Below are 106,628 nucleotides of genomic sequence, written 5' to 3'. Positions count from 1 at the left end.
GAAGCATTCGATCGAGGATCCGATCGAGATGGAGGCGGCGGCGGATGCGTTGCCGATCGAGCAGGTCGCCAAGCGGTGGATCGTGGCGTCGGATCCGGACGAGGCGGTCGAGGCGGTCGGGCGGTATGTGGATGCGGGGTTGAATCATCTGGTGTTTCATGCGCCGGGTCATGATCAGCGTCGGTTCCTGGAGTTGTTCGAGCGTGATCTGGCGCCGCGCCTGCGCGCCCTGGCCTGACGGGTACGCCCCGGATCCGGCGGGTGCCGGATCCGGGGCGCACGTGGGTCGCGACGAGGTCGCGGGTCAGGCGACGAGCTTGCCCTTCAGCTTCGCGATCGTGGCGGAGTCGAGCCCGAGGCCCTCGGACAGGTACTTGTCGACGGTGCCGTAGTCCGCGGTGATCTGGTCGAGGCCGGCCTGCAGGAAGCTCGTTTCGACGCCGAGCACCGGCGCGAGGTTCGTCGCGGCCTGCTGGCCGAGCGCGAGACCGATCATCGTGAGCGTCTTCTGGTTCGACTGCTCCAGGTAGCTGTTGCTCAGCAGGTAGTCGTCGAAGATCGTCTGCTGCGGCACCCCGGCGATCGTCTGGAGCAGCATCGCGGTCCAGCCGGTGCGGTCCTTGCCCGACGAGCAGTGGAACAGCTGGGCACCGTCCTCGTTCGCGATGGACGTCAGCAGCTGCCCGAAGGTGGCGCGCTTGGCGGCATCGGTGACGAAGGAACGATTCGCGTCCCGCAGGAACTCGCGACCCTCCTCCGGCGAGTGGATGGTCTGTGCCAGCGCGGTCAGATCTCCGAACTCGATCGGAAGGTGCTTGTAGACCGCGCCGGCCGGGATCTTGTCGGTGCCGCCGACCATCGGGTTGCTGATCTCGCTGTCGCCGCGCAGGTCGTAGACGTCCGCGACACCCAGGGACGCGAGGGTCTGCAGATCGGCGTCGGAGGTCTTGTCGAGTCCGTTGGAGCGGTAGAACACCCCGCGCTCGAGGTGGTGCCCGTCGGTGGTCGCGTAGCCGTCGCCGTCGTTCCCGGCGACGTCGCGGAAGTTGGCGACGGACGCCAGCCGCGGGGTCGCGTCCGGGTTCGGCGGGGTGCTCGGGCCGAGGGAACCGGTGTCGAGCGACCCTGAGTCGAGCGACCCGGTGAGCGCGCCGAGGGGGCCGAGGTCGACGGCGCCTGCCGCGGTCGGCGCGGTCAGGAGCAGTCCGCCCGTGAGCAGAGCGGCGGCAAAGGTTTTCATCGTGCGATGGGACATGGTGAATCGTTCCTTTCGTTGGATGTTCCGGTGATCACGGGGCGACGTCGGAGAGACCGGTGAAGCCGTAGCGACGGTGCGGGCCGATCACGCCGATCTCGAACAGGCCTGCGCCGGTGTGGGTGTCGCCACCCTCGGACAGGGTGAAGCGGGCGAGATTGTCGACGGGGCAGAGGATCTTCTTCCACGGTTCGATCTCGGAGACGTTCTCGCGGAGCCCCTGGACGACCAGGTCGCCCTGCCACATGCCGTGCCGCCAGTCCTGCTCGAGGCCGTACCCGGTGCCGACCCCGAGGTAGTGCGGGAGCACCGGCTCGCAGCCGACGGTGACGATCTCGTCGGGACCACCCGGCTCGCCGGGGCGGCGGAACCGCAGCGTCGACGTGGCCACCTCACGGGTGCCGGGGACGAAACGCAGTTCGTGCTCCGGTCGGCCGAGCCACTGCGGCTCCCGGGAGCGGTCCGCCCACACCCGGGTGGCGTCCTCGACGATGCGCCGGCCCTCGGCGTCCTCCTGGATCACCGTGATCACCGAGAACCCGTCGAACTGCATGATCGAGTAGATCCAGAAGAAGCTCTGCGTCGCGGCGATCGCCGGATCCGCCCGCCGGCCGGGAGGTTCCGCCTCCCCGACCGGGCGCACACCCCACGACCGGTCGCGGTTGCCGCGCCACCGGTCCTCGGTGACGGGGAGGGTCTCACCGTCGACGGTCAGCGTCCCCTGCCACGTACCGGTCTGCACGAAGCGCTGGGTGTCGAACGTGACGCGCTCGAGCTGCCGGTGGAAGTGCCGGGCCTCGAGGTTCGCCGGGACGTCGGAGGTGAACACCAGGTCGAACGACAGATCGGGGGCCTCGTCGCTGGCGTCGAGGACCACCCGCAGCCGGTGCAGTCCCTCGAGAACCTCGATCCGCAGGGGCCCGACCGACAGGTCCATCCGGTCGTCACCGAGGGCCCGCGACGCCCGGAAGACGACGTGGTCGTCGCCGCGGCGCAGGACCGCGAAGCCGTCGCACACGCCGAGGTTCGGGTACTGGCCGAGGCCGACGATCAGGAACAGTGGATCGTCGGCGTCGACGCCGGGGTGGCAGTTGAAGTAGTAGCGGTCGTAGAAGTTGCGGTCGGAGGTGCCGACGTGGCGGATCGTCTCGGCGATCTGGTGGACGGGGTAGTCGTCGAGCGGCGACAGGCTCACAGCTGCGCTCCGATCCCCGACCAGTAGGTGCCGTCGAGCATCGCCGCGAGCGAGCCGCGGTGCAGGATCATCTCGTCGGGGTCGGCCGGGGTGGGGGCCTGCCCGAACGCGATGGCCCGGCTCTGCACCCGGAACATCACGACCGCGTGGCGCAGCGCCGCGTAGAGCGTGTAGAACTCGAGGTCCGTCGCGTCGTGGCCGGTGTGGTCGCGGTACTCGGCCACGACGTCGGCCGGACGCAGGAAGTCCGGCAGTCCGGGCAGCCCGGCGAGCGCGGCCAGGTCGTCGAAGAACCTGTGCAGGTAGATCATCCAGCCGAGGTCGAGCTCGCGGGGGCCGAGAGCGGCCATCTCCCAGTCGAGGACCGCGGCGGGCTCGAAGTCCCGGTACATGATGTTGCCGATCCGGGAGTCGCCCCAGCACAGCACCGCCGCCCCGGACGGCTGCGGCAGGTTCGCCTCGATCCAGTCGAAGGCCTGCTCGATCAGCGGCGAGCGGGGGCCGTCCGCGGTCGCCCACGCGTAGTAGTCCCGCTGTTCCCGGACGTGCGCGCGCAGCGCGGTCGCGGCGTCGAGCGGGTCCTGCGCGTCGTGGTCGGCCGACCGCAGGACGGCGAAGTGGCGCTCCGGCTCGTCGATCGCGTGCAGGTCGGCCAGCACCCGGACGGACGCGTCCTGCAGACGGCCGCGGTCCTCGGGAGACGCCTCCGAGAGCCACGAACCGAACGTGTAGGGCATGACGTCGGGCGGGACGTCGCCGTCGAGGCGTTCCATCACGAAGAACGCGCCGCCGAGCGGCTCGGCGGAGGTCTCGGACCAGTACACGCGCGGAACCGGGACCGGGGAGTGCTCGGCGACCGCGCGCATGACCTGGTACTGCCGGTCCAGGTCGTAGGTCGGGAAGAGCGGCACCGCGGACTCGGCCGGGGCGATCCGGGCGACCAGGCGATGCTCGGTGCGCTGCCCGGCTTCGGTCCACGACGCGCTGAACAGCACCGTCTCGTTCGACATGCCGTTCGCCGCGGGGACCTCGACGGAGTTCACCTCGGGGTCGGCGCCGGCCTCGAGGATCGAGCGGAGCCACTCCTGCAGCCGGCCGCGCAGGTGCTCCGGGTCCTTGCGGGATTCGCCGGGCCGGGCGAGTTCGGCGTAGTCCGGTTCGGGTGCCGAGACGGCGGTGTCCGGTGCGGTGTCCGGGGTCATGACCACTCCTCTTCGTAGCGCGGGGCGGGTTCTCGGGGCGGGATGACCGACGCCGGGATCCGGGGAGGTGCGCGCTCGCGGGGTGGCCGATGCCACACCCACGACAGTCGATACAATCTGTAACGGCAAAAGACGTGACACAATGTAACGGCGATCACAGGACTGTGCAAGGGGTTTGGCGAATGTCGAAGGAAAAGGTGGCGAGACACCGGCTCGGACCGCAGCGCGATCCGGCCATCGACGAGGCGGTTCGCGAGGCCACCCGGCAGTTGCTCGTCGAGCGTGGCTACTCCGGCACCTCGATCGACGCGATCGCCACCCGGGCCGGCGTCGGACGCCCCGCCATCTACCGGCGGTGGCCGTCGAAGGCGCACATCGTCAACGACGCCGTGTACCCGGTGCTCGACACCGACCGGGACGCCGACATCGACGCCGAACTCGGCACCACCGGCGCGATGCCCGACCAGATCCGCGACCTGGTGCACGGTGCCGTCGCACTGTTCGCCAGCCCGCCCACCCGGGCCGCGGTCCCGGGCCTGATGAGCGAACTGCGTTCCGACGAGGCGTTGCGCGAGGTCCTGGTCGTCCGGCAGCTCGCCGGGGTCCGCGACGAACTGCGCCGACGACTCGACGCGGCCATCGAGGCAGGCGAGATCCGTCGCGGCGTCGACGCCAACACCCTCCTCGACATCCTCGGTGGCGCCGCGATCTTCGCACTGTGCATCCGCGAGGTCGAGGACACCGAATCCCTGGCGGCCTCGCTCACCGACATCGTGCTGCACGGCATCCTGCCGACCGAGGGCGCGTCCGCGGCGCAAGGCTGAGCGGACGCCCCACTACGCTTTTCGTCATGGATGCCACCGACGACATCAGGGAAGCCGCCCGCCGCATCGGGGAGGTGTTCGGTGCGCTGCCGCAGGTGCTGCAGTTCCGGGCGGCCGTCGACCCGGACGCCGACGGCGAGGAGCCGGACGAGGTGTTCGTCGCAGTCGGGGACGGATGCCCGGGCCCCGGCTACGCGTCCTACGCGACGCTCGACATGTCGCGATTCCCGACGAACGTCACCACCGACGACGGCCGGCCGATCCGCACCGAACTGATCACCGTCGGACGCGCCGACTACCGGGCACTCGCCGACGTCCTCGCCCAGTGCGCGTTCGCGGTCGCGTCCGGCTCCTTCCACCTCACCCCGAACACGATCGTGCCCAACGCGGTGCGCGAGGTGGATCCCGACCGGACCACCCGGCACGCGCTGCTCGTCGTCCCGTTCATCTGGCCGGACCTCGAGATCCTCGTCGACCGCGAGGACGACGTCACGACGTGGCTGCAGGCGGTGCCGATCACCGACGCCGAACTCGAGTTCGCCTCGCGCCGGGGCGTCGACGAACTGTTCGCCCGGCTCGAGGGCGCGGGCGCCGACGTCTCCGACATCGACCGGCCGTCGGTCATCTGATGCTCGGCACCGCCGAGGTCATCTGATGCTCGGCACCGCCGAGGTCGGCCGATTCTCGGCACCGCCGAGGCGGGTCGGGTCGGTGCGGTGACCGTTCGCCGTCCGAACGGATGCGGCACACCGGCCGTGTCGCATAGGATTTTGATCATGAATCGGCCGTGGCCGCTGATTCAGCGGCAGCTCGAGTTCGAAACTCTCAAGTCCGCGTTGACCTCCGACACCGGTGCATGCGGTGTCGTCCTGACCGGTGACGCCGGAGTCGGCAAGACCACCCTCGCCCGCGTCGCGACCCAGTCGGTGCCGGGCGACGTGCGGTGGGTCGCGGGCACCGAGTCCGCCCGCAGCATCCCGCTCGGCGTGTTCGCGCACCTCGTCGGCTCGGCCACCGCGCGGGACCCGGTGGCCTTCATGTCCGCGGCCCGCGAGGCCCTCCTCGGCACGTCCGGCCGGCTCGTGATCGGCGTCGACGACGCACACCTGCTGGACCAGCTGTCGGCAACCTTCCTGCACCAGCTCGCGATCGACCGGGCCGCCCACATTGTCGCCACCGTCCGGAACGGCGAGACCACCCCGGACGCCGTGACGTCGCTGTGGAAGGACGGGCACCTGATGCGGCTCGAGCTGACACCGTTCAGCCGCGAACAGAGCGTCACGTTCATCGAGTCGGTCCTCGGCGGACCGCTCGAGGGTCTGAGCGCGAACCTGATGTGGGAGGCTTCCGGCGGGAACGCGCTGTTCCTGCACCATCTCGTGGAGGGCGCGCTCGAGGCAGGCACCCTGCGGGAGCGGCGCGGGGTCTGGCAGCTGCGGGGGCGCGCGGCGATCACCTCCGAACTGGCGTCCCTGCTCGAGGACCGCATCGAGCACCTGCCACCGGAGGTGATGCGGGTCCTCGAACTGCTCACGTTCTGCGAGCCGCTCGCCCTCGACACCCTCAGCGATCTCGCCGGCGAGGAGGCGGTCGAGGAAGCCGAGCAGCGCGGGCTGGTGCAGATCGTCGAGGACGGGCCGAAGGTCGAGGTCCACTACAACCATCCGATGTTCAGCGAGGTCGTTCGACGGCGGGTCGGGCGGGCCGCGGCCCGCCGGTTGCGCGGCAACCTCGTCGAGGCGCTGCGGACACATCCGCTCGCCGGGCCCAGCGACCGGATCCGGCTGGCCGAACTGGCCCTCGACAGCGATCAGACCCTCGACGTGGACGTGCTGATCACCGCAGCGAAGGACGCGATCGCTCTCGCGAACGTTCCGCTCGGCGAGCGGCTCGCCCGGGCCGCGGTCGATCGCGGCGGCGGCTTCCAGGCCGCCAACCTGATGGCCCGGGCACAGCTGTGGCAGGGTCACGTCGGCGGGGCCGAGGAGGCGTTGAGCCGCTTCGACCCCGACGACCTGGACCAGCGACAGCTGGTGCGCTGGGGAGTGACCCGGATCGCGAACCTCTTCTGGGCGGCCGGCGACGCGACCGCCGGCGACCAGGTCCTCGACCAGCTCCGGCAGCGGGTGCAGGATCCGGCGGCCGCGGCGGTGGTGCGGGGCATCGGCGCCACCTGCGCGGTGTTCGAGAACCGGCTGGACGAGGGGCTCGCCGATGCGGAAGCCGTTCTCGCCGAATCGAATCCGACGCCCTGGTCGGAGGAGTGGGGCACCTTTGCGGCATCGATGGCGCTCGCACTGACCGGCCGCGGCTCGCAGGTCGCGGCGCTCGCAGCCCGCGCCGACGCGGTGATGAACAAGGTCGACGGGCTGACCCGCTATCCGGCGGCGATGGGGCCGATCCTGGCGCTGGTCCTGACCGGCAGACTCGACGACGCCGCACGCCGGGCCCAGGCGTACCTCGACCACGCGGGGGCGACCGGACAGTTCCTCGGCTGGGGTCAGGCCAACATCCTGTGCGCGCCCACCGACCTGGCCCGGGGACGGTTCGCGGGCGCGGCGCGGCGGCTCGAGCAGGCGACGGCGGCGTTGGCCGTCGGCGACACCGGGTCCGCGCTGGCCTGGAGCTTTCCCGCGTACCCATTTCTCGCGCAGGCGTATTCGATTCTCGGTCGAGTGGAGAACGCGAAGACGACCGTCGCCGCCGGAGTCGAACGGTACGGCAGGCACACCGCGGTGTTCGGGCCGATGTTCGAGATCGGCAAGGCCTGGGAGGCCGCCGGGCAGGGCGAGACGTCGAGGGCGATCACCACGGCTCGCGGGGCGGCCGACGCCGCGGCGCAGTCGGGTCAGTTCGCCGTCGAGGCCCTCGCCCTGCACCTCGCGACCCGGTTCGGCGACCCCACCACCGCGCCGCGTCTGGCGGAACTCGCGGAGCGGTGCGACGGCGTCTTCGTCACGCTGGCCGCCGACCAGGCCGCCGCATTCGAAGCCGGCGACGGAGACGAACTGTCCCGAGTGGCAAGGGAGTTCGAGAAGATCGGCGCGTTGCTCGACGCGGCGGACGCCGCCGCGCAGGCCGCGGTCGCCTACTCGAACTCCGGGCGGCGACGTGAGTCGCTCGACGCCGGGGCCACCGCGAACACGCTCGCGGAGCAGTGCGATCACGCGACCACCCCCGCGATCCTCGAGGCCGCGCGACCGCTGCCGCTGACCAGCCGCGAACGGGAGGTCGCGTCGATGGTCGCCGTCGGGATGTCGAACCGGGAGATCGCGGAACGCCTGTGCGTGTCCGTGCGTACCGTCGAGGGCCACATCTACCGGGCCTGCATGAAACTCGACGTCGCCGACCGCAGCGGGCTGGCGGACTCGCTGCGCGCCCGGCACTGACGCCCGATCACCGCCCCGGCGGTAGTGGAATCGCGACGGGCGGTCGCAGGGTCCGGCGCACCGGGAACGCGGTCGAGCCGTGGAGCAGCGACTCCCCACCGGAGAGCGACAGTTCCACCTTCAGTGCCCCGGCCACGCAGTCCACGGCCTCGATGGCGCCCCGGCGGACCGCGACGGCGGTCTCTCCCATCCGGAAGGTGACACAGAGGTCGAACGTCACCGACCCGAGCGGGTTTCCGTCGACGAGCACGGTGACCTCGGGGTGGTGTTCGGAGGTGACCCGGTACGGCTCGACCAGCGTCACGACGACCTCACGGCCGGGGGCGGCGAGGGTTTCGCGGGCGGCGGTCACCAGCGCACGGTAGCGCCGCAGCCCCGCGAGGAGGAGGGGGTCGGGATCCTGGTCCAGGAACCTCAGTGCGGTCGCCAGGATCCGGCTGTCGAGCAGGTGGAACGCCGACCGCGGGACCGCGCGCGTCCGCGGCATCCGGGTGCACGCCATCCCCGGCTCACGGACGTGGGGTCGCATGCGGTCGGTGAGGACGGAGTCCGATTCCCCCCGGAACACCGCGGTGCGCAACGTCGTTCGACGTTCCTGGTCAGTCCGGGTCATCTCGGTCCGGGTCATCGCGATCCTCCTCGATTGCCTGGGATCCGGAATCGCCCCGCAGGTCGAACCGGATCGAATGGTCGTCCCGGTCGCCGTCCGGCGGTTGCACCGCCACCGACGAGGGGCCGGGGTCGGGGCGGGTGACGACGTGCTCGTCCACCCACCGCCCCGGCTTCCGCGACCGCGTGGCTGCGACACCGCCGGCGGTGGCCAGGGACACCAGGCCGGCGACCGCGACCGCGGCGAACGGCAGTGAGCCGCCCGCGTCCTCCGGCTCGGTGACGACCTCGGTGGTGGGATCGGCGCTCGCGATGGTCCGCGCGATGGTCGTCGTCGTGCTCCCGGCCGGGGTGGTCACCGGGCCGGTCGTGGTCGTGGTCGTGGTGGTCGTGGTTGGGGGCGTTGCGCGACCCACGATGAAGTCGGTCGAGACGGTCGGCCCACCGCGGCACACGAGTGCGGCGACGCGTGTGCCCGGTCCGGCGTCGGCCGGGACCGTCTCGCGGTGGCCGCGCTCCGCGACCTCACCGCTCACCTGGCCCAGACTGGTGCCGTCGAATTCGACCGACCAGCGCCCGTCGCACTCGGGAAGGTTCGTTCCCCGATACGTGATCTCGGAACCGGGCTTCCCTGCCGTGGGCGTCACGGTCAGCGCCGGAGGTTCGGTGGGTGTCGTGCGGTCGACGGTGAACGATGCCTGTCCGCCGCAGGTGGTGGACAGCGTGTGGCTGCCCGGTTCGATGTTGTCCGGGACCGTGAAGGTCGCGGTGGCGGAGGTGATCTCCGCTGTCGCCGTCTGCCGCCGGGTCAGTGGGATCATCCCGCCGCCGGGGGAGTCCACGTACAGGGCCTGCGTGGCCGAACCGATCGTCCCGTCGAAGCAGGCGATGGTTGCGGTGACGGAGTCGCCCGCGCTCGCGTGGTCGGGGGACAGGGCCAGTGTCGGAGCCTGGTGCCCACAACACGACCCGTTGCTGTTCGCCTTTGCGGCGCTCGGCCCGGTCGGGTCGGTCGTGACGCCGACCGCGGCCGGCGTGGTGCCGGTGGGCGCCGGGACGGCGCCCGGTGCGAGCAGCGTCATAGACACCACGGGAACCGCGAGGACGAAGGAGATCGCCGCGACCCGACGGGAGGGCGCCCTCCGCGATCCGCCCTGGCGGTGCGTGCAGTGGAGAGTGCAGACGTGGTGGCCCATGGCCGGTCCTGTGTCGTCGAACGGGAGGTACATCGACGACTGTGCCAGTTCCGGGCGCGCCCGTCGCGCGTAGCCGACTACTCGGTTCGGCCGGGCCGGCACGCGCGGACCTGTGGGTGCGGCGCCACGAATACGGGTGGTGCGCTACGCGTGCCCGGCCGCCGCGACCGGCGCAGGCTCGGGTCATGGGAAACGACCTGGCGGTGTGGGTGGACCGGGTGCTGTGCGTGTTGGCGGCGTCGGAGGGGGACGCCGCCGAGGTCGACGAGTCGCGTCTGCTCGCGCTCGTCGGCGCCCGGTACGGGTACCTCTTCGGCACCGCGGACCGCACCTATGTCGGCGGGGAGCCCCGGTGGTTCGACGAGACGCGGCGAGCGCTCGCCGACCTCGAATCGCGGGGTCTCGTCCACACCGCCCAGTGGATCGACCTGACCGACGAGGGTCGCGACCGAGCGGCCGAGGCGTGCCGCCGCGCCGACGAGGCCACACCGCCGGAGCCCTCGCTGGAGCCGCCACCGCCACCGACGACCCCGCCACCGGACGGGCTGGTCAGTCCCGCACTGCGATCCACCGTTGCGCCCACATCGGAGGGCGTCGACCCCGAGGCTCCGATCCCGATCATGGTCGAGCTGAACCTGCGGTACCGGACCGGACCCGACAAGGCCTACGAGCGGCTGCTGACACTGTGGCGGCTCGTCGGCGGTGCGGAGGAACCGGTTCGGGTCACCGGGCAGTACGTGTCGGGGGAGCTGACGAGCCGCCAGATCTGCGGGCTCGAGGCCGCGGACGGCGCCGAGATCGAGTGGGCGGACCGGTCGATCGCCCGGCTGTGGCCGGACTTCGAGGTACACCCGTACATCGATGCGACCGCGTCGACGATCAAGGCGGACGCCGCGCAGCGGTCGTTCAACTGCCGCGGCGACGGGATCGTCTGGGCCGTCGTCGATTCCGGTATCGACGCGACCCACGCGCACTTCCAGGGCTACCACACCCTCGACGACGATTCGGTGGCGACGCTGCACCGCGACTTCACCGGGACCGGCGACCCGGCGGTGGACGGTGCACTCGTCGACGAGATGGGGCACGGCACGCACGTCGCCGGGATCATCGCCGGCGGACTCGAACTCTGGGACGACGCGAAGCGTCAGGTCGTGCTCGCCGAGCAGCGGTACAACATCGTCGACCCGGACCACCCGATCCTCAAACCGCGTGTGGTGCCGGACCCGAACCGACTCGCCGGGATGGCGCCGCGGACCCGGCTGGTGAGCCTGAAGGTCCTCGGCGGCGCCGGGGGTCCGAGCACCCGCGTCGGCCGGGTCCTGCAGGCCCTCGCGTACGTGCGCGCGGTCAACGCGGTCAGCGATCCGGTGTTGCGGATCCACGGCGTGAATCTCAGCCTCGGGTACGAGTACGACGCCGAGTGGGAGGCGTGCGGGCGCAGTCCGATGTGCATGGAGGTCGACAAACTGGTGCGGTCCGGCGTCGTGGTCGTGGTGGCCGCGGGCAACTCCGGGTATGTCACGGTGAACCCGACTTTCGCGAGTCCACGCCGGTTCAGCATGGGGATGACGATCAACGACCCGGGAAACGCCCAGCGCGCCATCACCGTCGGGTCCACGCATCGCGACTGCCCGCACACGTACGGTGTCTCGTACTTCTCGTCACGCGGGCCGACAGGCGACGGCAGACGCAAGCCGGACCTGGTCGCGCCGGGAGACGGCATCATGTCGGCCGCGGCCGGCGCGATGCGCGCGCCGGTGGTGCTGACCCCGGATCAGGAGGGTGCGGCCGTGTACGTGACGTCCCGTGGCACCTCGATGGCCGCGCCGCACGTGTCGGGCGCCGCGGCGGCGTTCCTGTCGGTTCGGCACGAGTTCATCGGCAGCCCGGAGGAGGTCAAGCGGGTGCTCGTCGAGTCCGCGACACCGCTCGGCCGCGACCCCAACTGCGAGGGCGGAGGGCTGGTGGACCTGATGCGGGCAATGCAGGCCGTGTGAGCGTACTCGAGCGAGAAGGAGAACTGGCGATGCCGGAATCAATTGGTGGGAACCCGTTCTGGGAGCTGTCCTTCGACCGGGACGGTGACGTGGACGGGGTGGCCGCGCAGACACTGACGGCCGAGGCGGGGGAGGCGGGAATCACCGATCTGGTGGTCTTCTCCCACGGCTGGAACAACGACCGGGCGGTGGCACGCCGGTTGTACGACAACTGGCTCGGCCTGCTCGCGCCGCAACTCGGCGACGACCGTCGCGTCGGATTCGTCGGCGTGCTGTGGCCGTCCGAACTGTGGAGCGACGGTCCGATCCCGGACTTCGAGCCGGCACCGGCGACCGACGCAGGCGGCCCGTCGGGGTGGGACGACGGCGGCGCGTCTCTGGACACGCGGGCCACCGTGCCTGCCGGCGATCCGGCGCTGGATGCGGCGCAGCTCGCCGTGCTCGGATCGCTGTTCCCCGCCGGTCGGTCGGAGTTGCAACGGATCGCCGAACTCCTCGCGACCCCACCGGATCCCGGCGCCGTCGGCGAGATGCTCGCACTGCTGCGCTCGTTCGCCCTGGCGACGTCGAGCGGGTTCGACGACGGGGAGAGCGGCGCCGACGCGGGCGCACTGCCCGGGATGCTCGGCGCCGACGCGGACCCGGCCACGGTGTTCGAGGACTTCGTCACCGCGCTGTCCGAGTGCGGCGTCGAGGTGGACGCGGAGGGCGTCGGCGGAGCCGCCGGACTCGGCGATGCGCTGCGCGGCGTGTGGAACGGGGCGAAGGAGGCGCTGCGCCAGCTGACGTACTGGCAGATGAAGAATCGTGCCGGGGTGGTCGGGCTGCGTGGGCTCGGGCCGCTGGTCGGTGACGTACACGACCGGCTGCCCGGGGTGCGCGTGCACCTGGTCGGGCACAGCTTCGGCTGCCGTGTGGTGTCCTTCGCGCTGGCGGGGCTGCCCGACACCGCGGACCCGTCGCCGGTGAAGTCGGTGACGCTGCTGCAGCCGGCGTTCTCGGCGTTCGCGTTCGCGGACCGGCTGCCGTTCGACCCGGCCCGCGGCGGCGCACTCGCCGGGTCCACGGCCCGTGTGGACGGGCCCCTCACGGTGTGTTTCTCGAGCCACGACGACGCGCTCGGTGTGCTGTATCCGATCGCCTCGGCGGTCTCCGGTTGCGACGCGGCCGCGGCCGAGGACCGTCGGACCCGGTGGAGCGCTCTCGGTGCGGTCGGCGCGTACGGCGCGCCGACGGAGGTGCTGGGTGGTGTCGGAGCCGACTATCCGTTCGCGGCCGGTGGGCTGCTCAACGTCGACGCATCCGCTGTCGTGGCGCACGGCCGCCCCCCGGCCGGCGCGCACAGCGACATCGTCCATCCCGAACTCACCTGGGTTCTCGTGCGGGCCGGGCGCCTCGGGGCGGCACTGCCCGCGTAACCGCCGTCACCACGCACGGGGCCCACGCACCCCGGTCGGCGCCACTAGGCTGGCGGGCATGACAGCGCCAGCGTCGGCAGTCTCGAGCGTCTACATCGCCTCCCCGGAAGGAGACACCGGCAAGTCGACGATCGCGCTGGGCGTGCTGCAGATGCTGTGCGGGTCGACCGCCCGGGTCGGGGTCTTCCGGCCGATCGCGCGCTCGACCGACGAGCCCGACTACATCCTCGAACTGCTGCTCGAGCACACCACCGTCGACCTGACCTACGAGCAGGCGGTCGGCGTCACCTACGAGCAGGTGCACGCCGACCCCGAGCTCGCGCTCGGCGAGATCGTCGCGCGCTATCACGCCGTCGCCGAACAGTGCGATGCGGTGGTGATCGTCGGCAGCGACTACACCGATGTCGCCAGCCCGAGCGAGCTCGGGTTCAACGCCCGGGTCGCGGTGAATCTCGACGCACCGGTGCTGCTCGCGTTGCGCGGCGCCGGCCGCAGCCCCGCCGAGATCCTCCAGCTCGCCCGGATCAGCGCCGCCGAACTGCGCTCGCAGCACGCGCACCTGGTCGGGGTCGTGGTCAACCGCTGCGCCCCCGAGGACCTGGACGCGGTCGCGGTGGCGCTGGTGCCGATGCAGGTGCCGGTGTGGAGTCTGCCGGAGGTTCCGCTGCTGGTGGCCCCGACGATGGCCGAGCTGCTCACGGCGCTGGGCGGCGACCTCTACAGCGGTGACCCGGGGCTGCTGCAGCGGGAGGCGTTGCGGGTGATGGTCGGCGGGATGACCGCCGAGCACATCCTCGAGCGACTGACCGACGGCGTCGTGGTGATCGCGCCCGCCGACCGCTCCGACGTGCTGCTGTCGGTCGTCAATGCCCATGAGGCGGAGGGATTCCCGTCGCTGGCGGGGATCATCATGAACGGGGGCCTGCGCCCGCACCCGTCGATCGCGAAACTCATCACCGGCCTGCGGCCGAGCCTGCCGATCCTGACCACCGACCTCGGCACCTTCGACACCGCGTCCACCGCGTCGCGCACCCGCGGCCGGGTCGCGGTCGGGTCGCAGCGCAAGGTCGACTCCGCGCTCACGTTGATGGAACAGCGGGTCGACGCCTCCGATCTGCTGGAGTGGCTGCGGGTCGAGCGGCCGGAGGTGGTCACCCCGCAGATGTTCGAATACCAGCTGGTCGAACGCGCCCGCGCCGATCGCAGGCACATCGTGCTGCCCGAGGGCGGAGACGACCGCATCCTGCGCGCGGCGGGACGGCTGCTGCAGCGCCGGGTCGCGGACCTGACGATTCTCGGCGACGAGTCGGCGGTGCGGCGCCGGGGCGCGGAGCTGGGCGTGGACCTGGACGGCGCGGCGGTGCTGACACCGCAGTACTGCGAGTACACCGAGAGGTTCGCCGAGGAGTACGCCCGGCTGCGGGCCCACAAGGGGATGACCGCCGCCCGCGCCCGGGAGGTGATGACGGACGTCTCCTATTTCGGAACGATGATGGTGCACACCGGAATCGCCGACGGAATGGTCTCCGGTGCCGTCCACACCACCGCGCACACGATCCGGCCGGCGTTCGAGATCATCCGCACCCAGCCCGGGGTGTCGACGGTGTCGAGCATCTTTCTGATGTGCCTGGCCGACCGGGTGCTCGCGTACGGCGACTGTGCGGTCGTACCCGACCCGACCGCGGAGCAGCTCGCCGACATCGCGATCTCCTCCGCCGGCACCGCCGCCGCCTTCGGCATCGACCCGCGGATCGCGATGCTGTCGTACTCGACCGGTGAATCCGGGGCCGGCGTCGACGTCGACAAGGTGCGGACGGCGACCGCGCTGGTGCGTGAGCGGCGTCCGGACCTGCTGGTCGAGGGGCCGATCCAGTACGACGCCGCGATCGAGCCGAGCGTCGCCACCGCGAAACTCCCGGACTCCCAGGTCGCGGGGCGGGCGACGGTGTTCGTGTTCCCGGACCTGAACACCGGCAACAACACCTACAAGGCGGTGCAGCGCAGCGCCGGTGCGGTGGCGGTCGGACCGGTCCTGCAGGGCCTGAACAAACCGGTCAACGACCTGTCCCGGGGCGCGCTGGTCCAGGACATCGTCAACACCGTCGCGATCACCGCGATCCAGGCGCAGGCGACCGCGAAGGGGGACCGGTCGTGAAAGATTCGGTGCTCGTGGTCAATTCGGGGTCGTCGTCGATCAAGTACCAGCTCGTCGACCCGGCGGCCGGGGTGGCCATCGCGTCGGGCCTGGTGGAGCGGATCGGCGAACCGGACGGCCGGATCACCCAGCGCCACGGTGATCGGGAGGGTGAGCACCGCGGGGCGATCGCCGACCACGCAGAGGGGCTGCGGCTGGCGTTCGCGATGTTCACCGAGGCCGGCCTGGACCTGCACCGAGCCGGCATCGCGGCGGTCGGGCACCGGGTGGTGCACGGTGGTGAGGTGTTCTACCGGCCCACCGTGATCACCGACGAGGTGCTCGCCGAGATCGCCCGGCTGTCCTCGCTTGCGCCGCTGCACAATCCGGCGAACGTGATCGGCATCGTGGGCGCGATGCGGGAGCTGCCGAACGTTCCGCACGTCGCCGTGTTCGACACCGCGTTCTTCCACACGCTGCCCGCCCCGGCCCGCACCTACGCGATCGACGCCGAGGTGGCCCGCGCCCACGGCGTGCGCCGCTACGGGTTCCACGGCACCTCACACGAGTACGTCTCCGGTCAGGTGGCGCAGTTCCTCGGTCGTGACCCCGGCGAGCTCAACCAGATCGTGCTGCACCTGGGCAACGGTGCCTCCGCGTCGGCGATCGCCGGCGGCGTCGCGGTGGACACGTCGATGGGACTGACCCCGCTCGAGGGTCTGGTGATGGGCACGCGCAGCGGCGACATCGACCCGGGCATCGTGATGCACCTGCGGCGCAGCGCCGACCTGGACATAGACGCGCTCGACGAGCTGCTGAACCGTCGTTCCGGGCTCAAGGGCCTCTCCGGCGTCAACGACTTCCGCGAGCTGCGGCGCCTGATCGACTCCGGCGACGAGTCGGCCACCCTGGCGTACGACGTGTACATCCACCGGCTGCGCAAGTACATCGGCGCGTACCTGGTGACGCTGGGCCGCGTCGACACGATCACCTTCACCGCCGGGGTGGGGGAGAACGCCGCCGATGTGCGCGCCGACGCCCTCGCCGGTCTCGAGGGGCTCGGCATCGAGGTGGACCCGGCGCGCAACGGGGCGAAAGAGCATGTCGCGCGAGTGATCTCGACCGACGCATCGCGGGTGACGGTGTTGGTGGTGCCGACCGACGAGGAGCTCGCGATCGCCCGGGCGTCCGCGGCGCTGGTGGGGGTGTAGCGGGCGAACCGCGGCCGGCTCCCGACGTCGGCCCGGCGGCCGGTGCCGGTCGGGGGGTCGTGCCGGGCGGGCGGGGCCGGTATCGTGAATGTGAGCCACACCACCATCGCTCAGTGCAGGAGGAGGCGGTCGATGATCGCCACCAAGAGCTCCTTCGTCTCCGAACGTGCCCCGTGCGGCGGCATGTACGGCGGGGAACGTCACGTCGAAGACGATTCCGAAGGCCTCCAATTCGACGACATGACCTACGAGTGCGGCTGCCGCCGCATCCGCCACGTGTTCCACGACGGAAGCATCCGCGTCCGCATCGTCCGCCACGACGGCAAGGTCCTCGTGGACGAGCACAGCGGCGACCACGAGGCCTGACCGGACCTCCGATGACCGTCTCACACGACATCGTGGTGCTCGGCGGGGGCGGGGCCGGATTGCGGGCCGCCATCGCGGTCGCCGAGGCCGACCCCGGCCTGAACGTGGCGATCGTGTCCAAGGTGTACCCGATGCGCAGCCACACGGTCTCCGCCGAGGGCGGCGCCGCCGCGGTCGCGGGTGCCGACGACAGCCTCGACGAACACGCCTACGACACCGTCTCCGGCGGCGACTGGCTCTGCGACCAGGACGCGGTCGAGGCGTTCGTCGCGGAGGCGCCGCGCGAACTGCTGCGGCTCGAGCACTGGGGGTGTCCGTGGAGCCGGAAGCCCGACGGGCACATCGCGGTTCGGGCGTTCGGCGGGATGCGGAAGCTGCGCACCTGGTTCGCGGCCGACAAGACCGGATTCCACCTGCTGCACACGCTGTTCCAGACGACGCTGTCGTATCGCGACGTGGTCCGCTACGACGAGTGGTTCGCGACGACGCTGCTCGTCGACGAGGGACGCGTGCGGGGCCTGGTGGCGGTCGAGCTGGCCACCGGCCGGGTCGAGACGATCCTCGCCGGCGCCGTGATCGTGTGCACCGGCGGATGCGGGCGGGTCTTCCCGTTCACGACCAACGCGAACATCAAGACCGGCGACGGGATGGCGTTGGCGTATCGCGCGGGTGCCCCGCTCAAGGACATGGAGTTCGTCCAGTACCACCCGACCGGGCTGCCGTTCACCGGCATCCTGATCACCGAGGCGACGCGTGCCGAGGGCGGCTGGCTGCTCAACAAGGACGGCTACCGCTACCTGCAGGACTACGACCTGGGGACGCCGACCCCCGAGCCCAGGCTGCGCAGCATGGAACTGGGGCCCCGGGACCGGCTGTCGCAGGCCTTCGTGCACGAGATGGAGAAGGGCCGGACCATCGACTCGCCGTACGGGCCGGTCGTGCACCTCGACCTGCGCCACCTCGGCGCCGAGGTGATCGACACCAAGCTGCCGTTCGTACGCGAATTGTGCCGCGACTACGAGCACATCGACCCGGTCACCGATCTGGTGCCGGTGCGCCCGGTCGTGCACTACATGATGGGCGGCGTCCACACCGACATCCACGGGGCCACACCGATGCCGGGGCTGTACGCGGCCGGCGAGGTCGCGTGCGTCAGCATCAACGGTGCGAACCGCCTCGGCTCGAACTCGCTGCCGGAGCTGCTGGTGTTTGGCGCGCGCGCAGGCCGGGCGGCCGCCGAGTTCGTCGCCGCGAACCCACCCGGCCCGGACGACGCGGCGCTGGCACAGGGGCGGGACGAGGAGCGGCGGATCGAGCGGATGCTGGCCCGGGCCGCCGACGGCGGGGAGCGGATCGCGGACGTCCGCGTCGACATGCAGCACACCCTCGAGGAGGCCGCCGGGATATACCGGGACGGGCGCACACTCGGCGCCGCGGTGGAGAAGATGCACGAGCTGCGGGAGCGGTTCGCGCGCGCCTCGATCGACGACCACAGCCGCACGTTCAACACCGAGCTGACCGCCCAGCTGGAGCTGTCGGCGATGCTGGACGTGGCCGAGACGATCGTGACCTCCGCGCTGCGCCGGGAGGAGTCGCGGGGCGCGCACCAGCGGACCGACTTCCCGGCGCGGGACGACCGGCGGTATCTGGCGCACTCGCTGATCCGGAGGGAGCCCGACGGCCGGGGTCGTGTCGAACTCCTGCCGGTGACGATCACCCGGTGGCCGCCGGGAGAACGGGTCTACGGGAGGTGATTCGCCGATGGAGCGGATGACGATGCAGGTGTCCCGGTACCGCCCCGGGCGGGACAACGAGCCGGTGCTCCAGTCCTACGAGGTGCCCCTGCGCCGCGAGTGGGCGATTCTCGACGGACTCAACCACATCAAGGACCATGTCGACGGCACGGTGTCCTACCGGTGGTCGTGCCGGATGGGGATCTGCGGCAGTTGCGGAATGACCGTCGACGGCGAGCCGAAACTCGCGTGCGCCACCTTCCTGGCGGACTACGCGCCCGGACCCGTGCGCGTCGAGCCGCTGCGCAACTTCCCGGTGATCCGCGATCTCGTCGTCGACATCGGTGACTTCATGCGCAAACTGCCGGAGGTCAAGCCCTGGATCATCCGGGACGAGGAGGACGGTGACGGCGAAAATCTGCAGACGCCCGAGGAATTGGACGACTACAAGAAGTTCAGTATGTGCATCAACTGCATGCTCTGCTACTCGGCGTGCCCGGTCTACGCGCTCGACCCGGCGTTCGTCGGCCCGGCCGCGATCGCGCTCGCGCAACGCTACAACCTGGACTCGCGCGACGACGGTTCCGCGGATCGGCGCGACGTCCTGAACTCGCCCGACGGGATCTGGGCGTGCACGTACGTCGGTGAATGCTCGACCGCCTGCCCCAAGGGCGTCGACCCGGCCGGGGCGATCCAGCGTTACAAGCTGACCGCGGCCGGCCGCAGCCTCGCGGCGCTCCTGCTGCCGAGGGGATCGCGGTGAGCGCGCCCGCCCTGTACCGGCAACCGGTGCCCCGGCTGTGGTGGCTGCGGCGGCGGTCCTACCTGCTGTTCGCGCTGCGCGAGGTCAGCTGCGTGTTCGTCGCGTGGTTCGTGGTGTTCCTGCTGATGCTGGTCGCGGCGGTGAGCGGGGGAGCGGACCGGTACCAGCGATTCCTGGACTTCGCGGCGAATCCGTGGACGGTGGCGCTGAATCTGATCGCGCTCGCGTTCGTGCTGCTGCACACGGTGACCTGGTTCGCGCTCGCGCCGCGGGCGATGGTGGTTCGGGTTGGCGGACATCGTGTTTCGCCTCGTGCGGTGCTGGGCGTCCACTATGCGGTGTGGGTCCTGGTGACCGTCGGCATCGGTTGGCTGGTGCTGCGATGACGCACGGTCGGCCGGCGACGCGGCGCACACCGGAACCGATCCTGTGGCTCCTGTTCAGTGCCGGTGGAATGGCGACCGCGATGGTGGTCCCGGTGCTGCTGGCGATCTTCGGTGTCGCCGTGCCGCTCGGCTGGCTGGGCGCCCCGAACCGCGACGACCTGCTCGGGCTCGTCCGCAACCCGCTCACCCGGCTGGTGCTCTTCGGCGTGTGCCTGCTCGGTCTGTTCCACTGGGCGCACCGCTTCCGCTTCGTGCTCCGTCACGGTCTGGGCCTGCGCCGCGGGGGCACGGTGACCGCGGTGTGCTGCTACGGCCTCGCGGCCGCAGGTTCCGTCCTCGCCGCGGCCCTGCTGCTGCGGGTCTGACTCGGCACGGCGGCCTCACCACCAGGTGCGGGGACGCACCCGGTTCGCCAGGTCGACGAGCGCATACCGGTGCCGGGCATCGGAGGTGTTGCGTGCCAGCGACCGCAGCGCGGACTCGGTGCCCGTGCGCAGGCCGCGTTCGGTGAACTCGGCACCGAGGATCTGCCCGTCGTCGGCGACGTGACCGGACAGCAGCCAGTCGAGTGCGGTGCCGAGCACCACGGCTCGCATCTGCGGCGCCCGGCCCTCGTCGGCCGACAGGGACTCGACCCGGTGCGCCGCGTCCCGCAAGGCCGTCTCGTCGAGGTCCGCGATCCGCGGCCCGGACAACCGGGTCAGTGCCGCGGTCATGCGCGCGGTCGCGAACAGCCGTGACGTCGCCGGGATCTGGTCCAGCGCGGCCACCGCCGCGGCGATGTCGCCCCGGTCGGCGAGCTGGCGGGACAGGCCGAAGGCCGCGCTCACCACAGCGCGGTCGGTGCGCCACACGGTGCGGTAATAGCGCTCGGCCAGCGCCCGCCACCGTTCGGGATCGTCCGGGTTCCGGTGCTGCAGGACCAGTTCCGCGGTCGCGGCCAGCGCGAGCTTCGGGGCGATCTCACCGGGCAGCGCGGCCAGCGTGGAGTCGAACTCGGTCATCGCGGACTCGTATTCGCCGGCCAGCAACGCCACCATGCCGCGATACCAGTCGACCCGCCAGTCCCCGCCGCGGGCGGAGGCGATCGTGTCGAGGACCCGGCCTGCGGACGTCCCGTCACCGAGGTCGAGGAGGGCCTTCGCCTCCGCCAGCGCGATCTCCGCGGTGAATCCGGGGCCGCCGTCCACGGTGTGTTCGAGGCCGTTCGCGCGGGCCCGGCGGATCGCGTCGAGCGTCTGCGCGGGCTCGGCCTGAGTCGTCGCCGCGATCAGCGCCGCACTCGGGTCGGACGGATCGAACAGCGGAACCGCCAGTGCCGCAACGACGTCCCGTCCCTCGATCGCGACGTCGCGCGCACGACCGTCGAGGTAGACGTCCGTGCCGTGCACCGCCGATTCGGCGCCGAACACGGTCCGGCCCGGGCTGAACATCTCCGACAGCCCGGGTCGTTCCTCGCCGGTCTGCTGGGCCAGGACCTCGCGAAGCACACCGGTGAGCTGTGCGGCCGCGGCGGCGGCGCTCGGGAACCGACGGTCGGGGTCGGGGTCGGTGGCGCGCACCAGGAATCGATACAGCGACTCGTGCTCGGCCAGCAGCGGTGCGTCGTCGGGGCTCGGGATGCCGTCGCGGTAGCGGCCCTTCTCCGACGGCAGGTTGAGACACAGCACGGCCAGGGTGCGGCCCACGGTGTAGATGTCGGTGGCGACCGTCGGTCCGGTCCGGATGATCTCGGGTGCCTGATACCCAGGGGTGCCGTACAGGTAGCCGAAGTCCTCCAGTCCGGCGACCGCGCCGAGGTCGATCAGCTTCACCTGATCGTCGGTGACCATGATGTTCTCCGGCTTGAGGTCGTTGTACGCCAAGCCGATCGAGTGCAGGTGGTCCAGTGCGGGCAGCACCTCGAGCACATAGGCGATCGCCTGCTCGACCGGCAACCGCTGCGGCCGTTGACAGCTGCGCAGGACCTCGCGCAGCGACCGGCCGCCGACGTACTCCATCACGATGTACCCGATGCCGTTCGGCCTCGGGTGCTCGACGAAGTTGAAGATCTTCACGATGCTCGGGTGCTCCACCTCGGCGAGGAACTGCCGCTCCGCCAACGCGACGGCCTGCGCCTCCGCGTCCCCGGAGTGCAACAGGCCCTTGAGCACCACCCACCGGTCGGAGACGTTGCGGTCCACCGCCAGGTGGATCCAGCCGAGACCCCCGTGGGCAATGCAGCCCTGCACCTCGTACTGCCCGGCCACCAACTCGCCGATGGCGAGTTTCGGCGCGAAGTCGAACGCCGTGCCGCAGTTCGTGCAGCTGCCCGCGGTGTCGTCCGGCCCGCCGCGGCCCACCGCCGCGCCGCACTTCCAGCAGAACCGTTTGCTCTCGGCGACAACGGGTTCCGCCAACACCGCGGTCACTGGGTCGGGGATGCGGACGGCCGGCACCTCCACCAGTCCGGCACCGATCCGGCGACGCACACTGGTCCGCGAGCGCCCCGACCGGGACCGGCGGCCGCTGCCCCGGGTCGGCACGGATCCCGCGGCCGTGGCGCGCGTGGCCGGGGAGGGCGCCCCGGCCTGCGTCGGTGGCGAGGCCTGTGTCGGCGGCGAGGCCTGTGTGGGCCGGACGGCCTGGGTGTGTTCGGCCGCCGGAGGAGGGTCGACGTCGTCGGTCATCGGTCAGTCCTCGTAGCGGGGGGTCGGCGGCGGCGGTGGCGGGCCCAGGACGTTGAGCCAGCGCTCGTGGATCCGCTGCCACGTCCCGTCCGTGCGGATTCGTTCGAGGGTGCCGTTCACGTGCCGCACCAGATCGGTGTCGGCCTTGTTCACGCCGACCCCGTACGGCTCGTAACTGAAGCCGGGACCGACGATCTCGAGATTCGGATCCTGCACGGCCAGGCCCGCGAGGATCGAGTCGTCGGTGGTGACCGCGTCGACCTGACGTTGTTGCAGCACCACCAGACAGTCGGCCCAGTTCTGCACCGTCACCACCGTCGCGGCCGGCTGCACCTGCTGGATGTGCTGCAGGTTCGTCGTGTCCACCACCGTGCACACCCGCCGGCCGTCGAGGTCGGCCGCGCTCTCGACCCCCGACCCCCGCATCGCGAGCACCCGCTGCCGTGCCTCGAAGTACACCGTCGAGAACGCGATCTGCGCGCGCCGCTCACACGTGACGGTCATCGTCTCCACCACGATGTCCACGGTCCCCGCCTGCAACGCCGGGACGCGGTCCTTCGCCGCGACGACCCGGAAGTCGACACGCTGCGGGTCGCCGAAGAGGTCGCGGGCCACCTCGCGGGCGATGTCGACGTCGAAACCTTCGATGGTGCCGGTCGCCGGGTCCAGGAAACTGAACAGGTTGCTCGACGTGTCGAGGCCGACGACCAGCCGGCCGCGCTCGCGGATGCGGTCCAGGGCCGGGGACGCAGGCGTCTCGCCGGGCGGGAACGGTCGCAGGCTCGCGGTCGGATCCCCGCAGTCCGGGGCGGCGGCCGTGGAGGCCGGCGGCGGGGCCACCGCCGCGCCCGACGGGATCGGCTGCTGGGTGTACGGCGGGTGGGCCGGCGGCTCGGCCGTCTCGACCGCAGCGCACCCACAGCTCAGGACCGCGACCACGGCCGCCGCCGTGGTCAGCGCGCCGCGGTGACACCGGCACCCCCGCGGGGAGGGTCTCGTCGGTCGACCGCACCTGTTCACTGGTACTCCCGCAATCGCGGCCACACACCGGCCGCGATGCCCGCGACCGCCACTGCCGCCAACACCAGTGTGCCCGCTGAGAGCCCGGTCAGCGTCGTCACCGCCCGCTCGATGCCGCCACGCAGCTCGGTCCGCGTCTCCTCGATCGCGGTCGACAGACTCGAATCGGCCTGGGCGTACTCGGCGGCCGCGCCGTCGTTCCCCGGCCCGATCGCGACCTCGGTGGCGCCCGTCCAGTCGCCGCGCGAGAGCATCGTCATCAGCCGGACGTGCGCCGTCGACCATCCGTCGAGCGCGTGCCGAGCGGACGCGATCTGGTCCGCGACGGCGTGCCCGCCGTCCTCGGCCAGCGCGCCGAGCGCCTCGCCGAGGTCGTCGACGTGATGGCGGAACTGGGCGTCGAAACTCCCGGTGAAGTCCCGGCGCACCAGGCCCAGTGTCTCGTCGGAACGGGCCTGCTGCGCGAGGATGCGGCCCGCGGTCAGGTCAGACAGCGGCCGGGCGCCCTCGTCGAGGGCCCGCGAGGTGGCCGCCGCCGAGACGACCCCGGCGGTCACCAGCCAGCCCAGCGAGGCCGCGACCGCCAACGACGCGACGATCAGCCCGGCGTTGAGCCGGCGCCGGGTCCCGCGGGCGAGCAGCACTTGGGCGACCACCAGCGACACCAGCGTGACCACCAGCAGCACGATCGCCGGCCACGGCGGCGTCGCGAACTCGGCCTGGGTGCGTACCACCCTCGCCGCCTGCACCGAATGCAGCCGCTCGGCCAGCGGCAGCAGCGTCGACTGCATCAGGTTCGACGCCTCGCTCAGGTACGCCGACCCCACCGGGTGCTCGTCCCGGTTGTTCGTGCGGGCCGTCTCGACCAGGCCGGTGTACACCGGCACACCCACCGACAACTGGGTCAGCAGGTCGTGGGAGACGGCGTCGGACTGTTCGATCCCGGCCGAGGCGTCCACGAGGTCCGCCGACGCCTCGCTGATCGCGGTCGTGTACCGGTCCCGGACCGCCGTCGGCTCGACGCCGCCGGAGATGAACGCCGTCGCGGCGGCGGCGTCGGCGACCGACAGTGCGCTGTAGAGGTCCTGCGCGGCGTACGCCAGCGGCTCGACCTCGCTGTGCAGGGCGTCGAGGGTCTGCTGCCGGTCTGCGACCTGGACCGCGGCGACGGTCCCGGAGACGATCGCGACGACGACCAACCCGACCCCGAGCACGGTCAGGCGGGCCGGGGTCGTGCGCACGAACTCGCGGATTCGCGCCGACACCCGGTCTGGGTCGGAGTCCGGCTCGACGGCGCGCGGCTGCGTCGAGGGGACCACCCGAATCACCACCCGCGTATCCCTCCGGATCTGGCTCGATCGCCGGACAAAGGGCAGCATATAAGCAGTAACCGCGCTTCGGGTTCCACGACTGGCTATGTTCGTCGGGCACATGTTTCGTCTCACGCCCGGCTCGTCGGTCGGGCGCGGGGTGATCGTCGAGCACGGGACAGGTGGAGCGAAGTCGATGCACGGTGACGGGGACGGCTGGTCGAACAGCGACGACGGCAGCCGCTATTGGGGGCGGTTCGGCGCCGCCGGGTTGCTGTTGCGCGCCCCGGCCCCCGGTGGCGGGTCGGCGGTCCTGCTGCAGCACCGCGCCGCGTGGAGTCACCAGGGCGGCACCTGGGCGCTGCCCGGCGGTGCGCGGGACTCGCACGAGACCACCACTCACGCCGCGGTCCGGGAGGCCGAGGAGGAGGCCGGGATCGCGGCCGAGCACCTGCGGGTGCGGGCCGAGCGGGTCACCGCCCGTGCCGGCAGCGGTGGCTGGACCTACACCACCGTGATCGCGGACGCCGCACACGCACTCGAGACCGTGCCGAACCGGGAGAGCACCGAACTGCGCTGGGTGCCGGAGGACCAGGTGACGGACCTGCCACTGCATCCCGGATTCGCGGCCAGCTGGCCCGGCCTGCGCGCCGTCCCGATCCGGCTGCTCCTCGACACCGCCAATGTCCTCGGGTCCCGCCCCGACGGGTGGTGGCGCGACCGCGCCGGCGCCACCGGCCGGCTGCTCGCCGACCTCGCCGGGACGATGCCGCGCACGATCGAACTTCCCGGCGGCGGCTTCGGCTGGCTGCCCCGGGTCGAGGCGGTGCTCGAAGGCCAGGCCGCAGCGGTCGCCGGGATGGACACCCGGGTCCCGGTCCACGTCGCGGCAGGCAGCGGAGACGACGCCCTGGCCACTCTCGCCGCGCGTCCCGGAACGGTGACCGCGCTCGCGGGCGAGCCGGGCGAGGTCACCGCCGTCGTGACCGCGGACCGGGGACTGCGGGACCGGCTGCCCGCTTCCGTGCTGCGGCTGTCGCCGTCCACCGTCCTGTCCTGGCTCGACTGAACCCGGCCCGGGCGGCCGGCCGTCTCGGGAACCGTTGGGTCAGTGCGTGGCGGCGGCCGCGTTGCGGGCGAGGGTGTCGGCGAGGGCCCGGGCCGCGGCCTGCGGGTCACGGGCCTCGGTGATCGCGCGGACCACGACGATCCGGTTCGCGCCGGCGTCGAGCACCTCGGGGAGCCGCTGCTCGTCGATGCCGCCGATCGCGAACCACGGCATCGACGGCTCGGACTCGGCGGTCGAGCGGACGAGGTCCAGCCCGGACGCGGTACGGCCCGGCTTGGTGGGGGTCGCCCACACCGGTCCGGTGCAGAAGTAGTCGACGTCGTCCTCGATCGCCGCCAGCTGCGCCTGTGCGCGGCTGTGGGTGGACCGCCCGATCACCACGTCCGGTCCGACGATCTGGCGGGCGTAGTGCACCGGCAGGTCGCCCTGCCCGAGGTGCAGCACGTCGGCGCCGGCGGCCAGCGCCATGTCGGCGCGGTCGTTGACGGCCAGCAGCGCGCCGTGCCTGCGGCACACGGCGGCCAGTTCCGCGAGCAACGCCAACTCCTCGCGGGCCTCGAGCTTCCCGAACTCCCGCTCCCCGGCCGAGCCCTTGTCGCGGAGCTGGATGATGTCGACACCGCCGGAGAGGGCGGCGTCGGCGAACTTCGCGAGGTCGCCGCGATCGCGGCGGGCGTCGGTGCACAGGTACAGACGTGCGGCGGCGAGACGTTCACGCGGGGACGGCCGATGACCGGCATGCGAGGTTGGCACACGTCCACGGTAGTCTCTGTGGGAACGAATGTGACACGGGAGTCCCGGCGGACGCGGGGCTGAGAGGGGGCCGCGCGAGCCCCGACCGTCAGACCTGATCCGGATCATGCCGGCGCAGGGAGTGAGGTGGAGTGATGAGCAGAACCGTCGCGGTGGTCGGCGGCGGCGTGATCGGGCTGTCGATCGCCTGGCGCGCGTCCCGAGCCGGGTGGGCCGTCACGCTGTACGACCCCGACGTCGGGTCGGGGGCGTCGTGGGTGGCCGGCGGGATGCTGGCTCCGCTGTCCGAGGGCTGGCCCGGCGAGGACGAACTGCTCGCCGTCGGGGCCGCCTCGCTGGACCGGTGGCCCGACTTCGGGGCGGAGCTCGAGCGCACCACGGGGGAGGTGCTGTTCACCTCGCAGAGCTCGATGACCGTCGCGCTGGACGCGGCGGACGCCGCCGACCTGCGCACGGTCGCGGAGTGGCTGGACGGGCGCGGATACCACCTCGACCTGCTCGATCGTGCGCAGATCCGGGCCGCGGAACCGTCGCTGGCGCCGACGATCCGGCTGGCGCTGCTGGCCGCCGCCGAGTTCGCCGTCGACAACCGCGCCCTGGTGCGGGCCCTGCGGGCCGCGTGCACCGCGGCCGGTGTCACGTTCGTGGCGCAGGCCGTCACCGACCCGGAGTCGCTCCCCGCCGACCAGGTGGTCCTGGCCGCAGGCACCGCCGCGGCGCGGCTGTGGCCCGGTCTCCCGGTGCGGCCGGTCAAGGGGGAGGTGCTGCGCCTGCACCACCGTCCCGGGGTCGCGCCCGCGCCGAGCCAGACGATCCGGGCGAGCGTCCACGGCCGGCCCGTCTACCTGGTGCCCCGCGGCGACGGTCTCGTCGTCGGCGCCACCCAGCACGAGTCCGGGGACGACACCGCGGTGACGGTCGCCGGGGTCCGGGACCTGATCGCCGACGCGCAAACCCTGATGCCGAGCATCGGCGAGTACGAGCTGCACGAGACGGCGGCCGGTCTGCGGCCGATGAGCCCGGACAACCTGCCGATCCTCGGCCGGGTCACCGACCGGGTGGTCCTGGCCGCCGGGCACGGACGCAACGGGATCCTGCTGACCCCGCTGTCCGCGGACGCGGTGGTCGCGGAACTGTCGGGGACGCCGCTGCCGGCGGCGCAGACCTGCCGGCCCGAACGCTTCGGCACACTGGTGTCGACACACGAGTGAGGAGTTCGATGACTGACCAGGTGAACATCGGGATCACCGTCAACGGCGAGGACCATCAGTTGTCCGAGCCGCTGACGGTGGCGCAGCTTCTCGCCCACCTCGGGCTGCCGGAGAAGGGCATCGCCGTCGCGGTCGACGGGGTGGTGTTCCCGCGGACCCAGTGGGATCGGCCCGTCGAAAAGGGTTGGGAGATTGAGATTCTCACGGCGGTGCAGGGTGGCTGACAAGCTGACGATCGCCGACCGGACGTTCGGGTCCCGGCTGATCATGGGCACAGGCGGCGCCGCGAACCTGGCCGTGCTGGAGGAGGCCCTCGTCGCGTCGGGCACCGAGCTGACCACGGTCGCGATGCGCCGCGTCGACGCGGTCGGCGGTACCGGGGTGCTGGACCTGTTGCGCCGGTTGGACATCGCGCCTCTGCCGAACACCGCGGGCTGCCGTGGGGCGGCGGAGGCGGTGCTGACGGCGCGGCTGGCGCGGGAGGCGCTCGAGACCGACTGGGTCAAGCTCGAGGTCATCGCCGACGACCGCACGCTGCTGCCCGATGCCATCGAACTGGTCAGTGCCGCAGAACAACTCGTCGACGACGGGTTCATCGTCCTGCCGTACACGACGGACGACCCGGTACTGGCGAAGCGGCTCGAGGACGTCGGCTGTGCGGCGGTCATGCCGCTCGGTGCGCCGATCGGGACCGGTCTGGGCATCTGCAACCCGCACAACATCGAGATGATCGTCGAGGCGGCCGGTGTGCCGGTGATCCTCGACGCGGGCATCGGCACCGCCAGTGATGCGGCGCTGGCGATGGAACTCGGCTGCGACGCGGTGCTGCTGGCTACCGCGGTCACCCGCGCGAAGCACCCGGCGCTGATGGCGTCGGCGATGGCCGCGGCCGTGACCGCCGGTCACCAGGCGCGACTGGCGGGCCGGATCCCGAAGCGGTTCTGGGCGCAGGCGTCGTCGCCGGACCTGTGAACCGGCTCGAGTGCCCTGACTCGGCGGCCGCGTGGCGGTAGTCTCGACTACGTGAACGAGCAGTACGACGGTCACGCGGGCGCCGACGGGCAGGACCCGACCGGGCGGTTCTCGATGGCCGCACCGGAGACGGTCGACGTCACCCCGGAGATCGACGAGATCGGTGAGCTGCTGCGCAAGTCCGGTCGCGCCAAGCCCGAGGAGGGTCCGGACGCGCCGTGGCGGCACGGATACCCGTACGACAAAAAGATGACCCGCCGGCAGTACGAGCACCGCAAACGGGCGCTGCAGATCGAGATGCTGAAGCTGCAGGCATGGGTCAAGGAGAACGACGAGAAGATCGTCATCATCTTCGAGGGCCGCGACGCGGCGGGCAAGGGTGGCGCGATCAAGCGGTTCACCGAACACCTCAACCCGCGTGGCGCGCGCGTGATGGCGCTCGAGAAGCCCACCGAACGCGAGCGCACCCAGTGGTACTTCCAGCGGTACGTCGCGCACCTGCCCGCGGGCGGGGAGATCGTGATGATGGACCGGTCCTGGTACAACCGGGCCGGCGTCGAACGGGTGATGGGGTACTGCACCCCCACCGAGTACCTCGAATTCACAAGGTCGGCACCGGAATTCGAGCGGATGCTGGTGCAGTCCGGCATCCACCTGATCAAGTTCTGGTTCTCGGTCGGGCGGGAGGAGCAGCACGCGCGGTTCGTCGCCCGCAGCACCGACCCGGTCAAGCAGTGGAAGCTGTCGCCGACCGACCTGGCCAGCCTCGACAAGTGGGACGCCTACACCGAGGCCAAGGAGAACATGCTGTTCTACACCGACACCCCGCACGCGCCGTGGACGATCGTCAAGTCCAACGACAAGAAGCGGGCCCGGCTCGAGGCGATGCGCTGGGTGTTGTCGAAGTTCGACTACACCGGCAAGGACGTCCGGGTCGTCGGAGCGCCGGATCCGTTGCTGATCGGCCCTCCCCAGACGGTGTACGACGAGGGGGAGAACCCGGCCAACCGATTCCCCACCCTGCCGGAGGTCGGCAGTGGCAACGGGCAGGTGCATCGCTGACACCCGGATGCGCGCCGGACGGTCGCGGGCCGCGGTCGCCTCGTGAGTGGGCACGTGGATCGGGTTGTGCAGCAACGATGTCGACGTCCGGTGTGTCCAGCGGTGATCGTGGACGGCGCCACTCGCGTGGCGGGCTCGGCGCGGCCGTGCCCGCCGGGGTGCGGGGCGGATCTCGGGGTGAACCCGGGGTGAAGTCATCCCCGGGGATGACACGACTCGCGACCCGGGGTGGATGTGATCGGCGGCGATTTCCGGGATGCTGGCAGTCATGATTGAAGTAAGGGGTTTGACGAAGACGTTCGGGGACGTCAGAGCGGTCGACGATCTGACCTTCTCGGTCCGTCCCGGCATCGTCACCGGCTTCCTCGGACCGAACGGTGCGGGCAAGTCCACGACGATGCGGATGATCCTCGGGCTGGACCGGCCGACCGCCGGTGTCGCGTTGATCGACGGCAAGCCGTACCACGAGCTGCGCGAGCCGCTGCGCACGGTCGGTGCCCTGCTGGACGCGAAGTGGGTGCACCCCAACCGTTCCGCGAAGGCGCACCTGCAGTGGATGGCGGCCTCCAACGGCATTCCGGGTTCCCGGGTGGACGAGGTGCTGCGTCTCGTCGGGCTCACCGACGTCGCCGGCAAGAAGGCGGGCGGCTTCTCGCTCGGCATGGCGCAGCGGCTCGGCTTGGCCGGTGCGCTGCTCGGCGATCCGAAGGTGCTGCTGTTCGACGAACCCGTCAACGGCCTCGACCCCGAGGGCATCGTCTGGATCCGCAAGTTCATGCAGCGACTGGCCGCCGAAGGACGCACCGTCCTGGTGTCGAGCCACCTGCTCTCCGAAATGGCCTTGACCGCAGAGCATCTCGTCGTGATCGGTCGCGGCCGGCTCGTATCCGATTCTCCGGTTCAGGAATTCGTCGACCGGTCGTCGGAGGCGTCGGTGCGGGTGCGCAGCCCGCAGCTCGAGGTTCTGCGGGGGGCGCTCGCCGCGCAGGGCCTGGCCGTCGAGACCGACGGCGTCGGTGCGGACGGCGCCGCGGCGCTGATCGTGCGCGGCACCACCACGGACGCGGTCGGGCAGATCGCCGGTGGCCAGGGCATCGTGCTGCACGAGCTGGCGGCGCAGCGCGGTTCCCTCGAGGACGCATTCATGAAGATGACCGGTGACGACGTGCAATACCACGCGGACGTGATGGGAGGCGCGCTCTGATGGGCGTCGTGGCAGCAGAACGAATCAAACTCACCTCGACGAAGTCGCCGTGGTGGTGCACGGCCGTGATCATCGCACTCGGTCTCGGGCTGGCCGCCGTGATCGGCCTGACCTCGAAGGTCAGCCTGGACACGTACAACGATCAGCGGGCGTCCGGCGAGGACACCATCGAGCCGTTCCTGCCGTCCCTGACCGACGCCGTCAGCGGCGTGACCGGGTTCGGCGTGCTGGTGCTGATGATCATGGCGGCGCTGGCGGTGACCAGCGAGTACCGCTTCGGCATCATCCGCACGACCTTCCAGGCGATCCCGCATCGCGACACCGTACTGATCACCAAGGCCGCCCTGATCGGCGTCTTCGGTGCGGCGCTCACGTTCGTGCTGACGTTCGGGGCCTACGCGATCGCGAAGGCGACGGCCGGCACCGAGGCGGGCGTGAAGCTGACGCTCTCCGGCGGAGAGGCGTGGCGGACGGTCTACGGCGTGCCGATCTACGCGCTGCTGTGCGTGGCCCTCGCGGTCGCGGTCGGCTCGCTGGTGCGCCAGTCGGCGGGCGCGATCACGCTCCTGCTGCTCTGGCCGCTGCTGATCGAGTCGCTGTTCGGGCTGTTCGGTCGGGTGGGCCGGGAGATCCAGCCGTTCCTGCCGTTCGCGAACGCCAACCACTTCCTCGGCGCCGATCAGGGCATCGACTGGCACTGGGGACCGTGGGGCAGCCTCGTGTACTTCACGGTGTTCGTCGGGATCGTGTTCGGTGGCGCCCTGTTCGTGATCAACCGCCGCGACGCCTGACGGCCGCCCGGCTGACGGTGGTGGTGCGGTTGCGGAGGCCCCGACCTGCGCAACCGCACCACTACTTTGCTGTGACACGTCGTTACACTCGGGTGATGAGCGAGGAGGAGGACGGCCCCGGCCGCGTCGAGGCGGCGCTGGCGTGGGTCAGGTCCGTCGACACCGCCCCCGCCGTCGTCGACGCGGTCCGCCGGGTGCGGCGGGCGCTGCCCGGCGACCCCGGGTTCGGGGATCCGCTCTCCACCGCCGGACCGGGCGGTCCACGGGCGGTCGCCCGCGTCGCCGACCGCCTCCTCGACGACACCCCCGGCGCCACCCGCGAGGTCGGCCTCGGGGCATTGCAGCTGTGGCAGGCGCTGCTCGAACGCACCGGTCGCGGCCGCGGCACCCGGGAGATGACGGTCGTGTTCACCGACCTGGTCGGCTACTCGGACTTCGCGCTCGCCGCCGGCGACGAGACCACCGTCGAGATGCTGCGCGAGGTGGCCCGCGCGATCGAACCGCCCGTGATCGACCACGGCGGACACGTCGTCAAACGGATGGGCGACGGGATGATGGCCGTCTTCGCCCGACCCGACCGGGCACTCGAGGCCACGTTCGCCGCGCGGGACGCGCTCGCGACGGTCGAATACGGCGGCTTCCGGCCGCGGATGCGGGTCGGCGTGCACACCGGCGTCCCGCGCCGGGTCGGCGCCGACTGGCTCGGTGTCGACGTCAACGTCGCCGCCCGGGTCATGCAGGCCGGGGCCGACGGCAAGGTGATGGCGTCGTCGACCACGATGGACGCTCTGGGCTCGGACCGGCTCGGCGAGCTCGGGCTGCGGGCCCGCCCACACCGGCGGGGGCTGTTCGCGTCGGCACCGCGGGGAGTGCCCGCGGACCTGCAGATGTACACGATCCATCGGGGTTGACCCGGCGGGCCGCTCTCAGCGTGCGGGTTGACCGAGCACCTCGCGACCCGCTGGGGTCTTCCGGTCGGGGTGTCCCTCCGGCGACCGGGGTTCGCCGGTTCGGACGGTCCGCAGCTGACCGAGCCGGCTCGTGATCCGCGCGATCTCGACGGGGAGCCGGGCGTCCGCGGTCGCCAGGCCGTCGAGGGGAGTCCCGGCCAGGAACACCGTGTGGATGTCGTGGTCGTACAGAACGTCGACGAGGTTGGCGAAGCGTTGTGCCGGTTCGCGTCCGGCCGCGTGCAGGTCCGGAACGCCGTCGACCACCCAGCGGTGATACCGGGATGCCAGGGCGAGATAGTCGGCCGGGGCCGTGGTGTGTCCGCACAGGTCGGCGAAGTCGAACCACAGGCATCCCGGTTCCGCGCGCAGCGCTCGGACGGGATGCCCGGCGGGTGCCAGTTCCACCTGTTCGGAGGGCGGGGGAACGGTCAGGCCGAGCCGGCCGAGTTGGTCGTGGGTCCCGGGCGTCACCCATGCGCCCGCGGCGAAGCCGGTGGCGTGGTCGGAGGTCGTGCGGTAGTCGGTCGGTCCGTCGACCGTGACGACGGTCAGTGCGCGTTCGATCAGGTCGATCGTCGGAGCGAAGCCCTGATGGAACAGCGGATTGGGCATCAGATCACCGGGCGGGTGGTTCGAGGTCAGGATCAGCCGGACGTCGCGGTCGAGCAGCGCCGGCAGCAGGCGTCCGATGAACACGCCGTCCGCGGGGTCGTGAACGTGGAACTCGTCGAAACACACCACCGACACGTCGCCGAGGAGGTCGTCGATCGCCGCGTCGAGATCGCCCGTCTGCCGCCGAATCGCTGTGTGCAGGTCACGGAAGAACTCGTGGAAGTGGAGGCGGACCTTGCGATCGGTCGGCAGTGCCGCGAAGTAGGTTGCCATCAGCCAACTCTTGCCCCGTCCGACCGGGCCCCAGAGATAGATCCCGCGCCCGGGGTCGGTGGTCAGTCGATCGATCGCCCGGACCTGAGCGGGGTCGAGGACGAATCCCTGTTCGTGCGCGGCAGCGGCGAAAGCGCTCGCCGGAACCTGCAAGGACGGGGCGGGACGGGCGGCTCGTCGGTGCCATCTCATGATCCCGACTCTATTATCGTAGAGGGATCGTGACGCACTGAGAGGATTGAGAGATGCCTCACCACCCGTCCCGTCGAGAGTCGATCTGCGACGCCGCACTGGACCTTGCCGCTGCCGGCGGCAACCACGCGATCACGCACCAGGCGATCGACAGACAACTCGGCCTCGCGAAGGGTTCGACGTCCTACTACTTCCGAACGCGCCACGCCCTGGTCACCGCGGCCGTCACCCACCTCACCGAGCGTTCCCGCGACGCGTTCGGCCGACTCCGCCCCGCCGGCGGGGGCCAACCGACGCCGGACAAGGCCGCCGACCTGATCGCCGACTACGTCGAGACGCTGCTGACCACCCGGCGCCGCGACGTGCTCGCGCGCTACGCGCTGTCGGTCGACGGCGGCACGGACCCGGACATGCGTGCCGCACTGGCAGCGAGCGTGTTCTCGGTGGCGGCGGCGACCGAACTGATGCGCACGCTCGGAGCGGGTGACGCGTCGGGAGCCGCGCGTGACCTGATCAGCCTGCTCGAAGGACTCCTCTTCGACATGACCTGCGGCTCACGCGCTTACGAGAGCTCGGGCGACCCGGATGCGCGTGCTCTCGAGCTTCGCGCCGCGGTCGCGCTCTGGCTCGAGGCGCTCCGCGCCCGGTGACGTGGACGGACCGTCGGCACCTGCCCACACGGCGACGGACCGATGGCGTGGGCGGAGACCTCGGGTCGGGGCCGTCATCGGTGAAGTGCTGCACGGCAAGCCGATTCATCCACCATGGCGGACGCTCCTGCTGCTCGGTCAGCAGGAGGTGTCAATTCATGACAGTGCCCTCCGTCGGCAGGACCTCCGGAATCGTCGCGCTGTGCGAGCCGGGAGCCGCGAACTCGCGCCCGTCTCGATCGACGCACGGCGCGGGGGTCGACGTCACCACGACCGAGCCGATGGAGACGACCCGGATGATGAGGCGACTGCGTGAGCGGAACTGTGCCACCGGTGTGGCCGTGGTCTCGAGACGTTCGAATGTTCCGGCGATCGCGGTCGGTGCGGCCACGAAGCCGGCCGGAGGACGCCCCGGCGGTCCCACCGAGACGGTCACCGCGAATTCGGGCACGCCGGTCGGACCGGGCTGCGTCGGCGCCCCGTCGCGGCGAGGCCGCGCGGTGACGGCCGGGGGCGGGGATTGCCACCGGCCGTGGCGGCGCGGACACTGAAGGCATGGCTGATCGGGAGCAGCGGACGCCCCTGTACGGAATGGTTCTGATCCTCGCCTCGATGTTCGGTGCGTTCGCGGTGAACTACTACGAATTCGGGCCCTACTGGTTCCGGATCGCCGTCTACATCGTCGCGGCGGCGGTGATCCTCGTCGCGGCCGTGATGACGTTCCGGGACTATTCGCGCTGATCCCGGTCCGGCGCCGTCAGTGCAGGCGCCAGAGCGGCGAGACGGGGCCGTGACCCGCGCCGAGGTCGTACGACGCGGCGAGGCAGCGTGTCACCCACTGCTTGCCGAACTCCACCGCGTCCGGCATCGGGTAGCCGTGCGCGAGCGCGCACGCCACCGCGGCGGCCAGCGTGTCCCCGCCGCCGTGATCGTTGCCGGTGTCGATGCGCGGGCTCGTGAACTCGTGGAACGACTCGCCGTCGAACAGCAGATCCGTGGACTCGGTCGAGGTCCGCAGGTGCCCGCCCTTCACCAGCGCCCACTGCGCGCCCAGGTCGTGCAGCGCCTGCGCCGCCCGACGCGCGGACGCGTCGTCGACGACCTCGATTCCGGTGATCAAGCGGACCTCGTCGAGGTTCGGCGTGACGAGCGACGCGAGCGGGATCAGCGTGTGACGCACCGCGTCGAGGGCCTCCGCGTGCAGCAGTGGGTCGCCGTGCATCGACGCGCACACCGGATCCACCACCAGCGGCACCGGCCGGTCCCGGCCGATCCCGACCTCGCCGCACACCCGCGCGACGGACTCGATGATCGCGGTGGACGCCAGCATCCCGGTCTTCGCCGCGCTCACCCCGATGTCACCGACCACCGAGCGCACCTGGTCGGCGACGATCTCGGGCGGGATCTCGTGAAAGCCGCTGACCCCCACCGAGTTCTGCACGGTCACGGCCGCGACGGCGACGCAGGCGTGCACGCCGAGCAGAGCCATCGTGCGGGAGTCGGCCTGGATGCCCGCACCGCCACCGGAGTCGGTTCCGGCGATGGTGAGGACGCGGACGGGCGTCTGCCCGTCGGGGGTCAGCGGCAGCAGGTTCACGAGGAGAGAGCCTATCGAGCCGCCGGGACCACGGGCAGATACACCTGGCCACCGGCCTCGGTGAACTCCCCGGACTTCTCCGCCATCCCGGCCTCGAGGGCCGCGGTGTCGGTCAGCCCGTGTTCCTCGGCGTACGCCCGCACGTCCGCGGAGATCCGCATCGAGCAGAACTTCGGGCCGCACATCGAGCAGAAGTGCGCCGTCTTCGCCGGCTCGGCGGGCAGCGTCTCGTCGTGGTACTCGCGGGCGGTGTCCGGATCCAGCGACAGGGCGAACTGGTCGCGCCAGCGGAACTCGAACCGTGCCGTCGACAGGGCGTCGTCCCGCTCCTGCGCCCGCGGGTGCCCCTTCGCCAGGTCGGCGGCATGGGCGGCGATCTTGTAGGTGATGACACCGACCTTCACGTCGTCCCGATTCGGCAGGCCGAGGTGCTCCTTCGGGGTCACGTAGCACAGCATCGCGGTACCGGCCTGGGCGATCATCGCCGCGCCGATCGCGGAGGTGATGTGGTCGTAGGCCGGCGCGATGTCGGTGGCGAGCGGCCCCAGGGTGTAGAACGGGGCCTCCTCGCACCACTCCTCCTCGAGGCGCACGTTCTCCACGATCTTGTGCATCGGCACGTGCCCGGGGCCCTCGATCATCACCTGCACGCCATGGGATTTCGCGATCTTCGTCAGTTCCCCGAGGGTGCGCAGCTCGGCGAACTGGGCCTCGTCGTTGGCGTCGGCGATCGACCCGGGTCGCAGTCCGTCGCCGAGCGAGAACGTCACGTCGTAGCGGGCGAGGATCTCGCACAGCTCCTCGAAGTGCGTGTACAGGAACGATTCCCGATGGTGCGCCAGGCACCAGGCGGCCATGATCGACCCGCCGCGGGAGACGATGCCGGTGACCCGCTTCGCCGTGAGCGGCACGTACCGCAGCAGGACGCCCGCGTGCACGGTCATGTAGTCCACACCCTGCTCGCACTGCTCGATCACCGTGTCGCGGTACAACTCCCAGGTGAGCTTCGTCGGGTCGCCGCCGACCTTCTCGAGTGCCTGATAGATCGGCACCGTCCCGACCGGGACGGGGGAGTTGCGCAGGATCCACTCCCGCGTCTCGTGGATGTTCTTGCCGGTGGACAGGTCCATGATCGTGTCGGCGCCCCATCGGGTGGCCCACACCATCTTCTCGACCTCCTCGGCGATCGACGACGTGACCGCCGAATTGCCGATGTTCGCGTTGATCTTCACCGCGAACCGCTTGCCGATCACCATCGGCTCGAGCTCCGGATGTTGCCGGTTCGCCGGGATCACCGCCCGGCCCGCCGCGACCTCCTCGCGAACGACCTCCGGTGAAACACCCTCGCGTGCAGCGCAATAGCGCATCTCGTCGGTGATCACGCCGGCGCGTGCCCAGCCGAGCTGGGTGGTCGCGCCGTCCGGCCGCGGCCAGGCCGAACGCACCGGCGGCAGACCGGCCTCGAGATCGATCTGTGCGGAGGTGTCCGTGTACGGCCCGGAGGTGTCGTACAGGTCGAGGTGGTCGCCCGTGCTCAGGTGGACGCGACGCACCGGCACCGACAGGCCGTCGACGTCCAGGTACTGCTTGCTGCTGCCCTCGATCGGGCCGGTGGTGACGGCCGTGCGCGTGGTGTCGGCGCCCGAGACGGCAGCAGTGTCCGTGCCGGAAACGGCAGAGGTGTCCCTCATGGAATTTCTCCCTACGCCGGCATTACCCGGTCAGGTTCATACGGTCGACGGCCCTGCGCGCTCGAAATGAGCTAGCCGTCCTCTCAGCCCGCTGGTGCGAGCCCCCGTGGGTTGTTGAATTGTCGCCCGCGACGATAGCCGCGCGAGTGCGCCCGGCGCCAGTGGGGTCGGTGCGGTCCCCGACGGGTCGGGGTGTTTTCTGCTCGTTCCCTGTCGCGCGGAGGGGGTGCGACTTTATAGTGGCGTGGATCACATTTTCGTTACGGGTGGGTAGGGAGAACGACCGATGATTGCGGACACGCCGACCGCAGAGGTGACCAACAACGCAGCTCAGAGTCGTTTCGAGCTGTGGCTCAACGGGGACCTCGTCGGCATCCTGGGCTATTACGACCTGGACACGAACGGCGGGACCATCCGGACGAAACGGACGACGGCCGCGCCCGTCGTCTCCTTCCTGCACACCGTGATCGTGGAGGACTTCGGACACCGCGGGCTGGCCGCCGTGATGGTGCGGCGCGCGCTCGACGCGGCCCGCGAGTACGGGTGGCGGGTGCGGCCCGTCTGCACGTACCTGCAGCGGTTCGTCGCCGCGAACCCCGACTATCGGGACATGCTCGTCCCGGTGTGAGGAGTCCGCCGGGCGGCGATTCGGCCACGATTCCGCGAAGGATGGGCGACAACTCGGCAGACCGGCGCTCGTCGGGCGGCGGATCGGTTCCCGCCCTGCTTGCATGGATGTGCACGAGGAGGTGGAGCACATGTTCAAGCGGCACATCGCGGCGGTCCCTCCGGTGACGCACCCTGTCACCGCGCTCGCCGACCCCGACCTGGCCCAGGTCGAGGACAACCCGGCGCACTCCCGATTCGACCTCTGGGTCGACGGCGAGCTGGTCGGCATCCTCGGCTACCGCCGGGTCGACGACGTCGACGGAGTTCCGGGGTTCGGTGCCGCGGTGGCCCTGATGCACACGGTTGTCACCGAGGACCACGGTGGCCGCGGCTGGGCAGCCGTCCTCGTCCACGAGGTGCTCGAGGAGGCCCGGGTGCGGGGGTGGCGGCTGCACCCGGTCTGCACCTACGTGCAGCGGTACCTCGGCGTCCACACCGAGTACCTGCCGCTGCTCGACGAGGCCGTCTGACCGGACGGTACGGCACGATCTGGTCGGCGCCGCAGGCGTGCTCCCGCAATAGAATCGAAGGCAGAGGGTCGTGTCGATCCCTCTGCATCTCGAGGAGGTGAGTGCATCATGTCGACAGCGAACCTGCCGATCGAGAAGCACCCTGACATTGCTGCGTTACGCCATCGCTACGACGAGGCCGCGAGCAATCCGGTGACGCAGACCAACGAGGGTCTGCTCATGCTGGCAGGCCTCTACATGGCCGCCTCGCCGTGGATCGTCGGATTCCACGGCACGACCGCGCTGATGGTCAGCAACCTGATCACCGGTTGCGCGGCCGCACTGCTCGCGTTCGGTTTCGCGGCGGCGCTGGGCCGACTGTACGGGTTGGCATTCGCGATGCCGGTTCTCGGCGTGTGGATGATCATCTCGCCGTGGGTCGTCGTGGGAGTGTCGACGACCGCCGGAATGATCTGGTCCAACGTCGCCTGCGGGGCGGTGGTGGTGGTACTGGGTCTCGGTCTGATGGGAGTGGGGTTCATGCGCGCCCGCGGGTGAGGCGCCGGGAGGCCCGCGCCGACGGGTCCAGGGGTGAGAACAGCGGGGGCGGTCCGGTGACACGGCCGCCCCCGACCTGTGGCCGGGATCAGGCCAGTTCGACGATCACCGGGGCATGATCGCTGGCGCCCTTGCCTTTTCGTTCCTCGCGGTCGATGGACGCGCCGGTCACCCGGGCCGCCAGCGCCGGCGACGCGAGCTGGAAGTCGATCCGCATGCCCTGCCGCTTCGGGAACCGCAACTGGGTGTAGTCCCAATAGGTGTACACGCCGGGACCCGGTGTGTGCGGCCGGGTGACCTCGGTGAACCCGACCTCCTCGAACGCGAGGAACGCGTCCCGCTCCGGCTGCGACGTGTGCGTCTTGCCCTCGAACAGCGCCGGCTCCCACACGTCCTCGTCGGTCGGGGCGACGTTCCAGTCGCCGACGAGCGCGATCTGCGCGTTCGGGTCGTCGGCCAGCCACTTCGCGGCATCGTCGCGGAGAGTCGCCAGCCAGTCCAGCTTGTACACGTAGTGCGGATCCGACAGCTCACGGCCGTTCGGCACGTACAGGCTCCACACCCGCACCCCGCCGCACGTCGCGCCGATCGCGCGGGCCTCGACGACCGGGGTCGCGATGTCGAGGCCGCCGTCGGCCGGCTTCGCGAAGCCGGGCTGGCCCTCGAACCCGACCTGCACGTCCTCGAGCCCGACCCGGGAGAGGATCGCCACGCCGTTCCACTGGCTCAGGCCGACGTGCGCGACCTCGTAGCCGAGGTCCGTGAACCGCTCCGTCGGGAACTGGTCGTCGCGGCACTTGGTCTCCTGGATGGCCAGCACGTCCGTGTCGGAGCGCGTCAGCCAGTCCACGATCCGGTCGGTCCGGGCCCGAACCGAGTTCACATTCCACGTCGCCAGTCGCACACCCGCAGCGTAGCGCCGCCCACCGACGCCGCCGCCCCGTGGGTGACGGGGCGACGGAGTCGGGAGCGGTCAGTGCTCCGGCGCCGTCGCGTAGCGGTAGCGGTGGTGGTCGACCATCCCCAGCGTGCGGTACAGCGCGATCGCCGCCGCGTTGCCGGCTTCGACCTGGACGTAGGCGTGCGTCGCGCCGTGGTCGCGACCCCACCGGATCATCTCCGCGCAGATCAGCAGGCCGAGGCCCCGGCGCCGGTGCTCGGGCGCCACCTCGACGGCGGCCAGGCCGACCCAGCGCCGCCCGTCCGGGGCCTCGGTGATCGCGGCCCGGGTGATCGCCAGCAGTTCGGTGTCCGGGCTGCCGAGGGCTCCGAACCCGAGCTCGCCGTCCCGGACCGCGGACAGCACGTCCGGCGCCGGCGCAGGCAGCTCGGCGCCGCGGTAGTGGTACAGCGGCAGCCAGTGCGGCCCCACCTCGCCGGTCACCGAGACCAGCGACTCGCCCGCCGGCAGGGTCAGATTCGCGATGTCGGCGGCCAGCACCTGCACGTCGGCCGACACCGTCCAGCCGTCCGGCGGGGATCCGAGCCGGTCCGGCAGCAGCAGCGTCAGCGGTTGCCCCCGCTCGGCGTACCAGGCCCGCAACCGGTCCAGGGTGTCGCCCGAGTTGAGGTCGCCGATCCGGTGCGCCTGCCCCAGCGGTGCCGCGGCGTTGGCCCGCCGGGTGAACCCGCCGCCGTGCCGGGCCAGCCAGCCGTCGATCCAGGCCTGCTCGGTGCCCGGCCAGCCGTCCGCGGCCGCCAGCTCCAGCGCGCGGATCTCCCGCGTCGCGACCGGACGCGCACCGATCGCCTTCAACGCGACCACCTGGTCGGGCGAGACCTGCACGACGCGCCCGTCCGGGGCGTGCACGACGACCGCCGGGGTCAGCGCCACGAGTTCGCCGATGATGTCCGTCAGCGGCTGCGGGTACCCCGGGGGCAGCTTGTAGCGCAGCACGACCCGGTTGCCGAGCCGCGGCTCCGTCCGGTCCGGGTCGGTGGCGACCCGGCGGTGTCGGCCTTCCCCGTCGGGGGTGTCAGTCATCGTGGCCGAACGGATCCTCGACGGTGCCCGGCGTCCAGCTCAGGCCGGGGACGCCCCAGCCCGAGCGCTTGATGATCTTCTTCGCGGCGCGGGCGTTGCGGCCGATCAGCACGTCCGTGTAGAGGAACCCGTCCAGGTGCCCGACCTCGTGCTGCAGCATCCGGGCGAAGAACCCGGTGCCCTCGATCTCGACCGGATCGCCGTTCAGGTCGACGCCGGTCACCTTCGCCCAGTGCGCGCGGCCGGTCGGGAACTGCTCGCCCGGCACCGACAGGCAGCCCTCCTCGTCGTCGTCCGGGTCCGGCATCGTCTCGGGGATCTCCGACGTCTCCAGCGTCGGGTTGATCACCTCACCACGCCGGCGGGCGCCGTCCGGGTCGGCGTCGTAGTCCGGGCAGTCGTAGACGAACAGGCGCAGCCCGACACCGACCTGGTTGGCGGCCAGGCCCACGCCGTTCGCGGTGTCCATGGTGTCGTACATGTCGGAGACGAGCTCGGCGATCTCGGACAGCGGCTGCGTCACCGGTTGGGTCGGCTCGTGCAGAACCGGGTCGCCCACGATCCGAATCGGAAGAATTGCCATGTTGTCAGAGGATAGTGCCGCGTTCGTCCGACCTCGGATGCGGCGGTCCGTGCGGGCGACGCGCCCGCTGTCGTGAACCCGGAACCCGTCAGTCGGCCGTGGTTGAATGATGCCCGGAAGCACAGGGTTGTAATTCGCCTCACTGGCCGGTCCGCCGGCCCGGGAGGCCGGGGAGCCTCAGGTTTCGCTGAGTTGTTGGGCGAGAGCTCGAAGTTGAGGAGTGAGATGGACGGCGCAGCCGCGCGTAGCCGGAATTCGCAGCCCACCGACCACCAGGACGCGCACGAGGTCGGGGAGGACGGCCTCACTCGACGCGACCACGACATCCTGTCCTTCGAACGCCAGTGGTGGAAGTACGCGGGCGCGAAGGAGGACGCGATCAAGGAACTCTTCGGCATGTCCGCGACGAGGTACTACCAGGTCCTCAACGCGCTGGTGGACCGCCCCGAGGCGCTCGCCGCGGACCCGATGCTCGTCAAGCGTCTGCGTCGGCTGCGCGCGAGCAGGCAGAAGGCGCGCGCGGCACGCCGACTCGGGTTCGACGTCACCTAGATGCCGCAGACCATGCGCAGGCCCGTAAGGTCGAGACCGTGAGCACCCCGCAGCCAGTTCCGTCGGGACCGCCGCTTCGCGCGCTCGCGATGGTTCTCATCGCGCTCGCGATCGCCTTCGCGGGTATCGGCGCGATGACGCTGTCCAGTTCGGACAGCGCCTCCCCGGCGGTCGACGTCGTGCCCAGCGTGGCCCCCGTGAAGGCGGCGCCCAACAGTCCGGGCGCCTCGGCGCGGCCGACGACCCCGGCGCCGAGCGCCAGCACCGCCGCCGCAACGGCGACCCCGCCGGCCGCGAGTGCGGCGGTCGACCGCGCCGCGGTCCCGGTCCGGGTGTTCAACAACAGCACGGTCAGCGGACTGGCCGCCCAGACCGCAGGCACCCTCGAGTCGCGCGGCTGGACCGTGTCGGAGACCGGCAACTACAGCAGCGGCAACGTCGCCAAGACCACGGCGTTCTACAGCGCGAACTCGGCGCAGGAGAAGCAGGCCGCGCAGGCGATCGCCTCCGAACTGGGGATCTCCGCGGAGCAGCGGTTCTCCGGCATCGCCACCGCGTCCCCCGGCGTGATCGTGATCGTCACCTCGCCGTAGCCGGCGCCGTCGACGGGTCAACTATCCAACGTCGTAGACCGCCGGTCGGCCGGTTCCCCCGGCTGGCTATGATCAGTGCACTTCCAGCCCATCTCGAAGGAGCGGTTTGATGGCCTTGCTTTCCCGACGCGACTCGCAGACGACACGGTCTGGCCGCGTGTCCCTGCGCGTCGTCGCCCCGATGGTTGCGATCGCGGCGGCGGGCCTCACCGCGTGCAGCCCGCCCAACCAGGAGGCGAGCGACGTCCCCGGCACCACCCCCGCCGTGTGGACCGGAATGCCCGCGCCCGCAGGCGCGCCCGGCTCCGGTGGCCAGGCCGGTGAGGGCGCCGAGTCCGCAGACCGGATCAACACCGTTCTGCAGGGCGCGGACGGCAAGGCCGCCGGCACCGCCACCTTCGTCAGCAACGGCGACACCGTGATCGTCACCGTGTCCGCGCACGGCCTGCAGCCCGGCTTCCACGGCCTGCACGTCCACTCGGTCGCCAAGTGCGAGGGCGACTTCACCTCCGCAGGCGGACATTTCCAGGCCGAGGGCCACACCGGACACCCGCAGAGCGGTGACCTCAGCTCGCTGCTGGTGCGCCAGGACGGCACCGCGGACCTGACCGTCACCACCGACGCGTTCACGATCAAGGACCTCCAGAACAAGGGCGAGGGCACCGCGCTCGTCGTGCACTCCGGTGCCGACAACTTCGGCAACATCCCCACCCGCTACGCGCCCGCGCCCGACCAGGCCACCCTCGACACCGGCGACGCCGGGTCGCGCGTCGCCTGCGGCGTTCTGAAGTAGCCCCACGCGTCACCCGCGGTGACATCGCCCGAGCAAGCCGCGCGGTGACATCGCCCGAGTAACCCGCGACGCCGCGACCGGACGCAGCTGGCCACGTGCCAGTTCCCGGTCGCGGCGTCGTCGTCTCCGCTGTGATTGGATTCGGCTGTGGCAGTCCATTTCGCCGGTTCGCCCCGGCCCACGATCGGTGTCGAATGGGAGGTCGCGCTGGTCGACCCGGCCACGCGCGACCTGTCGAACACCGCTGCGCGGGTCCTGGCCGCCGCGGACGAGCTCGCGGACGGGGGACCGCCGCGGTTGCACAAGGAGTTCCTCCGCAACACCGTCGAACTCGTCACCGGGATCTGCGACACGACCGCCGAGGCGATGGACGACCTGCGCGAAACGATGACCCTGCTGCGACGTGCCGCGGCCCGCGAGAACGTCGAACTGATGTGCGCGGGCACCCACCCGTTCGCCCAGTGGTCCACCCAGCAGGTCACCCCGAACCCGCACTACGACGAGATGATCGAACGCACCCAGTGGTGGGGGCGGCAGATGCTGATCTGGGGTGTGCACGTGCACGTCGGCGTCTCGTCGGCGGAGAAGGTGTTCCCGATCATCAACGCGCTGCTGGTGAAGTACCCGCACCTGTTGGCGCTGTCGGCGTCCTCGCCGATGTGGGCGGGCGTGGACACCGGGTACGCGAGCAACCGCGCCCTGATGTTCCAGCAGCTCCCGACCGCCGGGCTGCCGTTCCAGTTCGAGACGTGGGCCCAGTTCGAGGGGTTCGTGCACGACCAGATGAAGACCGGGGTCATCGAACGGCTCGGCGCGCTGCACTGGGACATCCGGCCGGCCCCGCAGTGGGGCACGATCGAGGTCCGGGTCTGCGACGGGGTGTCCACCCGTGCCGAACTCGAATCGCTGGTCGCGCTGATCCACTGTCTCGTCGTGCACTTCGACCGGCAGCTCGAGGCCGGCGCCGACCTGCCGGGAATGCCGCCGTGGCACGTGCAGGAGAACAAGTGGCGCGCCGCCCGCTACGGCCTCGACGCCGAGGTCATCCTCGACGCCGACAGCAACGAGCGGCTCGTCACCGACGACCTCGCGGACCTGCTCGAACAGCTCGCCCCGCTCTCCCGCGAGCTCGGCTGCGCCGACGAACTGTCCCGGGTCGCCGACATTCCGCGGCGCGGTGCCTCCTATCAGCGGCAGCGCGCGGTCGCGGCCGCGCACGGCGGTGACCTGACCGCGGTCGTCGACGCCCTGGTGCGCGAACTCGACAGTTAAGTCCCAGTTCACGCACCGTTTACTATGTACGGATGCTGATCGACGACGCGCCCGTCTCCACGGTGTGGCGGCGCGCGGGTGGGACCCATGCCGTAGCGACCGCCGCCACCGTCGCGGTCGTCGCCGCGATGGTGGTCCTGCAGGTCGTCGCGTCCCGGTCCGGCTTCGAGGGCCCGTTGCAGTCCCTGGCCCACGACTTCGCCGGCACGCCGAAGTCGATGTCGGTGCCGTGGGCCGGGCTGGCGCTGGGACTGGTCGGGCTGACCAACCGGCAACGGGTCGTCGCGGTCGCCGCGGCCGTCGGGATCGACCTCGTCGTGCTCGCCGGTCGGCTGATCGCCGGTTCCGGCGTCGCGGCCGGAACCGGACCGACCTGGGTGCTCGCCGGGATCGCCGTCGTCGCCGCCGTCCGCTGGACGGGCGAGCGCCGCGCCGGCGCCCTGCTCGGGGTCGGGCTCGGGGCCCTGCTGATCGCGGCCACCAAGATCGGCGACGTCTGGCTGCAGATCACCGTGATGGCCCGGCCCGCGGTTCTGGACCAGTACGTCGAACTCGCCGACCGTGCGCTCGGCAGCCCGTCGTGGGTGATGGGGCAGGTCGTGGACGCCGTCGGACCCGCCGGGTACGGCGTCCTGCACTGGGTCTACATCGAGTTGCCGGTCGCGGCGATCGTGGTCGCGCTGTACCAGGTCCGGGGCGGGTGGCCCGCGCACCACCTGGTGCGCACCTTCCTCGCGATCGGCCTGATCGGCCCGCTGTTCTACCTGCTGTTCCCGGTCGTCGGACCGGACTTCGCGTTCGGCGCCGCGGGCGAGGGCGCGCAACTCGGCACCTACTGGCCGACGACCGTCCCCACCTTCACCGACCCGGTGTCGTTCGTGTTCGACAACGCCGCGCCCCGCAACTGCATGCCGAGCCTGCACACCGCGTGGGCGCTGGCGATCTTCGTGCACTCGCGGCGCGGGCCGCTGTGGCTGCGCTGGGGCGGCACCTTCTGGCTGGTGTGCACGCTGACGGCGACACTCGGCTTCGGCTACCACTACGGCGTCGACCTGGTCGCAGGGGTCGTGCTCAGCCTGACCATCGAATCCGCGCTGCGGGACCCCGAACGCGGCTGGGGCCGGTTCCGGATCCGGCTCGTGGTCGGCGGGGCCGTCGCCTTCGCGGCGCTGCTCGCGAGCTACCGCTACCTCGCGGAGCCGATCGCCGCGGTTCCCCTCGTCTCGGCGCCGCTGATCCTCGGCGTGATGGGCGCGGTCGTCGTCGCCTTCCACGCCACCTTCTTCGCGGCGCCCGACTCGGCGCTCGGGCGCTGGGGCGGACGGGACGCCGACACCACCGCGGTGGCCGTCGGGTAGGTCGTCGAGATCGACGCGGACCCCGGTGTCGTGTTCCCGCTACCCGCGGGGCCGGGGCTCCTTCTCGCGGTCGAGGTCGCCGATGATGCCCATGCCGTCACGGCTGCGCTGTTCCCGGTAGGCGACGCGGCCGACGGTGTGCGCGATGACGGGCGCGGTGAGCAGGGTGAACAGACCGACGAGCACGAGCATCCAGATGTCGACGTTGCCGCGCAGCCGGATCACGGCCCCGACCAGGACCAGGACCAGGCCGATGACCTGCGGTTTGGTCGCCGCGTGCATGCGGGAGAGGGTGTCGGGGAAGCGGACGATGCCGATCGCGGCGGTCATCGCGAGGAGTGCGCCGAGGAGGATCGCGGTGGCGGCGAGGACGTCGAGTGCGGTGCTCACTGGTCGTCCCTCACCCGGAACCGGGCCACCGACACCGAGCCGACGAACCCGACCAGCGACAGGGCGACGATCGCCGGCACCAGGGTGGTGTCCATGCTGAGCGCCGCCCACAGTGTGAGCCCGCAGATCGCGACCGCGACGAGGGTGTCCATCGCGACGAGCCGGTCGAGTGTGTGGGGGCCGGCGAGCAGTCGGTAGGAGGTCATCACCGCGGCGACCGACAGCATCACCCCGGCGATCACGAGCACGGTCGTCACTCAACTCTCCCTTCGGGTCGAGGGGGCGGGGTCGTCGGCGTACCCGGGCGACGGCGCCCACTCGGATTCGCGTTCGAACGACGCGATGAACAGCGCTTCGAGCCGGCGGACGGAGCGGTGGAACTGCCGGACCGCCTTGTCGGTGCCGACGTCGAGGACGTGCACGTACACCATGCGTTTGACCTGGTCGACCTCCAGCACCATCGTGCCGGGGATCAGGTTCAGCAGGTCGACACAGAGGGTGAGCACCAGGTCGGACTTGATCGCCAGGCGCACGCGCAGCACCCCGGTCACCGGCGGCGGTCCCGGCTTGACGGCCAGCCAGGCGACCTGCGCGCTGGACTGCGCGGCGTACCAGAGGCCCAGCCCGGTCAGTTTCACCAGGGACCACGGGTGCAGGCGGCCCTCGACGGGCACCCGGGGCAGCGGCAGCAGCACGGTGATCAGCGTCGCGACGACCAGACCGCCGACCACGTTGGCGACCGAGAGGTTGCCCCACAGCAGGATCCACACCAGCGTCAGCCACGTCAGCGACCCGGCGCGCAGCGCGATCGCCCGGGTCATCGGCCCGCTCCCGCCGCCGTGGCCGGTTCCTCGTGTGCGCTGCCGGGCCCGAGGACGGCGTCGACGTACACCGACCTGTCCTGCAGGTCGGTGGCGGCCCGGTCGGTGACCGCCACGATCTGGCCGGCGAACACCGTCAACGCGAGTCCGACACCGACCAGCGCGATCGTCGGCAGCAGCATCAGCGCGGGCATCCGTCCGACGTCCTCGCGGTCGACGAACGCGATGTCCTGTTCGGATTCGTCGATCAGCGCGGACGGGCTGACGTCGGCGAGGTCGCCCTCGGGGGCGTCGGCGCGGGCCCGCCAGAACGCCTTCGTCCACACGCGGGCCACCACGTACAGCGTGAGCAGGCTGGTGATCGTGCCGCCGGCGACGAGCACCCACGACAGCACGCTCGGGTGCGCGGCACCGGCCTGCAGCAGCGCGATCTTGCCGATGAACCCGGAGAACGGCGGGATGCCGCCGAGGTTGAGAGCCGGGATCAGGAACACGATCGCCAGGACCGGGCTGGCGGCGGCGAGGCCGCCGAGGCGCCGCAGCGACGACGAGCCTGCCTGGCGCTCGATCAGGCCGACGACGAGGAACAGCGTGGTCTGCACCAGGATGTGGTGCGCGACGTAGTAGATGGCGCCGGACAGGCCCTGCTGGGTGGACAGCGCGATCCCGAACACCATGTAGCCGATGTGGCTGACCAGGGTGAACGAGAGCAGACGTTTGATGTCGCTCTGCGCGATCGCGCCGAGGATGCCGACGATCATCGTCAGCAGGCCGCACACCATCAGCACGTCGTCGAGCTCGCCCTGCGGGAACAGCAGCGTGTGGGCGCGGATGATCGCGTACACGCCGACCTTGGTGAGCAGTCCGGCGAACACGGCGGTGACCGGGGCCGGTGCGGTCGGGTAGGAGTCGGGCAGCCACGTCGACAGCGGGAAGACCGCCGCCTTGATGCCGAACGCGACGAGCAGGACCCCGAAGATCGCCATCCGGGTACCCTCGGGGATGTCGTCGAACCGCACCGCCATCTGCGCCATGTTCAGGGTGCCGGTCGCGCCGTAGGCGAGGGCGATGCCGATCAGGAAGATCAGCGACGACACCATCGACACCATCACGTAGGAGACGCCGGCCCGCACCCGGTCGGCGCTGGCGCCGAGGGTGAGCAGCACGAACGACGCCGCCAGCAGCACCTCGAACCCGACGTACAGGTTGAACAGGTCCCCGGCCAGGAAGGCGTTGGAGATGCCCGCCGCCAGCGCCAGGTAGGTCGGCAGGAAGATCGACACCGGTTGGCGTTCGGTGCCGTCGTGGATACCCTGCCCGACCGCGAACGCCATGACCGCGAGCAGCACGATGTACGAGACGACGAGCATGATCGCCGACAGCCGGTCGACGACGAGGGTGATCCCGATCGGCGAATCCCAGCCGCCGACCTGCAGCGCGAAGATGCCGTCGCGGTCGGCCAGGTACAGCAGCAGGCACGACACGACCAGGCCGGCGACCAGCGCCAGGATCGTCACCGTCCGCTGGAACCGGGGCCGGCGGCCGGCGATCAGCGTGACCGCGGCGGCCAGCATCGGGATCAGCACCGGCAGCGGGGTCAGCGGCGCGATCAGGGTGGCGGGCAGCGTCACCTCCGCTCACCTCCCGGTGTCGGGGCCGACTCGTCGGCGCGGGGGTCGTCGTCCCCGTACGGGTCGAACTCGTCGAAGTCGCCCTCGCGGAGGTCCTCGTACACCTCGAGGTCCTCGAGGTTCGTGAGCTGGTCGAGTGGGATCGGGTTGCCCTTGTCGTCGAAGGCGTCACCGCTGAACGTGGCGTCGCCGGTGATCGGGTCGTCGGACCGGTCGTGGTCGGGGGCCTCGGCGGGGCCGCGCCGCCGCAGCACCTTGGTGTCCTCGACGTCGTCGTCGACGGCGTCCTTGGTGTTGATCTTGTAGGACCGGTAGGCCAGGGCCATCACGAACGCGGCGATGCCCATCGTGATGACGATCGCGGTCAGGATCATCGCCTGCGCGAGTGGATCGGCCATCGTGTCGTAGACCGCATTGCCGCGGCCGACGATCGGGGCGCGGCCGGGTGGACCGCCGACCGAGAGGACCAGCAGGTTCACACCGTTGCCGAACAGCATCAACCCGAGCAGCATCTTCGTGATGGACCGCTCCAGCAGCATGTAGACGCCGCACGCGACGAGCACGCCGATGACGACGAGGAAACCGAGGTTGACGCTCACCGGACCACCACCGACTCGTCCTCGGACTCGGGCCGGGTCTCGACCTCCGAGTCCAGGCGGGCGCCGAGGCTGCGCAGGACGTCGAGCACCAGGCCGACCACGATCAGGTACACGCCGAGGTCGAAGAACAGCGCGGTCACCAGCTTGATGTGGCCCAGCAGCGGCAGCGTGACCTCGATCGTCGCCGACGACAGCGGGGGAGCGCCGAGGAACAGCGACGTCAGCGCGGTGCCCGCGGAGAAGATCAGGCCCAGGCCGAGGATCTTGCCCGCGTCGAACGGGACGGTCTCGCCGAGCTCGTACCGGCCGCCCGCGAGGTACCGCAGCACCAGCGCGAGGCCGGCGGTCAGCCCGCCGGCGAACCCGCCGCCGGGTGCGTTGTGCCCGGAGAAGAAGAAGTACACCGACAGCACCATCATCGTCGGGAAGATCATCCGGGTGGTGACCTCGAGGATCAGCGACCGGTGCCGCGGGTCGATCAGGTCGCCGCCGCGCAGCCACGTCGTCTCGGTCGCCGGGGACTCGAACTCGGGGACGTCGGCGACCCGGGGGGCGGTGCCGAAGCGGCGGGTCCGGAACACCAGCGACGCGACGCCGGTCGCGGCGACCAGCAGCACGCAGATCTCGCCGAGCGTGTCCCAGGCGCGGATGTCGACGAGCAGCACGTTGACCACGTTCTTGCCGTTGCCGACGTGGTACGCGAGGTCGGGCATGTGGACCGAGATCGGCTCGGCGGTGCGGGCGTTCATCGCGAACGCGCCGAGTGCGGTGACGGTCGCGCCGACCGCGACACCGAGCAGCGCGCGTGCCGGCTTGAACCCGACGGACTGGCGTTCGTCGATCTCCGCGGGCAGCTTGCGCAGCACGAGCACGAAGACGACCAGGGTGAGGGTCTCGACGAGGAACTGTGTCAGGGCGAGATCGGGGGCGCCGTCGAGGGCGAAGATGACGCCGCAGCCGTAGCCGGTGACGCCGGTGAGGATCACCGCGGCGAGCCGGTTGCGCATCACGGTCGCGGCGAGGGCGGCGGCGATCATGATCAGGCCGGTCGCGAACTGGATCGGCGACTCCCACAGCCGCAGCCGGACCGCGGTGTCGGTGCCCAGCACCAGCAGGATCGTCGGCAGCAGGACCAGCGTGACGAGGATGATCGCCTGCGTCAGCGGCAGCGAGCCGCGCTGGGTGGCAGCGGTCATGCGAGTCGACAGGGTGTCCATGCCGCGCAGCGTCGCGTCGTAGACGTGTTCGGCGTTGCCGAGCGGCGGACGCTCGAACCGCAGCCGGCTGATCCGGCTGTGCACCAGGTAGAGCGCGACACCGCCGACGACGACGAGGACCGTCAGCCACAGCGCGAGGCCGAAGCCGTGCCAGAGGGCCAGGTGGTAGTCACCGTGGTCGCCGGACGGCAGACTCTGCGCGTAGGCGCTGAGCAGGGTGTCCATCACCGGCGAGATCAGGCCGGTGACCAGCCCGGCCGCCGCGAGCACGGCGGGGACCGCGAGGAACAGCGGACCGGCCGGGTGCATGTTCGCCACCGCCGCGCTGGGCCGCGCGAGCTGTTTGCGGCCGAACGCGCCCCAGATGAAGCGGATGCTGTACGCGACCGTCAGGACGGAGCCGGCCACGATGCCGGCGAGTTCCAGGGTGCGGACGCTCGGATCGAGCACCGACGCGGTCGCGACCGCCTCCAGCGCGCCCTCCTTCCCGACGAACCCGAAGAACGGCGGCAGCCCGGCCATGCTGGCGGCGGCCGCGATCGCGATCGTGCACAGCACCGGAGCGTGTTTGCCGAGGTGCGCGAGTTTGCGGATGTCGCGGGTGCCGGTGGTGTGGTCGACGATGCCGACCACCATGAACAGTGCGGCCTTGAACATCGCGTGCGCGACGACCAGCGCGATGCCGGCGAGGGCGGCGTCGCGGGTGCCGGTGCCGACCAGGACCGTGAGGAACCCGAGCTGGCTGACGGTGCCGAACGCGAGGATCAGCTTCAGGTCGAATGCCCGCATCGCGCGCCAGCCGCCGAGCAGCATGGTGCCCAGGCCGAGGGTCAGGACGGTGACCCGCCACGGCGGGGAGTCGGCGAACCCGGGCGCCAGGCGGGCGATCAGGTAGATGCCGGCCTTGACCATCGCGGCGGCGTGCAGGTAGGCGCTGACCGGGGTCGGCGCGGCCATCGCCCCCGGCAACCAGAAGTGCATCGGGATGATCGCGGACTTCGACAGGGCGCCGGCCAGCACCAGCACGACGGCGACGGCGGTGAGCGTGCCGCCCGGGGGGTTCTGCAGCAGCACCGACAGCTGGTAGCTGCCGCCGACCTGGCCGAGGATGATGAACCCGACCAGCATCGCCAGGCCGCCGGCCGTGGTCACCAGCAGCGCCTGGGTGGCGGCACGCCGGCTCGACGCGCGTTCGGCGTAGTGGCCGACGAGCAGGAACGACAGGATCGTCGTCAGTTCCCAGAACGTGTAGAGGATGAGCATGTTGTCGCTGGTGACCAGGCCGAACATGGCTCCGGCAAACGCGACCATCTCGGCCGCGAAGATCCCGAGACGGGTCTCGTCGTTCTCGAAGTACCGGGCGCAGTAGATCAGCACCAGGGCGCCGATCCCGAGGATCAGGGCGGACATGATCGCGGCCAGCGAGTCGAACCGCATGTCGATGTTCATCGACAGTCCCGGAGCCCAGGTGATGTGCAGGCTCTGCTCGGTGTTCCAGTTGGCGATCACCCACACCAGTGACGCGGCCGGCACCAGCGACAGCGGCAGAAATGCGTTGCGCCCCATTGTTCGCACGACGGCAGGCGCCAGAACGGCGGCGATTGCGTGGGCGAACAACACAGCGAGCAAGGGCACTCCGTCGGGGTCGTGTGCGGGTGTCGGCGGGGTGTCGATACGCCCGGGAGCATCTCGGGCGACCGGTGTCCAGTTTACGGGACACGAATGTTCGCGGTGCACGCGGCAGCCGCCTACGGTGGTGCAATGGCCGAGATCAGGACCGTCGCGCTCGCCCACGTCAGGGATCGCAAGCTGCTGCAGGCGCGGTCGGTGGGCAAGACCGCCTTCTACATGGCCGGCGGCAAGATCGATCCCGGGGAGACGCCGGAACAGGCCCTGCACAGGGAGATTCGTGAGGAACTCGACGCCGGGATCGTCGCCGGCACCCTCGCGGAGCTCGGCGTGTTCGAGGCGGAGGCGTTCGGGCATCCGCCGGGCACCCGGCTGCACATGACGTGCTTCGTCGCCGACCTCACCGACGAGCCGACCGCGACCAGCGAGATCGCCGAACTGCGCTACTTCACCACCGACGAGTACGCGGCGATGCCGGAGTCCGCGCCGGGGTCGCGGCTGGTGTTCGAGCATCTGCGGTCACTGGACCTGGTGGACTGAACGGCACGGCGCGTACGGCGAAGGAGGGCCGGGTGATCTTCACGGCCGCCACACTCGACGGGATCGTCGCCGGAGTCGTGACGCTCGCCTACCGGCGGTGGGATCGGCCTCGGGTCCGGGCCGGCGGCAGCCAGCGCACCCGGATCGGTGTGGTCGCGTTCGACGCGGTCGATCCGGTCGACCCCGGCGACGTCGCCGACGCCGATGCGCGGGCGGCGGGCTTCGACTCGGCGGCGGCGCTGCTGGCGTTCGTGGACAGGAAGGCACACGGACCGAACCTGTACCGGATCCGGTTGCGTCTCGCCGGGCCGGACCCGCGCGCCGCGCTCCGGGAGGACACCGAGCTGACCGACGACGACCTTGCGCTGCTGCGGCGCCGAATGGCACGGATGGACGCGAACGGTCCGTGGACCGAGGCGACGCTGCGGCTGATCGACGCCCGCCCGGCCGTCGTCTCGACCGAGCTGGCCCCGGCGGTCGGGATGGACCGCCCGACGTTCAAACAACGGGTGCGCCGGTTGAAGGAACTCGGGCTGACCGAGAGCCTCGACATCGGCTACCGGATCAGTCCGCGGGGCCGCGCCGTGCTCGATCGCTGGGACGATCACGGGTAGACGCGCCGCGGAAGCGACCCGTCCCGCCTCCGACAGGACTAGATTCGGCAGGCATGGGCTCGCCTCGATTGTCGAGACGTGATCTTCTCCGCGGTGCCGCGGTCGGACTCGGCGCCGCCGCGGTCGGTTCGTTCGGTTCCGGTTCCGGTGCCGCCGCGGCCGGGCCGGGTGGGGGACGCACCGCGATCGTGATCGGCAGCGGGTTCGGCGGTGCGGTCGCGGCGCTGCGGCTCGGCCAGGCCGGGTTCATCACGACCGTCCTCGAACGCGGACGCCGCTGGCCGATCGACCCGGGCGGGAACACCTTCGCCACGTTCGACGCCCCGGACGGTCGCGCGGCATGGTTCAGCACCCGGCCACCGATCAATCCGCTGACCCAATACCAGTCGATTCCGCGCTACGCCGGCGTGGTCGAGGAGATCCAGGGCAACGGCATCATGTCCGTCCACGGGGCCGGCGTCGGCGGCGGGTCGCTGGTGTTCGGGGCCTACACGGTGCAGCCGCGCCGCCGTGACTTCGAGCAGATCTTCCCGCGGTCGATCGACTACGGCGAACTCGACCGCGTGTACTTCCCGCGGGCCAAGTCCGTGCTCGGGACCTCGCCGCTGCCCGCCGACCTGCTGGCGCGCCCCGAGTACGTGGGTGCGCGGTCCTGGCTCGCGGACATCGCGGACTTCGGCGGCACCCCCACGTTCCACGACTTATGCGTCGACTGGGATCTGGTGCGTGCCGAGTTCGCGGGCACCCGGCGCAAGTCGATCTCCGTGGCCGAGGGGCCGTACGGCATCAACTCGGGCGCCAAGAACAGCGTGGACCACAACTACCTCCCGCGCGCGGAGGCGACCGGCAATGTGACCGTGCTTCCCCTGCACGAAGCGGTGTCCATCCGGGAAGCGCGGGGCCGCACCGGATTCGAGGTGACGGCACGGGAGATCGACGAGCACGGAACGGATCTCGGGATGCACACCTTCGTCGCCGAGCGCCTGTTCCTGGCGGCCGGGTCGTTCCACACGACCGCGCTGCTCGTCACCGCGCGGGCCACCGGGACGCTGCCGCGACTGAGCCCGGAGGTGGGGCAGGGGTTCGGCAACAACGGCGACTTCCTGATCTCCCGGGTCATGAACCGCCGCGAGTACGGCTCGAAGCAGGCCGGCCCGGGCGTGGCGCTGCTCTACGACGACGCCGACCCGGACGGGTCGGTGTCGATGTCGTGGCAGGCCGCTCCGTTCCCGGAGATCGCCGGCGGGCACACGAGCACGAACCTGATCCAGGCGATCACTCCCGACCGCGGCTCGATCGACTGGAACCACTCGACCGGTTCCGTGGAGTTGAACTACCCGTACCCGGAGGGTGTCAGCGACCTCGACGTGCGCGCGGCCCGGTTCGCCGGACGGTTCCACGACCGTGCCGACGTGCGGTACGGCTATCCCGCGAACGGCGTTCCGGTCCACACCAGGCTCGCCGGATTCGGCAGCGCCGCGACGTACCACGGCCTCGGCGGAGTCGTGATGGGGCGGGCCGCCGATCACGACGGCCGGGTCCACGGCTACGACGGCATGTACGTCGTCGACGGGGCGCTGATCCCCGGATCCGTCGGACTCGTCAACCCGTCGCTGACGATCACCGCGATCGCGGAGCGGTGCATGGACCGCTTCCTCACCGGGAAGGGGTGACCCGATGCGTACTCGTCCGGTAGCGGTCGCGGCGTTCGGTGCCGCGTTCGTCGGTGCGGCGGTGGTCGCCAATCGGCTTGCCGGCAAACCGGTTCCGTTCCTGCGATGGTCGGTGCTGCGGTTCCTGCTGTCCGGTCGTCGGCTGCTCCGGGAGGGGCGGGTCGGCGACGGCCGCGAGGAGGCCCTAGCCCGGCACGTGCTCGCGACGGTGCCCGCCGGGGACGTGGACGCGACGATCGCCGCGATCGACGACTTCGCCCGCCACACCAGCTTCCTGATGAACGTCGGTGACGAGAAGGGCGTGATCCTCGAGGACGCCGTGCGGCGAGCACGACCGAAGGTGCTGCTCGAGCTCGGCGCCTACTGCGGGTACAGCGCGTTGCGGGCCGTCCGGGCGGCCCCGCCGGACGCCCGGCTGTACTCGGTGGAGATCAGCCCCGCCAACGCCGACGTGGCGCGCCGGGTGTGGGCGCACGCCGGGATGGCGGACCGGATCACCGCCGTCGTGGGGTCGATCGACGACGGCGGCCGGACGCTCGACGCGCTGGGATTCGGTTCCGGCACTGTCGACTTCGTGTTCCTCGACCATCTGAAGTCGGCGTACCTGCCGGACCTGCGGTCGATCCTCGGTGCCGGCTGGCTGCATCCCGGGTCGGTCGTCGTCGCCGACAACGTCCGGATCCCCGGCGCCCCGGACTATCTCGCCTACATGCGCGGCCACGAGGGCACACTGTGGCGAACCACCGAACATCACGCGCACGTGGAATACCAACGGCTGCTGCCGGATCTGGTCCTCGAGTCGAGCTGCCTCGGCGGCCACCCGACACCTCCGGCCGGCGCCGGCTGACGTCGAGGAGGGGGGATCCGCGGCGGGCCACGGGCCGATCCCGTGGCCGCTCACTCCCGATTCAGGGTCGCCTCCTCGAGGTCGAGTTCGCGCAGCACCTGCCGCAGTACCTGGTCGTCGATTCGTCCACGGTCGCGTTCGGCGATGAACACCTTCCGCTCGGTGTCCAGCATCTGCAGACGCAGCGCGCGGAACGCGGCCGACGGGCTCTCGCCCAACTCGTCCGCGCTGCGCCCGAGTCGCTCCCACGCCGCGTTGGCGCGGTGCTCGCTCCAGGTACGCAGGATCTCCGCGGCCCGCTGACGGACGGCGGCGGGGTCCCCGTCGCCGCTGTCGACCAGGCTGTCGAGCACCTCCGTCGCGGCCCGAGCGGCCTTGTCCTGCGCGGCGGCCAGCGCCACCGCGTCCGTGCGGCGTTCCTCCTGGTTTCCGACCCCGAGCCGGGTGATCAGCCACGGCAGTGTCAGCCCGTGCAGGAGGATCGTGCCGACGACGACGGCGAAGGTGATGAACAGAATCATCTCGCGCTCGGGGAAGGGGGCGCCCGAACCGACGGTCAGCGGGATCGCGAAGGCCGCGGCCAGCGAGACCACACCACGCATGCCGGACCACGCGACGATGAACACCGCCCGGAGACTCGGGGCCGGCTCCCGCTCGCGGATCCGCGCGGACAGCATGCGGGGGACGAAGGTCGCGGGATAGACCCACAGCAGCCGGACCGCGATCACCGTGAGGAGCACGGCAACGGAGGCGCCGACGACGCCGGCCACACTGCGGCCGTGGAGCCCCTGGACGACGCTCGGCAACTGCAGCCCGATCAGCAGGAAGACGAACGATTCGAGGACGACGTCGACGGCCTTCCACACCGCGGTGTCCTGCAGACGGGTCGCGTACCCGGCGCGAGTCGATCGCTGGCCCAGGTACAGGCCCGCGACGACGACCGCGATCACTCCGGAACTGTGCGCGGCCTCGGCCGCCAGGTAGGCGACGAAGGGGACCAGCAGCCCGATCCCGCTCTCCATCACCGGATCCGAGAGCCGTGAACGGATCGCGGCGACGACGATCCCCACCGCGATGCCGACCAGCGCGCCGCCGATCGCGGCACCGAGGAAGATGCGCACCCCCTCGGCGAGGGTCACCCCGGTGCCGACCGCCGCCGCGAGTGCGACGCGGTACGCCGTCAGCGCGGTCGCGTCGTTGAGCAGGCTCTCGCCGCCGAGCAACGTCATGATCCGGCGGGGCAGGCCGAGTCGTCGTCCGATCGCGCTGGCGGACACCGCATCCGGTGGCGCCACGACCGCCCCCAGCACCAGTGCGGCAGCGAGGGGCAGCTGCGGAACGGTGAGGTAGGCGACCACCCCGACAGCGGCGGTGGTGGCCAGCGGCAGACCGACCGCCAGCAGCCCGACGGCGCGCGCGTTGCGGCGGAGCGCGAGCGGCGAACTGTCCAGTGCGGCCGAGTAGAGCAGCGGCGGGAGCACCGCGTACAGCACCAGATCGGGATCGAGTGCGGTGTCGGGGAGCCCGGGGATCTGCGACCCGACCAGTCCGACCGGGACCAGCAGCAGCGGCGCCGACCAGTTCAGACGCCGCGCGAGGGCGGCGGTGAGCAGCGCCGCCACCGCGACGGCGAGCAGGGCCACGTTCACGGCGGTCTCCGTCCGTCGGCCGGATGTGTGGATATCGCTCCCAGCAGCATGCAGGATGGGAGGTGATGAAGAGAGTCCTCCGACGTGCGGCCGACCGCATTCGGGTCGGATCCGCGGGTTCGGCTCCCGCCGAGCGCTGCGACGAACTGGCCGCGATTGCCGGACCGGATCCCGAGCCGCGCACCCCCGGCGTCTGCGAGGACTGCACGGCGCTCGGCGAACACAACTGGGCGCACCTGCGGATGTGCCTCACCTGCGGTCACGTCGGATGTTGCGACTCGAGCCCCCACCGGCACGCGACCGCGCACTTCGAGCAGACCGGACATCCCGTCATGCGGTCGCACGAGCCGGGCGAGACGTGGCGGTGGTGCTACCGGCACGCGGAAATGGGCTGACCGGGGCGCCGCCGACCGCCTGCTTGACCGTCGGCCCGGATGGGACGAGCCTGGGACGTGGGGGCAGAAGTGAGGCGTCCCGTGGTCGATGACGCGAATCGTGCGAAGCGACCGGTGAGCGCGGCGCTGGCCGGGCCGTACGGGCATCCGTTCCACCCGATCCTGGTCACGGTGCCGATCGGGGCGTGGGTCGCGAGTCTGATCTTCGACATCGCGTCCCGGGTTGTCGATCACCCGGAATTCCTCGCCCAGGGATCGGTCTGGCTGATCGCGATCGGCGTGCTCGGCGCGCTGGCCGCAGCGATGATCGGTCTACTCGACCTGCTGGCCATCCCGACGGGCACTCCGGCTCTCCGCACCGGCCTCGTGCACATGAGTCTCAATCTCGTGGTCACCGCCGCGTACGCCGTGAACTTCGTCTGGCGGCGTTCCGGCTACGGCGAGCCCCACGCGGTCGGCGCCGGGCAACTGGGGCTGTCGGCGTTGAGCCTGGCCGTGTTGGGGGTGTCCGGCTATCTCGGCGGCAAGCTCGAGTACCGCTACGGCGTGCGGGTGGCCACCGAGGCGACCCAGGCCGAGGGCTTCGCCGACCTTCGCGCCTCGGACGCCGGCCAGGCCTGACCATCGTCCGGCCGCCGGCTCGTCACGCTCATCAAGGAGACCGACATGGGAATCGCGGCCCTCGTCCTCTGGATCCTCGCTGCCGGCGGAGGATCCGTGCTGCTTGCCACGTGGATCGCCAAAGGCGGCGCCCGGCAACCGACGACCAGTCGCCTCTCGCCGGGCCTCGTCTTCGGACACTTCGCGCTGGCGGGCGCCGGTCTGATCGTCTGGATCATCTACCTCGTCACCGACACGACCGCCCTCGCGTGGGTCGCGTTCGCCGCGCTGGTGGTCGTCGCCGTACTGGGACTGACCATGTTCATCCGGTGGATCCCGTCCTACCGGGCCGGCTCGGCCACCCGGCCCGGGTCGGTGAAGGAACCGGGAACGGAAGCACCACCGGAGAAGCACTTCCCCGTCGCCGTCGTGGCCGGCCACGGGGTGTTCGCCGTCGCGACGGTGGTGTTGGTCCTCCTGGCCGCGCTCGGCGTCGGCAGCTGACCGGATTCGCGGTCCCCGCATGCGGGGGTTGCGTCACGCCGGGCGACGGGCGCCGTCGGGCGGGGACGCCCGCGGCGACGCCCGCCGCGGCCGCGACGGCGTGTCGGAACGGGTTCATCGCTGCGCCTGCCGGAGGCTGCGAACACCCCACGCGCAGAACACAACCGCGAGCGTCAGTGCGATCCCGGCGATCCGGTCGTCGTACCGCGGGAAGTCGAGGACGGCGCGGCCGTGCTGCTCGAAGACACGCTGGAGGTCCGACTCGTACGTTCGCGCCGTCGCCACGCCGGTCAGCGGTTGGTACGCACCCTCGAAGACGATCACGGTCGAGTCCCGGGGGTCGATCACCGTCGCCGCCGCATGGAACACCATGGACACGAACGGAATCGCCAGCCCGGCCGCCGCGACCGCGGCGGACCCGGGCAGCGCGGACCCCACCGCGAGCCCGGCCCCGGCGCCGACCACCGCGAGCCGCACCAGCAGCCACGGACCGTCGCCGCCGAAGTCGGGCCAGATCGCACCGATGACCGGAACCGCCACTGCCACCGCCAGCCCCGCGACCGGCGCGGGGCGGCGTGCGGCGACCGCGAGACCGGCGACCACCGCGAGGCCGGCGACGGTGACCGCCGCCCAGGCGGGCACGTCCCGGAACGGGCTGCGCAGGTCCACGAGCACCGGCATCGCGGCGGCTGCGACACCGGTGGTCACCAGCACCACCGCGCCGTCCGGCGTTCCTGTGTGGCGGGCGATCATCCGGGCGCACACCTCGGTCGCGACGAGGATCACCACCATCGCGACGGCGACCGTGATCCACTGCTGGGTGCGGGTCCCGGTCTCGTCGCTCCCGATCCACGTCGTCTGCAGCCGGTTCAGCAGCGCGAGCGCCGCAATCGACAGCAAGGCCACCCGCGCCTCCGGCGCGGTCACCCGCTGGATTCGCGAGGCCGGGTTCGCGGTGGCGGCGGCCGCCGCCACCGCCGCGATCGTCACGCCGAGCAGCCACCACGCCGGCTCGCCGAGCGTCGACGTGCTCTCCCAGGACGTCCCGGTGCCGTACGCGGACACCGACAGGAATCCGCCGACGGCCCCCACGGCGAGCGCACGCTGCGCGAGCGGATGACCCCACACCGCCGCGACCGCCGCGCCGAGCACCACTCCGCCGGCCGCGGTCTTGACGAGGTGCAGCGCGATCAGGGCGTCGACGCCCGCGACCTCCGACACCGCGGCACGAACGCCCGCCACCACGGCGGCACCCGCGGCGGCCACGATCCAGGCGAGCCGCCGGGATCCGCCGCGCTGCAGCAGGACACACGCCAGGGCCGCGAGCACCGCCCCGATCGCGATGCCGGTGGGCTGCGCGCTCAGCCAGCGGTCGAGTTCACGGCCGGTCGTGTGGACGGCCCACCGCCCGCCGGGCGGGTCGGTCAGGACGAACGCCGCCAGCGCGGCCCCGAGAAGTGCGGCGAGTGCCGGTGTGGCGCTGCGGACGGAAACGGACATTTCCCGACGCTAACCGAACACGCGGTCCGTTGTGCTGAGCCGAACGTCCCGGCGTGCCACGATGATCGAGACCATCACACGAGGCGAGGACACACCCACATGGAATCGATCACCGAGAAGGCCACCACGCTGCTCGGGTTGCACCGTCCCGGCGATCCCGTGATCCTTCCGACGGTCTGGGACGCCTGGTCGGCGAACCTCGCCGCGCAGGCCGGTTTCGCCGCGCTCACCGTCGGTTCGCACCCGGTGGCCGACTCGATCGGTCGGCCCGACAACGAGGGCATGACCTTCACCGAGCTGCTCACCCGGGTCGCCCAGATCACGTCGGCGGTCGACCTGCCGGTCTCCGTGGACATCGAATCCGGGTACGGGCAGACCCCGCAGACGCTGATCGACGGGCTTCTCGACGTCGGCGCGGTCGGCCTGAACATCGAGGACACCGTGCACGGCGAGGGCGGCCGGCTGCGGGAGGCGCAGGAGCACGCCGACTTCGTCGGGGGGCTGCGCCGGGCCGCGGACGCGGTCGGGGTGCACGTGGTGATCAACGCCCGCACCGACCTGTTCCTCAGGCAGGTCGGCAACGAGGCCGACCGGGTGCAGCGTGCGATCGCGCGGCTCACCCTGGCCGCCGAGGCGGGCGCCGACTCGCTGTATCCGGTCGGTTTCCACACCGACGAGGTGTACCGCGAACTGACCGCCGCGCTGCCGCTGCCGGTCAACGCGATCGCCGATCCGGCGCGGGGCGACCGGGCGAACTACGCGGCCCTCGGCGTCGGTCGCGTCAGCTTCGGCCCGCTGCTGCAGGCCGCGCTCGCGGTCCGGGCCAACGAGATCCTCGCGCGCTGGGCGTGATGCGGCTCAGCCGCCCGTGAGTGGTTCACCCCGGCCGGGGTGAACCACTCACGGGTGCGCGAGCGCCTGCGTGGCGACCAGGTCGACGAGGTCGCGCTGGGCGAGGTTGACGTCCATCAGGTGCAGGCCCCAGGTGTCGTTCGGGAGCGCGGGCAGCAGTGCCGCGCCGGGTCCGTCGACCATCAGCACGTGCGCTCCGGCGCCGCCGGTGCACCGGGCGTGGAACACGTCGACGTCGCGACCACCGACCATGCTGTGCAGCGGAGCGTTCGAATTGTCGTGGAGCGATGCCGGATTGGTGCACAGCACCTCGTAGCCCGGCCCGTACGGCAGATCCGCGCGGGTGCCGGAGACGCCCGGTGTCTGCGGGGACAGGCCGTAGCGGGTGTCCGGTGGTGGTGTCCGCGAGAACGCCGAGTACGCGACCACGCACCCCGTCTGTGTCCGGTCCGTGCATGCCGGAACCGACGCGAAGTCTCCACCGACGCCGGACCCCGCCGCGACCGTCACGTTGCCGCCGATCAGCAGCGCGGAAACAAGTTGGGACTGCACCGGTTTCCCGTCGATCCGGTTGTGGATCAGCGTGCGCAGCATCCGGGTCCCCTGCGAGTGTCCGATCAGCACCACACCGCGACCGTGGTTGTGGTGCGCCAGATAGTCGTCCCAGGCGAGCTCGAGGTCGTCGTACGCGACGTCCAGCGCGGCCGTGCGCTCGGCGGGGGAGGCGTTGTTCAGCCCCCGCAGGGTCATCTGCCGGTACACCGGCGCCCACACGTCGCAGGCCGAGCCGAACGGTTCGGCCTGGGCACGGGCCACCGCCTGCAGCTCCGGCGACGGCGTGCGGTCCGCGTTCAGGGTCGGCTGCAGCGATGCGGTCGGATAGACGTAGAAGCAGTCGATCGGGGCGCCCGAACGGCCGCCGCACGGATCGTTCGGCTGACCCGGCCGGCACAGCCAGGTCGTCGTCTGGGCGCCGGCGACGGGCACGGCACCCACGACCGCGAGAAGCACTGTCCACAGCAGCGCCGCCGCAGCGGCGAGACGCGCGCTCATGACAATCGAGCGTAAACCCGTGCGGGCGCCCCCGCGCGGCGTTGCCGGTGCGCCGCGGGCCGTCAGCGGCCGCGCGCGTACGCCTCGAGGTGCGCAACCTGCGCCGCGTCCAGGGAGGGGCGGACCGTCTCGCGTGCGGACGTGACGTCGGCGGCCGTGACGTCGGCGGCATCCACGTCGCGGCGCATCGCCGCCAGCGCGGCCTCCCGCAGCAGCGCCGAGCAGTCCGCCGCGGAGTACCCGTCCAGCTCGGCGGCCAGGGCATCGAGGTCGACGCCCTCGGCGAGCGGCACCGAACGGCCGGCGGTACGAAGGATCTCGCGGCGCGCATCGGCGTCCGGCGGCGGCACGAACACCAGCTTCTCGAGTCGGCCCGGGCGCAGCAGGGCGGGATCGATCAGGTCGGGCCGGTTCGTCGCGCCGACCACCACGACGTCGCGCAGGGGTTCCACGCCGTCGAGTTCGGTGAGCAGCGCAGCCACCACCCGGTCGGTGACACCCGAGTCGGTGGACTGCCCCCGGCGCGGTGCCAGGGAGTCCACCTCGTCGAGGAAGATCATCGACGGCGCGGAATCGCGTGCACGCTGGAACAGTTCGCGTACCGCCTTCTCCGACGCACCGACCCACTTGTCCATCAGCTCCGCACCCTTGACCGCGTGCACCGACAGTTGACCCGAACCGGCCAGCGCCCGAACCAGATACGTCTTTCCGCAGCCCGGGGGCCCGTACAGCAGCACCCCACGCGGCGGCTCGATCCCCAGGCGGGCGAACGAGTCCGGATGCTGCAACGGCCACAGCACCGTCTCCGTCAACGCGCGCTTGGTCTCGAGCATGTCGCCGACGTCGTCGAGGGTGACACTGCCGACCGCCAATTCCTCGGTGCCGGACCGGGACAGCGGCCGGATCACCCCCAGCGCGCCGAGCAGATCGGACTGCTCGAGCCGCGGATCGGTGCCCTCGTTGCTGGCGCGCGACGCCGCCCGAAGCGCCGCCTCCCGCACGAGCGCGGCGAGATCGGCGGCGACGAATCCCGGTGCCCGGGATGCGATCTCGCCGAGGTCGAGATCCGAGGTCGGGACCTTGCGCAGCAGCAGTTCGAGAAGTGCCCGCCGGGTCACGCCGTCGGGCAGTGGAATCGTCAGCTCGCGGTCGCACACGTCCTGGCTGCGGGTGCGGGTGTCGAGCGCGTCCGGGTGGGCGGTCGTCGCGACGAACGCGACGCCGGGGGTGTCGACCGCGCGGCGCAGCTCGTCGAGGATCAGCGTCGACACCGGCTCGGGATCAGCGGGAAGCAGTGCGTCGAGGTCGGTGACCAGCAGCACGCCCCGTTCCTGCCGGAGGCGGGCCACCGCGTCGGCGACCCGCTGCAGCCGGGCGCCGTGCTCCAGCGCACCGACGGTCGGGCCGTCGAGTTCGACGACGGTGCGTCCGGCGAGCACCGCGCGTGCCGTCGTCGCCTTGCCCACCCCGGCCGGCCCGGTGATCACCACTCCCAGGTGCGGCGACGCGCCGAGTGTGTGCAGCAGTTCCGGTTCGTCGAGGGCCAGCCGGAGCCATTCGGTCAGCTTCGCGGTCTGGGCGGACACCCCGACCAGGTCCTGCACCGGAACCGCGTCGGGACGCGGCGTGGGGGACGCGGGCGCGGCGACGACCGGGGCCGGGGCGGCCGCGGACGTGCCCCAGTTGACAGCCGAATTCGGCTGCACGCTCACCGGACCCGCCGGATCCACCGCCACCACGGTCAACAGTTCGGACGTCCAGGCCACCCCGAACGCGCGCGAGAGCGACAGCGTGGCACCGGTCGTCGAGGTGCCGGGACCGAGGTCGCGCGGCAGCAGCGACACCGTGTCGCCGACGGTGAGCACCTTCCCGAGCAACGCCTGTCGCAGGGTCGACGCCGAGATCGACTGCATCGCCAGCGTGGACCCGCTCAGCGTCGCGGTCCGGGCGCCGTGCACCGTCACCGGTGAGACGACCACGCGCGCATCCTCTTTCAGGCCGGCGTTGGACAGCGTGACGTCGTCGAGCAGCGCGGTCCCGGTCGGGGTGCCCGCCGGTGCGAGCGCGACGACCGCCGCCGTGCGGCGGCCGCCGATGATCGCGATCCCGTCCCACTCCCGCAGCCCCAGCGCGGCGAGCGCTTCGGGGTGCAGGCGCACGACGCCGCGGCGGGCGTCGGCGGCGGACGTGTTCAACCGGGCGGTCAGCGCGAGTTCCGGGGAGGTCACGCGCACCAGGGTAGTGACACGGCGCGTGGGCGAGCCGGGCAGGAACGGCGCGGTGTCCCCGGCGGGTCGTTCACCCGCCGAGCCGCGCCGACCACTCGCGCAGGGCCGTGCCGAACTCCACGGACTCCGGCAGCGGCACCGCCACGTCGAGCCGGCCGGGCGGGAAGGGTCCGAGTTCGCCGAGCAGGTGGTTGGCGTTGGCGAGATGCGCGAACCGGAGGGCGGTGTGGTCGAGTGCGTCCCGCAGCGGGCCCACCTGATCGCAGCTGACGTTGAGGTCCTTGTCGGAGCACGTGAGCAGGACCGGGGTGGTGGCGGGAATCTCGTCGGCCAGTCGTACCGGGTCCAACGCGTCGGCCTCCGCCAGGAACGTCGCGTTCGCCGGGACAAGCCCGATGCTCGCCAGCAGCGGGTCGGGCCGGGCGGGGAGCTTCCCGGTCTCCCGCAGCGACCGCACGCTCGTCCGCAGCGTCTCGCGTGAGGTCTCCGCGTCGGCGGCAGCCAGCCGCCCGTCCTGCACCGCCGCGTCGAGCTGCCGGTTCAGTTGCGCGGTCAACAGGTCCAGATAGCGCATCGGCAACGGCTCGACCAGTCCGACACCGCCGTGACCGATGCCGCGATCGGCGAGCGCGAGTGCGGTGAGCCCGCCCTCGGAGTGACCGATCACCGTGAGGCGGTCGACGGGTACACCGGTACGGTCCGACAGCAGCGTCGCGGCGGCCGCGGCGTGCGTGACCTGGTCCGTGAACCCGAAGTCGACGAGCCGGTTCTGGGGCAACCCGGCGAGTCCGGTGGCACCGCTGCCGAACTTGTCGAATCGCAGGCTCGGGATCCCCTGCTCGGCCAGGTCGTCGGCGATGCGGCCGAGCGTGTTCGCCGGGACCCCGGGCTGGTTGCCGTTGCGATCGGTCGGGCCGCTGCCGGGCAGCAGCAACGCGGCCACGCCCGACCGCGGCCGGACCGGGGTACGCAGCGTGCCGTACAGAGTGACGTCGCCGGAGGCGAACGTCACCTCGGCGTCCTCGCCCGGCTGGGGGACCGACGAGCCGGCCGCCGGACCGATCACCGGCGGGGCGGGATCGGCGGACGCGGAGGGCGCGGTCGCGATCCCGGCAGCGACCAGCAACGGGAGCACCGCGCAGCTCAGTCGTCTGGTCGTTCGCACGGCTCCCGACGATAGGGGAGACGCGTGGCGCGGCGGCGAGGTGGCGGGCACGGGGCGGTCCCGAGGTCCGGTCAGCGCGCTTTCGGGCGCCGAAGCCCGAGCCGCGAGTAGGACCGCCGGTCGGTGCTGACCCGCCGGATCGCGCGCCGTTCGGCGGGTTTGACGTCCCACACCTCCGGCCGCGCGGCCACCCAGCGCTTCGAGCGGACCGCGAACGGGATGTGCACCAGGTACGCGAACACCAGAACGATCAGCAGCACGTACGGGTAGGTGATCAACGCGGCGGCCGTCAGCGCGACCCCGACCAGCAGCGCCGCCGCCATCCGGCGCGGCACCGAGAACGTCTTCATCGCCAGCGTCGGGATGCGGCTGACGATCAGGCCCGCGGACAGCACCGTCCACACCGACACCGCCCAGAACGACGACCACCAGCCGTCCCCCCACTGCTCGTACGCGGCGATCGGCGTCAGCGCGATCAACGCGCCCGCGGGCGCGGGCACGCCGACGAAGAACTCGCTCGTGTACGGCGGCGCCGTGTCGTCGTCGAGGAGGGTGTTGAACCTCGCCAGCCGCAGCACGATGCTGACCGCGAACACCAGCGCGATGATCCAGCCGGCGTTGCTGCCGTCGAGCAGGGTCACGTACAGCACCAGCGCGGGCGCGACACCGAACGAGATGGCGTCGGACAGCGAGTCGAGCTCGGCGCCGATCTTCGTGGTCGCGTCCAGCAGGCGCGCGATGCGGCCGTCGAGCGAGTCCAGGACCGCGGCGGCACCGATCATCGCGAGCGCGACCCCGAGCTGGTTCTCGAGCGCGAACTTGACCGCGGACAGGCCGCTGCACAGCGCCAGGATCGTGAGGGTGCTCGGCAGGAGCAGCAGACCGCTCGACGCGACCCGGCGGGGTCTGCTGGTGGTGACGACCTCCCGCGGACTCACGGCAGCAGCGCGAGGACGGTCTCCGCGCCGACGGCGCGCTGCCCTCGTTCGACCAGCACGGTGCTGCCCGCCGGGAAGTAGGTGTCGACGCGGGATCCGAACCGGATCAGCCCGTAGGTGTCACCGATCGGCAACCGGTCCCCGACCGTCGCGTCGCAGACGATGCGGCGGGCCAGCAGGCCCGCGATCTGCACGACCGCGACCTCGTGGCCGGCGGCGGTCCGCAGCAGCATCGAGTTGCGCTCGTTCGCGTCGCTGGCCTCCGGGAGATCCGCGGAGAGGAACTTGCCGGGCTGGTGCACCACCTTCAGGACCTCGCCGGCGACGGGGCTGCGCTGCACGTGCACGTCCAGCACCGACAGGAAGATGCTCACCCGGGGCACCGGCTGGTCGCCCATGTTCAGCTCGGCGGGCGGAACCGCGTTGTCGACGAGCGCGATCTCGCCGTCGGCGGGGGAGACGACCACGTTCGGCCGGTTCGGCGGCACCCGGTGCGGGTGCCGGAAGAACGCGGCGCTGGCGCCTGCCGCGGCGAGGCCGGTGCGACGCAACCACGGTCGGCGGCGACCGAGCACGGCGACCGCGAGCGGGGTCAGCACGAACGGCAGTCCGGCCGGGTGCAGCGGCGGGATCGTCGTCCGGACCAGGTCGACGACATGCGCGAGGCCGGTCGGCTGCGGGGTACCGATGGGGGTGGGGCGGCGGGCCACGAGCTCCTCTTAGGGTCGGCGACGGCTTCGGTGCCCGAACGGCGGGGCCGTTCCGGGCACTGCACAGGCTAGCCGAGCGCGGCGGGTGTCCTGCACCCCGAAGTCACCGGACCTGTGGTCGGCTGCTACTCGAGCTCCGCACGCAGCCGGTCGATCCCGCCGCGGATCATCCGGCCGTATCCGTCGTCGCCCAGCACGTCGACCGCGTCCTCGGCGCGGGCCAGGTGCCGACGGGCCGCGTCCCGGTCCCCGACCTTGGTGTAGTCGGCGGCCAGGTTCAGGTGCAGCGACGGCGCGAACCCGCGCACCTGCAACGTCGCGTGGTACCGCTGGGCGCGCTCGTCGGTGAGGCCGTCCGCGGCCGCCAGCGCGCGCAGGTCCCACGCGAGCTCCTCGGCGGGATCGTCCTGCAGGTCGGCAAGGTAGTGCGCGATCGTGACGGCGTGCAGCGGATCGCGGTCCGGTCCGAGCCGGTCCCACAGGTCCGTGAACGCGATGCGGGCCGCGTCCCGCTCGCCTCGGTTCGCCAGGTCCTGGGCGTGCATGGCCTCGGTCATCACCGGGTCCGTCGTCATCGGGTTCTCCTCGATTGTCGGTGGTGCGGAACGATAGTGCGGGCCACCGACAACCGAGGGTCCGTCAGCGCGTGGTCGCGGTCGCGGTCGCGGACTCGACCTCGGACTTGATTCGGGAGAGGGTGGTGTTCATACCGGAGATCATGTCGACCTCGAAGTCGGCGGTGCCGCCCATGAACTTGTCGACGAGGAAGCTCGAGATCCCGGTGGTGCCGGTCGGGGCCTCGCGGCGTTCGGTCACGCGGGTGCCGGTCTCGGTCGCGGTCAGCTCGTAGGTCCAGATGGTGTGGTTCTCGGTGACCCGCCACGCGACGGCCCGGTTCGGTTCGAAGCGGATCACCTTCGCGCTGGTCGGCCACACCAGCAGACCCTTCTTGTTGACGTTGAACGTCCGGGTGCCCTGACGGACCGGGCCGCCGAAGACCTTCATCACCCTGCACTGCGGGCTCCACCTGCCCATCCGTTCGAGGTCGGAGACCACCGTCCACACCGCCTCGGGGGTGGCGTCGATCTCGATGCTCGCTTCGAGGGTGTTCGTCACGGTGCTTCTCCAGGCTTCAGACGGGGACGGTGTGCGATACCTATCGTCACATATACTTCGCCGGATTCGAGGCGGACGTCAAGATCCGGGATCCGGGTGTAATGCACGGCCGGGTGCGGGCGATGAAGATGGTATCCACACACCGGTCGGCCACACCGTGGCCGGCATCCGACCCGGAGCCTGTCGTGAAGATCCCAGACGTCCTGCGCCCACCCCACCATCAGTCGATGCCCCTGCTGCCGATCGCGCGCACGTGGGGCCGTCGGGAGACGTGGCCGAGTGAGCGCCTCGAACGTCTGCTGACCCAGCGTGAGGTCGACGACCTGGTCCGGGGCCACTTCACCCGCTGACCGCCGGCCCCGGCCGTTCGGTCGGCCCTTTCTGTCCGGAAAGTTGTTCTATTCGATCTAGAACAATATGGTGATGGTGTGCTCGTCCGAATCGACCCGTCCTCGTCCGCACCGCTCTTCGAACAGGTGGCGGCCAGCGTCCGCCGTGCCATCGCCGACGGCAGCGCCGCGCCCGGGGAGCGTCTGCCCGGCGCCCGTGATCTCGCCGAGTCGCTGGACCTGAACGTGCACACCGTGCTGCGCGGCTACCAGCAGCTGCGGGACGAGGGGCTGATCGAACTGCGGCGCGGTCGGGGAGCGGTGGTGGCCGCCGACGCGGGCACACGCGGCCCGCTGCAGGAGGCGGTACGTGCGCTCGTCGGGGAGGCGCGCCGACTCGGGATGGGCACGGCGGAACTGGTGGCGCTGGTGACGAAGGAGATGACGTGACGGAATCGACCGGTGTGCAGAAGATCTCGTGGGTCCGCGCGCTCGCAGCCGCGCTGACGGCCCCGGCGGTGGCCGCGGTCGCCGCGCTGGCGCTGCTCGCGGCCTGGTCGGCGGACCTCCCGGAGCGGCTCGCCGTGCATTTCGGGCCCGGCGGCGACGCCGACCGCTTCGCGACCCTCGCCGCGGTGTGCTGGTCCGTCCTGCTCGGTCCGGCGATCGCCGCCGTCCTGGTGACCGTGGTCGTGCCGGTCACCGGTCGCGACCCGCGCGCGGCCCGGACCGGCGCCGCGGTCGCGGCAGGCACGGGAGTGTTCGTCGCGGTGTTGCCCGCCCTGGTGGCGATCCCGCAGCACGGGGTGTCCGACGCCGCGTCGGTCGCCGTCCCCGTCGGGTGGATCGCGGTGGGCGCGGTGGCCGCGCTGCTGTCCGCGGTGCTCGCGTACCGGGCGGTCCCGGCGCCCGGGCCGACGCCGGCCGTCGCCCCGCCCCCGGAGGGCGCCCCGCGTCTGCCGCTCGCCGACGGCGAGCGGGTCGCGTGGTCGGGATCGGCCGCGATGCCGCGCCTGCTCGGGGCGATCGTGGTCGCGGTGCCGTTGACCGTGGTCCTGGGGCTGGCCGTCGCGGGTGTCGGGTCGGCGGCCCTGCTCCTCGTGATCACCGCGATCTCCGCCGCCCTGATGGCGTTCGTCCTGGCGCCGGTCCGGGTGCTCGTCGACCATCGCGGGCTGACCGCACGCAGCGTCGTCGCGATCCGCCCGATCCGGATCCCGATCGAGGAGGTCGCCGAGGCCCGGGAGGTGTCCGTGGCACTGCTCAACGGGTTCGGCGGCTACGGCTACCGGGTCGGCCCCGCGGGCGTCGGCCTGATCGTCCGGCCGGGGCCCGCCCTGCAGGTCGCCCGCGGTGACGGGTCGCGGTTCACCGTCACCGTCGACGGCGCGGACCGGGCCGCGGCCGTCCTCAACGCCCTGGCCGCGCGGGACCGGTCCCCGCGCTGAGCTCGAGCCGCCGGCTCAGCCGGTCGCGCACGTCCGGCCAGTCCTCGGCCGTGATCGAGAACAGGACGCTGTCGCGCACGGTGCCGTCCTCGCGACGGAAACTGCGCCGCAGCGTCCCCTCGTACTGCGCCCCGAGGCGCGCGATGGCCTGCTGGGACCGGACGTTGCGCACGTCCGTCTTCAGCTGGACCCGACCGGCGGACAGGGTCTCGAACGCGTACCGCAGCAGGAGCAGTTTCGCCTCCGGGTTCACGGTCGTCCGCCACACCGCGGGGGTGTAGAGCGTCATCCCGATCTCGAGCCGCGCGTCGCGCGGAACCACGTCGAGGTAGGAGGTGGTCCCGACGATCGCACCCGCCGGTACGTCGCCGACCGGCCGGACGGTCCGCACGGTCCACTGGTGCCAGTTCGGTTCGGCGCTCCGGACCCGGAGGAATTCCGCGAACGACGCCGGGTCGGCCGGTCGCCACGGCACGTGCGCCCACACCCGGTCGTGATCGAGGGCGTCGAACAACTCGTCCGCGTCGGCGACCGGGTCGAGCCTCGTCAGGCGGACCGTCGCGCCCGGCAGCGCGGTGCCGTCCGGGACCGGCCAGCTCATCTGCGGCCACGGGGAATCAAGCGGGCGGGGGTCGGGCACGGGCGGGAACGGGGCGGGGTCTGTGGTCGGCACGGTACGAGTATCGCCACGCCGGCAAGCGAGATTTCGCGCGTCGAGGTCGCCGGGCGCCCGGTGCGCGCGGCGCATATTCTCGGAGGATGGCGCGGATCGACGGCGTGCTGTTCGACATCGACGGGGTGCTGGTCACGTCGTGGCGTCCGTTGCCGGGCGCCACGGAGACCCTGCGGGCGCTGCGCGAGCGGTCCCTGCGGCGCGCCTTCCTCACCAACACCACCTCCCGCACCCGCGCCGAGATCGCTGCCGAGCTGCGCGGGCAGGGCATGGACGTCGACGCCCGCGAGATCGTCACCGCCGCGGCGCTCACCGCCGAGTACCTGCGTGCGACCCGTCCGGGAGCGCGGTGCCTGCTGGTCAACCACGGCGACATCGCGGAGGACCTGGAGGGGATCGTCCTGGATCCGGAGCACCCCGAGGTCGTGGTCCTCGGTGGCGCCGGACCCGAGTTCGACCACGTCACCCTCAGCCGTGTCGTGGACCTGATGCAGCAGGGCGTGCCGCTCGTGGCGATGCAGGGCGGGTTGACGTGGGCCACCGCGGACGGCCTGCGGATCGACACCGGCGCCTACCTGCCGGGCCTCGAGGCGGCGGGCGGTTCGCGCGCGACCGTGATCGGCAAGCCGGCGCCGACCGGGTTCACCGCGGCGGCCGCGCTGATGGGCACCGAGCCGGAGCGGACACTCATGATCGGCGACGACCTGGTGAACGACGTGCTCGCCGCCCAGTACGTCGGTTTCGTCGGGGTGCTCGTGCGGACCGGCAAGTTCCGGCCGGCGGTCCTCGATTCCGCGGACCGGGCGCCCGATCACGTGATCGATTCCGTGGCCGACCTCCCCGCTCTCCTCGACCGGCTCGACGGGTGACCGGGGTCCCGTTGCGTTCAACGAAATCGTTGCCGAGTCGCGCGCGAACTTTCCGGGTCGAACGGGGTGATGTTCGGTACGGTCGACGCATTCCGTCCAGCCCGTCCGAGGAGATTCGTGCGCACTGCCTCCCGCCCCCGTTCCCTGACCCTGTTCCGCAGCCGCGCCGCGCGCGTCGGCGCGTCGATCGCGACGGGTGTCGCTGTGCTCGGCGGCCTCGCCGTCGCCGGCACCGGGGTCGCCTCCGCCGCCCGCGTCGACTGCGTCTCGCCGCCGTCGGCCAATGACATCCACGTCATCGGCGACGCCAGCTGCGGCGCGACGGCGACGTCCGGCGGCGTCGCGAACGCGGGCGCGACGGACAGCGGCACCGCGGTCAGCGTGTCCGACGTCGGCGCCGCCAACACCTTCGCGACCGGATTCGGCGTCGCGCTGAGCACGTCGAAGGGTCCCGGTCAGGCGCACGCCTACGCGATCGGCGGCGGCATCGCCCGCGCCGCCACCGGCAACGGCAACGTCACCCTCGCGCTCGCCGGCTGGGGTTCGGGTGCGACCGCGGAGCCGGGCGGCGTGGACTGCATGGGGCCGCTCTCGTTCGCCGTCAACTTCACCACCGGCGCGGTCTGCCTGATCCGCTGACTCCGCGGGCACGTCCCAGGCCCGCGACGGACTCCCGGAACCTTGCACTCGCCACCTGCGAGTGCTAGAAAAGCACTTGGCACTCACAACACGTGAGTGCCAGGTCGGGAAGGTGAGACCGGGATCCATCGACACCCCCGGTCGTCCGTCGCGGGCACCGAGCCTGGCCATGTGAACGGGGCGAACCGCATGCGGTCGCCCTGAGCGCCAAATGAGGCGACCCGACGAGCGGTCGCCTTGTGTGTCACCCCCAATCCGGAGGATCACTTCGCAATGGCCAAGATCATCGCGTTCGACGAAGAGGCCCGTCGCGGCCTCGAGCGTGGCCTCAACAGCCTCGCCGACGCCGTCAAGGTGACGCTGGGACCCAAGGGTCGCAACGTCGTGCTCGAGAAGAAGTGGGGCGCCCCCACGATCACCAACGACGGCGTGTCCATCGCCAAGGAGATCGAGCTCGAGGACCCCTACGAGAAGATCGGCGCCGAGCTGGTCAAGGAGGTCGCCAAGAAGACCGACGACGTCGCTGGCGACGGCACCACCACCGCCACCGTCCTCGCTCAGGCGCTCGTCCGTGAGGGTCTGCGCAACGTCGCCGCCGGTGCGAACCCGCTGGGTCTCAAGCGCGGCATCGAGAAGGCCGTCGAGGCCGTGACCGCCAAGCTGCTCGACACCGCCAAGGAGGTCGAGACCAAGGAGCAGATCGCCGCCACCGCCGGCATCTCCGCGGGTGACCCGTCCATCGGTGAGCTGATCGCCGAGGCCATGGACAAGGTCGGCAAGGAAGGCGTCATCACCGTCGAGGAGTCCAACTCCTTCGGCCTGCAGCTCGAGCTCACCGAGGGTATGCGCTTCGACAAGGGCTACATCTCGCTGTACTTCGCGACCGACGCCGAGCGTCAGGAAGCGGTCCTCGAGGATCCGTACATCCTGCTCGTCAGCTCCAAGATCTCGACGGTCAAGGACCTGCTGCCGCTGCTGGAGAAGGTCATCCAGGCCGGCAAGCCGCTGCTGATCATCGCCGAGGACGTCGAGGGCGAGGCCCTGTCGACCCTGGTCGTCAACAAGATCCGCGGCACCTTCAAGTCCGTCGCCGTCAAGGCCCCCGGCTTCGGTGACCGCCGCAAGGCGCAGCTCGCCGACATCGCCATCCTCACCGGTGGCGAGGTCATCAGCGAAGAGGTCGGCCTGTCCCTGGAGACCGCCGGCATCGAGCTGCTCGGCCGCGCCCGCAAGGTCGTCGTCACCAAGGACGAGACCACCATCGTCGAGGGTGCCGGCGACGCCGAGGCCATCGCCGGTCGCGTCAACCAGATCCGCGCCGAGATCGAGGCGTCGGACTCCGACTACGACCGTGAGAAGCTGCAGGAGCGCCTCGCGAAGCTGGCCGGCGGCGTCGCCGTCATCAAGGCCGGTGCCGCGACCGAGGTCGAGCTCAAGGAGCGCAAGCACCGCATCGAGGACGCCGTCCGCAACGCCAAGGCCGCGGTCGAGGAGGGCATCGTCGCCGGTGGTGGCGTGGCTCTGCTGCAGTCCGCTCCGGTCCTGGACGACCTGAAGCTCGAGGGCGACGAGGCCACCGGTGCCAACATCGTCAAGGTGGCCCTCGAGGCCCCGCTCAAGCAGATCGCCTTCAACGCCGGCCTCGAGCCCGGCGTCGTCGCGGAGAAGGTTCGCAACCTGCCCGCCGGCAGCGGCCTGAACGCCGCCACCGGTGAGTACGAGGACCTGCTCGCGGCCGGCATCAACGACCCGGTCAAGGTCACCCGCTCGGCGCTGCAGAACGCGGCGTCCATCGCGGCCCTGTTCCTCACCACCGAGGCCGTCGTCGCCGACAAGCCGGAGAAGGCCGCGCCCGTCGCGGACCCGACCGGCGGCATGGGCGGCATGGACTTCTGAGTCCGACCCCGCTCGGGACCTGACCGGTCCCACCCGGTTCCCACGAGGCCGGTCCACCGTCGGGTGGGCCGGCCTCGCGGCGATGTTGTACAGGCCGGTTGTCGGTCACGGAACGGAATCGGGACACATCTTTGGCGATTCCTTGGACAACCCGGCACACTCTCGGTGAGACTATGCCCGCGTATTCACGCCACGAGGTCCCGCAGGAGTAACGGCGGGGCCGCGATGGCGTATATACGCTAACGAACAGCTAACGCAAGCAGTCGACAGATCAAGGTGGGAAGATGCCCAAGTTTCGTGGATCCGGCCGTCGCGTGGGTCGCATCGCGGCCGCGACCGCCGCGCTGACCGTCCTGCCCCTGCTCGGTGTCGGTGCCGTCGCCAACGCGGCCGACGTCCCGCAGGCGGTCGCGGCGAACGGATCCAAGCTCGAGCGCATCGACGGCTCCGGACGCCAGGTCACCGCCTACGTGCACTCAGTGTCGATGGACAAGACCATCCCGCTGAAGATTCAGCTCCCCGCCGACACGAGCGCCCCGCGGCCCACCCTGTACCTCCTCAACGGCGCCGGCGGCGGCGAGGACTCCGCGACCTGGCAGCGTCGCACCGATGTCGCCTCGTTCTTCTCCGACAAGAACCTCAACGTGGTCACCCCGGTCGGCGGTGCGTTCAGCTACTACACCGACTGGCAGAAGGACGATCCCAAGCTCGGCCGCAACAAGTGGACGACCTTCCTGACGCAGGAGCTCCCGCCGATCATCGACGCGGCGTTCAAGGGCAACGGCGTCAACTCGCTCGCCGCGATCTCCATGACCGGCACCTCGGTGCTCAACCTCGCGATCGACGCCCCCGGCCTGTACAAGAGCGTCGCCGCCTACAGCGGTTGCGCCGAGACCAGCACGGAGGCCGGCCGCGCCTACATCAAGCTCGTGGTCGAGTCCCGCGGCGGCGGCGACACCGAGAACATGTGGGGCCCCGAGAACGATCCGCAGTGGATCGCGAACGACCCGGTGATCAACGCCGAGAAGCTGCGCGGCACCCAGCTGTACGTGTCCAGCGGCAACGGTCTGCCCGGCGCGCACGACAACCTGGAGGAGACCGGCAGCCCGTCCGCGCTGGCCAACCAGGTCCTGCTCGGCGGCGCCATCGAGGGTGCCACCCTGCTGTGCACGAACAACCTGTTCAAGCGGCTGAACCAGCTGAACATCCCGGCGACGTTCGACTTCCGCCCGAACGGCACTCACTCGTGGGGCTACTGGGAGGACGACCTGCACAAGTCGTGGCCGTTCCTCGCCAACTCGCTCGGCATCTGATCGCAGCGCTCCCGAATTCGACGACGGCGCCGTCCCGCTCCTGAGCGGGACGGCGCCGTCGTGTTGTGCGGGCTGCCAGCCGGCACGGCCGGCCGCGTCGGCGGAGCTCGGCCGAGCGGGGTCAGCGGGCGCGGAAGGCGTCCCAGCTGGCCTTGCAGGCGTGGGCGATCGAATCGACCCGATCCGGATCGGCCCTCGGCCACCCGACACCGGGCTCCATCAGTTCCGAGGTGAGGACCGGACCGATCAGGTGTTCGCGGCGGAACTCGGCCTGCACGGCCGACAGCGTGACACCGGATTCGGCGGCGGGCGCTGCGAGTTCGGCGAAGCGGGCGCCGGCCGAGATGATCTCCCGACTGCCCGGGTACGGCTGGTTCAGCGCCACCGCGGTCGGGTCGTCGACCGCGAACCCGGTGCGGTGCGCGGCGGCGAGCGCGCGGAGCGCGCCGGGCGCCATCGTGACCGCGTCGTTCCCGCGCGGATTGCCCTCGTGGTCACCGCGATTGCACAGTGCGACCACGTCGGGCAGCCGGTCCGACGGGGCCCGTTCGACGTTCACCGCCCCGTCCCGGGTGCTGGTGTGGTTCATCGTGTCGTGAACCGACAACGTCGTGAACTCCACCGGCCGCCTGCTGTCCCTGGCCCGGGCGAACGCGAGATCGACCATCCGGCCGATCAACTCGTCGCGGGTCCGCTCGTACACCTCGAGACCGTGGGCGGCCACCTCGGCAAAGGTCGCCGCGAGGTGCCGCAGCCCGGCGTCGTCGTCGGGTTCGATCAGCAGCGGCAGGGACGAGAACGTCACCGGGCGGATCGCGTCCACGCCGGTCAGGTCGACGGGCCGGTCGGGACCGGCGGCGCGGACCCGGACGAAGGCCTCCTTCAGGGTCGCGAACAGGTCGTCCGGTCGGGCGCGGTTGGGGTCGCGGACCATCCGGGGGTGCGGGTTCTCGACGTAGACGATCCGCGGGTCGATCTCGGCCCAGCGTCGCACGATCGGGCCGGTGGAGCAGTCGGTGAAGTCGAACTGCAGCCGGCGGGTGAACTCGGGCGCCAGGAAGGCGGCCAGTTCCGCGGGGATCATCGACCCCGAGTGCGGGCAGCTGACCAGTAGATCCGCCCCGGCGAGGGCCTCGTCCAGGCTGCGATCCGCGCGTTCGGCGTAGAAAATCAGATCATCGGGCGTGAATTCGGTCCCGGCCGGGATCAACAGCGGGTCTGACAGGGCCATGGCCGAACACTATCGGGACCCGACGTCAGGGGAGAGGATTGACACCGTGGAGACGATTCCGATTCAGGTGCCCGACGGCAGCACGCTTCCGGTGCGGTTGTTCCCGGGGCGGGAGGGCCGGCCTGTGGTGGTGATCTTTCCCGGGCTCGGGGTGCCTGCCGGCTACTACGACACCGTGGCGCAGGCGCTCGTCGAGCACGGGTACAACGCGGCGATCGGCGAACTCCGCGGTCAGGGCGACAGCCGGCCGCGACCCGGCCCGGAGAGCGATTACGGGTACCAGGAGCTGGCGTCGGTGGACTTTCCGGCGGTGTTCGAGGTGGTGCGGGAACGGTTCGACGAGAGCACGCCGTTCCTGCTCGGCCACAGCATGGGCGGCCAGCTCGGCGTGATGTACGCCGCGCGGTCCGATGGCGGTCTGGGCGGGATGATCCTGGTGGCGTCGGGGTCGCCGTTCCACCGTGGCCACGGCGTGGTGCGGGGTGCGGGTCTGCTCGTCGGCTCGGCGGCGATGTCGATCACCGCGAACGTGGCCGGGTTCTGGCCGGGCGATCGGTTCGACGTCGGCGGGTTCGGCCGCCAGTCGAAGGTGCTGATCTCGGACTGGTCGAGGTTCGCGCGGACCGGGCTGCTCGAGCCCGCCGGCGCCGACATCGACTACGAGGACCGGATCGGCCGGCTGACACTGCCGGTCCTGTCGATCTCGGTGGAAGGGGACGATCTCGCGCCGAAGCAGTCGATCCGCAATCTCGTCCGCAAGTTCCCGAAGGCGGACCTGACGACCTGGCACCAGAACGAGCCACTCGGGCACAACGGCTGGATCCGCAACTGCGCGACCACGGTCGACCGGATCGTGGCCTGGCTCGGCGACCGGACCTGAGGCGCGGTGCCCCCGGCTCCCGATCGTCCCCAGGACGCGACCGTCGCAGGCGGTCCGCCCACCGCGTTCGCGCCGCCGACCCGGTTCGGGCCGGGTGCGACCGGGGGAACCGGGACGCGGTCGGGTCCGAGCGCCGGCGTCGTCGTCGACACCGGCGCCGCGCGGCTGGCGCAGGACTGGGAGCGGGACGGCCGCCCACCGGGGGACCTGCGCGACTATCTGCCGGACACCGACGCGATCCGCCGGACGGCGCTGGTGGAGCTGATCTCGGTCGACCTCGCGTACCGCTGGCTCCGGGCGCGCGAGCCGAAACGCATCGCCGACTACTGCCTCGAGTTCCCGGAGCTGCTCGCCGGAACGATTCCCCCGGAACTGGTCTACGAGGAGTACCGGGTCCGCCGGCTCGGTGGGGAGGACGTGCACCCCGACGAGTACACCGCGGAGTTCCCGCAGCAGGCCGAGCGGTTCGCCTGGCTGCTCGAGCACGACCCGCGAACCACCGCGAGCGTCGGACCGTCCGACCTGCCGACCGGGGCGGACCTGCAGGTCGGGGCGCGGCTGGACGACTTCGACCTGGTCGCGGAGCTCGGTCACGGCGCCTTCGCCCGGGTGTTCCTGGCGTGGCAGGCGTCGATGCGCCGGTGGGTGGCGTTGAAGCTGTCCCGCAACGTGGGTTCCGAGCCGCAGACCCTCGCCCAGCTCGACCACCAGTACATCGTCCGGGTCTACGACCAGCGGGTACTCGAGGACCGTCAGCTGCGGGCGCTGTTCATGGAGTACGTTCCCGGCGGCACCCTCCTCGACGTGGTGCGCCTGGTGCGGGAGGTCCCGCCGGAGCGCCGCACCGGGCAGTTGCTGCTCGACGCGATCGACCGGGAACTCGCCCGCAAGGGGACACCGGTGCCGGGTGAGTCGAGCGTGCGGGCCGAGGTGGCCGCGCTGTCGTGGCCGGAGACGGTCGCGTGGATCGGGTTTCGGCTCGCCGAGGCGCTCGAGTACGCGCGGCAGCAGGGCATCCTGCATCGCGACATCAAACCCGCCAACGTGCTGCTGACCGCGGAGGGGATTCCGAAGCTCGCCGACTTCAACGTCAGCTCCGTGGACGTCGTCGCCGTTCCGGGTGCGTCCGGGGCGGTGGCCGGATCGCTGGCCTACATGTCGCCGGAGCAATTGGCGGCGGTCGTCGATCCGGGTGGCGCATCGATCGACACCCGCAGCGACATCTACGCGCTCGGGGTGATGCTGTGGGAACTGCTCACCGGGACGCGGCCGTTCCCCGACGCCCGCGCCGGTGAGTCCCCGGCGGAGTTGCTCGACGAGCGCCGCCGCGGCGTCGATCCGGAGACCGCGGCGCAGCTGCCACCGAATTGCCCGGCCGCGTTGCGTCGGGTGCTGCTCACCTCGCTCGCACCCGACCCCGACCAGCGATGGTCGAACGGCCGCAAGCTCGCCCGGCAGTTCGCGCTGTGCCTGTACCCCCATGCCCGCGATCTCGTCGACCCGCCGCCGGACAGCATGCGCACCACCCTGGGGCGGTGGCCGCTGCCGGTGCTGCTCGCGGCGATCGGCGTGCCGGACCTGATCGCGACGACCTACAACTACTACTACAACAGGGAGATGATCATCCGGGCCCTGTCCCCGGCCGCCCAACAGCACCTCGAACAGGTGCACCTGGTGATCGGAGCGTCGGCGTTCCCGGTCGGTGCGGTCGCGATCGTCTTCTGGTGCCGGCTCGCGCTGACCGTGCCCCGCGGCATCCGGGAGGGCCGGACGTTCCCGGCGGACGTGCTGGCCCGAGCACGGTTGGCGACGCTGAACATCGGCCATCGTGCGGTGGTCGTCAGTTTCGTGCTGTGGCTGGTCGCGGGAATCGTGTATCCGGTCGCGCTGCAGGCGGTGGCCGGGGCCATCCCGCCGCACGCGTACCTGCACCTGCTCGCGTCGCTGGTGGTGTGCGGCGCCGTCGCGGTCTCGTACCCGTACTTCCTGCTCACGTTCTACGCGCTCCGGTGCCTGTACCCGATCCTGCTGTCGCACGGCGAGCTGGGCAGTGCCGACAGCCGCGACCTGCGGGCGCTGCGCGCGGTCAGCACGCGCTACCTCGGCGTCGCGGCGTCGGTGCCGCTCGTCGGCATCGCCGGCCTGAGCTTCGTCGGTCCGGGCCCCGGCAGCGAGGTCGCGTTCACGGTGCGCGTGTTGTGCCTCGGTGGTGTCGCAGGCTTCCTCGGTGTCTATCAGCTCTTCCGGCGGATCGAGTCCGACATCCGGGCGCTGCGCCGGGTGATCGGCATCCGCGGCTGACGGCGGGACCCGACCGGGTGCCTCGGATCCGCGCGTCAGCTCAGGGTGCGCCAGAGGAACTCGTACGCCAGTGCCGACTTGAACGCGAGCTGCGCGTTGTCGGCGGCGCCGCCGTGCCCGCCCTCGATGTTCTCGTAGTACCAGACCCGGTGGCCCTGCTCCTCGAGCCGTGCCGCCATCTTCCGCGCATGGCCGGGGTGCACCCGGTCGTCGCGGGTGGACGTGGTGATCAGCACCGGCGGGTAGGCGCGGTCCGGGTCGGTGTTCTGGTACGGCGAGTACTGCTCGATGAACGCCCACTGGTCCGGATCGTCGGGGTCGCCGTACTCGGCCATCCACGACGCACCCGCGAGCAGCAGGTGGTAGCGGCGCATGTCGAGCAGCGGGACCTGGCAGACGATCGCGCCGAACAGTTCCGGGTAGCGGGTGAGCATCACCCCCATCAGCAGCCCGCCGTTGCTGCCGCCCTGCGCCCCGAGCCGGTCGGCCGTGGTGACACCGCGGTCGACGAGGTCGCGGGCCACGGCGGCGAAATCCTCGAAGGCCTTGTGTCGCCCGGCCTTCAGCGCCTGTGTGTGCCAGCCCGGTCCGTACTCGCCGCCGCCGCGGATGTTCGCGACCACGTAGGTACCGCCGCGTTCGAGCCAGCCGAGACCGAGGGCGCCGCTGTAGGCGGGGAGCATCGAGTTCTCGAAGCCGCCGTACCCGTACAGCAGGGTCGGGCCCGGCTCGGCGCCGTCTCGCCGCACCACGAAGTAGGGGATCGAGGTGCCGTCGTCGGAGGTCGCGAAGTGCTGCGACACCGACAGATTCGAGGTGTCGAAGAAGGACGGCGCCTGCTTGAGTTCCTCCACCGGTTCGCCGACGTACCCGTGCAGCAGGGTCGCGGGGGTCAGGTAGCCGCTGGAGTTGAGGAAGTACTCGTCGGACGTGACCGGGTCCACGTCCAGCACGTCGGTGGAGGTGAGTTCGGAGATGCCGCCCAGCGGGGTGTCCGTCCACCCGCCGGGGCCGGGCGTGAGCACCCGAAGCCGGGTTTGTACGTCCGATAGCGTCACCAGCAGAAGATGATTGCGGGTCCACACGTACTGTTCCAGCGACGTGTGCGGATCCGGGGCGAACAGGACCGTCAGGTCCCGTGAACCGGCCTGGTAGTCGGCGTAGCGGGCGGCGAGGAGGGTGCCCGCGGGGTGGGTGACGTCGCCGACCGTCCACGGGGAGCGGGTGCGGATCAGCAGCCACTCGCGGTGTGCCGACACCCGGGCGTCCTCGGGCGCGTCGATGCGGACCGCGGTGCCGTCGGCCGCGAGTTCGTACCGGTGCGAGGTGTGGAAGTCGACCGACCGCTCGGCGAAACTCCGCTCGAAGCCGGGAGTGCGGTCGTACCAGGCCGAGACCGCGACATCGGAGTGCTCGCCCTCGAACACGGGCTCCGCCGCCGTCACGTCGGTGCCGCGCCGCCACCGCAGCGCGGTCCGGGGGTAGCCGGAGTCGGTCAGGGAGCCGTCGCCGGTGTCGGTGCCGACGTAGACGGTGTCGACGTCGATCCAGTCGACGTCGGACTTGGCCTCGGGCAGGACGAAACCGCCGTCCTCGGGGGTCAGGAAGCGTCGGCGCACCAGGTCGAACTCGCGGATCACGACGGCGTCCGCGCCGCCACGCGACAGGCTGATCAGGGCGCGCGTCTGGTCGGTGTCGTCCTCGGTGCGCAGCACCAGCGCGCCGGACCAGACCCAGTTCTCGCCCTCGTCCTCGGCGAGCGCATCCAGGTCGACCAGCACCTCCCAGTCGGGGGAGTCGGTGCGGTAGGAGTCCATCGAGGTGCGCCGCCACAGGCCGCGCACGTGCTCACCGTCGCGCCAGAAGTTGTAGAGGTGTGCGCCCCGCCGGCGCACGTACGGAATCCTGGCGTCGGTGTCGAACACCCCGCGGATCCGAGCCCGCAGCTCGGTGAACTCCGGCGACTCGGCGTAGTCGGCGACCGTGTGGGCGTTGCGGGTGCGCACCCAGTCCAGGGCGGTGTCACCGGTGACGTCCTCGAGCCAGAGATACGGGTCGTTCGGGGCGGAATCCATTTCTCATTGATACCCCCGGCGCGCCGATCCGCGTGCGGGTGGTGGCCCGCGCGTCGGCAGGGGTTCCCATTTCCGGTCCCGGGTGTTACAAATTCAGTACAGCTGTTCTCGGTCTGTAACACTGAGGTGGTCGTGGCGACCCGCACGCTCGACGAGCTCGCGCCGCCGATGACCGCGCGGTCGGTCGTGCTGAGCCTGCTGCTCGGCACGCGTCCGGCGCGGCTGCCGGGGCGGGAGATCACCCGCACCGGCGAGCTGTTCGGCATCGCGCCGTCGACCATGCGCGCCGCCCTGTCGCGGATGGTCGCGGCCGGAGACCTCGTCGCGACCGACTCGATGTACCTGCTCGGGGCCCGGCACCGCGAGCCTCAGGCCGTGCAGGAGGCGCTGGTGAACCCGCGCCGGCTCCCGTTCGCCGGCCGCTGGCACATGGTCGTGGTCGTGGTCACCGGTCGGGACGCCGCCGCCCGCGGCGCGCTGCGCACCACCCTCGCCGAGCACCGCTACGCGGAGCTGCGGGAGGGGGTGTGGCTGCGACCGGACAACCTGGCCGGCCCCGACCTCCCGCCCCTCGACGAGGTGCACCGGTTCACCACCGTGCCCGACGACCCCGGCGTGCTGATGCGCCGGCTGTGGGACCTCGACACCTGGGCGGCCGAGGCCCGGCTGATCCTCGACGCCCTGACCGTTCCCGGGCAGTCGAAGGAGAGGTTCATGGCCGCGGCCGCCGCGGTGCGGCACCTCCGTACCGATCCCGCCCTGCCCGACGAGCTGCGGCCCGGGGGCTGGCCCGCCGACGAATTGCGGTGGGCCTACGACGATTACCGCGCTCAGTTCGCCGAACTGAGCATGCGTGAGGAAGTGGAGGACGAGCCGTGAAGACCCACGAGGTGACCAACCAGGTTCCGCTGCTGGTCGACTACGACACCGCCGGGCACCCGCTCTTCGACGAGATCCTGACCGCGGCCGGCGCCGCCGACGCCCTCGGCGAGGTGCACGAGGTCGGCCGGCTGGCGGGCACCGCGTACGCCAGGGAGCTCGGGGACCGGGCCGAGGCGCACCCGCCGATCCTGCGCACCCACGACCGCTACGGCAACCGGATCGACCGGGTCGACTACGACCCCGCCTACCACGACCTGATGCGGCACGCCGTCGGGTTCGGCCTGCACGGCGCCCCGTGGCGCGACCACCGCGACAACGCGCACCTGATCCGGGCCGCGAAGTTCTCCGCGTGGCAGGTCACCGACGCGGGCCACGGCTGCCCGATCTCGATGACCTACGCCGCGGTGCCGGCGCTGCGCGCGGACGAGAAGCTCTCCGCGGAGTTCGAGCCGCTGCTGACGGGGAACGACTACGACCCGGCCGTGACCCCGACCGCGCTCAAGCGGGGCCTGATCGCCGGCATGTCGATGACCGAGAAGCAGGGCGGCTCCGACGTGCGGGCCAACACCACGACCGCCACGCCGCAGCCAGACGGGAGCTACCGCATCGTCGGGCACAAGTGGTTCACCTCGGCGCCGATGTCGGACATCCTGCTCACCCTCGCGCAGGCGCCGGGCGGACTGACCTGTTTCGTGCTGCCGCGGGTGCTGCCGGACGGCACGATGAACGCCATTGCACTGCAGCGCCTGAAGGACAAGCTGGGCAACAGGTCCAATGCCAGCAGCGAGATCGAGTACGACAACGCGCTCGGCTGGCGTCTCGGCGACGAGGGCCGCGGCGTGCGCACCATCATCGAGATGGTCAACATGACCCGGCTGGACTGCACCCTCGGCAGTGCCGCGCTGATGCGCGAGGCGGTCGGGCAGGCCGCCCACCACGCGGCGCACCGCCGCGCGTTCGGCGGTCTGCTCGTCGACAAGCCGTTGATGCGCAACGTGATCGCCGATCTGGCTGTCGAGGCGGAGGCGTCGACGACGGTCGCGCTGTGGCTGGCCTCGCAGACCGACGCCGCGCTGCGCGGTGACGAGCGGGCCGCGCTGCTACGGCGCCTCGGCCTGGCGGTGTCGAAGTACTACGTGTGCAAGCGCGGACCGGGGCTCGCGGCGGAGGCGCTCGAGTGCCTGGGTGGCAACGGATTCGTCGAGGAGTCCGGGATGCCGCGCATCTACCGCGAGGCACCCCTGGCGTCGATCTGGGAGGGCAGCGGCAACGTCGCCGCGCTCGACACCCTGCGTGCGCTGGCCAAGCAGCCCGACGTGCTCGGCGTGTACTTCGACGAACTCGACGCCGCGGCGGGGGCGGACGCGCGCTACGACGCCTACGTCGCCGCGCTCAAGGCCCAGTTCGCCGACCCGGAGGAGCTCGAGTACCGCTCGCGGGTCGTGGTGGGCCGGCTCGCGCTCGCGCTGCAGGGGTCGCTGCTGGTGCGGTCCGGGAACTCGGCGGTCACCGACGCATTCGTCGCCACTCGCTTGGCCGGGGACTGGGGCACCGTCTACGGCACGCTGCCCACGGGCCTGGACCTGGCCCCGATCATCGAGAGGGCCGTCCCGCTCGTCGCCTCCTGACCGCAGAGCCGGAGTACGTCGAGCCCCGTCGGGCGAGGTCCGGGAGCGGGGACTGCGGTCGTCGTAGTGGCCACGGGGAGGGTCTGCCGCCGTGTACCATGCCGAGCGCAAGCAAGCGTTCGATCGGTGTGCAGGGGGGCGACCGGTGGCATCGACCCGGCGAGAAGAGATCCTGTTCCACGCCGCCAAACTGTTCAGCGAACGCGGCGTCGCGGGTACCACCGTGCGGGACATCGCGGACGAGGTCGGCATCCTCTCCGGAAGCCTCTACCACTACTTCGGTTCCAAGGACGCGATCGTCTTCGAGATCGTGATCTCCTTCGTCGACGACCTCAACGAACGGTACGAGGCGAGGCTGGTACCGGGTGAATCGGGTCGTGACCGGATCGACCGCATGGTCGAGGTGTCGTTCGCGACCGCCGCCGACCACCCGTTCGCGACCGAGATCTACCAGAACGAGAGTGCGCTGTCCTCGCAGTCGGCGGACACCCGGATCTCGACAGCGGTGCGGCGCGCCAACGAGTTCTGGGCGGAGGCGATCGCGCGCGGTGTCGAGTCGGACGAGTTCCGCGGCGACATCGATCCCGACACGTTCAATCGGATGCTGCGCGAATCCGTGTGGTCCACCGTTCGGTTCAATCGGGCGACGCTCGCCCGCGACGCCGACCGACTGCGCCACGACCTGATCGCGGTGTTCCTCGACGGGTTCGCGGTCGGCGGAGCCCCGGAGGCCTCCGCGACGCGCGCGGCCGGCGCGGTCCGTCGGCCGGAAGGGCCCGGGCGCGTGGCCGCGCCTGACGTGGAAAGCGTTGATTCCGTGAAGGATTCGGATCTCGACGAGCTTCGGCGTGACGTGCGGGAGCTCAAGGACGCGATCCGCGAACTGCGTGCGCGTCGCGGTGACTGATCGCCCGGTCCCGCGCCGACGGCGGCGCGTTGACTTCGGATTGTGACCCAGGGCATACTCTGTCCGCACAATCAACCAAGCACTTGCTTGATTTATCGATTGTGATCGATCGGGGCGTCGGCTCGACTCCGCACGCAGTCGACGGGTGTGGTGGAACCGACAGGAGCAGTGACGATGACCGGACGAATCTCCACCACCCTCGACGTCGCGGTCGGCGACTTCGCAACCGCGCCGCGCACGCTCGACGGCCTCGGCGTCAGTGAACTGGTGCGGCACTGGGCACTGACGATCGGTGACCGGACGGCGTTCATCACCCCCGACGCCCGGATCTCGTGGGCCGACTACGACGTGGCCGCGGACCGGATCGCGTCCGCGCTCGCGGCCGTGGGGGACTGCGGCCGCGGATCCGAACCGGACGCCGTCGCGCTGTACCTGCCCGACACCATGGTCTTCCACGCGGCACTGTGTGCCGCGTGGCGCACCGGCCGGATCGCCGTCGGTATCGGATCACGTTCGGGTGCAAGGGAAGTGGCTCACCTGAGTTCGCGGGCCGGGTGCCGGATCCTGATCACCGCCCGCACCCTGCGTGGGCAGGACACGGCGCCGCTCGTCGCGGAGCTCTGCGCTGGACCCGATGGTCCGGATCACGTGATCTACGTCGACGACCACGGTTCGGTCGAGCTCGAGGACGCCGCCGGTGAGCCGGTCCCCGTCACCGGGCGCCGTTTCGACGCCGGCAGCCCGCGTTTCGGCATCCACGACGTGTCGATGCTCAACTCCACGTCCGGCACCACCGGCCTGCCCAAACTCGTCACGCAGACCGAACACCGGTGGATCGCGTTCTCGGAGGTGGCCGTCCGCGCCGGGAACATCACCGGCGACGACGTGTTCTTCGGCGCCGTGCCCGCGCCGTTCGGGTTCGGGCTGTGGACCTCGCACTTCCTGCCCGCGCTTCTCGGCGCGTCCAACGTGGTGGTCGAGCGGTTCGGCGCCGACACGATGATCGACCTGCTCGAGCGGGAACGGGTCACGGTGTTGAACTGCGTCAGCACCCAGTTCAAGATGCTGCTGCGGTCGGAACGGGCCCGCGCCGCGGATCTCGGTTCCCTGCGCGCGATGTTCACCGGCGGTGAGGCGGTGCCGTACTCCGAGGCGCTCGAGTTCGAGCGCCGGACCGGGGCCGCGGTGCTGCAGTTCTACGGCTCCAACGAGACCGGCGCGGTGAGTGTCACCACCGTCGAGGACGACGTCGACACCCGTCTGCGCACCTGTGGGCACGTGCTCGAGAACATGCGGGTGCGGGTGTTCGACGACGCCGGTGACGAGGTGCTCGGCAACGAGCGTCGCGGACAGCCCGCCGTCAACGGCCCACTCATGTGCCACGGCTACTGGGACGATCCGGACGCCGACCGGGATCTTCGCACCCCCGACGGCTGGATGCTGCTGGGCGACGTCGTCGAGATCGACGCCACCGGACGGGTGCGCGTCGTCGGACGCAAGGCGGACATCATCATCCGCGGTGGCAAGAACATCTCGGCGGTCGAGGTCGAGGAGTTCGTTCGCTCCCACCCGGCCGTGACCCTCGTCGCCGTCGTCGGTGTGCACGACCCGCTGTTCGGCGAGAAGGTGTGCGCCGTCGTCGTCACCGCCGACGGCACCGAACTGACCGCGCCCGAGCTGTCGGCGTGGCTCTCCGGGCAGGGCGTCACCCGGGAGTACATACCCGAGCACGTCGTCACGGTCGACGAGTTGCCGTTGGCTCCGGGCGGGAAGGTCGCCAAGGGCGCGGTGAAGGCCCTCGCGGAGGAACTGCCGGCCTGACGCGCGCCCCGCCGGCCGACGCGGCCGGCGGGTGGCCTCTCACAGCCCGATCGACGCGGCCAGCATCGGCCACGACTCGTGCAGGTCGTCCTGCCAGTAGCCCCACGAGTGGGTGCCGGCCGGTCGGAAGTCGAACGTCGCGGGGATGCCGAGTTGGGCCAGGCGGGTCTGCAGGTTGTGCGTGCATCCGTTGACGGCCGCCTCGATGACGCCGCCGACCACGACCTGGTTCACGAGCGTGGCGGGGTTGCCGTCGACGCCGGGGGCCGCGAGGTTGTCGTGGTCGCCGGGCAGGCCGGACGACGCCGAGACGAACAGCTGCAGCCCGCGCAGCTTCTCGGCGTTGACGACCGGGTCGTTCGCCCGCCAGCCGGGTCCGTCGAACGGGCCCCACATGTTGGTCGCGTCGCCGCCACCGCGGGTCTCGACGACGGAGCGGACGAACAGCTGGCCTTCCTCCGTGGAGGTTTCGGCGCAGCCGCTGTACGCCCCGACGCTCCGGTACAGACCCGGCGCATCGATTGCGAGGTTCAGCACCGAGGTACCGGCCATCGAGATGCCGGCGATCGAGTTCACGCGGGTGGTGTCGAAGGCCGAGTCGATGATCGGGGGCAGTTCCCGGGTCAGGAAGGTGGTCCACTTGTTGCGACCGAGTTCCGGATCGTCCTTCTCCCAGTCGGTGTAGTAGCTGAACGCACCGCCGATCGGGGTGACCACGTTGACGTTCTTGTCGGCGAAGAAGTTCATCACGTCGGTCCGCTTCTGCCAGGTCGCGCTGTCCTCGCCGCCGCCGGCGCCGTTGAGCAGGTACAGGACCGGCCTGGGCGCGCCTCTGTCCGCGGGCAGGATCACCTCGACGGGGATGACCCTGCCCATCGCCGCCGAGTACACCTGGGCGGTCACCTTGCGGTCGGAGTTCCTGTCGATCCGCTGGAGATACGACGAGTCGCTGCTGACGGCCGTGGTGTCCCCGGTGGGCGCGGCGGTGCCGACGGCCGGCGTGGCCAGCAGGGGGAGCGCCGTCAGCGCCGCGGCGGCCGCCACCACGCGTGCGCGGCGAGTGTGGTTTCGAAGACGCATTGGTCAACCTTCGATCGTCCGGTGGGCGCGCGCCGGTCTCGGGGCCGACGACCCGTGTCTTCCCTTTGTACCCGACTCCACGGTCGTTGGTCAGGGCAAGAACACCGCCCCGGACGAGGCAAAAGCGCAGGTGGTCACATTGTTGCTTTGCGTAACTACCTGGTCTGCCGTGTGCTGCGCCACACCGGCGGCCCCGCCGGTTCGTCAGGGCGGACGGGTGGTCGTGGACCCGGTCCTGACGGGCCCACGACCACCCCATGATTGTCGTCGCGGCCGGTGCTGCAGGACAGGCAACCGCCCGGAATTCCACTATTCGAACGACGCGCGCCCGGCCGATCGCCGGGATCGTCCCCGTTACCCGCGGGTAACCGGACCGCGGCGGGACGCCGGATTCCGGTCGGACTACCCTGGTGAACCGTGACCTCACACTATGACGTCGTTGTCCTCGGTGCCGGTCCCGGTGGGTACGTCGCAGCCATCCGCGCGGCGCAGCTGGGTCTGAAAACCGCCATCATCGAAGAGAAGTACTGGGGCGGTGTCTGCCTGAACGTGGGCTGCATCCCGTCCAAGGCACTTCTCCGCAATGCCGAGCTTGCGCACATCTTCACGAAAGAGGCGAAGACCTTCGGCATCTCCGGGGAGGCGTCGTTCGACTACGGCGTGGCCTTCGATCGCAGCCGCCAGGTCGCGGACGGCCGGGTCAAGGGCGTCCACTTCCTGATGAAGAAGAACAAGATCGACGAGTTCGACGGCCGTGGCACGTTCACCGGCCCGAAGGCGATCTCGGTCGCGCTGACCAAGGGCGGCACCGAGACGGTCACGTTCGACAACGTCATCATCGCCACCGGCAGCACCACCAAGCTGCTGCCGGGCACCCAGCTCAGCGCCAACGTCGTCACCTACGAGGAGCAGATCCTCACCCGCGACCTCCCCGGTTCGATCCTGATCGTCGGTGCCGGCGCGATCGGCATGGAGTTCGGCTACGTCCTGAAGAACTACGGGGTCGACGTCACGATCGTCGAGTTCCTCGACCGCGCCCTGCCGAACGAGGACGCGGACGTCTCCAAGGAGATCGCCAAGCAGTACAAGAAGCTCGGCGTCACGATCAAGACCGGCGCCGCCGTCCAGACCATCGAGGACAACGGCAGCAAGGTCACGGTCGCGATCAAGGACAACAAGTCCGGCGCGGTCGAGACCGTCGTCGTAGACAAGGTGCTGCAGTCCGTCGGCTTCGCGCCGAACGTCACCGGATACGGCCTGGAGAACACCGGTGTCGCGCTCGACCGCGGTGCGATCGCGATCGACGAGCGGATGCGCACCAACGTGCCCGGCATCTACGCGATCGGTGACGTCACCGCCAAGCTGCAGCTCGCGCACGTCGCCGAGGCGCAGGCCGTGGTCGCGGCCGAGACCATCGGCGGCGCCGAGACCCTCGAACTCGGCGACTACCGGATGATGCCGCGGGCCACCTTCTGCCAGCCGCAGGTCGCGAGCTTCGGACTCACCGAGGAGCAGGCCAGGGCGGAGGGCTACGACGTCAAGGTCGCGACCTTCCCGTTCACCGCGAACGGCAAGGCGCACGGCCTCGCGGACCCGACCGGCTTCGTCAAGCTGATCGCGGACAAGACCCACGGCGAGCTCATCGGCGGCCACCTGATCGGCCCCGACGTCTCCGAGCTCCTGCCCGAGCTGACCCTCGCGCAGAAGTGGGACCTGACCGTCAACGAGCTGGCCCGCAACGTCCACACCCACCCGACCCTGTCGGAGGCGCTGCAGGAGGCCATCCACGGTCTCGCCGGCCACATGATCAACTTCTAGTCCCCGCCCGCGCGGCACCGCCGCGCCGGCGACACGAGGGCGCCCGACCACCAGGTCGGGCGCCCTCTGTCGTGTCCGGGTCGAATATTCCTGCGCGACTTTCCCGTTCGCCCACGCCGCCGAACTGCGCCGTGAGGGCTTGTTCACGTCGACGCAACGTGCGAAATCAACTGGTGACCGACAGTCATTCCGGCGCAACAAGATCCGCCTACTGTCTGCATCCATCGAACACCGCTCTGTATACGCCTCACGGATACAGGGTTCACCAGCTATTCGCCCGCTCGCACGTTCCTCGACCGAAAGGCCCGTACATGCGTAACCTCTCGAAGCGCTCGCTCGTCGCTCCGGCCGCCGTCGCCGCACTCGGCCTGGTGCTGACCGCGTGCGGGAGCAAGGCGTCCGACACCGCGTCCGGGGACTCGGCCGCTGCCTCCTGTGTCGACGCGTCGGGTGACACGATCAAGGTCGGTTCGCTCAACTCCCTCTCGGGCACGATGGCGATCTCCGAGGTCACCGTCCGCGACTCGATCGCCCTCGCGGTCGAGCAGATCAACAACGCCGGGGGAGTGCTCGGCAAGAAGATCCAGGTGATCGGCGAGGACGGTGCCTCGGAGCCGACGGTGTTCGCCGAGAAGGCCGAGAAGCTGATCAGCAGTGACTGTGTCGCAGCGGTTTTCGGTGGCTGGACGTCGTCGAGTCGCAAGGCGATGCTGCCGGTGTTCGAGGACCGGAACGCGCTGCTCTACTACCCGGTCCAGTACGAGGGCCTCGAGGACTCGAAGAACATCTTCTACACCGGCGCCACCACCAATCAGCAGATCATCCCGGCGCTGGACTACCTCAAGGAGAAGGGCGTCAGGTCGCTCTACCTGGTCGGCAGCGACTACGTCTTCCCGCAGACGGCCAATCGGATCATCAAGGCGTACGCCGCCGCCAACGGCATCGAGATCAAGGGTGAGGACTACACCCCGCTCGGCTCCACCGACTTCTCGACCATCGTCAACAAGGTCCGCGCCGCCGGCGCCGACGCCGTGTTCAACACGCTCAACGGCGACTCGAACGTCGCATTCTTCCGCGAGTACAAGAACGTCGGCCTGACGCCGCAGCAGATGCCGGTGGTCTCGGTGTCCATCGCGGAGGAGGAGGTCGGCGGCATCGGCGCGGCGAACGTCGAGGGCCAGCTGACCGCGTGGAACTACTACCAGACCGTCGACACCCCGGAGAACGCGACGTTCGTCGAGGCCTACAAGGCCAAGTACGGACAGAACAAGCCCACCTCCGACCCGATGGAGGCCGCGTACACGTCGGTGTACCTGTGGAAGAACACCGTCGAGAAGGCGAACTCGTTCGCGGTGCCGGACATTCAGGCCGCCGCCGACGGCGTCAGCTACGCGGCCCCCGAGGGCACGGTGACCATCGACGGCTCGAACCACCACGTCACCAAGACCGCGCGGATCGGCGAGATCCGCGGCGACGGCCTGATCTACACGATCTGGGATTCGGGTCACCCGATCGTCCCCGACCCGTACCTGACCACCTACCCGTGGGCCACGGGCATGGCCAAGCAGTAGCGACCGACCGAGACGACGAAGCCGACCAGAAAGGAGGCCACACGTGGATGTCGTGATCGGACAGCTCTTCACCGGGCTGAGCATCGGCTCGATCCTGCTGCTCGCCGCGCTCGGGCTGTCGCTGACGTTCGGCCAGATGGGCGTGATCAACATGGCCCACGGCGAGTTCATCATGGCCGGTAGCTACACGGCTTACGTGGTGCAGCAGGTGATGTCGAGCGCCACCGGATCGCTGTTCGTCTCCCTGCTGGTCGGCTTCGTCGTCGGTGGCACGATGGGTGCGTTGCTCGAGGTGACCCTCGTCAAGCGGATGTACCACCGGCCGCTGGACACGCTGCTGGTGACGTTCGGTGTCGGGCTGATCCTGCAGCAGCTGGCCCGGGACATCTTCGGTGCCCCGGCGGTGAACGTGGTTGCCCCGGCCTGGCTTTCGGGTGGTGTCGAGATTCTCGGCGCGGTGGTCCCCAAGACCCGGATCTTCATCATGCTGCTGGCCGTCGTCGCGGTGGCGGCACTGGCACTGGCACTGCAGCGGTCGCCGATGGGCCGCCGGATCCGGGCCGTCGTGCAGAACCGCGACCTCGCGGAGACCAGCGGGATCTCGTCGCGCCGCACCGACGTCACCACCTTCTTCGTCGGGTCGGGCCTGGCCGGTGTCGCCGGCGTCGCGCTGACCCTGATCGGGTCGACGAGTCCGACGGTCGGGCAGAGCTACCTGATCGACGCGTTCCTGGTGGTCGTGGTCGGTGGTCTCGGGCAGATGAAGGGCGCGGTGATCGCCGCGTTCGCCCTCGGGATCCTCAACTCGTTCATCGAGTACTCGACCACCGCGTCGATCGCGAAGGTCATCGTGTTCGTCGTCATCGTGGTCTTCCTTCAGGTCCGGCCGCAGGGCCTGTTCGCCGTCAAGACGAGGAGCCTCGTATGAGCGTCCTGACAAGTCCCAAGGCACGGGTGTGGGGCGGCTTCGCGCTCGCCGCGGTGCTGCTGTTCGGGGTGGCGCCCGCGGTCCTCAGCGACTTCCGTCTCGGCCTGCTCGGCAAGTTCCTGTGCTTCGCGATCGTCGCCGCCGGCATCGGACTGGCCTGGGGTCGCGGAGGCATGCTCACCCTCGGGCAGGGTGTCTTCTTCGGGATCGGCGCCTACGCGATGGCGATGCACCTCAAGGTCGCGGACGCACAGCTCAAGGGTCAGGACGTGCCGGACTTCATGCAGATCGCCGGCGCGACGGAGCTGCCCGGCTACTGGCGGCCGTTCGCGTCCCCGGCCGTCGCGATCGTCGCGATCCTGGTGTTGCCGGCGCTGGTGGCGTTCCTGCTCGGGATCGGGGTCTTCAAGCGTCGCGTCAAGGGCGCGTACTTCGCGATCCTGTCGCAGGCCCTCGCGGCGGCGTTCGCGATCCTGCTGGTCGGCCAGCAGACGATCGGCGGCAGCAACGGGCTCAACAGGTTCCGCACCTTCTTCGGCTTCACCCTGGCCGATCCGGCGAACAAGCGGATGCTGTTCTTCATCGCGGCGGCGGTGCTCCTGCTGTCGGTGGCGCTGATCCGGCAGCTGATGAACAGCCGCTACGGCGAACTGCTCGTCGCGGTCCGGGACCAGGAGGAGCGCGTCCGGTTCCTCGGCTACGACCCCGCCACCATCAAGCTCGTGGCCTACGTCGTCGCCGCGTTCCTCGCCGGCATCGCCGGTGCGCTGTTCGTGCCGATCGTCGGGATCATCTCGCCCGCCGACGTCGGGATCGTGCCGTCGCTGGCCTTCCTGATCGGCGTCGCGATCGGCGGCCGGGCGACGCTGCTCGGCCCGGTGCTCGGCGCCATCGGCGTCGCGTGGGCGCAGTCCGCGTTCTCCGAGTCGTTCCCGTCCGGCTGGATCTACGCGCAGGGCCTGCTGTTCGTCGTGGTCGTCGGGTTCTTCCCCGCCGGCATCGCCGGGCTGGTGACGCTGGTGCGTCGTCGTCGCTCGCCCTCCGCTGCCGCCGAACCCGGCGTAGCCGCCTCCGCTGCGGCGGACGTCCCCGAACCCGTGAAGGTGCCCTGATGGCCGAAACAGTTGTGAGCACAAAGGCTCCGGAAGCCGGCGGCAACGCCGGGATGTCGAGCGAGTACCTCGAGGTCCGCGATCTCACCGTCAGCTTCGACGGCTTCACCGCCGTCGACCGCGTGGACCTGACACTCCTGCAGGGGGACCTGCGATTCCTGATCGGCCCCAACGGCGCCGGGAAGACCACCCTGGTGGACGCGATCACCGGGTTGGTGCCCGCGACCGGCTCGGCCACGAAGTCCGGGGTGGAGCTGATCGGGAAGAAGGTGCACCACATCGCCCGTCTCGGGGTGGGGCGCACGTTCCAGACCGCGAGCGTCTTCGAGGAACTGAGCGTGCTGCAGAACCTCGACATCGCGGCCGGTGCCGGACGTTCCGCGTTGACCCTTCTGCGCCGCCGCACGTCGGTGCTGCCGCAGATCGAGGAGGCACTCGAGACGATCGGCCTGACCGCGCAACGCGACACCCCCGCCGGGATCCTCGCCCACGGGCAGAAGCAGTGGCTCGAGATCGGCATGCTGCTGGTGCAGAACGCGGACGTGCTGCTGCTCGACGAGCCGGTCGCAGGCATGAGTCTCGACGAGCGCGAGGAGACCGGAAACCTGCTGCGCCGCATCGGCGGTGAGCGCACCGTCGTGGTCGTCGAACACGACATGGACTTCATGCGGGCGTTCGCGACGTCGGTCACCGTGCTCGCGGCGGGGAAGGTGCTGTCCGAGGGCACGGTCGCGGAGGTGCAGGCCGATCCGCGGGTGCAGGAGGTCTACCTCGGCACCGCAGGCGCGGTCGACCACGATCGGAAGGAGGGCTGAGATGCTCGAACTCGTCGACATTCGCGCCGGGTACGGCCGCACCGAGGTCGTGCACGGGGTGTCGCTCGGGGTCCCCGACGGCGGTGTCGCGGCGGTGATGGGCCACAACGGCGCCGGCAAGACCACGCTGTTGCGGGCCGCGGTCGGGCTGATCCCCGTCACCTCGGGACGGATCCTGCTCGGTGGAGAGGACATCACCGGGCTGCGGCCCAGCGCCCGCGTCGCCCGCGGGCTGGCCTACGTGCCGCAGGGGCAGCAGTCCTTCGGGCAGCTGACCACCGCGGAGAACCTGCAGGTCGTCGCCGACGGCCGCAAGCGCGGCAGGGCGCTGATCGCCGAGGCACTGGACCTGTTCCCGGCGCTGACCGGACTGCTCGACCGCCGCGCCGGCCTGCTGTCCGGTGGCCAGCGTCAGCAGTTGGCGATCGCCCGCGCTCTGATCACGCAGCCGACGGTGCTGATCCTCGACGAACCGACCGAAGGCATCCAGCCGAACGTCGTCGCCGAGATCGAGAGCACCATCGTCGATCTCACCCGTCGTGGCGACCTCGGTGTCCTGCTCGTCGAGCAGCACATCGGGTTCGCGTTGCAGGCCGCCGAGAACTACAGCGTCCTGGCGGCCGGGCACGTCACCGCCACCGGGACCGGCGGCGCCGACTCGGCCGCCGCGGTCCGTGCCGCGATGGCCATCTGACCATGACGGCCAGGGCTCGGGGCGACCGCGGCGTCACCGTCAGGAACACCGGCGGCCCGCTGCGCGATCAGGTGTACCTCTCACTCCGCAACGACCTGATGAGTGGCCGGATCGGGCCGGGTGAGCGCCTCGGCGAGGAACGGCTCGCCGAGATGTACGGGGTCTCCCGGACCCCGGTCCGCGAGGCCCTCGCGCGCCTGCAGGCCGACGGACTGGTCGAGCGTGACGAGCACGGTCTGTACCCGTACCGGCCGCGGCTCGACGAGCTCGCGGGACTCTACGAGCTTCGGATCACCCTGGAGATCCGGGGGATTCGACGGATCCTCGACGGCAGCGGGGAGTGCCACGACCCCGCCGTCCTCGGGCCCGAACTCGAACGCTGGTACGGGCTGCGCGCGGACGTCCCGGCCCCGGACGCCGGCTTCGTGGCGTTGGACGAACGGTTCCACACCGCTCTGCTCGCGTCGTCCGGGAACCGGGCGCTGGTGGACGCGCTGGCCGGCGTCAACGCCAAGGTGCGTCCGGTGCGGATGTTCGACTACCTGACGCCGGACCGGATGCGCGCGACCGTCGACGAGCACATCGCGGTCGCGGAGCTCGTCCTCGACGGTCACCTGCAGCGGGCGCACGACACGCTGCTCACCCACATCGACGAATCCCGCGCGGTCGTGATCGAACGCGCCCAACAGGCACTCGCGCTGGCGCGCATGGCCAACGCGGTCCGTGACTGACCCGACCTCCCGCCACCGAAAGGCAGCGACATGACCCCACTCTCGTTCGACACCCTCCTCGTCGCCAACCGCGGTGAGATCGCCTGTCGCATCATGCGATCCGCACACATCCTGGGTCTGAAGACGGTGGCGGTGTACTCGGACGCGGACGCGGCGGCAGCGCACGTCGAGATGGCGGACCTCGCGGTGCGGCTCGGTCCGGCGCCCGCGGCGCAGTCCTACCTGCGTGCGGACGCGGTGATCGAGGCGGCACTCGCGACCGGGGCGGGCGCGATTCATCCCGGCTACGGATTCCTGTCCGAGAACGACACGTTCGCCGCTGCCACCGAGGCCGCCGGGATCGCGTTCGTCGGCCCGACGCCGGCGCAGTTGCGGGTCTTCGGCAGCAAGCACGCGGCGCGGGAGGCGGCACGCGCGGTCGGCGTCCCCCTGGTCGCGGGCAGCGGGCTGCTCGACACCGTCGACGACGCCGTCGCCGCGGCCGCGGAGGTCGGCTACCCGGTGATGCTCAAAGCCGTCGGGGGCGGCGGCGGCATCGGCATGCAGGCCTGCGTCGACGAGGCCGCGTTGCGCGACGCCTACGGCCGGGTGCAGCGGCTGGCGGCCGCGAACTTCTCGTCGTCGGGTGTGTTCCTGGAGCGGTTCGTGGCCCGCGCCCGGCACGTCGAGGTGCAGGTGTTCGGTGACGGCGCCGGCCGCACCGTCAGCCTGGGCACCCGGGACTGCTCGCTGCAACGCCGACACCAGAAGGTGGTCGAGGAGGCGCCCGCCCCGGGGTTGCCGGACGAACTGGTCGACCGACTGCTCGCGTCGTCGCGGGCGCTCGCGTCCTCGGTCGGGTACCGGTCCGCGGGCACCGTCGAGTTCGTGTACGACGTCGACCGCGGCGAGGCGTCGTTCCTGGAGATGAACACCCGGCTCCAGGTCGAGCACCCCGTCACCGAGGAGGTGACCGGCGTCGACCTCGTCGGCTGGATGCTGCGCCTCGCCGGCGGGGACACCTCGATGCTCGACGACCTGCCCGACACCGGCCCCGCGATCCGCGGGCACGCGGTGGAGGCCCGGGTGTACGCGGAGGATCCCGGCCGCGACCACCGCCCGTCCGCCGGTCTGCTCACCAGCGTCGAGTTCCCCGCCCACACCCGGGTGGAGACCTGGGTGGACACCGGCACCGTCGTCAGTGAGCACTACGACCCGATGATCGCGAAGGTGGTCACCTCGGCCACCACCCGGAGCGGAGCGTTCGCGGCCCTCGGCGGCGCCCTCGACGACACCGCCGTGTACGGCATCGCGACGAATCTCGCCCAGCTGCGTCAGATCTCGTCCCTGCCCGAGGTTCTCGCGGTCGAACACACCACCGGCACCCTGGCCGGGCTGCGGGCCCGCGAAGCGCGGATCGACGTGCTCCGGCCCGGGACGATGACGACGCTGCAGGACCACCCCGGACGGCTCGGACACTGGGAGGTCGGGATCCCGCCGTCCGGCCCGATGGACGACCTGTCGTTCACCCTCGTCAACTCGGCGGTCGGCAATCCCGCGGACGCGGTGGGCCTCGAATGCACCCTGCAGGGACCGCGACTCGAGTTCGCGGCGCCGACGCTGGTGTGCGTCGGCGGCGCCGCGGCACCGGTGACCGTGGACGGCGTGCCGGTCCCGATGTGGGAGCCGGTCACCGTCCCGGCCGGCGGGGTGCTCGACATCGGCGCCCCCACCGGCGAGGGCCTGCGCACCTACCTCGCGGTCCGCGGCGGCATCGACGCCCCGAGATACCTCGGCAGCGCGTCGACGTTCACGCTCGGCGGATTCGGCGGGCTCACCGGTCGGGCCGTGGCCACCGGCGACGTGTTCGCGATCGCCGGCGGCGACCTCACCGCACCGGCGCCTGTCCCGGCGGCCGAGCGGCCGGTGTTCGCGCGGACCTGGCACCTGGCGGTCACCGAGGGGCCGCAGCCGTCCCCGTCGTACTTCACTTCCGCGGACATGGCCCAGTTCTACGACACCACCTGGACGGCGGCCGCGCACGCCAACCGGACCGGAATCCGGCTGGACGGCCCGAAACCGACCTGGGCGCGCACCGACGGCGGGGAGGCAGGGCTGCACCCGTCGAACCTGCACGACAACCCCTACAGCGTCGGTTCGCTGAACGTGTCCGGGGACACCCCGATCCTGCTCGGCCCGGACGGACCCAGCCTCGGCGGATTCGCCTGCCCGTTGACCGTCACCAGCGCGCACCGGTGGAAGCTCGGCCAGATCCGACCCGGCGACGGGGTCCGGTTCGTGCCCGTCACCGACGCCGGCGCCGGAATGCTGCGGGAGGCGAACTCGGTTCGGGCGGCGCTGCTGCCGCCGTCCGCGGCGCACGCCACGAGTTCCGACGGCGGCGTGCTCGCCCGCCGCGTCCCGGTGCTCGGCCGGCCCGAGGTGGCGTACCTGCGCGGCGGGGACGACAACATCCTCGTCGAGTACGGCGCGATGGAACTCGACCTCGGCCTGCGGATGCGGGTGCACGCACTGTCGGAGGCGCTCGTCGCGCGCCGGCTGGCGGGCCTGATCGACGTCACCCCCGGCGTGCGGTCGCTGCACCTGCACTTCGACCCGGACACCCTGCCCGCCCCCATGCTCCTCGACGTCCTCCAGGACGTCGAGGAGCTGCTGCCTGCGACCGCCGACCTCACCGTGCCCAGCCGCACGATCCGGCTTCCCCTCTCGTTCGACGACCCCTCGATCGCCGAGGCGATCGACCGGTACCGCACCGGGGTCCGTGACACCGCGCCGTGGCTGCCCTCGAACGTCGAGTTCATTCGCCGGATCAACGGGCTCGACTCGGTGGACCAGGTGCGCGACGCGGTCTTCGACGCCGAGTACCTGGTCCTCGGGCTCGGCGACGTGTATCTCGGTGCCCCACTGGCGGTTCCACTGGATCCGCGGCACCGTCTCGTCACCACGAAATACAATCCGGCGCGCACGTGGACGCCGTCCGACGCGGTCGGGATCGGCGGAAAGTACCTGTGCGTCTACGGAATGGAGTCGCCCGGCGGCTACCAGCTGATCGGCCGCACCGTCCCGATCTGGTCCGGTCACCGGCAGCGGGGCCCCTTCGAGGACGGCAGGCCGTGGCTGTTCCGGTTCTTCGACCGGATCGTCTGGGAGCCGGTCACCCCGGAGCAGTTGACCGAGTACCGCGACCAGGCCCGGGCCGGACGCTTCGACGCCGAGATCACCCATGGCACCTTCGCGCTCGCCGACCACCTCCGCTTCCTCGCGGACAACGCCACGTCGATCGCCGAGTTCAACGCCCGGCAGTCGCGTGCGTTCGACGCCGAGAAGCAGGCCTGGCACGCGGCGGGCGAGTTCGACCGCGTCGAGGTCACCCCCGTCCCGCCGCCGGCGCCCGATCCGGTGGTGCTGCCGCCCGGCGCGGTCGCGGTCGAGGCGCCGATGGTCGGAACCGTCTGGCGGGTCGAGGTCGAGCCCGGCCACGTGGTCGAGGCCGGGCAGGACGCGGTGGTGCTCGAGGCGATGAAACTCGAGATGCCGGTTTCCTTCTCGAGTGCCGGACGGGTGCTCGAGGTCCTCGTCGAACCGGGTGCGACCGTGCAACCCGGGACTCCGCTCGTGGTGATTGGAGCAGTGTGAACATGAACGCAGTCGGCAACGTCGCCGTGCTGGACGGGGCGGCCACGCCCACCGACCGGGTGGCGCGGGCCTTCCGGCGCATCGCCGAGGTGGACCGGCCGGAGGTGTGGATCACGTTGCGCAGCGAGGCCGACGTGCTCGCCGACGCCCGTGCTGTCGAGGACCGGGTCGCTGCGGGGGAGACCCTGCCGCTGGCCGGGCTGCTGGTGGCGGTCAAGGACAACGTCGACGTCGTGGGCCTGCCCACCACCGCGGCGTGTCCTGAATTCGGCTACACCGCAGCCGAAACCGCGAGCGGGGTGGCCCGGCTCGTCGAACAGGGTGCGCTGATCCTCGGCAAGACCAACCTCGACCAGTTCGCGACCGGACTGGTCGGCACCCGCAGCCCCTACGGTGCGGTGCGGTGCGCCTGGGATCCCTCCCGGATCTCCGGCGGGTCGAGCTCCGGATCCGCGGTCGCGGTCGCGTTCGGCATCGCCGACATCGGCATCGGCACCGACACCGCCGGATCGGGCCGGGTGCCCGCCGCCCTGCACGGGATCGTCGGGCTCAAACTCTCGCTCGGCGTCGTCCCCACCCACGGGGTGGTACCCGCCTGCGTCGACTACGACTGCCTCACCGTCTTCGCCGCCGACCTCGACGGCGCGGTCGCGGCGGCGCGGGTGATGACCGGACCGGAGCCCCGCGACCCGCGCAGCCGGATCTGGCCGCCGGACGTGCGGATGGCCGCGCAGGCCGCGCCGGTCGTCGCGGTGCCGCGCATCGAGGACCTCGCCGACCTGTGCCCGGAGTACCTCGCCGCGTTCTCCGACACGGTCGCCGCGCTGGAGGCCACCGGGGTGGTGACCCGGTCGGTGGACGTGTCCGGGCTGCTGGCCGCCGCGCGGCTGCTCTACGACGGTGCGGTCGTGGCCGAGCGATACGCGGCGGTCGGGAAGTTCCTCGAAACCTCGCCCGCCGGGGCCGATCCGACGGTCGCGGCGATCGTCGCGGGTGCGAAGGCGCCCGCCGCCCACGAGCTGGTCGCGGACCTGGACGCGCTGACGCGGGCGAAGGCCGGCGCGGCGGCGGTGCTCGCGGGGTGCGACGCGCTGCTGCTGCCCACCACCACCGAGCACCCGACCATCGACGCCGTGGCGGCCGACCCGGTCGGGATCAACCGGCGGATGGGCACCTACACGAACTTCTGCAACCTGCTCGACATGGCCGCGGTCGCGGTACCGGGATCGGTTACCGCGCAGGGTGATCCGTTCGGCGTGATGTTCGTGGTGCCGGCATTCGCGGACCAGGTCGCGGTGGACCTCGCCGCGCGGCTGCGGGGTGTCGACGCACCCGCGCTCGTCGACGACGGCGCGGAGCTCGCCGTCTTCGGCGCCCACCTGCGGGGGCAGCCGCTGCACTTCCAGCTCGAGGAGATCGGCGCGCGGTTCACCGGCACCGTCACCACCACCGACGCCTACCGCCTGTATGCGCTCGACACCGTTCCGCCGAAACCGGGCCTGGTGCGACGCGGCCCGGGCCTGGGTGGGCCGGTCGTGGGGGAGGTGTTCCGCGTCCCGCCCGCCGGGCTCGGCAGATTCCTCGCCGCGCTGCCCGCGCCGATGGCGCTCACCAGTGTCGAGTTGTCGGACGGTCGGAGCGTCGTCGGCTTCGGCTGCACCCACGACGCCGTCGACGGCGCCACCGACATCACCGACCACGGCGGGTGGGTGGCGTACCTGCGGTCGTAGAGTCAGCGCCGGTCTCGCGCGGGTGTGCACCTGTCGTCGCGGAACTCGGGCCGGTGCGACGGCAGGTGCACACTCAGCGGAACGTGTCGCGTTCGATGCGCAGGGTGCCGATGGTGGTGGCGAGCATGTCGTACTGGCCGACCAGCAGGACGAACTCGATCATTCGCCGTTCACCGAGGTGGGCGGCCAGCGCCGACCAGGTCCCGTCGCTCAGATCCTTGGTGGTGATCAGCTCGTCGACGGCGGCGAGCAGAGCACGGTGGCGCGGACCCCACCCGTCGGCGTCGGGGCCGATCAGGACCCGGGCGAGGATCTCCGCGGTGACGCCCGCGCGGCGGCCGAGCCGGATGTGGTGGTCCGTCTCGTAGTCGCAGCCACGCAGGTGCGCGACGCGCAGGATCACCAGTTCGGTCTCGTGCCGGGAGATCCGGCCGCCCGGCATCAGGCCCGCGCCGAAATGCAGCCAGCCCCGGAATGTTCCGCCGGCACGACCGAGGGTGCTGAACAGGTGGGCGTCGCGGGTACCCGACGCGATCGACAGCACCCGCCACAGCGCCCAGTTGACCGGGCCGAGTTGACGCAGCCGGCCCGGCGCGATCCGCGCGGTCATCAGGTGCGGTCCGGGAGCTGCGGCAGGCGGGTGGTGAATCGGGTGCGCTCGGTGCGGGCGATCGCCAGTGCCGCCGCCATCTTCGGCTGCGGCCGCAGGTCGATCACCCGTTGCGCGGGCACTCTCAGGTGCACCAGCCCGCCGACCCAGCTCGGAGCGTAGATCCTTCTGCGCCGCAACGCGATTCCTTTCTCCAGCGCCGCCACTGCGGTCTCCAGTGGGGAGATCGCGGTGAACATGCCCGACCATTTGATCTTGTCGGCGGCGGCGCTGTCGAACCCGATGCTGATCATCTCGGTGTCGATCTCGCCGAGGTACGCGACCCCGACGCGGGTGCCGAGATGTCGCATCTCGACGCGCATCGTGTTGCCGAGAGCCTCGGCCGCGGCGGCCGCCGCGTTGTACGCGCCGAGCAGCGGCAGGTGCACGGCGGCCGCGCCCGCGGTCACGATCAGCGCGTAGCCGCCGGCGTGCCCCAGGTGCTCGCCCGCCGCACGCAGCGTGTGATAGGTCCCCATCAGGTTGACCGCGACCGTCTGCCGCATCACCTCGGGGTCGCCGCCGAGGATCGGCAACTGTGCGCCGACACCGGCGTTGGCGACCACGACGTCGAGGCCGCCGAGTTCGGCGACCAGTTCGGCGACCGCCGCCTCGACCGCGTCGCCGTCGCGGACGTCGCAGTGCCGCCAGGGCGCGTGCCCGCAGGCGACGGCAACCTGGTCGAGCAGTTCCGGTTCGAGCCCGAGCAGCGCGACGCGGGCGCCGCGTCGATGCAGCCGCCGGGCCAGCGCGGCGCCGATGCTGCGGGCGGCGCCGGTCACGATGACCCGGCGTCCGGCCAGCTGCTCGTCCAGACCGCGTGTCATGGCGTCCCTCCGGCGTCGTGGTCGGGTGGTTCTTACCGCCCGGTAGGCAAACTAGCACCTGACCTGGGGAATCCGGCGTACATTCGCGCCGCCGCCGCGATGCGTGGTTCCGGTGGTTCCCGCCCCGGCGGCGGCGACAGGCTCCTACTCTTCAGGTATGGGCATCACTCGCCGGGTGGCGGTGACGGTCTCGACGCTGCTGCTGTGCGTGGGGACGTCCGTCGGCGCGTCGGCGGATCCGATCTCCGTCCTGATCGCGCCGCCGCACGACCCGGACCTCGTGGCGGCGACTCCGCTCGGCGACCCCTGGTACGACCCGCCCGCCGGGTTCGAGTCGACGCCGCCGGGGACCGTGCTGGCCGCCCGGCCGTTGACCGTGCGCCCGCTCCTCACGCCCGTCGTCTCGACCGAGGTGCTGGTGCGGTCCACCGACACCCAGGGCCGCCCGGTGCCGGTGGTCGCGACGGTCATCGTGCCTGCCGCGCCGTGGACCGGACCCGGGCCGCGGCCGGTCGTCGACTACAACATGGCGATCGACTCGCTCGGCAACACCTGTGCGCCGTCCTACCAGATGCCTCGCGGGCAGTCGCTGGAAGTCGTTGCAGTGCAGTATTTCCTGGCCCGGAACTACGCCGTGGTGGTGCCCGACCACGAGGGCCCGCGGCAGGCGTACGCGGCAGGCAGAATGGCCGGGCACGCGGTGCTCGACGCGCTGCGCGCCGCGGTCGGGACCCCGGCGCTCGGGCTGACTCCGGGTGCGCCGATCGCGATGACCGGCTACTCCGGCGGTGCGATCGCCACCGGGTGGGCGGCGCAGCTGGCCCCGTCGTACGCACCGGAACTGAACGTCGTCGGCGCCGCGATGGGCGGCACACCCGCCGATTACCGGCTGCTGCTCGACTCGCTCGACGGCAAGAACCTGGCATCGGGGGTGCTACTCGCGGCGACGCTCGGGCTGGCCCGGGAGTACCCGGAGCTGTACCCGTTGTTCAACGACGACGCCTGGCGGCTCGGGTATCTCGCCCGGGACCTGTGCCTGCCCGGCTTCGCGATCCCCGGGGCGGTGCTGCCGATCCGCGCCGAGCAGCTCTCCGACGTGCCCGACGTTCTGGACACGCCCGCCGCGCGGGCCGTCCTCGCCGACACCCGTCTCGGTGGGCTGGCGCCGACGGCGCCGATCCTGCTCTACCACGGTCTCCATGAGTTCTGGATCACCCGCGCGAACGCCGAACACCTGCAGAGCGACTGGTGCGCCCGTGGTGCCGACGTCCGCCTCGTGGAGCTGCCGGGCGAGCACCAGATCGTCGCGCTCTCCGGGATACCGCCGGCGTACCACTGGATCGACGCGCGGCTCGCCGGGACGCCGGTCGAACCGGGCTGCGCGAACGTCCGGTGAGCAATCAGCTCTCGGCGATCAGGTACGGCGACACGGAACTGCGGTGCTCGTTGATGTCGAGTTGCTTGCCGAGCGGCGGGAACGCGCGCTGCGGGCAGTTGATCCGTTCGCACACCCGGCAGCCCGCGCCGATCGGGGTTGCGGCGGCGTCGGATTCGAGGTTCAGCCCGTCCGCGTACACGGTGCGGTGTGCGTGCCGCAGCTCGCAGCCCAGACCGATCGCGAACGTCTTGCCCGGCTGCCCGTAGCGTGACGCGCGACGTTCGACGGTGCGCGCGACCCACAGATAGTTGCGCCCGTCGGGCATCTGTGCGATCTGGGTGATGATCTTGCCGGGGTACGCGAACGTCTCGTAGACGTTCCACAGCGGGCAGGTGCCACCGCTCGACGAGAAGTGGAACCCGGTGGCGGACTGGCGTTTCGACATGTTCCCGGCCCGGTCGACCCGGACGAACGACCACGGGACCCCGCGCAGCTTCGGGCGCTGCAGCGTCGAGAGCCGGTGGCAGATCGTCTCGTACGACTGCGAGAAGAACGCCGAGAGACGCTCGATGTCGTAGCGGAAGTCCTCGGCGATCTCGTGGAACTGGCCGTACGGCAGCACCGTCGCGGCCGCGAAGTAGTTGGCGAGGCCGAGGCGGGCGAGCGATCGGGACTCGTCGGAGGTGAAGTTGCCCTCGGCGACGAGCTTGTCGATCAGGTCGCCGAACTCGAGGTAGGCCAGTTCGGCGGCGAACTTGAACACCTTCTGTCCACCGGACAGGTGCGGGGAGATCTCCAGCACCCGGGCGTCGGGGTCGTAGCGGTGCAGGACGCCCTCGCCGAGGTCGATGCGCTGCACGATCTGCACGTCGTGGAGCGACTGCAGCCGCCTGGCGATCTCGCCGGCCACGTCGCCGCGGTGGAACCGCATCCGCGCGGTGAGATCCTCTGCGGCGGTGTCGAGTTCGTGGAGGTAGTTCTGCCGCTGGTAGAAGTAGTCCCGCACCTCTTCGTGCGGCATCGTGATCGACCCGGAGCCGCTGCCGTCGCTGTAGCGGTCCTCGGTGGCGGCGGCCAGCTGCGCCGTGGTGTTGCGGTACCGGCGGTGCATGTTCACCACCGCCCGCGCCAGCGACGGGTGCGCCGACACCATCTCGGCCAGCTCCTGCGGGTCCGCGTCGATGCCCATCTCCTGGTCGAGCGCGACCTCGCGGAGCTCGGCGATCAGGCGGGTGTCGTCCTGGGAGGAGAAGAACGTGGTGTCGACACCGAACACCTCGGTGATCCGCAGCAGCACCGGCACCGTCAGCGGGCGCACGTCGTGTTCGATCTGGTTGAGGTAGCTCGCCGAGATCTCGAGGGTCTGGGCCAGGGCGGCCTGACTCATGCCGCGTTCGGTGCGAAGCTGGCGGAGGCGTGCGCCCACGAAGGTCTTGGCCATCACCCGAGGTTAGAACCGCCCGGAAATCTTCGCAACCGTGTGTTAGCACAATTAGCTCCCGGCTCCGCAGGGGTCCGTCCGGCCAAGCAAGAGCGGGTGGTGGGACCTGCCTTCGGCGGCGCCGATGACGCCAGGTT

Annotated in this window: 98 protein-coding genes, 1 pseudogene and 1 riboswitch; of the genes and pseudogenes, 62 read left to right on the top strand and 37 right to left on the bottom strand. The window is 71.2% G+C overall.

Annotation, left to right across the window (positions count from 1 at the left end; translation table 11 throughout):
- Positions 1 to 238: pseudogene (locus ABD951_RS22845) on the top strand (glucose-6-phosphate dehydrogenase (coenzyme-F420)); the annotation flags it as partial.
- A 66-nt stretch (positions 239 to 304) separates the two neighbouring features.
- Here ABD951_RS22845 and ABD951_RS22840 read toward each other — a convergent pair.
- The 3 genes from ABD951_RS22840 to ABD951_RS22830 are packed head-to-tail and all read right to left on the bottom strand — an operon-like array spanning position 305 to position 3,652.
- Complete coding sequence (locus tag ABD951_RS22840; protein ID WP_345350659.1) at positions 305 to 1,255, bottom strand: tyrosine-protein phosphatase; 951 nt, start codon at positions 1,253 to 1,255, stop codon at positions 305 to 307.
- A gap of 34 nt (positions 1,256 to 1,289) precedes the next feature.
- A complete protein-coding gene (locus tag ABD951_RS22835) occupies positions 1,290 to 2,450 on the bottom strand; it encodes an Rv3169 family protein (protein WP_345350656.1) in 1,161 nt (386 codons plus the stop codon).
- Positions 2,447 to 3,652 (bottom strand): phosphotransferase family protein, encoded by a 1,206-nt coding sequence (locus tag ABD951_RS22830; protein ID WP_345350653.1) that lies wholly within the window; start codon positions 3,650 to 3,652, stop codon positions 2,447 to 2,449. Before ABD951_RS22830 ends, ABD951_RS22835 begins: the two co-directional genes overlap by 4 nt.
- A 197-nt stretch (positions 3,653 to 3,849) precedes the next feature.
- On the opposite strand from ABD951_RS22830, the gene ABD951_RS22825 reads away from it, so the two are divergent.
- The 3 genes from ABD951_RS22825 (at position 3,850) to ABD951_RS22815 (ending at position 7,865) form a co-directional block, all read left to right on the top strand.
- The gene (locus tag ABD951_RS22825; RefSeq protein ID WP_345350650.1) at positions 3,850 to 4,476 is read left to right on the top strand and encodes a TetR/AcrR family transcriptional regulator; all 627 of its coding nucleotides are present in this window, start codon (positions 3,850 to 3,852) and stop codon (positions 4,474 to 4,476) included.
- Between the two features lie 26 nt (positions 4,477 to 4,502).
- Positions 4,503 to 5,105, top strand: coding sequence for a suppressor of fused domain protein (locus ABD951_RS22820; RefSeq protein WP_345350647.1), 603 nt, complete (start codon positions 4,503 to 4,505; stop codon positions 5,103 to 5,105).
- Positions 5,106 to 5,252: 147 nt separating this feature from the next.
- Complete coding sequence (locus ABD951_RS22815) at positions 5,253 to 7,865, top strand: helix-turn-helix transcriptional regulator (protein WP_345350644.1); 2,613 nt, start codon at positions 5,253 to 5,255, stop codon at positions 7,863 to 7,865.
- A 7-nt stretch (positions 7,866 to 7,872) separates the two neighbouring features.
- On the opposite strand, the gene ABD951_RS22810 is transcribed toward ABD951_RS22815, so the two are convergent.
- Both ABD951_RS22810 and ABD951_RS22805 read right to left on the bottom strand, forming a co-directional pair.
- Positions 7,873 to 8,493 carry a hypothetical protein gene (locus ABD951_RS22810; RefSeq protein WP_345350641.1) on the bottom strand — a complete coding sequence of 207 codons (621 nt, stop codon included), beginning with the start codon at positions 8,491 to 8,493 and terminating at the stop codon, positions 7,873 to 7,875.
- On the bottom strand, positions 8,465 to 9,556 hold the full coding sequence (locus tag ABD951_RS22805; protein ID WP_345350638.1) for a hypothetical protein: 1,092 nt from the start codon (positions 9,554 to 9,556) through the stop codon (positions 8,465 to 8,467). The genes ABD951_RS22810 and ABD951_RS22805 overlap by 29 nt, the downstream gene beginning before the upstream one ends.
- A 299-nt stretch (positions 9,557 to 9,855) precedes the next feature.
- Here ABD951_RS22805 and ABD951_RS22800 point away from each other — a divergent pair, with 299 nt between their 5' ends.
- The 9 genes from ABD951_RS22800 (at position 9,856) to frdD (ending at position 20,043) form a co-directional block, all read left to right on the top strand.
- Entirely contained in the window at positions 9,856 to 11,667 is a 1,812-nt protein-coding gene (locus ABD951_RS22800) for a S8 family serine peptidase (RefSeq protein WP_345350635.1), read from the top strand.
- Positions 11,668 to 11,696: 29 nt separating this feature from the next.
- Positions 11,697 to 13,085 (top strand): serine-threonine protein kinase, encoded by a 1,389-nt coding sequence (locus ABD951_RS22795; RefSeq protein WP_345350632.1) that lies wholly within the window; start codon positions 11,697 to 11,699, stop codon positions 13,083 to 13,085.
- A gap of 58 nt (positions 13,086 to 13,143) precedes the next feature.
- Positions 13,144 to 15,240, top strand: a complete 2,097-nt coding sequence (gene pta / locus ABD951_RS22790) for a phosphate acetyltransferase (protein ID WP_345350629.1) — start codon at positions 13,144 to 13,146, stop codon at positions 15,238 to 15,240.
- Entirely contained in the window at positions 15,237 to 16,430 is a 1,194-nt protein-coding gene (locus ABD951_RS22785) for an acetate kinase (RefSeq protein ID WP_345350627.1), read from the top strand. Before pta ends, ABD951_RS22785 begins: the two co-directional genes overlap by 4 nt.
- Positions 16,431 to 16,562: 132 nt before the next feature.
- Positions 16,563 to 16,796, top strand: coding sequence for a hypothetical protein (locus tag ABD951_RS22780; protein ID WP_345350625.1), 234 nt, complete (start codon positions 16,563 to 16,565; stop codon positions 16,794 to 16,796).
- An 11-nt stretch (positions 16,797 to 16,807) separates the two neighbouring features.
- Positions 16,808 to 18,550 (top strand): fumarate reductase (quinol) flavoprotein subunit, encoded by a 1,743-nt coding sequence (gene frdA, locus ABD951_RS22775; protein WP_345350622.1) that lies wholly within the window; start codon positions 16,808 to 16,810, stop codon positions 18,548 to 18,550.
- Positions 18,551 to 18,557: 7 nt separating this feature from the next.
- Complete coding sequence (locus ABD951_RS22770; RefSeq protein WP_345350619.1) at positions 18,558 to 19,292, top strand: succinate dehydrogenase/fumarate reductase iron-sulfur subunit; 735 nt, start codon at positions 18,558 to 18,560, stop codon at positions 19,290 to 19,292.
- The gene (locus ABD951_RS22765; RefSeq protein WP_345350616.1) at positions 19,289 to 19,678 is read left to right on the top strand and encodes a fumarate reductase subunit C; all 390 of its coding nucleotides are present in this window, start codon (positions 19,289 to 19,291) and stop codon (positions 19,676 to 19,678) included. Before ABD951_RS22770 ends, ABD951_RS22765 begins: the two co-directional genes overlap by 4 nt.
- Positions 19,675 to 20,043, top strand: a complete 369-nt coding sequence (gene frdD / locus ABD951_RS22760; protein ID WP_345350613.1) for a fumarate reductase subunit FrdD — start codon at positions 19,675 to 19,677, stop codon at positions 20,041 to 20,043. Before ABD951_RS22765 ends, frdD begins: the two co-directional genes overlap by 4 nt.
- Before the next feature lie 15 nt (positions 20,044 to 20,058).
- Here frdD and ABD951_RS22755 read toward each other — a convergent pair whose 3' ends face one another.
- The 3 genes from ABD951_RS22755 to ABD951_RS22745 form a co-directional block, all read right to left on the bottom strand.
- Complete coding sequence (locus ABD951_RS22755; RefSeq protein ID WP_345350610.1) at positions 20,059 to 22,347, bottom strand: serine/threonine-protein kinase; 2,289 nt, start codon at positions 22,345 to 22,347, stop codon at positions 20,059 to 20,061.
- 3 nt (positions 22,348 to 22,350) lie between these two features.
- Positions 22,351 to 23,286, bottom strand: coding sequence for a glutamate ABC transporter substrate-binding protein (locus ABD951_RS22750; protein ID WP_425569918.1), 936 nt, complete (start codon positions 23,284 to 23,286; stop codon positions 22,351 to 22,353).
- A gap of 77 nt (positions 23,287 to 23,363) precedes the next feature.
- A complete protein-coding gene (locus tag ABD951_RS22745; RefSeq protein WP_345350607.1) occupies positions 23,364 to 24,698 on the bottom strand; it encodes a hypothetical protein in 1,335 nt (444 codons plus the stop codon).
- A 175-nt stretch (positions 24,699 to 24,873) separates the two neighbouring features.
- Between ABD951_RS22745 and ABD951_RS22740 the strand changes: the two genes are divergently transcribed.
- Positions 24,874 to 25,746 carry an NUDIX hydrolase gene (locus ABD951_RS22740; RefSeq protein WP_345350732.1) on the top strand — a complete coding sequence of 291 codons (873 nt, stop codon included), beginning with the start codon at positions 24,874 to 24,876 and terminating at the stop codon, positions 25,744 to 25,746.
- Between the two features lie 39 nt (positions 25,747 to 25,785).
- Here ABD951_RS22740 and thiE read toward each other — a convergent pair whose 3' ends face one another.
- On the bottom strand, positions 25,786 to 26,499 hold the full coding sequence (thiE, locus tag ABD951_RS22735) for a thiamine phosphate synthase (RefSeq protein WP_345350604.1): 714 nt from the start codon (positions 26,497 to 26,499) through the stop codon (positions 25,786 to 25,788).
- A 25-nt stretch (positions 26,500 to 26,524) separates the two neighbouring features.
- A riboswitch (TPP riboswitch) is annotated at positions 26,525 to 26,637 on the top strand.
- On the opposite strand from thiE, the gene thiO reads away from it, so the two are divergent.
- The 7 genes from thiO (at position 26,634) to ABD951_RS22700 (ending at position 32,650) form a co-directional block, all read left to right on the top strand.
- Positions 26,634 to 27,710 carry a glycine oxidase ThiO gene (thiO, locus tag ABD951_RS22730; protein WP_345350601.1) on the top strand — a complete coding sequence of 359 codons (1,077 nt, stop codon included), beginning with the start codon at positions 26,634 to 26,636 and terminating at the stop codon, positions 27,708 to 27,710. It overlaps the preceding riboswitch by 4 nt.
- Before the next feature lie 8 nt (positions 27,711 to 27,718).
- Entirely contained in the window at positions 27,719 to 27,934 is a 216-nt protein-coding gene (gene thiS, locus ABD951_RS22725) for a sulfur carrier protein ThiS (RefSeq protein WP_345350598.1), read from the top strand.
- Complete coding sequence (gene thiG / locus ABD951_RS22720; protein WP_345350595.1) at positions 27,927 to 28,682, top strand: thiazole synthase; 756 nt, start codon at positions 27,927 to 27,929, stop codon at positions 28,680 to 28,682. Before thiS ends, thiG begins: the two co-directional genes overlap by 8 nt.
- A gap of 114 nt (positions 28,683 to 28,796) precedes the next feature.
- Entirely contained in the window at positions 28,797 to 29,744 is a 948-nt protein-coding gene (gene ppk2 / locus ABD951_RS22715) for a polyphosphate kinase 2 (RefSeq protein WP_345350729.1), read from the top strand.
- 268 nt (positions 29,745 to 30,012) lie between these two features.
- Complete coding sequence (locus tag ABD951_RS22710; RefSeq protein ID WP_345350592.1) at positions 30,013 to 30,948, top strand: ABC transporter ATP-binding protein; 936 nt, start codon at positions 30,013 to 30,015, stop codon at positions 30,946 to 30,948.
- Entirely contained in the window at positions 30,948 to 31,739 is a 792-nt protein-coding gene (locus ABD951_RS22705) for an ABC transporter permease (RefSeq protein WP_345350589.1), read from the top strand. Before ABD951_RS22710 ends, ABD951_RS22705 begins: the two co-directional genes overlap by 1 nt.
- A gap of 95 nt (positions 31,740 to 31,834) precedes the next feature.
- Positions 31,835 to 32,650 carry an adenylate/guanylate cyclase domain-containing protein gene (locus ABD951_RS22700; protein WP_345350586.1) on the top strand — a complete coding sequence of 272 codons (816 nt, stop codon included), beginning with the start codon at positions 31,835 to 31,837 and terminating at the stop codon, positions 32,648 to 32,650.
- A 15-nt stretch (positions 32,651 to 32,665) separates the two neighbouring features.
- On the opposite strand, the gene zapE is transcribed toward ABD951_RS22700, so the two are convergent.
- Positions 32,666 to 33,769 carry a cell division protein ZapE gene (zapE, locus tag ABD951_RS22695; protein ID WP_345350583.1) on the bottom strand — a complete coding sequence of 368 codons (1,104 nt, stop codon included), beginning with the start codon at positions 33,767 to 33,769 and terminating at the stop codon, positions 32,666 to 32,668.
- Positions 33,770 to 33,822: 53 nt separating this feature from the next.
- Here zapE and ABD951_RS22690 point away from each other — a divergent pair, with 53 nt between their 5' ends.
- Together ABD951_RS22690 and ABD951_RS22685 are read left to right on the top strand one after the other, a co-directional pair.
- Positions 33,823 to 34,419, top strand: coding sequence for a TetR/AcrR family transcriptional regulator (locus tag ABD951_RS22690; RefSeq protein WP_345350580.1), 597 nt, complete (start codon positions 33,823 to 33,825; stop codon positions 34,417 to 34,419).
- Positions 34,420 to 34,974: 555 nt separating this feature from the next.
- Positions 34,975 to 35,160, top strand: a complete 186-nt coding sequence (locus ABD951_RS22685; RefSeq protein WP_345350577.1) for a hypothetical protein — start codon at positions 34,975 to 34,977, stop codon at positions 35,158 to 35,160.
- 16 nt (positions 35,161 to 35,176) lie between these two features.
- Here the strand turns inward: ABD951_RS22685 and thiD are convergent, their stop codons facing one another.
- Together thiD and thiC are read right to left on the bottom strand one after the other, a co-directional pair.
- Positions 35,177 to 36,016, bottom strand: coding sequence for a bifunctional hydroxymethylpyrimidine kinase/phosphomethylpyrimidine kinase (gene thiD / locus ABD951_RS22680; RefSeq protein ID WP_345350574.1), 840 nt, complete (start codon positions 36,014 to 36,016; stop codon positions 35,177 to 35,179).
- An 11-nt stretch (positions 36,017 to 36,027) separates the two neighbouring features.
- Positions 36,028 to 37,707 (bottom strand): phosphomethylpyrimidine synthase ThiC, encoded by a 1,680-nt coding sequence (gene thiC, locus ABD951_RS22675; RefSeq protein WP_345350571.1) that lies wholly within the window; start codon positions 37,705 to 37,707, stop codon positions 36,028 to 36,030.
- Positions 37,708 to 37,993: 286 nt separating this feature from the next.
- Here thiC and ABD951_RS22670 point away from each other — a divergent pair, with 286 nt between their 5' ends.
- The 3 genes from ABD951_RS22670 (at position 37,994) to ABD951_RS22660 (ending at position 39,383) form a co-directional block, all read left to right on the top strand.
- Positions 37,994 to 38,335 carry a GNAT family N-acetyltransferase gene (locus ABD951_RS22670; RefSeq protein ID WP_345350568.1) on the top strand — a complete coding sequence of 114 codons (342 nt, stop codon included), beginning with the start codon at positions 37,994 to 37,996 and terminating at the stop codon, positions 38,333 to 38,335.
- Between the two features lie 103 nt (positions 38,336 to 38,438).
- Entirely contained in the window at positions 38,439 to 38,846 is a 408-nt protein-coding gene (locus ABD951_RS22665) for a GNAT family N-acetyltransferase (RefSeq protein ID WP_425569917.1), read from the top strand.
- A gap of 108 nt (positions 38,847 to 38,954) precedes the next feature.
- Positions 38,955 to 39,383 (top strand): SPW repeat protein, encoded by a 429-nt coding sequence (locus tag ABD951_RS22660; protein ID WP_345350565.1) that lies wholly within the window; start codon positions 38,955 to 38,957, stop codon positions 39,381 to 39,383.
- Positions 39,384 to 39,471: 88 nt separating this feature from the next.
- Here ABD951_RS22660 and ABD951_RS22655 read toward each other — a convergent pair whose 3' ends face one another.
- The 3 genes from ABD951_RS22655 to ABD951_RS22645 all read right to left on the bottom strand — a co-directional run bounded on the left by ABD951_RS22655 (position 39,472) and on the right by ABD951_RS22645 (position 41,950).
- Positions 39,472 to 40,287 carry an exodeoxyribonuclease III gene (locus tag ABD951_RS22655; protein WP_345350562.1) on the bottom strand — a complete coding sequence of 272 codons (816 nt, stop codon included), beginning with the start codon at positions 40,285 to 40,287 and terminating at the stop codon, positions 39,472 to 39,474.
- A 69-nt stretch (positions 40,288 to 40,356) separates the two neighbouring features.
- Entirely contained in the window at positions 40,357 to 41,367 is a 1,011-nt protein-coding gene (locus ABD951_RS22650) for an N-acetylglutamate synthase, CG3035 family (RefSeq protein ID WP_345350559.1), read from the bottom strand.
- On the bottom strand, positions 41,360 to 41,950 hold the full coding sequence (locus ABD951_RS22645; RefSeq protein WP_345350556.1) for a peptide deformylase: 591 nt from the start codon (positions 41,948 to 41,950) through the stop codon (positions 41,360 to 41,362). Before ABD951_RS22645 ends, ABD951_RS22650 begins: the two co-directional genes overlap by 8 nt.
- A gap of 225 nt (positions 41,951 to 42,175) precedes the next feature.
- On the opposite strand from ABD951_RS22645, the gene napA reads away from it, so the two are divergent.
- From napA to ABD951_RS22620, 5 genes are all read left to right on the top strand, one after another.
- Positions 42,176 to 42,502 (top strand): nucleoid-associated protein NapA, encoded by a 327-nt coding sequence (gene napA / locus ABD951_RS22640; RefSeq protein WP_345350553.1) that lies wholly within the window; start codon positions 42,176 to 42,178, stop codon positions 42,500 to 42,502.
- A gap of 38 nt (positions 42,503 to 42,540) precedes the next feature.
- Positions 42,541 to 43,095 (top strand): LytR C-terminal domain-containing protein, encoded by a 555-nt coding sequence (locus ABD951_RS22635; RefSeq protein WP_345350550.1) that lies wholly within the window; start codon positions 42,541 to 42,543, stop codon positions 43,093 to 43,095.
- 109 nt (positions 43,096 to 43,204) lie between these two features.
- Entirely contained in the window at positions 43,205 to 43,888 is a 684-nt protein-coding gene (gene sodC, locus ABD951_RS22630) for a superoxide dismutase[Cu-Zn] (protein ID WP_345350547.1), read from the top strand.
- Positions 43,889 to 44,035: 147 nt separating this feature from the next.
- Entirely contained in the window at positions 44,036 to 45,160 is a 1,125-nt protein-coding gene (locus ABD951_RS22625; protein ID WP_345350544.1) for a glutamate--cysteine ligase, read from the top strand.
- 32 nt (positions 45,161 to 45,192) lie between these two features.
- Positions 45,193 to 46,518: a phosphatase PAP2 family protein gene (locus ABD951_RS22620; protein WP_345350541.1), complete on the top strand. Its 1,326-nt coding sequence runs from the start codon at positions 45,193 to 45,195 to the stop codon at positions 46,516 to 46,518.
- A gap of 39 nt (positions 46,519 to 46,557) precedes the next feature.
- Here ABD951_RS22620 and mnhG read toward each other — a convergent pair whose 3' ends face one another.
- The 6 genes from mnhG to ABD951_RS22590 are packed head-to-tail and all read right to left on the bottom strand — an operon-like array spanning position 46,558 to position 52,805.
- The gene (mnhG, locus tag ABD951_RS22615) at positions 46,558 to 46,908 is read right to left on the bottom strand and encodes a monovalent cation/H(+) antiporter subunit G (RefSeq protein WP_345350538.1); all 351 of its coding nucleotides are present in this window, start codon (positions 46,906 to 46,908) and stop codon (positions 46,558 to 46,560) included.
- Positions 46,905 to 47,165 (bottom strand): monovalent cation/H+ antiporter complex subunit F, encoded by a 261-nt coding sequence (locus tag ABD951_RS22610; protein ID WP_345350535.1) that lies wholly within the window; start codon positions 47,163 to 47,165, stop codon positions 46,905 to 46,907. Before ABD951_RS22610 ends, mnhG begins: the two co-directional genes overlap by 4 nt.
- Complete coding sequence (locus ABD951_RS22605) at positions 47,166 to 47,729, bottom strand: Na+/H+ antiporter subunit E (protein WP_345350532.1); 564 nt, start codon at positions 47,727 to 47,729, stop codon at positions 47,166 to 47,168.
- Entirely contained in the window at positions 47,726 to 49,360 is a 1,635-nt protein-coding gene (locus ABD951_RS22600; RefSeq protein WP_345350529.1) for a Na+/H+ antiporter subunit D, read from the bottom strand. Before ABD951_RS22600 ends, ABD951_RS22605 begins: the two co-directional genes overlap by 4 nt.
- Positions 49,357 to 49,959: a Na(+)/H(+) antiporter subunit C gene (locus ABD951_RS22595; RefSeq protein ID WP_345350526.1), complete on the bottom strand. Its 603-nt coding sequence runs from the start codon at positions 49,957 to 49,959 to the stop codon at positions 49,357 to 49,359. Before ABD951_RS22595 ends, ABD951_RS22600 begins: the two co-directional genes overlap by 4 nt.
- Positions 49,956 to 52,805: a Na+/H+ antiporter subunit A gene (locus ABD951_RS22590; protein WP_345350523.1), complete on the bottom strand. Its 2,850-nt coding sequence runs from the start codon at positions 52,803 to 52,805 to the stop codon at positions 49,956 to 49,958. Before ABD951_RS22590 ends, ABD951_RS22595 begins: the two co-directional genes overlap by 4 nt.
- A gap of 132 nt (positions 52,806 to 52,937) precedes the next feature.
- On the opposite strand from ABD951_RS22590, the gene ABD951_RS22585 reads away from it, so the two are divergent.
- The 4 genes from ABD951_RS22585 (at position 52,938) to ABD951_RS22570 (ending at position 56,479) form a co-directional block, all read left to right on the top strand.
- Positions 52,938 to 53,345 carry an NUDIX hydrolase gene (locus ABD951_RS22585; RefSeq protein ID WP_345350521.1) on the top strand — a complete coding sequence of 136 codons (408 nt, stop codon included), beginning with the start codon at positions 52,938 to 52,940 and terminating at the stop codon, positions 53,343 to 53,345.
- Between the two features lie 32 nt (positions 53,346 to 53,377).
- Positions 53,378 to 53,959 carry a hypothetical protein gene (locus ABD951_RS22580; RefSeq protein ID WP_345350518.1) on the top strand — a complete coding sequence of 194 codons (582 nt, stop codon included), beginning with the start codon at positions 53,378 to 53,380 and terminating at the stop codon, positions 53,957 to 53,959.
- A 53-nt stretch (positions 53,960 to 54,012) separates the two neighbouring features.
- Positions 54,013 to 55,632, top strand: a complete 1,620-nt coding sequence (locus ABD951_RS22575) for a GMC oxidoreductase (protein WP_345350515.1) — start codon at positions 54,013 to 54,015, stop codon at positions 55,630 to 55,632.
- 61 nt (positions 55,633 to 55,693) lie between these two features.
- The gene (locus ABD951_RS22570) at positions 55,694 to 56,479 is read left to right on the top strand and encodes an O-methyltransferase (protein ID WP_425569923.1); all 786 of its coding nucleotides are present in this window, start codon (positions 55,694 to 55,696) and stop codon (positions 56,477 to 56,479) included.
- Positions 56,480 to 56,529: 50 nt separating this feature from the next.
- On the opposite strand, the gene ABD951_RS22565 is transcribed toward ABD951_RS22570, so the two are convergent.
- Positions 56,530 to 58,128: a Na+/H+ antiporter gene (locus tag ABD951_RS22565; RefSeq protein ID WP_345350509.1), complete on the bottom strand. Its 1,599-nt coding sequence runs from the start codon at positions 58,126 to 58,128 to the stop codon at positions 56,530 to 56,532.
- Between the two features lie 65 nt (positions 58,129 to 58,193).
- Between ABD951_RS22565 and ABD951_RS22560 the strand changes: the two genes are divergently transcribed.
- The 3 genes from ABD951_RS22560 (at position 58,194) to ABD951_RS22550 (ending at position 59,627) form a co-directional block, all read left to right on the top strand.
- Complete coding sequence (locus tag ABD951_RS22560; RefSeq protein WP_345350506.1) at positions 58,194 to 58,523, top strand: UBP-type zinc finger domain-containing protein; 330 nt, start codon at positions 58,194 to 58,196, stop codon at positions 58,521 to 58,523.
- A 114-nt stretch (positions 58,524 to 58,637) separates the two neighbouring features.
- Positions 58,638 to 59,144, top strand: coding sequence for a DUF2231 domain-containing protein (locus ABD951_RS22555; RefSeq protein WP_345350503.1), 507 nt, complete (start codon positions 58,638 to 58,640; stop codon positions 59,142 to 59,144).
- A gap of 45 nt (positions 59,145 to 59,189) precedes the next feature.
- On the top strand, positions 59,190 to 59,627 hold the full coding sequence (locus ABD951_RS22550) for a hypothetical protein (RefSeq protein ID WP_345350500.1): 438 nt from the start codon (positions 59,190 to 59,192) through the stop codon (positions 59,625 to 59,627).
- Positions 59,628 to 59,741: 114 nt separating this feature from the next.
- Here the strand turns inward: ABD951_RS22550 and ABD951_RS22545 are convergent, their stop codons facing one another.
- The gene (locus ABD951_RS22545) at positions 59,742 to 61,127 is read right to left on the bottom strand and encodes a hypothetical protein (protein WP_345350497.1); all 1,386 of its coding nucleotides are present in this window, start codon (positions 61,125 to 61,127) and stop codon (positions 59,742 to 59,744) included.
- Positions 61,128 to 61,226: 99 nt separating this feature from the next.
- On the opposite strand from ABD951_RS22545, the gene ABD951_RS22540 reads away from it, so the two are divergent.
- Complete coding sequence (locus ABD951_RS22540; RefSeq protein ID WP_345350494.1) at positions 61,227 to 61,979, top strand: isocitrate lyase/PEP mutase family protein; 753 nt, start codon at positions 61,227 to 61,229, stop codon at positions 61,977 to 61,979.
- Positions 61,980 to 62,027: 48 nt separating this feature from the next.
- Here the strand turns inward: ABD951_RS22540 and ABD951_RS22535 are convergent, their stop codons facing one another.
- From ABD951_RS22535 to ABD951_RS22505, 7 genes are all read right to left on the bottom strand, one after another.
- Positions 62,028 to 63,032: a DUF3089 domain-containing protein gene (locus ABD951_RS22535; protein WP_345350491.1), complete on the bottom strand. Its 1,005-nt coding sequence runs from the start codon at positions 63,030 to 63,032 to the stop codon at positions 62,028 to 62,030.
- Positions 63,033 to 63,094: 62 nt separating this feature from the next.
- Positions 63,095 to 65,260, bottom strand: a complete 2,166-nt coding sequence (locus ABD951_RS22530; protein WP_345350488.1) for an AAA family ATPase — start codon at positions 65,258 to 65,260, stop codon at positions 63,095 to 63,097.
- 70 nt (positions 65,261 to 65,330) lie between these two features.
- The gene (locus ABD951_RS22525; protein WP_345350485.1) at positions 65,331 to 66,425 is read right to left on the bottom strand and encodes an alpha/beta hydrolase; all 1,095 of its coding nucleotides are present in this window, start codon (positions 66,423 to 66,425) and stop codon (positions 65,331 to 65,333) included.
- 71 nt (positions 66,426 to 66,496) lie between these two features.
- Entirely contained in the window at positions 66,497 to 67,306 is an 810-nt protein-coding gene (locus ABD951_RS22520) for a CDP-alcohol phosphatidyltransferase family protein (RefSeq protein WP_345350722.1), read from the bottom strand.
- A 53-nt stretch (positions 67,307 to 67,359) separates the two neighbouring features.
- Entirely contained in the window at positions 67,360 to 68,073 is a 714-nt protein-coding gene (locus tag ABD951_RS22515; protein WP_345350482.1) for a phosphatidylserine decarboxylase, read from the bottom strand.
- 125 nt (positions 68,074 to 68,198) lie between these two features.
- Positions 68,199 to 68,648 (bottom strand): hypothetical protein, encoded by a 450-nt coding sequence (locus tag ABD951_RS22510; protein WP_345350479.1) that lies wholly within the window; start codon positions 68,646 to 68,648, stop codon positions 68,199 to 68,201.
- A gap of 64 nt (positions 68,649 to 68,712) precedes the next feature.
- Positions 68,713 to 69,189 (bottom strand): SRPBCC family protein, encoded by a 477-nt coding sequence (locus tag ABD951_RS22505; protein ID WP_345350475.1) that lies wholly within the window; start codon positions 69,187 to 69,189, stop codon positions 68,713 to 68,715.
- Between the two features lie 227 nt (positions 69,190 to 69,416).
- On the opposite strand from ABD951_RS22505, the gene ABD951_RS22500 reads away from it, so the two are divergent.
- The 3 genes from ABD951_RS22500 (at position 69,417) to ABD951_RS22490 (ending at position 70,966) form a co-directional block, all read left to right on the top strand.
- Entirely contained in the window at positions 69,417 to 69,539 is a 123-nt protein-coding gene (locus ABD951_RS22500; RefSeq protein WP_345350472.1) for a hypothetical protein, read from the top strand.
- 78 nt (positions 69,540 to 69,617) lie between these two features.
- Positions 69,618 to 69,968, top strand: coding sequence for a GntR family transcriptional regulator (locus tag ABD951_RS22495; RefSeq protein WP_345350469.1), 351 nt, complete (start codon positions 69,618 to 69,620; stop codon positions 69,966 to 69,968).
- The gene (locus ABD951_RS22490; protein ID WP_345350466.1) at positions 69,965 to 70,966 is read left to right on the top strand and encodes a DUF1648 domain-containing protein; all 1,002 of its coding nucleotides are present in this window, start codon (positions 69,965 to 69,967) and stop codon (positions 70,964 to 70,966) included. The genes ABD951_RS22495 and ABD951_RS22490 overlap by 4 nt, the downstream gene beginning before the upstream one ends.
- Here ABD951_RS22490 and ABD951_RS22485 read toward each other — a convergent pair.
- Positions 70,929 to 71,639 carry a GNAT family N-acetyltransferase gene (locus ABD951_RS22485; protein ID WP_345350463.1) on the bottom strand — a complete coding sequence of 237 codons (711 nt, stop codon included), beginning with the start codon at positions 71,637 to 71,639 and terminating at the stop codon, positions 70,929 to 70,931. The two genes, ABD951_RS22490 and ABD951_RS22485, sit on opposite strands and share 38 nt — an antisense overlap.
- Before the next feature lie 86 nt (positions 71,640 to 71,725).
- On the opposite strand from ABD951_RS22485, the gene ABD951_RS22480 reads away from it, so the two are divergent.
- The 4 genes from ABD951_RS22480 to ABD951_RS22465 all read left to right on the top strand — a co-directional run bounded on the left by ABD951_RS22480 (position 71,726) and on the right by ABD951_RS22465 (position 76,356).
- The gene (locus ABD951_RS22480) at positions 71,726 to 72,508 is read left to right on the top strand and encodes an HAD-IIA family hydrolase (RefSeq protein ID WP_345350460.1); all 783 of its coding nucleotides are present in this window, start codon (positions 71,726 to 71,728) and stop codon (positions 72,506 to 72,508) included.
- A gap of 69 nt (positions 72,509 to 72,577) precedes the next feature.
- The gene (locus tag ABD951_RS22475; protein WP_345350457.1) at positions 72,578 to 73,147 is read left to right on the top strand and encodes a DUF6764 family protein; all 570 of its coding nucleotides are present in this window, start codon (positions 72,578 to 72,580) and stop codon (positions 73,145 to 73,147) included.
- A gap of 273 nt (positions 73,148 to 73,420) precedes the next feature.
- The gene (gene groL, locus ABD951_RS22470) at positions 73,421 to 75,043 is read left to right on the top strand and encodes a chaperonin GroEL (RefSeq protein ID WP_345350455.1); all 1,623 of its coding nucleotides are present in this window, start codon (positions 73,421 to 73,423) and stop codon (positions 75,041 to 75,043) included.
- A 284-nt stretch (positions 75,044 to 75,327) separates the two neighbouring features.
- Positions 75,328 to 76,356, top strand: a complete 1,029-nt coding sequence (locus ABD951_RS22465; protein ID WP_345350453.1) for an alpha/beta hydrolase — start codon at positions 75,328 to 75,330, stop codon at positions 76,354 to 76,356.
- A gap of 121 nt (positions 76,357 to 76,477) precedes the next feature.
- On the opposite strand, the gene ABD951_RS22460 is transcribed toward ABD951_RS22465, so the two are convergent.
- Positions 76,478 to 77,587: an N-formylglutamate amidohydrolase gene (locus ABD951_RS22460; protein WP_345350450.1), complete on the bottom strand. Its 1,110-nt coding sequence runs from the start codon at positions 77,585 to 77,587 to the stop codon at positions 76,478 to 76,480.
- A gap of 46 nt (positions 77,588 to 77,633) precedes the next feature.
- Here ABD951_RS22460 and ABD951_RS22455 point away from each other — a divergent pair, with 46 nt between their 5' ends.
- Together ABD951_RS22455 and ABD951_RS22450 are read left to right on the top strand one after the other, a co-directional pair.
- Positions 77,634 to 78,467: an alpha/beta hydrolase family protein gene (locus ABD951_RS22455; RefSeq protein WP_345350447.1), complete on the top strand. Its 834-nt coding sequence runs from the start codon at positions 77,634 to 77,636 to the stop codon at positions 78,465 to 78,467.
- 6 nt (positions 78,468 to 78,473) lie between these two features.
- Positions 78,474 to 80,768, top strand: a complete 2,295-nt coding sequence (locus ABD951_RS22450) for a serine/threonine-protein kinase (RefSeq protein ID WP_345350444.1) — start codon at positions 78,474 to 78,476, stop codon at positions 80,766 to 80,768.
- Between the two features lie 35 nt (positions 80,769 to 80,803).
- Here ABD951_RS22450 and ABD951_RS22445 read toward each other — a convergent pair whose 3' ends face one another.
- Positions 80,804 to 82,843 carry a prolyl oligopeptidase family serine peptidase gene (locus tag ABD951_RS22445; RefSeq protein ID WP_345350441.1) on the bottom strand — a complete coding sequence of 680 codons (2,040 nt, stop codon included), beginning with the start codon at positions 82,841 to 82,843 and terminating at the stop codon, positions 80,804 to 80,806.
- 132 nt (positions 82,844 to 82,975) lie between these two features.
- Between ABD951_RS22445 and ABD951_RS22440 the strand changes: the two genes are divergently transcribed.
- The 4 genes from ABD951_RS22440 to ABD951_RS22425 all read left to right on the top strand — a co-directional run bounded on the left by ABD951_RS22440 (position 82,976) and on the right by ABD951_RS22425 (position 88,081).
- Positions 82,976 to 83,722, top strand: coding sequence for a PaaX domain-containing protein, C- domain protein (locus tag ABD951_RS22440; protein WP_425569916.1), 747 nt, complete (start codon positions 82,976 to 82,978; stop codon positions 83,720 to 83,722).
- Positions 83,719 to 85,353 carry an acyl-CoA dehydrogenase family protein gene (locus tag ABD951_RS22435; protein WP_345350438.1) on the top strand — a complete coding sequence of 545 codons (1,635 nt, stop codon included), beginning with the start codon at positions 83,719 to 83,721 and terminating at the stop codon, positions 85,351 to 85,353. Before ABD951_RS22440 ends, ABD951_RS22435 begins: the two co-directional genes overlap by 4 nt.
- A 145-nt stretch (positions 85,354 to 85,498) precedes the next feature.
- Complete coding sequence (locus ABD951_RS22430; protein WP_345350435.1) at positions 85,499 to 86,260, top strand: TetR/AcrR family transcriptional regulator; 762 nt, start codon at positions 85,499 to 85,501, stop codon at positions 86,258 to 86,260.
- 174 nt (positions 86,261 to 86,434) lie between these two features.
- Positions 86,435 to 88,081, top strand: a complete 1,647-nt coding sequence (locus ABD951_RS22425; RefSeq protein ID WP_345350432.1) for a class I adenylate-forming enzyme family protein — start codon at positions 86,435 to 86,437, stop codon at positions 88,079 to 88,081.
- Between the two features lie 39 nt (positions 88,082 to 88,120).
- Here the strand turns inward: ABD951_RS22425 and ABD951_RS22420 are convergent, their stop codons facing one another.
- Positions 88,121 to 89,161 carry an alpha/beta hydrolase gene (locus ABD951_RS22420; protein ID WP_345350429.1) on the bottom strand — a complete coding sequence of 347 codons (1,041 nt, stop codon included), beginning with the start codon at positions 89,159 to 89,161 and terminating at the stop codon, positions 88,121 to 88,123.
- 417 nt (positions 89,162 to 89,578) lie between these two features.
- Here ABD951_RS22420 and lpdA point away from each other — a divergent pair, with 417 nt between their 5' ends.
- The 9 genes from lpdA to atzF all read left to right on the top strand — a co-directional run bounded on the left by lpdA (position 89,579) and on the right by atzF (position 102,196).
- Complete coding sequence (lpdA, locus tag ABD951_RS22415; RefSeq protein ID WP_345350426.1) at positions 89,579 to 90,979, top strand: dihydrolipoyl dehydrogenase; 1,401 nt, start codon at positions 89,579 to 89,581, stop codon at positions 90,977 to 90,979.
- Between the two features lie 311 nt (positions 90,980 to 91,290).
- Positions 91,291 to 92,550, top strand: a complete 1,260-nt coding sequence (urtA, locus tag ABD951_RS22410) for an urea ABC transporter substrate-binding protein (protein ID WP_345350423.1) — start codon at positions 91,291 to 91,293, stop codon at positions 92,548 to 92,550.
- A 43-nt stretch (positions 92,551 to 92,593) separates the two neighbouring features.
- A complete protein-coding gene (gene urtB / locus ABD951_RS22405; protein WP_345350420.1) occupies positions 92,594 to 93,478 on the top strand; it encodes an urea ABC transporter permease subunit UrtB in 885 nt (294 codons plus the stop codon).
- Entirely contained in the window at positions 93,475 to 94,590 is a 1,116-nt protein-coding gene (urtC, locus tag ABD951_RS22400; protein WP_345350417.1) for an urea ABC transporter permease subunit UrtC, read from the top strand. Before urtB ends, urtC begins: the two co-directional genes overlap by 4 nt.
- Positions 94,590 to 95,405: an urea ABC transporter ATP-binding protein UrtD gene (gene urtD, locus ABD951_RS22395; RefSeq protein ID WP_345350414.1), complete on the top strand. Its 816-nt coding sequence runs from the start codon at positions 94,590 to 94,592 to the stop codon at positions 95,403 to 95,405. Before urtC ends, urtD begins: the two co-directional genes overlap by 1 nt.
- A gap of 1 nt (position 95,406) precedes the next feature.
- Positions 95,407 to 96,099: an urea ABC transporter ATP-binding subunit UrtE gene (gene urtE, locus ABD951_RS22390; RefSeq protein ID WP_345350411.1), complete on the top strand. Its 693-nt coding sequence runs from the start codon at positions 95,407 to 95,409 to the stop codon at positions 96,097 to 96,099.
- Between the two features lie 2 nt (positions 96,100 to 96,101).
- Positions 96,102 to 96,830 carry a GntR family transcriptional regulator gene (locus tag ABD951_RS22385; protein WP_345350408.1) on the top strand — a complete coding sequence of 243 codons (729 nt, stop codon included), beginning with the start codon at positions 96,102 to 96,104 and terminating at the stop codon, positions 96,828 to 96,830.
- A 30-nt stretch (positions 96,831 to 96,860) separates the two neighbouring features.
- Positions 96,861 to 100,466, top strand: coding sequence for an urea carboxylase (uca, locus tag ABD951_RS22380; protein ID WP_345350405.1), 3,606 nt, complete (start codon positions 96,861 to 96,863; stop codon positions 100,464 to 100,466).
- Between the two features lie 2 nt (positions 100,467 to 100,468).
- Entirely contained in the window at positions 100,469 to 102,196 is a 1,728-nt protein-coding gene (gene atzF, locus ABD951_RS22375) for an allophanate hydrolase (protein ID WP_345350402.1), read from the top strand.
- Positions 102,197 to 102,269: 73 nt separating this feature from the next.
- On the opposite strand, the gene ABD951_RS22370 is transcribed toward atzF, so the two are convergent.
- Together ABD951_RS22370 and ABD951_RS22365 are read right to left on the bottom strand one after the other, a co-directional pair.
- Positions 102,270 to 102,806, bottom strand: a complete 537-nt coding sequence (locus ABD951_RS22370) for a carboxymuconolactone decarboxylase family protein (protein WP_345350399.1) — start codon at positions 102,804 to 102,806, stop codon at positions 102,270 to 102,272.
- A complete protein-coding gene (locus ABD951_RS22365; protein WP_345350396.1) occupies positions 102,806 to 103,672 on the bottom strand; it encodes an SDR family NAD(P)-dependent oxidoreductase in 867 nt (288 codons plus the stop codon). The genes ABD951_RS22370 and ABD951_RS22365 overlap by 1 nt, the downstream gene beginning before the upstream one ends.
- 157 nt (positions 103,673 to 103,829) lie before the next feature.
- Here ABD951_RS22365 and ABD951_RS22360 point away from each other — a divergent pair, with 157 nt between their 5' ends.
- Positions 103,830 to 105,068, top strand: coding sequence for a lipase family protein (locus ABD951_RS22360; protein ID WP_345350393.1), 1,239 nt, complete (start codon positions 103,830 to 103,832; stop codon positions 105,066 to 105,068).
- Between the two features lie 4 nt (positions 105,069 to 105,072).
- On the opposite strand, the gene ramB is transcribed toward ABD951_RS22360, so the two are convergent.
- Complete coding sequence (gene ramB, locus ABD951_RS22355; RefSeq protein WP_345350390.1) at positions 105,073 to 106,491, bottom strand: acetate metabolism transcriptional regulator RamB; 1,419 nt, start codon at positions 106,489 to 106,491, stop codon at positions 105,073 to 105,075.
- Between the last annotated feature and the right edge of the window lie 137 nt (positions 106,492 to 106,628).

Source organism: Rhodococcus olei, from assembly GCF_039540555.1.
GTDB lineage: Bacteria > Actinomycetota > Actinomycetes > Mycobacteriales > Mycobacteriaceae > Rhodococcus_G > Rhodococcus_G olei.
This window is presented reverse-complemented; position numbering and strand designations above follow the sequence as displayed.

Bases quoted from the DNA above. Each gene is read 5' to 3' on its own strand.
- ABD951_RS22840 (WP_345350659.1), bottom strand. From the start codon at position 1,255: ATGTCCCATCGCACGATGAAAACCTTTGCCGCCGCTCTGCTCACGGGC.
- ABD951_RS22830 (WP_345350653.1), bottom strand. From the start codon at position 3,652: ATGACCCCGGACACCGCACCGGACACCGCCGTCTCGGCACCCGAACCG.
- ABD951_RS22820 (WP_345350647.1), top strand. From the start codon at position 4,503: ATGGATGCCACCGACGACATCAGGGAAGCCGCCCGCCGCATCGGGGAG.
- ABD951_RS22815 (WP_345350644.1), top strand. From the start codon at position 5,253: ATGAATCGGCCGTGGCCGCTGATTCAGCGGCAGCTCGAGTTCGAAACT.
- ABD951_RS22810 (WP_345350641.1), bottom strand. From the start codon at position 8,493: ATGACCCGGACCGAGATGACCCGGACTGACCAGGAACGTCGAACGACG.
- ABD951_RS22805 (WP_345350638.1), bottom strand. From the start codon at position 9,556: ATGACGCTGCTCGCACCGGGCGCCGTCCCGGCGCCCACCGGCACCACG.
- ABD951_RS22800 (WP_345350635.1), top strand. From the start codon at position 9,856: ATGGGAAACGACCTGGCGGTGTGGGTGGACCGGGTGCTGTGCGTGTTG.
- ABD951_RS22795 (WP_345350632.1), top strand. From the start codon at position 11,697: ATGCCGGAATCAATTGGTGGGAACCCGTTCTGGGAGCTGTCCTTCGAC.
- pta (WP_345350629.1), top strand. From the start codon at position 13,144: ATGACAGCGCCAGCGTCGGCAGTCTCGAGCGTCTACATCGCCTCCCCG.
- ABD951_RS22780 (WP_345350625.1), top strand. From the start codon at position 16,563: ATGATCGCCACCAAGAGCTCCTTCGTCTCCGAACGTGCCCCGTGCGGC.
- frdA (WP_345350622.1), top strand. From the start codon at position 16,808: ATGACCGTCTCACACGACATCGTGGTGCTCGGCGGGGGCGGGGCCGGA.
- ABD951_RS22770 (WP_345350619.1), top strand. From the start codon at position 18,558: ATGGAGCGGATGACGATGCAGGTGTCCCGGTACCGCCCCGGGCGGGAC.
- frdD (WP_345350613.1), top strand. From the start codon at position 19,675: ATGACGCACGGTCGGCCGGCGACGCGGCGCACACCGGAACCGATCCTG.
- ABD951_RS22755 (WP_345350610.1), bottom strand. From the start codon at position 22,347: ATGACCGACGACGTCGACCCTCCTCCGGCGGCCGAACACACCCAGGCC.
- ABD951_RS22740 (WP_345350732.1), top strand. From the start codon at position 24,874: ATGCACGGTGACGGGGACGGCTGGTCGAACAGCGACGACGGCAGCCGC.
- thiO (WP_345350601.1), top strand. From the start codon at position 26,634: ATGAGCAGAACCGTCGCGGTGGTCGGCGGCGGCGTGATCGGGCTGTCG.
- thiS (WP_345350598.1), top strand. From the start codon at position 27,719: ATGACTGACCAGGTGAACATCGGGATCACCGTCAACGGCGAGGACCAT.
- ppk2 (WP_345350729.1), top strand. From the start codon at position 28,797: ATGGCCGCACCGGAGACGGTCGACGTCACCCCGGAGATCGACGAGATC.
- ABD951_RS22710 (WP_345350592.1), top strand. From the start codon at position 30,013: ATGATTGAAGTAAGGGGTTTGACGAAGACGTTCGGGGACGTCAGAGCG.
- ABD951_RS22705 (WP_345350589.1), top strand. From the start codon at position 30,948: ATGGGCGTCGTGGCAGCAGAACGAATCAAACTCACCTCGACGAAGTCG.
- ABD951_RS22700 (WP_345350586.1), top strand. From the start codon at position 31,835: ATGAGCGAGGAGGAGGACGGCCCCGGCCGCGTCGAGGCGGCGCTGGCG.
- zapE (WP_345350583.1), bottom strand. From the start codon at position 33,769: ATGAGATGGCACCGACGAGCCGCCCGTCCCGCCCCGTCCTTGCAGGTT.
- ABD951_RS22690 (WP_345350580.1), top strand. From the start codon at position 33,823: ATGCCTCACCACCCGTCCCGTCGAGAGTCGATCTGCGACGCCGCACTG.
- ABD951_RS22685 (WP_345350577.1), top strand. From the start codon at position 34,975: ATGGCTGATCGGGAGCAGCGGACGCCCCTGTACGGAATGGTTCTGATC.
- thiC (WP_345350571.1), bottom strand. From the start codon at position 37,707: ATGAGGGACACCTCTGCCGTTTCCGGCACGGACACTGCTGCCGTCTCG.
- ABD951_RS22670 (WP_345350568.1), top strand. From the start codon at position 37,994: ATGATTGCGGACACGCCGACCGCAGAGGTGACCAACAACGCAGCTCAG.
- ABD951_RS22665 (WP_425569917.1), top strand. From the start codon at position 38,439: ATGGATGTGCACGAGGAGGTGGAGCACATGTTCAAGCGGCACATCGCG.
- ABD951_RS22660 (WP_345350565.1), top strand. From the start codon at position 38,955: ATGTCGACAGCGAACCTGCCGATCGAGAAGCACCCTGACATTGCTGCG.
- ABD951_RS22650 (WP_345350559.1), bottom strand. From the start codon at position 41,367: ATGACTGACACCCCCGACGGGGAAGGCCGACACCGCCGGGTCGCCACC.
- ABD951_RS22645 (WP_345350556.1), bottom strand. From the start codon at position 41,950: ATGGCAATTCTTCCGATTCGGATCGTGGGCGACCCGGTTCTGCACGAG.
- napA (WP_345350553.1), top strand. From the start codon at position 42,176: ATGGACGGCGCAGCCGCGCGTAGCCGGAATTCGCAGCCCACCGACCAC.
- sodC (WP_345350547.1), top strand. From the start codon at position 43,205: ATGGCCTTGCTTTCCCGACGCGACTCGCAGACGACACGGTCTGGCCGC.
- ABD951_RS22620 (WP_345350541.1), top strand. From the start codon at position 45,193: ATGCTGATCGACGACGCGCCCGTCTCCACGGTGTGGCGGCGCGCGGGT.
- ABD951_RS22605 (WP_345350532.1), bottom strand. From the start codon at position 47,729: ATGACCCGGGCGATCGCGCTGCGCGCCGGGTCGCTGACGTGGCTGACG.
- ABD951_RS22585 (WP_345350521.1), top strand. From the start codon at position 52,938: ATGGCCGAGATCAGGACCGTCGCGCTCGCCCACGTCAGGGATCGCAAG.
- ABD951_RS22575 (WP_345350515.1), top strand. From the start codon at position 54,013: ATGGGCTCGCCTCGATTGTCGAGACGTGATCTTCTCCGCGGTGCCGCG.
- ABD951_RS22560 (WP_345350506.1), top strand. From the start codon at position 58,194: ATGAAGAGAGTCCTCCGACGTGCGGCCGACCGCATTCGGGTCGGATCC.
- ABD951_RS22550 (WP_345350500.1), top strand. From the start codon at position 59,190: ATGGGAATCGCGGCCCTCGTCCTCTGGATCCTCGCTGCCGGCGGAGGA.
- ABD951_RS22545 (WP_345350497.1), bottom strand. From the start codon at position 61,127: ATGTCCGTTTCCGTCCGCAGCGCCACACCGGCACTCGCCGCACTTCTC.
- ABD951_RS22540 (WP_345350494.1), top strand. From the start codon at position 61,227: ATGGAATCGATCACCGAGAAGGCCACCACGCTGCTCGGGTTGCACCGT.
- ABD951_RS22535 (WP_345350491.1), bottom strand. From the start codon at position 63,032: ATGAGCGCGCGTCTCGCCGCTGCGGCGGCGCTGCTGTGGACAGTGCTT.
- ABD951_RS22510 (WP_345350479.1), bottom strand. From the start codon at position 68,648: ATGACGACGGACCCGGTGATGACCGAGGCCATGCACGCCCAGGACCTG.
- ABD951_RS22500 (WP_345350472.1), top strand. From the start codon at position 69,417: ATGCCCCTGCTGCCGATCGCGCGCACGTGGGGCCGTCGGGAGACGTGG.
- ABD951_RS22480 (WP_345350460.1), top strand. From the start codon at position 71,726: ATGGCGCGGATCGACGGCGTGCTGTTCGACATCGACGGGGTGCTGGTC.
- ABD951_RS22475 (WP_345350457.1), top strand. From the start codon at position 72,578: ATGTTCGGTACGGTCGACGCATTCCGTCCAGCCCGTCCGAGGAGATTC.
- groL (WP_345350455.1), top strand. From the start codon at position 73,421: ATGGCCAAGATCATCGCGTTCGACGAAGAGGCCCGTCGCGGCCTCGAG.
- ABD951_RS22465 (WP_345350453.1), top strand. From the start codon at position 75,328: ATGCCCAAGTTTCGTGGATCCGGCCGTCGCGTGGGTCGCATCGCGGCC.
- ABD951_RS22460 (WP_345350450.1), bottom strand. From the start codon at position 77,587: ATGGCCCTGTCAGACCCGCTGTTGATCCCGGCCGGGACCGAATTCACG.
- ABD951_RS22445 (WP_345350441.1), bottom strand. From the start codon at position 82,843: ATGGATTCCGCCCCGAACGACCCGTATCTCTGGCTCGAGGACGTCACC.
- ABD951_RS22425 (WP_345350432.1), top strand. From the start codon at position 86,435: ATGACCGGACGAATCTCCACCACCCTCGACGTCGCGGTCGGCGACTTC.
- ABD951_RS22420 (WP_345350429.1), bottom strand. From the start codon at position 89,161: ATGCGTCTTCGAAACCACACTCGCCGCGCACGCGTGGTGGCGGCCGCC.
- urtA (WP_345350423.1), top strand. From the start codon at position 91,291: ATGCGTAACCTCTCGAAGCGCTCGCTCGTCGCTCCGGCCGCCGTCGCC.
- urtC (WP_345350417.1), top strand. From the start codon at position 93,475: ATGAGCGTCCTGACAAGTCCCAAGGCACGGGTGTGGGGCGGCTTCGCG.
- urtD (WP_345350414.1), top strand. From the start codon at position 94,590: ATGGCCGAAACAGTTGTGAGCACAAAGGCTCCGGAAGCCGGCGGCAAC.
- urtE (WP_345350411.1), top strand. From the start codon at position 95,407: ATGCTCGAACTCGTCGACATTCGCGCCGGGTACGGCCGCACCGAGGTC.
- ABD951_RS22385 (WP_345350408.1), top strand. From the start codon at position 96,102: ATGACGGCCAGGGCTCGGGGCGACCGCGGCGTCACCGTCAGGAACACC.
- uca (WP_345350405.1), top strand. From the start codon at position 96,861: ATGACCCCACTCTCGTTCGACACCCTCCTCGTCGCCAACCGCGGTGAG.
- atzF (WP_345350402.1), top strand. From the start codon at position 100,469: ATGAACGCAGTCGGCAACGTCGCCGTGCTGGACGGGGCGGCCACGCCC.
- ABD951_RS22370 (WP_345350399.1), bottom strand. From the start codon at position 102,806: ATGACCGCGCGGATCGCGCCGGGCCGGCTGCGTCAACTCGGCCCGGTC.
- ABD951_RS22365 (WP_345350396.1), bottom strand. From the start codon at position 103,672: ATGACACGCGGTCTGGACGAGCAGCTGGCCGGACGCCGGGTCATCGTG.
- ABD951_RS22360 (WP_345350393.1), top strand. From the start codon at position 103,830: ATGGGCATCACTCGCCGGGTGGCGGTGACGGTCTCGACGCTGCTGCTG.
- ramB (WP_345350390.1), bottom strand. From the start codon at position 106,491: ATGGCCAAGACCTTCGTGGGCGCACGCCTCCGCCAGCTTCGCACCGAA.